The organism is Streptomyces sp. NBC_00154 (assembly GCF_026342835.1).
In the GTDB taxonomy this organism is placed as follows: domain Bacteria; phylum Actinomycetota; class Actinomycetes; order Streptomycetales; family Streptomycetaceae; genus Streptomyces.
In genome coordinates this window covers 57,672-156,470 of record NZ_JAPEMI010000004.1, presented here as the reverse complement: position 1 = coordinate 156,470, position 98,799 = coordinate 57,672, and the positions used below count along the sequence as shown (strand labels likewise).

Here is a 98,799-nt window from a genome sequence, read left to right as displayed (position 1 = left end):
ACATCGCTGCGCGATGTGCAAGCGAACCACCGTGCTTCGCACGGTGGTTGCGCACCCCTGCTTCGCAGGGGTGTGGACTCTGGTGCTTCGCACCAGAGTTGACTCCGTTTCACGGAGTCTGGGGTTCGCTTCGCTCACCCCTGCCCGGCTTTGCCGGGCGTGCCCTTCCGCTGCGCTCCAGGGGGTAGGGGCCGGCCCGTTGCGGGCGGGCGGACGGGTTGCCGGTTAGGCGAGGTGTGAGATCTCACCTGAGGGTGTGTCCGCTGCGCTCCTCCACCCTGAGTCCTTCCGGCTTCGCCTTCAGGACCTGGACCCGCTGCGCGGGCCTGGCTGGCTAGGGGGCCCGGTGGCTTCTGCGGTGGATACGCCAGAACAGCACAGCGCCCGCTGTGCTGAGCAGGATTACGAAGCTGGTCACCACAACCTTGAAGCTGTGGTCGTCCTGTACTGCCCACACGAGTTTCACCAGACTGGCAAGTGTCAGAACGGTCAGGTAGACCGCCACCCGGAACGGGGTGCCAAAGAGCGTGCGCTCTATCCAAGGACGCCGTTGTTCTGTCTGCCTACTCATGCATGCCCCTGTGATGAACCGCCAGGCGTCATGATGAAGCCCTGGTCTGGCAGCACCCTAAGGGGTGACCCACACCAACGGGACCGAGGCCCTCCGCTTCGCCCCAGACCCCCGTGCCCTTTCCGGCCCCCGTCTGCCGGGAAGGGGGCCGGGTGTGCGACTGGCTACGAGGGGTCGCTCGTTCGTGTCCTGGTTTCGGTGCCACGCATCATTGATTTGATGCAGCATGTAGAGTTGGTAGAAACAAGGGATACCCTCTGGGCGCGGACGGGGCTCATGTCATTCTACGAATATCTTCCGGAAGAAATTGCGCGGCTCGGTGTGACGAGAAAGGCCACCGGGCTCGCCCTCGGCCAGGTGCGGACGCATGTGCGGCTCTCCCGGGAACGCGAGGAACGCGCACGCGAAGGACTGGCAGAGCTCCTCAGCCTGAGTGAGCTGGCGATCGCCGTGTGGGAGCACCTTGAATGGAAGCGTGTAGCCCACGTGATGACGGAGCGGCAGATGCCTGTCTATGTACCGGGGCAGGATCCGCGTGTAGGCCGCCGTGAGGAGCAGCGGATGCAGCGTGTGGCCGCTGACATAGCCGCGGCGGAGCAACATGGCGGGGCACCGGCCGAGATGCTGCGCCATCGGGTCTACCGGCTCGTTGCCCAGCGGGCCGGCTGCTTGGGCGAACCGTGCCTCACCGTGCATCTGATGGCCTCCTCCCTCAGCGAAGCCGCCCACCGGCCCTGGACCGTCTACGGACGCCCAGACGGCCCTTACCGGCAGGGCGGATACCGGATCACCTCGGTCGAGCAGGTCCTTCCCGAACCCGGAGAATTGTTTTGATCCAGCTTCGAGAACACCAGGTAGAAGCGAATTCAGGCATCCGTAAATGGGTGGGATTCCCTGCAAGATCATCTGTGCCCGCTGAGGGGCTCCGTGGCACGGTCGTCTCCGCGACCGGCTCCGGGAAGACGATCACGGCCGCCTCGGCCGCGCTGGACAACTTCCCCGGCGGCCGGATCCTCGTCACGGTCCCCACGTTGGACCTCCTCGTGCAGACCGCGCAGGCGTGGCGCCGGGTCGGCCACCGCTCCCCGATGGTTGCCGTGTGCTCGCTGGAGAAGGACGACGTCCTGGAGCAGCTCGGCGTGCGGACGACCACCAACCCGATCCAGCTCGCGCTGTGGGCGGGTTCCGGGCCGGTGATCGTGTTCGCCACCTACGCCTCCCTCGTCGACCGCGAGGACATCGACGCCCCGTTGGGGCAGCGGAAGGTGCGCGGGCCGTTGGAAGCCGCTCTCGCGGGCGGCCAGCGGCTGTACGGGCAGACCATGGAGCCGTTCGACCTCGCGGTCGTGGACGAAGCACACGGAACCGCCGGAGACCTCGGCCGGCCCTGGGCCGCGATCCACGACAACCAGCGAATCCCCGCGGACTTCCGGCTCTACCTGACCGCGACTCCGCGCATCCTCGCCGCACCCCGGCCGCAGAGAGGCCAGGACGGGCAGGAGCTGGACATCGCCTCCATGACGTCCGACCCGGCCGGAACGTACGGCGAATGGATCTACGAACTCGGACTGTCGGAGGCCATCGAGCGGGGGATTTTGGCGGGCTTCGAGATCGATGTGATCGAAATCCGCGACCCCGAGCCGGTGCTGGGGCTGTCGGAAGAAGCGCTGCGGGGCCGGCGCCTCGCGCTGCTGCAGACCGCGTTGCTGGAGCACGCCGCCGCACGCAACCTGCATACGGTCATGACGTTCCACCAGCGAGTGGAAGAGGCAGCCGCCTTCGCAGAGAAGCTCCCCGAAACCGCGGCCGAGCTCTACGCCACCGAAGCATCCGACACATTCCTCGAAGACGCCACAGCACTACCGCCATCCTCAATCCACGCAAAGCTCTACAACCTGGAGCCCTACCGCCACGTCCCCCCAGACCGCGTCTGGGCAAACTGGCTCTGCGGCGACCACCTCGTCAGCGAACGCCGCGAAGTCCTACGACAGTTCGCAGGCGGCATCAACGCCAACAACCGCCGGGTCCACCGGGCATTCCTCGCGTCCGTCCGCGTGCTCGGTGAAGGCGTCGACATCGTCGGCACACGCGGAGTCGAAGCGATCTGCTTCGCCGACACCCGCGGCTCCCAAGTGGAGATCGTCCAGAACATCGGCCGGGCACTGCGGCCCAACCCGGACGGGACCACGAAGGTCGCCCGGATCATCGTGCCGGTGTTCCTGGAACCCGGCGAGGACCCCGACGACATGATCGCCTCCGCCAGCTACCGCCCCCTCGTAACCGTCCTAAACGGACTCCGCTCACACTCGGAACACCTCGTCGAACAACTCGCCTCGCAAGCACTCTCGCGGCAGCCACGGGCCAAACCCCACCACCTCGTACGCGACGCCGACGGGCGCATCATCGGAACCGAGGGCGAAGGCGAGGGTGAGGTCGTCGACCAGGAGAACGGGACGCGGGCCGTGCTCGAGTCCGCGCTGCTCCACTTCTCCACTCCACGAGACCCGGCCACCATCGCCGCGTTCCTGCGTACGCGGGTGTACCGACCCGAAACCCTCGTCTGGCTCGAGGGCTACCAAGCCCTCCGACACTGGCGCACCGAAAACCACATCACCGGGCTCCACGCGGTCCCCTACGACACAGAGACCGAGGTCGGCGTCACGAAAGCGTTCCCGCTCGGCAGGTGGGTCCACCAACAACGCCGCGCATACCGCGCCGGCGAACTCGACGACCACCGCAAAACCCTCCTCGACGCACCGGAGGCCGGGATGGTCTGGGAACCCGGAGACGAAGCATGGGAAACCAAACTCGCGGCGTTGCGCAGTTTTCACCGGGCCCACGGACACCTCGCACCCCGCCAAGACACCCTATGGGGCGAAGGAGGCACCGACAGCCTGATCCCGATCGGACAGTTGATCGCCAACCTCCGCCGCAAGGGCGGCATCGGCAAGGATCCGGAGCGGGCCGAGCACCGCGCGGCGCAACTCGCCGCCATCGATGAAGACTGGAACTGCCCCTGGCCACTCAACTGGCAACGCCACTACCGGGTACTCGCCGACCTCGCCAATACCGAACCCGGCGGCAACCTCCCCGACATCCAACCCGGCGTCACCTACGAAGGCGACGACCTCGGGCGGTGGCTCCAGCGACAGGCCAACTCCTGGGCACAGCTGACCACCGAGCAGCAGGAACGGCTCACCGGGCTGGGCATTCAGCCAGCCCAGCGCCCCGCCCCGACCCCGGCAGCCAAGGGCGGCGGGAAGATGTCCGGGAAGGCGTCAGCAGCCTTCCAGAGGGGCGTACAGGCCCTCGCCCAGTACATCGCCCGCGAACGACACCACCGGGTTCCGCGCGGGCACGCAGAAGAGATCGTCGTGGAAAGCGAGACCGCCCCCGTCATGGTGAAGCTGGGCGTGTGGATCACGAACACCAAGACCCGCCGCGACAAACTCACCGTGGAGCAGCGCGCCACCCTGGCCGAACTAGGCATCGAATGGGCGCAGTGACCCGATCAACGCCACGTCATTGAACCGCCTGACCGGGAGAGGGCGCATACCCCGGGCATCACGCCCCGGGTCCCGGGCTGCCAGCGTGCCAAGAGCCGTCCTGCCTCGGCACGGGGGCAGGACACAGCGTGCGGATGTGAAGGCGCGGGTCCGCCCAAAGAATCTTCCGAACATCGGTAAGGAGCCGTGGCCGCCGCACATAGACAGGGTGGAGGGGAAGTGGAGACTACGAGCGACGAGCAGCGGTTCACCGAGCTCTACAGGCGGCACTATTCGGCCGTCGATGCGTACGTGCGCCGGCGGATCCACGGCGACCACGTGGCGACGTGGTCGCCGAGGTATTCCTGGTCGCCTGGCGCAGGTTCGGTGAGCTGCCCGAAGGCAAGGCGTTGGCCTGGCTGTACGGGGTGGCGCGCCGGACCCTGGCCAATGCCTATCGGTCGGACAAGCACCGATTGCGTGTGTCCGAGTGGTTGAAGGCCCAGCCGCATGACGAGGGTGGGGACCACACCGAGGATGTGGCGCTGCGCATGGAGATGGCCACTGCGTTCGACGCTCTGAGCGAAGCGGACCAGGAGGTGCTTCGGTTGGCGTTGTGGGACGAGGTGGCTTCCTCGCAAGGAGCAAAGATTCTCGGCTGTGGCGTGGGTGCTTATCAGGTTCGTCTCCATCGTGCACGCAAGCGCCTCAAGAACGGGCTTGCCCTCCGGCTTCTTGATGGAACTGCACCGCAATGGGATGCCTTGGTGCAGTCGGCAACGACGAAGCGGGGTGAAGCGGGTGCGTGAGACGGATCGTGTCTTGCGGTCTTTGGACCCGGCTCGAGAGGCAGCCACGCCAGCTGACGAACAGGTGCTCACATCGATTCTTTCCACGCCGGCCGAGGGCGCGCATGTGAGTGTTCGCCGTTCCCATCGGCGTGGCCGGCGTTGGCTGCTGGTCAGTGGCCTGGCCACGGCTGCTGCGGCCTTCGCCCTGGTGGTCACCAACATGTGGGGGACGGCGCCCCAGCCCGCGTACGCCATCACCCCCAAGCCCCTGGCCTACCAGGCCGGTAACCGTCCGGCCGCCAAAGTCCTGGAGGAGATCGCCCAGCGCATCGAGGGGCTTGCCAACGATGCACCCCACGGTGGCACGCAGCGCTTCGTCCAGGAGAGCTGGTCACTGTCCACCCGGATCGACGGCGCGCAGGTGACCTCGGCGATCATTCCGGAGCGGCGCACGACCTGGAAGAAGCCCGACGGGTCGCAGAAGTGGACCGTCCGTACCGTCAAGCCTCAGTTCCAGAACGACGCGCAGCGCGAGAGGTGGGGAGCAGCCGGGTCAGTGGGCGCCGATCCGCAGGAGCACTCGGATTCATCCGGGCCGGCCGACATGTCCGACCCGAGAAACCACGAAGCCCCCACCGGCCCGAGCGCCATGAAGCGCTGGCTCGCCGAGGGCTACGAAACATCCGGCCCCGGCGAGACGTTCGACTCCGTCGCCGAGCGCCTCCTGGACCGGCACTTCTCGCCCGCCCAGAGGGCAGCCCTCCTGCGGGCCCTCAAGGACACGCAGGGCATCAGGTACCGGGGCAACGTCGAGGATCGCGCGGGCCGGGTCGGTGCCGCCTTCACCGTTGCATCGCGATACGGAGGACTCCCCAAAGAACAGACCCTGCTGTTCGACCCGAAAAACGGGAACCTCCTCGCCTATGAGGAAGAACTCACCCACGACGCAGGAAAGTTGAACGTCAAACCGCCCGCTGTCGTCCTCTACATCACCTACCTGTAACCCTCCGGGGTGGGGCTGCAGGGCCCCAGCCCGACACGACCCACAGACAACGGCTCACACAAGGCTGATCCACCTCATGATGTGAACCGGACAGGATCTCGAAGCAAGCCTCCAGCCCGTCTCTGCGTCGGATTCCGGAACGGTACCCGGACCATCTGTGAGCCGACTGGCTGTACGGAGAGCACGAGGCGGACCACCCCGCGGCCAGCCGGATCCACCGATTCAGACCAAGGGCATCTTGATCGCGAGCCGCTCCACCGGACGTCCAGGAGGTCGAAGACTTTGGGAAAGATAGCGGAGGGACTCGAGCGGCTCGTGCGCACGCGGCCCGTCCCCACCAGTACGGCCGACCGCCTCAAGTTCCTCCTCAAGTCGGAGAAAGGGTCCACGAAGCGGTTGGCTGCTCTGCTTGGGGTTTCTCAGCGCACCGTGCAGCGGTGGGTGACTGCGAAGGCAGGTGTTCAGGGACGTCCCAGCCCTGCGCATGTCCGCGTGATCGAGGATGTGGTCCGCGTCTGGTGGCAGCCGCGGGTACGCGCTCGTATCCAAGCGCAGGCCGAAGCCCGCGGCATCGTCCTGCACGCCAGAGCGCGATTCGGGTTCGCTTCCGCCGCGGGGTCTTCCGACGACCCACGACAGCGGCTGATCACCCAGGAGCTTTCCGGAGCGGTCGCACGGGAGTTGTTCGCGGCCCGGGATGCGGGTGCCGGTGAGCGACAGCAGGTGGTGATCCTTGCCCGGGCTCTGGGGCACGCCTACTTCCGGGACTGGGGTCGTCGTGCTCATGGCCTGCAGATCACCTTCAGCGACATCGAGTTCGCAGACTTCATCACCCGCTGAACCCGAGAGCCGCGCAAGCTGGATCCATGTGGTGTGTTCGAGGAGTGCGGCAGACCGGACGGGCTTCAGCTGCGCGAGCTGACGGATCGGCGGAGGCTGGCCCCCGTCAGCAGGCCACTGTGGCGTTCGGCTTCCTCACGCTCGCGCCAGGTCCATTCGACATGGCCGCGTGGACTGGTGCGCCTGCCGGCGGGAGGCTGCGGTGGGCGCAGTTTCGCTGTCTCGGCGGATCGCAGCAGGAGTGCTCGGTCGTCGAGGCTGGCCAGCAGCCGCTGGTCTTCGGTGGGGGCCAACTGGGCGAAGTAGACGGCGGCGCGCAGGAAGACGCGGGCCCACTCGGGTACGGGGTAGGTCGCGCAGCCGTCGGTGTAGCGGGTGGGGTCGTGCAGCGCGAGGACGGCTGCGCCGTCGGAATCTTCGGTGCGGGCGGTGGCTAGTTGCTGGAAGGAAGCGCCTGTGAAAATCGCGCTTGCCAGGGCTGCAGCCAGACGGGGGTGGGCGGTCGCAGCGTGGATCCGGCGGGCGACTTCGGCTGCGGTCGCCGGGGTGATGAGCTTCGGTGGTGGGCGGTGTCTCCAGTCGATCGGCGGTGGTGTGCACGGGCCGTGGCAGGGGCTGGGGCTGTCGTAGGAGACGAGGCGGTCCAGGGCGGGCAGCGTGATCCAGCGCCCGGGGGCTACGCCGCCGACCGGGGATAGCGGAGGGCACCAGGTGGTGGGTGGGCCGTAGTAATGGCCGCGGGCGGATTCAAATGTGCTGGTGCGGGTGTGGGCGACAGGTAGCAGGGCTTGGTGCAGGGCGACGGGGATGCGCGGTCGGTGGCAGACGAGGGTCAGATGGACGCCGGTGTGATCGCGTAGGCGCAGGAGGCGTTGAAGGCGGCGGTCAGTCAGCCGGTGGGCACGCAGGACAGTGAGCCGGGTGACGGGCAGCGCACGGATCCAGGCGGTGGCGGCCTCCCAGACGGGTTGTCTGCCGGAGCGGAACCGGCCGGTCATCTGGGGCGGCTTGCCCAGGGCGGCGAGGAGGTCGTGGGCGAGGGCGGTGTCGCTGGTGGTACCCGGCCCGGGGTGCAGGGTGACCCGGCCGGCAGGCAGGTCGTGGGCGGCCAGCGCGGCGTGTGTGTGCACCGCATCGTCGTACGGGTCCAGGACGAGCACGACCGGCGGCGGCTCCTTGAAGCTGAGGGTGCTCATGCGAGACGGCTGAAGGCCCAGCGCAGCAGCTCCTCGTCGACCTTCGGGCGCCCGGTGCGGGCCAGAGCGGTGCGGATATGGGCCGTGAGCTGGGCCCAGGCACGGAAGTTGCCGTGGGCGGCGTGCTGGTCGGCGAAGGTGATGTCCTTGGGGGCGGCGTCGGCCCAGACCGGGTGGAACAAGGGGATGACGTCCTGGACCTCTTGCGGGGTGAGGCGGGCGAACTGCTGCCAGATGAAAACACGGGAGGAAAGCATCGGCTCGCGGCGCAGCACGGAGTGGCAGCCGGCGCCGCCGACGAAGACGATCGCGAGCTGGGTGGTGGGTTCGTCCCACAGGTAGCGGAAGTACTCGAAGGCCTCCCCGTTCAGCCACTGTGCTTCGTCGACCAGGAAGGTGCGGGGCCGCTCGGCCAGGGCGGTTTTCAGCAGACGGTCGAACTCGCTCGGGTGGCGGGGCGCCTCGCCGGGCAGGCCGAGAGCGGTGAACAGCTCGTAGCGCACCGCGCGGGCGGTGGGGCGGGCGCGGAAGGTGACGCGGCGGACGTCCTCGTGCGGTTCGAGCTCGCGCAGGCAGGTGTTGACGGCGAGGGTCTTACCGAAGCCGGCGCCGCCGTGGATGCACATCATGGCGCGGGCGGCGACGGTGTCGGTGATGTTCTCCCGGGCGGTGAGCAGGGCGCGGGTGGTGACCACGGACGCATCAGGCAGGTCGACGTACTGGTAGGTGGCCGAGGTCACGAGGCGTCTCCGTCTTCATCGGTCTGTGCGGCCGGGCCGTCGGGGGCAGGTTCGGACGGGACGGGAGCAGGCCGGCCGGGCGTGGTCCAGGGGGCAAGAGAAGGCGGAGTACGCCAGTCGGCCGGGGGCGCGGCGGGCGGGATGAGGTCCGGCAGCGCCAGCTTCGAGGCGTCGGTGTGCTCGACGGCGGCCAGTTCGCGCCCGGCTTGAGCGGAGGTGAGGGCTCCCAGCCGCTGGGCCGGCCCGGCCGTGGTGACCGGGGCGAAGCGCTGTCTGCGCAGCATCTCGGCGGCTTTCACCTCGGCGCGCAGACGTCGGGCACGCTCCGCACGGGCCGTGCGCAGGGCCTGGAGTTGTTCGAGGGTGGCCGCGTCCGCGAGGTGCGCGGGCCCGAGATACCTGCCGCTCGCGTCACAGATGTCGATCTCATGATTGTGGTGCGGCATATAGCGCACTGTGACGGTACGGCCGGCCTGGCCGGTCATCCACGGGGCGATGTAGGTGCGCCCGCGCCACCGCACGCCGTGGCTGGTCAGCCTTCGCGGGCGGCCGTCGTCTTCGAGGGTGAACGTCCACAGGTCGGCGGCGGGGACGTCGGTGACGGGCGTCGGATCGGCCTGCCATGCCTCAAGCGGCGTGCGGCCGGACAGCGCCTGCGGCCGGTGCTCGGTGTTCCACCAGTGCGTCCAGGCAAGCACCTCCGCTGTGAAGTCTTGAAACGACATGGCACCGGACGTCTCCGGCTTGCGGCCCGCGGCTTTGCTTCGCCGGCCAGAGCGGGGCTTGGTGGAGGTGAGGGTGTAGCCGGGCAGGGCCGCGAACAGCATCCGGTCGACGGCCCGGTTGAGGTTTTCCACCGTGCCCTTGAGGTGAGGGCTGTAGGCCGGCAAGTCCTTTACCGTCACGCCCATCGTGCCGAACGCCGTGGTGACGGTCCTCGACAGGAAGTCCTTGCCCCGATCCACTCGCACCTGCTCCGGTGTCCCTCCCGCGGGGCCGTAGGGGTCTTCACGCAGCACAGCAGCGCGCAGCGCGACCAGCACGGAGGCGCGGGAAGGGACACCAGGGGTGACGGCGATGCCGGTGATGACTTTGGTGGCGGTGTCGATGAACCACGTCACCCACGGGCGCACCAGGTCGCCGTCGGCATCAACCAGCAGCGGTGCCTGGACATGATCCGTCTCCCACACGTGATTGCGCCAGGAGGCCGCCCGTTTGCCGAAGACGTCGTGCGCGCGTGCCGCGTCCGGTCCCGCGGCAAGACCGGCCCGCTCCCCCGCGGTGAGATCTCGACGCACCGCGCGCAGGAACGTCGACAGGGAAGGCACCGGATCCAGCAGCGGCACCTGCGACAGGGCTGCCCCGCCCGGAACAGTCACCGGGTCCGGCGGGACGGACTCGGCAGTGCCGGACGCCTGCACGCGTACGCTCCCGCCTTCGGCCGCGGCACGCTCCATGAGCTGGCGGTGGACCGCGGAAGCGTTGCCGTGCCAGTACGCCAGCAGCACTCGGATCTCCCTGGTGATCTCGAACCGGTCACCGCTGCGTTCCCCGGGGCGGATCGCGGCGTCGGGCGAGAGGGAGGCCTCAGCCAGCCACCGCCACACCGTCCGCTCCGACACGCCCAGGCACTCCCCTGCCAGGCGCACATGCTCCCGCGACAGCCGCCGCTCGGCGCGCAGCGCCAGCAGACGGCGCACCGCCGGCGCCCGCAACGCCGTCAAGGACTCCTCCCCCAGAACACCGGCCGGATCCTCCGGCGGCGCCAGCGGTTGTCCGTCCACCCCATGCCCCTTCGTTCTTATCCGCTTCGGTGGAGCCTGTCTTCGTTCACCCCGTCGGAACAGGTGAAGGCCCCATACACAAGCCCTTCGACCAGCCCCGACCGTCACGGATAGGGCCCCAGACGTGCGCAGGCCTGCTCGATCAGCTCCCGGTCCACACACCTTGCGGGGTCGCGCTCGCGGGCCGCGTAGACATGCGACGTGATCTTCGCCCAGGTACGGAAATTGCCGCGTGCCATCTGCTCGTCCACCCGCGCAACGTCGTCCGCATCCGCCTGCGCCCACACCGGATGGAACAGGCTCAGCGTCTGCGGCACCCCAGACGCATCCAGCCGGCCGATCTGATGCCAGGTCAGCACTCGTGAGCGCAGCGCCGAAGCGCGGGCAAGAGCCCGTTCGCTTCCGGCCCCGCACAGCACCAATGCCGCCGCACAGCCCGGCGCGTCCCACAACTGCCGCAGGTAGTCCAGTGGCGGTGTCAGACGCTGGGCGTCATCGAGGAACAGCACACCCGGTACGGCCAGTACCCGCATCAGAGCCTGGCTGACCGGCCCGGCCCGGTGCGGCAGCGCCCCCGACTGCAGCCCGAACGCTTCGCACAGTGAGGCCCGCAGCTGCGGCAGACCGGGCGCCACCCCGGCCACCGCTCGCCACACCGGCACCCGTCCGGGCAGAAGATGCAACGCCTGCTCGACAGCGACCGTCTTCCCCAGGCCCGTGTCCCCGTACACACAGCACATCCCGCGGGCCGCGACCGTATGCCCCACCGCCTCCACCACACCGGCCACCTGCCGGGTCGACACCAGCCGGGCCCCCGGCACGTACAACCGCACACCGCCGCCCCGCACCCCCGCATCCACGACGCCCTCCGGAACCGGCACGTCGGCGGGCGGTCCGTCGACAACAAGCGGACCACCAGCCCCGTCCACAAGCCCCAGATCCGCCAGTGCCCGGTCATACCGGCTCGGCTCCAGCCCGGCCCGGGCCCCTGCCGGACGGGCCACCTCAAGAACCCGGCCCGTCCCCAGATCCCTCTTGATGACGCGGTGCAGGGTCGGCAGCGAGGGCACACACTCCGCACCCCACCCCTCCAACACCCCCTCCTCCTGGGCCCGGAGCATCCTGCGCCGCAACTCCGCGACGTTCCCGCCCGCCTGAGCCAGGACCTCCCACAACGCGTCGCTCAGCGAAAACCCGTCCTGCCGCGGCCGCGCCTCAACATGGCCCCGGCGTCCATCCGCCAGCCACCGCCACACCGTCCGCTCCGACACCCCCGCCAGCTCCGCAGCGATCCGCACATGCAACCGCGACAGCGTCCCCTCGCCATCCACCGCAAGAAGCCGCCGTACCACCACACCCCGCGCCAACGACGCACCCTCAGCCGACACAGCACCAGCCGATCCCGCCCCGGCCCCCGCCGGACCTCCCTGAACCGTCATACGGCCCAGCCCACCCGACCCCGCCAGCCCCTCACATAGGAACAGCGAAAGCCATGACAGCCACCAACCGGCCTGCTAGCCACACCACAACAGCCGCTTAGTCACCCCATGACAGCAACCAAAACCCCGCCCCACACCCACTACCAGGACATCCACACCGCGATCCCGCTGACGCCCACCCACTGCCACCACGCCGCCCAATCACACGTACTACGCACAGGCCGGCACCCTGGCCGCCCCACGGCACGCCACCGCCCTCGACAAACCGGTCGGGCAATGGCTCACCAACCTCCGACGCCCCGGCGGACTCGGCAAAGACCCCGAACGCGCAGCACGGCGCGCCGAGCAGCTCGCCGCGATCGACCCGGACTGGAACCCCGGACAGTTGGGGTGGACCGTCGACTGGCAACGCCACTGGGCCGGACTGACCGCCCTCCTCGCGGCCGGCGGAACACTGGACGAGATCCTGCCCGGCGTCACCCACCACGGCGACGACATCGGGCGCTGGACCGCGCGGCAGGTACGGGACTGGGCGCAACTCAACCCGGAACAGCAACACCGCCTGGGCGAGATGGGCGTGAAACCGGCCGTACGGCCCCGCAAGGAGCCCGCGAAGGCCGGCACGGCGTCCGGGTCGGGCAAGGGCGGTGCGGCCTTCCAGAAGGGCTTGGAGGCCCTGGCGCAGTACGTCGAGAGGGAGAGCGCGATGCCCGGCCGGAGCCACGTCGAGGTCCTGGCCGACGGCACGGAGCACCGCACCGGCATCTGGATCGGCAACCAGAAAAACCGGCGCGACCGCCTCACCGACCAGCAACTCGCCACCCTCGCCGAACTCGGGCTGGAATGGGCTACATAGATTCCTGGGATGGACCATCCCGGGCGTCCTCAGCGTTGGTCAATACGCCAGAATGGAGCCGATCTCGCGGACGGTCTGCGCATCCGGCTGTTGCTGCCGCCGGGCTCCACCTGCAGCAACGCCGAACCAGACGACGAGTCACTCCGGGGCCGAGGGCGCGCGAGGCACTGGAGGATGGAAGCGGTGACTGTGTGAGCCAGGACGAGGGCCCTCAGGATCCGCCGCCTATTGTTGTCGTGCTGCCAGACGGCCAGGAGATACGAGCGCGACTTCACGCCCGTCGGCAAGTGCGGGACGGCTGGCGGTATCACATCGGCGTCATGATGTGGCGGGGCAGCGCGAGCGATGGTGTGGAACCGGTCGAGCACCGGGCCTGGGTAAGTCCCGCGCAGGCACGCCCTGTTCCGGGTGTCTCCTACGAGCAGGTACCCACCCATCGCCGGTCCTCAGCAGCCCTGTCCAGGGGTGTGGAGCCAGCCTGGACGGTTCAGCGCCTGCCACATCGACCTGGCCATCCAGGCGCCACACTCGTGCACGTCATCGGCTGCGCACCCGGCGGACAGAGACTGGACCGGGAACAGGCCCTGGCCGCGCTTGGCCAGCCCCGCACAACAGCGTGCAAAGAATGCGACGCGGCGGGGTCCCTGGCTACTGGGAACGAGCCCCCGTCTCCTTGAGGCGGCACGAGGCCAACCCGCACCATTCCCGCCTATCCTCCCTGTTTGTGGCAACTTCAATTGGCCCCACTCCGGCACTGAAGTTGGCCCCACCGAGGTTGTGACGGCGTCGCCGCTGACCGAGTGGCCTCCCCGCCAAGTCGGCGTAGCCACTGTGTAAAGTCGGGCAGGAGTGCCGCGCGGCGGGCAAAGAGTGCCCGCGCCAGGGCTTCCACGCCCGGCTGCACCCGTGTTCCACGAACTGGTTAACTCCTTGGCTTCCATCCCTGCCCCGGGCAACGGCCGCGTCAGCGCGCTGCCAGTGCTCGTTCATGTCCAGGGTCTGCTGGAGCAGCGTCCGGACGTGTCGGTGGCAGCGGTCGCGCGGTGTGCTGGTGTGGCCGCTTCGACGGTGAAGTCGCTGCTGCATGACGCTGCTCGCGGTGGTGGTGAAGGTCGGGCGGTCTCGCGCGTGCTGGCGGACAGGCTGCTGGCGGTCAAGGTGGCCGATCTGCCGCAGCCCGGATGCGGATACGGCGGCCAGTCCGTCGACGCTGCTCCCGCAATGCGGCACATCCGCCATGTGATGGGGTCCCGCCCTGGCTTGTCGATGTCCGTGCTGGCGCGGGCAGCGGGGATCACACCGAGCACGCTGGCAGCTGCGCTCAAAGACGTAGAGGCCGGACGCCCCCGCCGCATCCAAGCCGCGGCCGCCGAACGGCTCCTCGCCCTCGGCAGCGGCACTCCTCTCCCCGAAAGACAAGCGCGGCGCTGCGACACCGTCGATGCCGCCCCCGTCGCCACCCATGTACACCATCTCCAACTGCGCTACGACGGCGTGGGCCTCGCGCTCATCGCCCGCACCGCAGGCATCAATCCCTCCACCCTTGCCTCCGCCCTCGCCGACCACGCCCAAGACCCCGCGCGCGGCATCAACCGCAACATCGCGGCACGAGTGCTGGCAGTGACCGATCTGCCCGCACCAGCCTTCCCCCGCCACACAGACGTCACCACCACCGGCTTGATACGACGTGTCCAGGCACTGTGCGCTCTCGGCTGGACCCTGGCATCCATCGGCCAGGCCGGCGGCACCACGCCCAGATCCCTGTGCGACCTGCTCCGCACCCAAAGATCCACCTCCACTCAACGAAGCTCGGTCCTGGCAGCCTGGAGCGAACTGTCCCATCGCCCCGGCCCCTCCGCCACAGGACGCAGACGCGCTGCGACCAAAGGCTGGGCACCACCACTGGCCTGGGAAGAACACACCATCGACCACCCCACCGAAACCCCGACCGGCACCCGCACACCCAGACAAACCAAGACATGGACACCCGAACTACTGCATTACGAACTCGAATTCCTCACTCGCCTCGGCCTGGGCCAGGCTCAAGCCCTGCAGCGCCTCAGTCTCAGCTCCAAGCGCGCCCAGACACTTCTAGAACCGCCCGTCCCTGCCCACAACACCACGAGCCAGCCCACCAACCCTGCACAGCAGAAAGACGCCCCGGCCGAGGAGATCACCGCCTGGGAGGAGACCCGCAGTCAGCAGTCCTCCGAACGAATCTGCGTCGAGAACGCAGGCGCAGAGCACATGCAGCGGCGGCCCCGCCAGCGGTCCCTCGCCCGCCGCGAGTACCACGACGAGACCCACCTGGCCATCGCAGCGCTGGTCTCCGACCGCACCGCCGAGCGGTAATCATCCGCCAGACCAACACGGCACAACCCCAGTCGTACGCCGCGCCGCAGGTTGTCTGTCCGGGATCCCCGGTCGCGTGGACTGGCGGTCGGGATGCTGTCGCTTATGGCTGTGCTTCCACCGACGAAGTCGGTGGAAGCAGTGTTCTGTTCGGGTAAGTACAGGTCACGGCGGTGGCGAGCATTGCAACAGGCCCACCGTCGGGCGGCGGCCCAGCGATGCAGCGTGGGGACGAGGTGACGTGCCCGGTCTCACAGCCCGTGTCGCAGGCCCGTCTACCGGGGGCGGCCAAGACGACCGTCCTGTGCTTTCGCCGGAGGCACGGCCAGGATGTTCCGTATCGTCATGATGTCCAGGCCAGTGCGCTCGGCGATGCGACGGACGGGCTCTCCGGCTCGGCGGGCCGCCCAGATCGCCGCTGTCAGATCGCGGCGGGCCGTGTGCAGATCCCGCTGTGCCGCGATGACGGCCGGTGCGGCAGCTTCCAGGCCTGCCGTGCCATCCGGGGAGCTACTGGCGGAAGTGGGCGAGGCCGCCATCAGAACGCAGGCTCCCCGGCCGGGACGTCTGCGCCGTCGGCACGCTCAGAGGGCCGGACGGGACTCGCTGTGGACCACGGGTCGTCCGGCGCGGTCTCACGCGGCGGGACAGGACGGGCAGTACGGGTGATCGTGACCGTCGCGAAGGTCATGGAGGCCCCCACATCGTCGGCATCCAGGACCATCCGTGAGCGTTTCTCTCCTTCCGGGGTCTCCCATCGGTCGGTACGCAGCCGGCCCGCAACCACGACCCGGGATCCCTTCGACAGCGACCCAGCCACGTTCTCCGCCAGCTGCCGCCAGCAACTGCAGTCCAGGAACGTCGATTCCCCGTCCCGCCAGGTGTTCGTATCCCGGTCGAACGTCCGGGGCGTCGACGCCACCGTGAACCGGGCGACCGCCACCCCGGCAGAGGTGAACCGCAACTCCGGGTCATCCACGAGATTCCCGATCACCGTCAAAGGAAGTTCATTACGCATGGCAGGAAGCCTCCCACGCACCACCGACACCCTGAACGGCCCTCTCACCGAAAACGGTGCCAAGGCCGTGCTGCACCGGTCGTCGGAGACTGGTCAGAACGAGCGGCCAGGGAGCGTCGATGTCTGCGATGACGTGAACGGTCCACGGCTGCAGCAGCAGACGCAACAGGCCGCGCGCAGATACACGAACCGGTCAGACACCTACCGGCCCACGGCGCGGGCCGACTTCGTCATCATGGCCTCAGAACAGCGCCAAGCCCTCACCGCTGGTATCCACGATGACCGGCCGGAACCGGGTGGGGAGGCCGTCCAGGCGGTCGGGTCCGGCCTCAGCCGCCACGGCAGGGGCGGTCTCGGCCAGCCAGGTGCCAAACTGCCCGGCGGCTTCGCGGTAGGGGACTCGCGCCAGGACACGGTGCTCGCCGGAAGGGCACAAGTCGACGGCGACAGTGAGCAAGCAGGAACCGGGCGCATTGTGGCTGCCGGTCCAGGACACGCGCAGCGCGCCGCAGGGCTTGCGTGCGCGGGAGCCGCGGGGGTCGCGGTGGGTCGGGCGCAGCGATCGGCACGCTATGTGGGCGGTCCATGCAGCGAGGTGTGGCAACGGGAGGGTGGTGCGGGTGCGGCAGCCGAGGCAGCGGTGCCAGTGGCGGAGCCAGTCGGCCGTGTCGGTGTGGAAGAGACGTGTGTAGTGGTTGGCCACGCGGATGTCGTTGCTGTACAGGTGGTCGGGGCGTTCTTGTGTGTTGCAGGACTGGCAGACCGGGGCGCGGACATAGCCGTGTTCGTGACAGTGGTCGAGCACGGCGGCGGGTGCGGTGCCACAGATGGCGCACATCCACCCAGCCACCTTGCGGGAAATGCCGGGTTTCCTGCTGAGTACCGAGTACAAGTGGCCTTTCAGTTCCTCGTTGTACGGGCGCAGCGGGGCGGTTACGCAGTCGGGACTCGTCGTCTGCCGGCCGTCGGCGGCCCGGGCCTGCCAGTGGTGGGAGGGCGACTCGGTGACGGTTGCGCTTGCCCGGCAGGTCCGCGCGGCTCGCAGCCACCGCATTTCGGTGTGCTCGGCCACATCCAGCAGCCTGACCACAGCGCGCGGCAGCCACCATGTCCGCGCCGTCCGGTCGCGGGTTTCCTCCACGAGTATCCGCCGCCAGTCGATCCCCGCCAGATGGTGCGGCCGGCCGCCTTCAGGTTGCGCTGCCCGCTCGGAGGCGCCCAGCTCATGCAGTTCCCGGGCGATGCGCTGGCGCCATCGCAGCGGCGTTCCCTCGTTGTGCTCCTGCTTCGGCCCGTCACGGAACGGACCGATGCGGACCAGGTCCTGGCGGTCCATCTCAACCGCGTTCAGTTCTGCTGCCGCCCGGCGCACCTCAGACTCCGGAACACTCCACCGGCCGCCGCTTACCTTCACCGTCGCCACCACACGGCTACCGAGCAGGACGTAGCCCGCCTGGGCATTGGCAGGAGAGCAGGTGAACGCCGCAGAAGCCGTCGGCACAGCGCTGCCGGCCGTCAAACCGGCCCACAAAGCGTCCGCAGCGCCCAGAGTGATCAGGCCGCCCGTACGGCCCGGGATGACACGATCTGACATACCCACAGGCTAACGGCCCATCTCCGCAGCGCCGCCCGCATCGCCTCCGCATCTATGGCCTCGACGACCGCGCGCGACCACAGACCCACTCCGGCATCGGCGGCCGGGACCAGGTTCGAGGCCGCCGCCCACCGCCAGGCCGCAACCGGCACCTTCAGCCGCCCCGCTACCTGGTACCCGTCGTACGCCTCACGCATCACGACCGCTGATCATCACCAACCGCATCCGCCGCCGGCACGACAGAAGAACAGCTGACGCGTAACAACCTGCGGGCCACCCCTTCTCGCCCTGCGGCCCACGGCCGCAGGAACAGGGAATGCTGCATCACCTGGTGATGCAGCAACACTAATGCGGCCTCCCGGCCTCGCCCCGCGGTACGGGCAACAGCCGCCGCCGGTGCGCGGGCACGGCCGTCTCCGCCGGGGCCGGCCCGGCCGGACGCGGACCCGGCAGGCGTGGTGGTCGAGCAGGAGCGGGCCGCGCCCGGGCAGACACGACGGACCACTTGCCCGAGACGCTGTTGCCGCTTCCGCGCAGCGATGTCCTTTCCGACGAGGTCGCCGCTGTACCGGGGGCCCAGGCTGCCTGGGCCCCCGGTACAGCGTTAGGCGCTGCCCGTGGCAACGGCCGCGCGGAACTCCTGAGTCATCAATGCCACCGAGCCGCGCTGGACAGGGGCCGGACCCGGCTCGCCCCACACTTTGTGCAGCGCGGCTCGCATCCGGTCGTTCATGGCGTCGTTGAGGACGGCCTGGTGCTCCTCGGGCACCTCGCGCACGTCCTGGACGACGACCATGGTGCCGTGGCGGGTGCCGTTCTCCCGATCGTGGTGACCTTCCAGCCGAGGCGCCGTGCCGCTTTACGCATCGCGGCCCGGATCAGTTCCACCCCACCCAATCCGACGGCCTCCTCGTCATCCAGGTTCACCTGGTACGAGCCGCCGAATCCACCGGCGCCTTCCGGGCAGTTGCGACGCAGCAGGGGCACGAGGGCTTCGGCCATGGCGGTGCAGCGCGGGTCCTTCGCGTACGAGGCCATCGTCAGCTCCTTTCCGGGCCGGTGAGGTGCGGCCACAGCAGCTTGATGTCGTGGGCGACCCGCTCGACCAGGACGTCGGGGTCGTTGGCCGTCCACTGGTGAGCTGTCCCGATGGCGTCGGCGGCCTTCGTCCTGGAGGTGCCCGTGCGGGGGAAAGAGCCGGAAGTGATGCGGGCGGTGAAGGTCGCCGGGGCCGGCGGGCGGGGCAGGAAGAGCAGCGGGTGGTGCGGGGTGAAGTCGAAGTGGCCGAGGCGGGCTGCGGGCGCTTCGTCGAAGAGCTGCGGTTCGGTCCACAGGCCGACGGTGACGACGATCCAGGTGTGCGGGTGGTCCGGGTCGTTGCACAGCCACAGGTCGAACGTGCCGACCAGGAGGTTCTCCTCCCACTTCCAGACCTTCGCCCGCGGACCGAGAGCATCAGCCCCGTCCCGGCGCAGCGGCATCAGAGCGCGCTCGAACGGGGCGATCAGATCGTCGTAGGCGGCCCGCATGGCCACGCTGCCGGCGTGGTCGTACGTCAACTCGCGGTCCGGCGTGATCTCCCACTTCAAACCGTCGGGAAGCTGGGTGGCCAGGTACTGGCGCAGCGGGCCGATGGCCAGCGGCAGGCCGTCCTTGTCGAGTCGGGCATGCTCGGCTGCGGGCAGGCGGACCCACCAGGCGTAGTACGGCGTTTCGTCGTCGTAGGAGTCGTCGTCGACGCAAGAGTCGTACACGCAGCCCAGCGAGGAGGACAGCTCCGTCATCGTCTCCTGGGTGCGCTCGTCCAGGTCGGGATCCTCGCCCGCGAGCTGCGATGGGTCTTGGACCTCGAGGCGCCACACCACCTATTCGAAGTCCTTGAAGTCTCTCACGCGCCCGGTGTGACCCCTGCTGTATCCGGCCACGTCCCACTCCCCTGCCTCGCCCAGCTCCGACAGTCCAGTACACCAAGACCCACCAGGCAGGCGGGAACGTTCGCAGACACCCGGCCCGGACGAGCGACGCACAGGGCCGACGGCTCCAGAGCCTCGAAGAACGTGTCGGGCCTTGGCGATGGACAGCAGCACACAGATACTGAAGGCGGGCATTATGTGGAATCAGAGTTGTCAAGGCCGCGTCGCCTTTGGCCCTGTGTGACGAGCCCTGCTCCCGGCGCCTCAGGCTGATAGGGCTGACCGCTGCCGAGTGGCCAACGCGTCCAGCGGCACCAGCCCTCCGGTCAGCAGAGCAATCCCACCCCAGTAGGCCGCAAGGTTCTCGGCGCTGCTCAGGGTGACAGCGCTCGCTGCAAGGGCGAGTACCTGCACCTGCCAGGTCCAGCCCTCGCCGATCGATGCGTTTCGCGGTGCGCCGGGGGGAGATCCGGGCGGACGGCAGACCGCAGTGAAGGACGAGCCGGACAAGCTGGGCTTCCACGCCGACCGCATCCACCTCACGGGCTCATCCGGGGCGGACACCGACAGGCCAACTCCGCCCTGCACCGGATCGTGATCTGCCGTCAGCGCTGGCAAGCCGCGCACCCATGCCTACATGGCCGCCGTACCGCCGAAGGCATGTCAAAGAAGGAGATCATGCGCTGCCCAAGCGCTACGTGGCCCGTGAGATCTACCGCGTTCTGACCGCCCTCAGCAGACGACCGGCCGTCCCCGAAGACTGCACGGCCGCCTGCTTGACATCCTTAACAGCGTCCCCGGGCTGGAGGACGGCATGTAGCCGCACTCGTAGCCTTCACTGCTGATGGCGATCACCTCGCTGACCGGATCCGCGGCGCGGCTGGAGAGCCGGTCCCTTCGGCATGTGCGAGGGCGGTGTCGAGGAGATCGCGCAGGCGGGCGGGGGTCGAAGCGACGGCCGTGGCAAGGAGGGCGCTGCTGTCGGCCAGCGGGGCCAGTACGGCAGAGCCTGTCGCCGGGTCGTCGCCGAGGTGCACCGGTTCGCGAAGGAGGACTTTCATGTCCGGCCGTACGAAGAGGAGTTGGCCGCAGGCACGGTGATGTCCCAGGACGGCGGGGCCGTCCCAGGCGGGGACGGGGCCGCCGTACGCGGTGTGCTGGTCGAGGAGGAGCCGGCCGGCGCGGCGGACGGTCAGGCGGGTGGTGAGGTGCCCGGGTGGCTCCGCCGTGCGGCCGAGCAGTTGTTCTTCTCGCAGCACCAGTCGGGCGGTGGCTGCGAGTTCGACGGTGTACGTCTGGTGCAGGGTGCTGCCGCGGGTGCTGATCAGCGGCTGGGGCAGCCAGTTCAAGGACGCGTCCTCGCCTGCCGTGAGCCGTACGTCGTAGGTGGCGGGGTCGGTCGTCGAGCCGCGCAGGGCGATGGTGGCGGCGGACGTGGTGACGTCCAGGCGGGCCCGTGTGCCGGCCGTGATGTCGAGTGCGAGGCGGTCCCCACCCAGCGGGGCGCTCATCGCGCCGAGCACCATGACCCGTGCCCGTCCGTAGCGGCACCGCAGTCGTCTCAAGTGAAAGGGGCCGTCGCTGCGGAGCAAGGGAAGTGTGGTCGTGCGGCCGTTGTGCTCTGCGTAGATCTGGGCCGTCGCGTGTACGCCGCTGGTCTGGGGAACGGATTCCTCGCTCGCCCCCGCCCCGGCGGACCGCGGACTGTCGTACCCGGTGTCGTGGTGCTCGGCGCCGGTGGGGCGCACCGTTTCGGGTGCGGCCCTCTGGACGGGACCGGGCGCTTCCCGTGCTGGTCGTGGCAGGGGTGCGGAGCTGGTGGTGCGGGTCATGCGGCTGCTCCGGTCCGCCAGGCTGCCAGGCGCCCGTTGACCCAGTCGGCGACCGGGTGGATCCCGTCGGTCTGAGTGAGGCTGGTGAAGGCGACGGGCAGGTCGCCGCGCTGGCGTCGTGCGTCGGATGCCATGGTGTCCAGGTCGGCGCCGACGTACGGTGCCAGGTCGGTTTTGTTGACGACTAGGAGGTCGGCGGTGGTGATGCCGGGCCCGCCCTTGCGGGGGATGTCGTCACCGCTGGCCACGTCGATCACGAAGACCTGGGCGTCGACGAGGCCACGTGAGAACGTGGCGGTGAGGTTGTCGCCGCCGGACTCGATGAGCACCAGGTCCAGAGCTTGCAGCGTCTCCTCTAGCTGTTCCACGGCTTCAAGGTTGGCGGAGATGTCGTCGCGGATCGCGGTGTGCGGGCAGGCCCCGGTCTCCACGGCGGTGATCCGTTCGGGCGGCAGCACGGCCTCGCGGAGCAGGAACTCGGCGTCTTCACGGGTGTAGATGTCGTTGGTGACCACGGCAATGGACAACTCGTCGCGCAGCGCGCGGCACAGCGCGGCCACGGTGGCGGTCTTGCCGGAGCCGACGGGCCCGCCGAGTCCGATCCGCAGAGCGCGGCGGCTGCCGTCGCCTCGCACGGGCTCGGCGCTGTGGGTGTGGCGCTGGGGCATGATCACAGGGTGGTCGAGGTGCACGTCAACTCCAGGTCGTCGTGAGGTGGTTCAGGACCGGCATGACCGGTTTCAGGAAGCGAAGAGGCGGACCGTCCAGGCGGCGTGCTGTTCGCCGGTGAGGTCGAGTAGCGGCGCTGAGGCGGCAGGGAGGGCATCGACGCCGAGGTCGGTGAGACGGCCCGCGGTGGTGACAGCGGCGTCGGCCACGTCGTCCATTTCGGGGGCCAGTCGCGCCAGCAGCGCGGTCGCGTCGAACGGGTCGAGACTGAGCAGCCGTACCGCGGCGGTTGCCGGGCCGCTGACGCTTTCGTACGCGGCGGCCTGTGCGGCGTCCAGCGGGGTCAGGTCCGCCGCGCGGGCGGCGACTCCGAGGACGACGGGCTGGTGTACGCCCTGCGGCCGGTCGCGGGCGAGCCGGTCCAGGTCGGCCGAGGGCCAGGTGACGCGGGCCGTGCGCAGCATTTGCCGGCCGAGCCGACGTGCGACCTTCCGCAGTGCGGGCATGGGGGTGCGGGCGTCGGCGGCCTCGTCCAGGACGAGGGGGTCGTGGCCGTCGGCCGCGGCGGCGGTGAGTCCGGCGGCGGTGAGTCCGGCTGTATGAAGCCGCCCACGGCAGAACGCCTGCAGGCTCGCGGTGTCGTGCACGGCGCCGGAGGCCACCGCCGCCTCCACGCCGCCGGAATGGGCGTGCCCGCCGGCGGGGAAACGACCGTCGGCCAGGACCAGCAGGGCTGCACGGGGCATGGTGGGAGCGGCCCGCCTTTCAGGGAGCAGAGCGAGGAACGGGTACGGGCGCGCCGGGTGTCCGCGACGGTGTCACTGCCCGGATTGCGGCGGCCTTCCCCGGCCACGTGTCATGGCGCGGCCGGGAAGGTGATCCGCAGGTCGGTCAGAACAGGAAGTACCGCTGGGCCATGGGCAGTTCGGTCGCGTAGGTGCGGCCCACGGCGTGCCCGTCGATCTTCGTTCGCACGTCGGAGGTGACGGCGCCGCCGATGTTGACGTCGAAGGTGTCGGGATCGATTGCGATCTCCGGCAGGCCGCTGTTGAGCTTCATGTCGGCCTTCGTCACCTCCCGGGTGCTGTTGATCTGCGCCAGGGGTTTGACGAGTCCCAGATCGCCCAGCTCGCCGCTCAAGGCCAGCTCCGGCACGAAGTTGAAGGAGTTGGCTTGCGTGGAACGGCCGCAGGAGCCCCACACCGGGCGCGGCAGGAACGGTTGCGGTGTCGGGATCGACGCGTTGGCGTCACCGACCTGCGCGTACGCGATCTGACCACCCTTGATGACCATGTGCGGCTTCACCCCGAAGAACTTGGGCTCCCACAGCACCAGGTCGGCGAGTTTGCCCTGCTCGACGGACCCGACCTTGCCGGCGATGCCGTGCGTGATGGCCGGGTTGATGGTGTACTTCGCGATGTACCGCCGGACACGGAAGTTGTCCGCCTCCTGGGTGTCCTCGTCGAGGTGGCCGTAGCGGGCCTTCATCACGTGCGCGGTCTGCCACGTCCGCATGATCATTTCGCCGATACGGCCCATGGCCTGGGCGTCGGAGGACATCATCGAAATGGCGCCCATGTCGTGCAGGAGGTCCTCGGCAGCCATCGTGGAGGGGCGGATCCGGGAGTCGGCGAACGCCATGTCCGCCTCGATCTCCGGGTTGAGATGGTGGCAGACGATCATCATGTCGACGTGTTCCTTGACGGTGTTGACCGTCAAGGGTCGGGTCGGGTTGGTCGAGGCGGGCAGCACATTCGGCTGGCCGACCAGGCTGATCATGTCGGGTGCGTGGCCGCCACCGGCGCCCTCGACGTGGAAGACATGGAGGCTGCGGTACTTCTTCTCGCGCCGCCGCGCCGACTTCGGGTCCATGGTCGCCGCGAGGGTGTTCTGTACAAAGCCGGCCTCGTTCAGCGAGTCGGCATGCAGGGCGACCTGGACACCAGTGCTGTCGCACACCGCCAGGGCCGCGTCGATCACGGCGGGTGTCGCGCCCCAGTCCTCGTGAATCTTGAAGCCCAGGACGCCAGCCCTGACCTGGTTCATCAGTGCGTCCTTATTGACCGTGCTGCCCTTTCCGAGAAGCCCGATGTTGACCGGGTACTGGTCGAGCGCCTCGAACATCCGGTGGATGTGCCACTTTCCCGGCGTCACCGTGGTGGCCGTACTGCCCTCGGCAGGCCCCGTGCCGCCGCCGATCAGCGTGGTCACGCCGGCTGCCAGCGCCTCGTGGATCTGGCCCGGGCACAGAAAGTGCACGTGTGTGTCGACGCCGCCCGCGGTGAGGATCCGACCGTTGCCGGAAATGACCTCCGTCTCGGGTCCGACGACGAAATTCGACGCACGGCTGTCGTCGAACCTCTGCTTGTCCATGGTCTCGGGGTTGTACGCCTTGCCGATCGCAGCGATCACGCCGTCGCGCAGCCCGACGTCGGCCTTCACGATGCCCCAGTGGTCGACGATGAGCGCGCCGGTGATCACGGTGTCGACCGGCTTGTGCTGGCTGTCGTCGCGTGCGTAGTGCGACTGCCCCATCGACTCGCGGATCACCTTGCCGCCGCCGAAGATCATTTCGTCGCCGCTACGGCCGGGGCCGCCGGCCCAGTCCGCCTCGATCCTGATGACGAGGCCGGTGTCGGCGAGCCGCACCCGGTCGTCCGTCGTCGGACCATACAGGTCGGCGTACTTCTCACGCGTCAGTGCCTCAGCCATCGAGTTCTCCGCTCCCGGCCTTGATCTGCAGCCCCTTCACCTTCCGCTGCCCCTTGATCGGCACGAGTTCCACGCACCGCTCGTCACCGGGCTCGAATCGTTCCGACGTGCCGGAGGGAATGTTCAGCCGCATCCCGCGGGCCTGCTCACGGTCGAAGACCAGCCCCGGCTTGGCCTCGTCACCGGACCCGTGCCCCGCGTTCGCCTCGGCGAAGTGGAAATGAGAGCCGACCTGGATCGGCCGGTCCGACAAATTGCGCACCGACAGCCGAGTGACCCGCTCACCGTCGTTGAAGCTCACCAGGTGCGGCTGCTCGACCACCGGCAGGGCAACCACCGGCGCATCACCGTGCTCCGGGCACTTCTCCTCAGGGTGCGGCTCAGGCTCGGGTACGAACTCGAACTTGCCAGGGTGCACGGCCACTTCCTCGTCCGGCTCGTCGAAGGGATCGTGGATCGTCACCAACTTCGTGCCGTCCGGGAACGTCGCCTCGGCCTGGACATTGTTGATCATCTCAGGTACGCCGTTCATGACCTCGCTGCGCTTGAGGACATGCCGGCCCGATTCCATGACGGAGTCGACCGTGGCTCCGGCTCGAGCCTCCTCGTACACGTGCGCCGTCAACAGCGCCATGGCCTCGGGATAGTTGAGCAACAGCCCTCGATTACGGCGCCGTTGGGCGACGTCTGCCGCCACATGGATCAGCAGCCGTTCCTGCTCGTGCGGAGTCAGATGCATACTGTCCCCTTTCCTGCTCGTCGCATTGACACGGTGCGGCGAGGCTCACGAGAACAGCAGGATGGTGGGCCACAGTCCGCAAGTGATCACCGATCGCAACGAGGAATGGACACGGGAGGAGCGGTCTATACCCACAATGAGGTGATATCGAAGCGCGCCGCGCAGAGATCGAGCGCGGGTCTACGCCCTTGCTGGACGCCCCCTTGCGCCCCGGCGAGAGGGCATCCACTACTGAGGTTTTCAGGGGGAGGTCGGTGGGTTGATAGCCAGGCCCGTGGCGGTGAGGCAGCCGTCGATCAGGTGGGGCCGGATCTGGATTCTGCGTAACTCGCGGCGAAGTGTGCGGTCGAGGTCGTCGGGTGTGTCGAAGGCGGTGTTGGCCGTGGCTCTGCGCACGAGTGACCAGACGGCCTCGACGGGGTTCAGGTCGGGTGCATAGGGCGGGAGGCGGATGGTGGTGAGCCAGTCGTGCTCGGCCTCGTACCGTTTCAGCCCAGCAGCCAGGTGCCGGTATTGCGTCTAGGTCGAGTCCCAGACCGATAGGTCCGGGGCTTGCGGCATGTTGAAGCACGCCTACAGGTCGAACTCGAGGTGCTCGATGTCCGTGAAGTGGACCTCCTCCAGGGAGCCGGCGCGGCGGCCGCCGTCCTGGAAGTAGGTCTCTTTGAGGGCTTCGGCGGCGATCTCCCTGAGGCGGTCGTCGCTGGCGCCCTGTTCCTGGGCTTCGAAGAGGCGGGCGGCGTGGCGTGGCGGCAGGGCGACGGTCAGGTGCCGGATGCGGTCCTCATCCGTCGACCCGATCGGTGCGACGTAGCCGAGCCGGGCCCGGGTGTCGATGACGATGCCGCCGGTGCTCGCCGCCTTCTCCTTGGCCTTCGCCCGGATCTGTGGCTGCCACCGTTTCTTGACCTCGGTCTCCAGGCGTGCGGCGAGGTCGGGGCGGGGCTTTTTGATCTGGTCCTTGACGTACCGCTCGACGGTGCGCTGGGAGATCCGCAGCATCTGGGCGACCGCCTTGGTGCCCTTGTACTGCTTGACCAGGTACCGCATCTGCGCGCCCGCGCTCTTTGGCGTCGGGCGTGTGAACGCCTTCTGCACCGCCTTGTCGAGACCGTCCCCGAACGTGCTCATCGCCTACCTACTCCCCGTTGTCCTGGTCGGTGACGGTGCCGTCCTTGATGTACCGGGCGAGGTTGAGCTCCGGGGCGTTGAACTGCTCCCTGGCGCCCTCGCCCCACAGCACGCTCTGCGTGCCCTCGTGCTTCACCAGGCCCGGGTTGACCCCGAGCTTGAAGCCGCCCGGCAGCGGCTTGCCCTCCCGGTACGGCAGGAAGTCCAGCGGCGATTCGCCGTCGGCCGCGTAGACGACGCAGTCGGAGAGGATCGCGACCGGGTACTGCCCGGTGAATGCCGCGTGCTTGACGATCTTGCGGTGCAGGTTGATCCGGGTGCGGGAGATGACGGCCGCGCGGATGTCCGGCCGCCAGGTCGGGCGGGACAGTGCCCGCCACGGCTCGCCGGGCCGCCAGCCCTCGCCCCGGGGCCGCTCGCGCAGCTTGCCGATGCCGCCCTTCACCGTGGCCTTGACGGCGGTCACCACGATCGTCAGCTCCGGGTCACGGCCCTTGTAGCCGTCCATCGCCGCCAGGAAGTCCTCCGGCGACAGGGCCGCGTCGACGCCGAGGTCGGCCATCGTGGCCAGGTAGGCGTCCCTGAGCCGGTTGTACCAGGCGTCCAGGTAGCGGCCGTTCTCGTCCCGGACGTACGCCTCGGTCGGCGCGACGTCGTAGCCGAGCTCCACCGCGTAGGCGACGGTCGGCGTCGCGTACCAGGCCGGGCCCTCCGGGCGTTCGCCCTTCGGCGTGAACGGGCTGGGCAGCATCGATCCGTCAAGCCCCACCCACTCCTTGCCGACCTTCACGCGGGACAGGTCGACGTGGCTCAGGTCGACCAGCCACGAGCCGGGCAGCTTCGGGTCGAACACCGGGTTCTTGACGTGGGTGGGCGCGCCGAGGCCGACGATCAGACCGTTGGCTCCCGCGCCGAAGGCCATGTTGACGTCGATGCCCACGAGGTTGCGGCGCAGGCATTCGTCGTCGGTGAGCGGCCGCGCCCAGTCGTACGCCTCCTCGAACAGCTTCTCCGCAGGTCCCCGGACGTGGAAGCGCGGCAGATCCTTCAGGAGCGGGTGCCCGTCGGGGGCCTCGCACGGCGCGCAGTCGACCGGGTCCTTCCCCAGCGAGCCGGGGTTGTGCTCGGAGTGCCGCTTGCCGTCGGCGTCCGGCTCGGAGGCCCGGGTCGCCGGGTGCAGCGCCGTCATCAGCTCCAGGCCGGTCACGGCGGTGGAACCGCGGGGCGTCATCACCCGCGACGCGTACGTGCCGAGGAGCCGGGCGAGTTCCGCCGGGGGCAGCTGCCCGGCCTCACCCCAGTGCCGGGTGTCCAGCGCGTTCCAGGACGGGATGCACAGCTGGACACAGGCCCGCTCCGAGCCCTGTGCTGGGCGGTAGATCCGCGCCCACGGCCCGAACCCGCGCTTCGTCAACTGCCACTGGGCGCGGGTCAGCTGCTTGATGACCTTGTGACCCTCAGGAATCCGCCCGGCAAGCCGCTCCTGGTCGCCGAGGGCGACCGGGAGGCCGTAGCGCTCCAGCGCGGTCTCGGTGAGCACGAGCAGCGGGTCAGCCGGCTTGCCCGGCCCGGCCAGCTTCGGCGCCCCGAGCCTCGCCTCCTTGAGGGTCCAGTCCACCAGGGACGGCAGGCTCTTGGCGGGCACGTCCAGGACCAGCCCGCCGGTGCAGTACGCCAGCACCTGCCCGTCCTCGACATCGACGACCGCCAGCGGACCGTTCTCGAACCGCGGGTCAGTGCCGCCCGCCGGGGCCCTGGCCGGGGCCGCCTTCCTCGCGCCCGGACGGTGCGACGTCGACGACGGCCTGGTGCGCGCCGGACGTGACGCGGCCACCGGAGCAGCGGCGACGGGAGCAGGGGCAGGGGCAGGGGCAGGGGTCTGGGTGTTCTCGGTTGCAGTCATGGCCTCGGGGGCCGGGCCTGTGGACTGAGTCTCGGCTTCGGCCGGGGCGGGCGCGCCGGTGAACGTGGCCGGCACCACAGCGGCAGGGGCGGGGTAGAGCTCCGCGAGCTGCGCCAGCAGCCGTGCGTACGCCTCACGCTCGGGGCCCCGGGGCTCGGTCGGCTTCTTGGTCGACTCCCAGCCGGACACCGTGGCCCGGCGCACCTTCAGTGCGGCGGCGATTTCGTCCAGCGTCAGGCCGTGCGCGACCCGCAGCCGCTTGCGTTCCTCCGCCGACGGCAGTGGAGAGCGGGACGCGACCAGCGCGTCGACCGCATCGAACAACTCGGACATGGAACACCTCCCGATCAACACTCTACCCCATTAACCGTACGGATCGCGCGCTTTTACCGTACGGATCGCGTACGAGCGTGTTCGGTGGCGGCAATGTGCACACTTCCGTAATCTGGTGTGCATGACGGAGACGACGTACTCGATCGTGGAAGCCCGCGCCCGGCTGGGCGCCATCGCGCGCGAGGTCAGCGCCACCCGTGAACCGGCCGCCATCACCGACCACGGACAGACCATCGCCATACTGGTCAGCCCCGCCGACGCCCTCGAACTGCAGGAGCTGCGGGCCCTGGCCGCCTACCGCGCACGCCAGGCCCGCGGCGAGAGCGCCGGCGTCCCGCACGACGAGGCGTACCGCCGCGTGTTCGGCGGAGCTGAGGCGTGAGCTACGAGGTCATCTGGGAGCCCGAGGCCCTCGCCCAGGCGGAGCGGCTCGCCAAGGACGACCCCGACGGGGTCCGGCAGGTGTTCACCGCCGTCGACCGCCTCGCCGACAACCCCCGCCCCGACGGCGCGTTCGGCAGCACCGACCTGCTGCGCATCCACATCGGCGCCTACCGCGTGATGTACGAGATCAGCGACCAGCAGATCCGCGTCAGTGTCATCCACCTCGGACGCGTGCGCTGACCAGTCCCGGGACCCCTGGCCTGTCAGTGGCCATATCCGGGTCAGGCAGAGGGGCGCCGCCTGGTGCCGCCGCCGCTTCCGTTCAACGGGATCAACGTTTCCAGATGAGCACCCTTGACCCAGGAGCCCAGCAGGTCGCGGTGCAGGGCCACGATGTCCTGGCGCAGCGCCAGGCCCAGCGCGGCCGTCGTGAACGTACGGCAGGTGGTGACGAACAAGGCGACATCCGCGCCGTGTTCGAGACGGGCGGTGCCGACGAACTTCTGCATGTCCTGCGAGGACACGCTCCGGTGCGGCGCATACTTTTTGCACTGGACGACCAGTTTGCGGCCGTCGGCCAGGTAGCCGACGACGTCCGCGCCCAGGTCGCCGCTCTTGCCGCTGACGACGACCTTCGTGCAGCCGTCCGTCGACACAGCTCGGCGACGTACGTCTCGAACTCCTGCCACGACAACGCGTCGACCTCGGCCATCGACAACTCCCGCGCCCTGGCTTCCTCCTGAGCTCGCCACGCGCGGTCTTGGCCGACCGCGAGACGGTGCGATCGCAGCAGCGCCCATCCGGCCCCGCCCACCACGGCCGCGGCGAGCACGGCCACCAGGACGGGCCACACCACCGACCAGTGCCGGGCCACCCACACCGCGGCGGCCACCGCCGCCACCGCACCCCAGCCCTGCAGTTGCCTGCGCGTCCGCTTCTTCAAGCGTCGGCGCCGTCGACGTGCCGCCATCAGTCCCCCGCTCCACAGACCCTTGATCCGCAGTGGGCGCCGACGGGTGCCGTCCGGCCCTTGCGTGTGCGCGGGCTCATCGGCCGGCCTGGGTGACGCCGCTCGCCAACTGCCCCAGGATGTTCAGGATCCCGTGGCCCGCCGGGGTGGGTGCGAGCAGGACGCCCAGCGCCAGGACGATGACGACAGTCAGCTTCTCGTCGAAACGGCTACGGGCCTCCGTACGCCGCCGCAGCCGCCAGACGACGAAGACTGCGAGCAGCACCGTCACGTTGATGGTCAGCAACCCTCCCGACCTCCCCCATCGACAGGCCATCACCCCACGCAGACGGCAGGACACCGCCCCAGCCTTCTTATGTAGCGGCGCCTTAACGATGTTGGAGGCGGCTTGCCGGTGAATGGCACAAAGCCATCTGGGCCTGGCCGAATACCGCAGCGGCTGCGGCTACACCTCGATCCGCACGACGACGAAGAGGTCCCCCGCCTCCCCACCGTTCCTGCCGGGCCAGCCCAGACCTCTCAGGCGCAGTCGCTGCCCGGCTCGAACTCCTGGGGGAAACCGAATCCGGTGGGTTGTCTCTTCGAAGACCTCGCCGGTTCCCTGGCAGTCGCAGCCCTCCGCGCCGTGCGTACCAAGCCTGGAGGTGCAGGCCGGGCAGGGCTTCCGGTCGATGAGACGAAGCCCTTTGACCGCGCCGTGGGCTGCGATCCAGGGGCTCACGGCGGCTCTGACGTATCTGTCCAGCCCGCGGCTGGGCGAGTCCTCGTCGAAGTACCGCCGGTCGATTTCTCGGAGGGCGAGCATGACCTCGAAGGCGTCGGCCGGGCGGTCGCCGGGGTTCTTGGCCAGGAGCCGCGTGACGAGCTTCTCCAGTTCCGGCGGGATGGCAGACCGCAGTTGGAGCAGGGGAGGCCGGCTGTTCGTTGAAGTGCTGGTTGATCAGGTGCCAGGCAGTCCCGGTGAAGGGCGGTTGCCCGGTGATCATCTCGTAGAGCATGCATCCGAGCGAATACAGATCGGAGCGGTGGTCGTAGGTGCCGCTGAAGCACTCGGGTGCCATGTAGGCCGGGGTGCCGATCAGGACGCCGGTGGTGGTGATGTCGTGCCGTTCATCGCTGCTTTTGCTGATGCCGAAATCGACGACCGGCGCTCTGCCGCCGGAACGGACGATGATGTTGGACGGCTTGATGTCCCGGTGGGTCAGGCCCGCCTCGTGTGCGGTGCCCAGGGCGTCGGCGATACAGCCTGCCGTGCGCACGACCTCGGGCAGGGGCAGCCGCCCGCCTTCCAGCACCACGCTGAGAGGCTCTCCGCGGAGTAGCTCCATCACCAGGTAGGCATACAGTCATCCGTCGTGCCTCGCGGAGCCGAAGTCGTGCACGGTGACGATGTGCGGGTGGGACAGGCCGCCGGCGACCGCGGCCTCGCGGGCGAACCGGGCTACCTGCCGGTCATTGTCCGCGCTGCCGTCCTCGCTGGGGACCTTGACCGCCACCAACCGGTCGACCTTGGGATCGTGCGCGACCCAGACCTGCCCGAACCCGCCCGCGCCGATGGGCTCGATCAGCCGGTAGCGGCCGTCCAACACGGCTCCTGCCTGCACAACTCCCCCTTCGGCGCTCACTGTGACGCACGGTGTACCAGGCGTGTACCCGTCACGCTACGCCGGAGGAACCTGCCACAACAGGAGAACGAGGCGGGGGGCCAGCGTATCCGCGGCGCCCCGGACATGCGCCAAACCCGGCTCCCAGTAGTACCCCGGGCCACCCGGCCTCGCGTCTTCCGGCAGCCCACGGGTACGGCGCCCTTCCCGAATCCCGTCGCCGGGCTGGCTGATCATCCCGCTGACACGGCCTCAGCCCTCGTGGCAGGGTGCGGTGATCGGATCGGCAGACGGCAGGGGGCTCCCGTGGAAGCGCGGATGTGGAACGGACTGGTCGGCGTCGCGAAGGAGACGTACACCGCCTCGCTGGGCGAGGGGGTCGTGCCGCGCCCGCTGATGATGCCGCTGGTGCGCGGCGAGCTGGTCGGGCTGATCTGGGTCCGCCCGCTCAAGGTCGGCCAGGACGCGCTCGCCGGGATCGCCGAACTCGCGAACATCGCCGCGGCGGCCGGCGCGGACGAGGTCGTCCTCGCCTGGGAGACCCACGACGTCGCCACCGCCTGCGAACTGCCCATCGTCGGCCCGGCCCCGTGCCTCAACATGGTGCTCGCCACCCGCGACGGGCACGTCCTGCACCAGTTCCCCTACAGCGAGCAGCTCCTGTCCCGCAGCTCCGAGGGCTGGGCATCGGTCGCCCCGGACTGGAGGCCGGCCCCCGCGCCGCAGCCCGGCGGCGAGCTGGTGCCGCCGATCCAGGCCGCGGTGAACTTCTCCTTCACCCCGATCGAGCTGGACCACCCCGACCCGTTCGGCGTCACCGTCGTGCTGATGGAAGAGGACGGCTACCGCATCAGCCTGACCGAAGCGTTCGCCCGCTGAGCCCGTGGCACGCGACTTCGACGACGACGCGCCCCGCCGGATCGGGGACGCGAACGAACTGGTCCTCGCCCGCCAGCGAGACGCCGACGAACGGATCTACGTGGTGACCACCAACCTCGTCATCGACGCCCAGGAGAAACTCGCCCGGCGCCGGCGGCTGGACCGCATCTGGCGCGCCGGAGCGGCCGTCAGCTGGCTGTCCTTACTCACCGCCGTCATCGGCACGGGCACCGCCTGGCTCACCACGGGCGACCCGGCGCGGTTCGTCCTGGGCGACCTGATCTGCGGAAGCCTGCTCCTGATGTCCCTGCTGGCGCTGGTCGGCGTCCACTTCGCCGGGCGGAACCTGCCCACCCTCCAGCGCCTCGAGGCGCAGCTCGCCGCCGCGCAGGAGTCGCTGTGGCAGCAGAAGGTCGACCGACGCCCGGACCTGCACGACCAGCGCAGCCTCTACCGCGAGGAAGTCGCCACTGCGATCGAGAAGTACCAGAACGACAGCCGCAAGTACCGGCGGATCCACAACAGCCTGCAGACCCTCATCATGATCGGCTCAGCGTCCACGACGACGATCGCGGCCCTGGACACCGGCAAGGAGCTGACCTGGCAGAGCGTCACCCTGACCGGGATCAGCTTCGCCATCACGGTGGCCGCGATGTTCACCGGCTACTACAAGTTCCGCGAGCGCAGCTACTTCCTCCATCAGACCGCCGACGCCATCGAGCAGGAAGCCAACGCCGTCACCCTCGGCATCGGCCCCTACAGCGAGTTCGGCGAGGCCAGGGAGGCCGAGGCGCTGAAGCTGTTCACCCATCGCGTCGAAGAGCACCGCAACGAGCAGCGCCGCCGCCAGCAACAGCTGGACCAGCCCGCCGACCAGGCCACGCCCTCCAGCCAGCCGCCCGCCGCCTGAACGCGGGCGACTACCGGCGTCGGCGGACGGCGAGTCAGCCAGCGTTCGAGGACAGGTGCTGGCCGTCGAAGTACATGGCGTTGCTGTTGGCGCCGTCCAGGCTGCCCTTGGTATCGGACACCCCGGCATGGACTTCGCCGGTTGTCGGCCGGGACGTGTAGACCGAGCACTCCTGCACCACGTTGGGCACCAGGTGCAGGGTGCATTCCTGTACGGAACTGAGGGTGATGTCATCTCGGCTCCCGTCCTCCGGGTTCCGGCCGAGCCAGTAGTAGAAGGTTAGGGTCTGCGCGGTGGGGGACTTCGCCTTGATCTTGTAGGCGATGCTGTTGCCGGTGTCGTCGGCGATGCAGGGGAGCACCAGGTAGCCGTCGACGTTGTCGGCGGCATATGTGTCGCGACACCACCAGTCCAGGCCGAGGACGGGCTCGGACGGGGGCTTGGTCGTCGCCGACGACTTCGGGGGCGGGGTCGGCGTCGTGGAGGAACCGTGGGTGCCCGATGCTTCGGCGGTTGCCGTGGTCGAGGGCGAACTGGATGGCCGGCCAGACATGGAGGAGGGAGTCGGTGTTTTGGCCGCGATGGAGGCCTTGGAGGCGTCAACCGGAGGGGTTCCTGTCGCCTCGTCGAAGTGCTGAGACCACAACCAGCCTGCGGTGACCACGAGGATGAGGGCGGTGGCCGCGGCGGTGACCAGCGGGGCCACGCGACGGCCGCGGCGCTGAGCCGTGCGGTCCGCGATTCGGCGTGCGGCGCGGGAGCCGGGCTGGGTCGGGGCGTATGCGACGGCGGAATCGGAGGGGGAGGCGACTGCGGGGTCAGCGATCGGCCGGGCGGGGCTGTCGGGCTCCGTGGGGTGCGCGGTTGCTGCGTCCCCGGCCGCCGTGTCCTGGCCCGCGGCAGCCTGGCGCAGGCCGACCGTGTCCTCGGCCTCGCGCAGGGCGGTCATCGCGGCGACAGCAGGCGGCAGCCACGCCGACGTACCCAGCACGGTGACCAGGTCGTCGACCGGCTCGATCAGCTGGTGCAGTAGTTCACCCAGACCGGGCCTGAGGGCCGGATCCTTGGCGAGACACGGCTCGACGACGGCGCGTAGTTCGCGCGGCAGACCGTCCATCTCGGGCGGTTCGTGCAGCACGCGGTAGTGGAGGACGGAGGCGGAGGCAGCCTCGCCGAACGGGTACCGGCCAGTGGCGGTCCTGGCAAGGAGGACGCCCAGAGAGAAAACGTCCGAGGCCGAACCGACTGCCTGGCCCTTGACCTGCTCGGGCGAACTGAACCCGGGGGTACCCAGGTAGTTTCCGTGCTCTGTCAGGCGTGTGGCGTCCACGACGGCGGATATTCCAAAGTCGATGACGCGGGGGCCGTTCGACGTCAGGATGACGTTCGACGGCTTGAGGTCGCGGTGGACGACCCCCGCCTCGTGGATCGCGCTCAGGGCCTCCACCAGACCCGCGCCCAGGGCTCGTACCGAGTCGGTGGGCCAGGGGCCGTGACGGAGGGCCTTGTCCAGGGGGACGCCTTGGACATGGGCAGTGGCCAGCCACGGCGGGTCGGTCTCGGCGTCGGCGCCGACCACGGCGGCGGTGTAGGCGCTGTTCACCTGGCGGGCGGCCTGGGCCTCACGGGCGAAGCGGCGTCGAAACTCGTCGTCCTCCGCGATTTCCGGCCGAACCACCTTCACGGCGACCTTCATGCCTCCAGGGCTTCGGCCCAGGAAGACCTGGCCCATACCGCCCTGGCCGAGCCTGGCGACGATCCGGTACGGGCCTATCCGCTGCGGCAGCGGCGCGTTATGCCAGTCCATGGGTGAGTGATCCCCCGTCAATCTCCATGCGGTGCACGCGGGTTATGGGCGTGCCGGGGACGGGAGTCTGCCCAACTGGGGGTCCGGGTGTCCAATTCCGGATGTGAAACCGATGTGTCCGGCGTGGTCGGCGCCTTGGCGCAGGATCTGTTCGACGACGATGCTCGTGGGGGACTCATGGGATGTCGCACACAACAGCGGACGGTGCCCGGTGGGCCCGGCAGCACGGATGGACGGAATCGCCCCGTCCGCGTGCCGGGCACCCGACGGCTACTTCAGCCGGACGTTCACCCCGAAGCCGTACTTCGGGAGCGTCTTGTCGTAGTACGTGCGCGGGAGCTTGTTGGTCCCCGCTGTCGGAGTGGGCAGGCTCCGGAGCTCCCGGCTGTAGCTGCGGAAGACGGCGAGACTGACGGTCAGACAGTTGTTCGTCCACAGCCGGTACTCCGTACCGCGCAGCTTCTTCCACGTTGTGGTGGCGGTCGACGAGAGCCGCTGGTGGGTCTTCTTGCAGCGGTAGCCGTCGTACCCCTGCTTCTTGAAGTTGTTCACCATGTCCCTCCCGGTCCAGCTCGACTTCGACCACGGCTTCGTGGAGTACGAGCCGAAGATCCACCGGTCCGGGGCGGTCTGGAACGCCCAGGCGACATGTCCAGCCAAGGCCTTGTCGTCGATGCTGTAGGGGAACTTGAACATGCACACGGAGCCGGTTGGAGCGGCCTCGGCGGCCGGCGCCGAGGCGAGCCCGCCAGCAAGGACGGCGCCGAGCGCCAGGCCGACGGCAGTGCGGCGGCCGTAGGCAGGGCCCCGGCGAGTGCCTGGATCGTCCGGTTTGATCATGTGATGCGGTAGAGGGCGAGGACGCGGGGGCGTTCGGTGTGAGCTCGTCGTCCGGCGGCGGTGTTGACGTAGCCGGCGAGCTTGAGCGCGCTGCGGATCAGGTCGCGGAGGGCAGCGAGTACGGCGGGCGCGTAGTGGGTCCTGACTTGGGACTTGTCCTCGTTGAAGGTGACATCTCGACACCAGTGGACGGTGTTTTCCACGGTCCAGTGCCCGCGAGCCCAGGACGCGATCTCGGCTGCGTTCGCTTCCTCGGCGGGCAGGTCGGTGATGGCGTAGACGGTCTCGCTGGACCATTTCTTCGCCCCGTAGAGACGGCGACGGCGCTGGATGCGCAGGACCTGGGCCGCGTGCGGGAAGAGCAGGCCCTCGACGGTGACGACCTGCACGAGCCGCTGCTCGTGACGGCCGTGGCCCCGGGCGTCGTCGCGGTGGATCACGGGGATCTCCTTCCAGGGCAGGGCGTGGAGTTGACGGGCCTGGCCGCGCTGGTTGTTCTTGATGGTCAGCAGGTAGTGAGCGCCGCGTTCGCGCAGGTAGGTGGCGTGGTCGCGTTGGGCGTGGAGGGCATCGGCGGGAACGACCACCCCCGCGAGATCCGTGTCGTCGATCTGGTCGAGGAGTGGTGCGAACTCGGGGATTTCGTTGGTCTTCGCGCCGATCTCGCGGGAGGCGAGAGTGACACCGTCGCCGTGACGGACGGCGGACAGGACGAAGACCCGGCTGCCGTCCGGGCGTCTCGCGCCACGCAGGCACTTGCCGTCCACCGCGATCGCCCGCCGCCTCAGCCGTACCGGCTCGGCACGGGCGGCCGCCCGGTGGGCCCGGCGCTGTTCGCGCTCGGTGCCGCCGTCGGGCATCACCGGCTTAGGCCGGTGGGGCTGTGCGGACAGCAGGGGCCGAAGGTATTCGTAACCGGCCGCGCCGATCTCACCGGGATCGAGCCTCCCCAGGACGCTGCGCAGGGTCTTCTCACTCGGCACCCGGTAGCGGCCAAGGAGTGGGTGGTAGGGCAGGCCGAAGGCGGCCAGTTCCTCCGGCGTCGCACGCCGGCACCACTCCGCCGCCGCGGTGATCGAGTCGTGGCCGGCGGGTGTCATCGCGCAGACCACCAGGGCCAGCAGCGAGGAGAGCCGGTACCGCACTCCGCAAGCCCCTCTCGGATCGGTGACCGACTCGAACTCAGCGACCAGGCTGCGGACTTGGTCCTTGGCGACACCCTCGCCGAGGGCTTCCAGGCAGGGCGTATGAGGCACGGGGGCAGCGACAGGGGATGATGGAGGAACGAACACGGCACCTTCGTGGATCTTGCAGCGTAGAGAACTACATGATCCACAGGTGCCGTGTTCACCTGCTTCCGGGGCCCACCGCCGAGATCAATCACCCCAGGCCGAGACGATCCGGGCAAACGCCGGGGCCCTGCGGTCCGACCCGACTCGTCGATCGAGAGGACTACCGCGCCGCCCGGCGGGGCCAGATACAGGCCGATCACGCCAGCCACCTTCTCCGCGAACGCGGGATCTTTGGAAATCTTGAAGGTGCCGGACCGGTGCGGCTTCAGGCTTTCCTCGCGCCAGACGCGCGCGATGTAGTGCCAGGACACGGTGATGTTCTCGGTTCGCTCCAGGTACTTCGCCAACTCCCGTGTGGACCAGTGCGAAAGCCCCGTGCCGTCCGGCGGCGTCATGCGCGTCAGCGCGATCACCCGGGACCGCACCCGCGCCGGTACCTGTTCCCGTGCGCCACCGGGACGCTCCCCTTCCAGCCCGGCCAGTCCGTGCTCGGCATAGCGGGTCTTCCAGCGGTCCACGGTCGGCAGTGACACCCCGAGCAGCTCGGCAATGTCCTTGCGCCGGCGCCCCTCGCTCGACCACAGCACGATCCGGCCCCGCGTAGCGATGTCCGCAGGAACGTCCCGGCTGTTCAACAACTCCCGCAACTCGGCGGCCTGTTCCAGGGAGATCTCCACACCAAGAGACCCTGCCACACAAGATCAAGTAACGCTGACGGAATCACGAAACACTAGGCATAGACATCATTCCGGACTGGGCATCTGTTCCCGGAGGCGTCGCCACGACGCTCTTCCGAACGGTGCCGTCAGCAACCCCGGCAAGCGTCACCGCTCTGAAGTGCGTAAAGGATGTGAAAAAGCTGCCGGGCCGCGGGCGGGGAGCCGCCTGCGGCCCGGCAGTTGGTACGAGAGGTTGCGGAGGATCAGAAGGCGCCGGTGCCGTTCGGGGTGCCGAGGCCGGTGGGGCCGTCCCAGCCGACGCGGGCGTTGCACCACTGGGTGGTCGGGCAGCTGCCGTTGCTGCCGGAGGTCACGTCGTAGAGCGACGTCGCGTGTGTGTAGGGGTAGTTGTTGTCGATCGAGCCGGTGTTGCCGGCCAGCCCATAGACCGAGGCGATGATCGGGGACGACACGCTCGTGCCGCCGAAGACCAGCCAGCCGGACAGGCCCTGATACGCGGTGCTGTCGTAGACGGCCACGCCGGTGGCGGGGTCGGCGACCGCGGAGACGTCCGCCTCGGCGCGGTTGGCGCAGCCGGTGCCGAAGGAGGCGGCGCCGCTGAGCGCGGCGTTGTACGCGGAGCAGCCACTGCCGGCGCCGCTCCATGCGGTCTCGGCCCAGCCGCGGCTGCTGGTCGAGGTGGTGAGGTGGGTGCCGCCGACGGCGGTGACGTAGTGCGAGGAGGCCGGGTAGCTCGCGCCGTAACCGCTGTCACCGGAGCTGGCGGTCACCGCGATGCCCGGGTGGTTGTAGTACGAGCCGTAGGTGGCATCGGAGGCGTCGGAGCCGCCGTAGCTGTTGCTGATCGCCACCACGCCGGAGGTGGCCGCCGCACGGTTCACCGCGGCGCCCAGATCGGCGAAGGACGAGGAGCTGGCCTCCACCAGGAGGATGTGACAGTTGGGGCAGATCGCGGAGACCATGTCGAGGTCGAGCGAGATCTCCTGGGCCCAGCCGCCGTTGCTGCGGGGGTATTTGGTGCCGCCGCTCTGGTCGATCTTCTTGAAGCAGCCGTTGGCCGTGGTGCAGGCCGGCAGCCCGAACTGGCTGCGGTACACGCCCAGGTCGGCTTCGGCGGTAGGGTCGTCGTACGCGTCGACGATCGCGACCGTCCGGCCCGAACCGGCCGTGCTGGACGGCAGGTTGTACGCGGACTGCAGACTGGATGGTCCGTAGCCGGAGGGCGTGGCGTTCGGGGCGACCGACTTCAGGGTGGTGAGGTCGGTGCGGACGATGGCCTTGCACGCCGCGAACCCGGCCTTGGCGGTGGCGCAGGAGTGGGCCGGCGCCTTGACGCTCGGCGTGGCCGCGGCGTGGGAGGCCACGGCGGGGCCGAGGACCGTGAGCGGGATGGCCGCCAGGGCCGCGGTCACGATGGTCAACAGCCTTGCGCGCAGCTGCATATGGGTCTCCTTGGGTTGTGGAGATCAACGACGGCGCAAGCGTGCTGGAACAGCAGCCGAACGGATAGCCATGGAATGTTAAAGGGAGGATTCGTTTATGATTCCTGCCTGCGTGAATGGTGATTCGGAGTGCGAAACTCTGACATGCCCATGGGGGGTTTGGCTAGCCGGATCCCAGGGTAACTGCCCGCTGCCCTGCTGGTGACGCGGGGTCAGTTCTGCCGCAGTGCCGGCATCGGGACCGGGATGCTGTACGCGGTCGCGCCCGCTCCGACGCCTGTCATCCAGGCCGGCCCCGAACACACGAGCATGCCCAGCATCAACGGGCGCCGGGGCCTTCCCCGTGATCGTGGACACCGGTTGTCATGCGGCGGTGGCCAGCGTAGTTGATCGCTGTTCGTAGGTGATCGGGCTGATCTGGCCGAGGCGGGAGTGCCGTCGGCGGGTGTTGTAGCGGGTCGCCCAGCGGAAGACGGCGAGGCGGGCCTCACGGGCTCCGTTCCACCGCTTGCGGCCCTGGAGCGTCTCGCGTTTCATGGTCGCGTTCAGACTCTCCGCGGCGGCGTTGTCCGCGCTTGTGCCGACCGCGCCGCGCGATCTGGTTACGCCCAGCTGCGAGCAGACCTGGGCGAACTCCTTCGACACATATTGGGCGAGTTCAACCGGTCGTTGCAACACCGGGCTGTTGTAGTGAGCGTAGTTGCTCCTCGAAGACCTCGGCTGGTGTCCGCCAACCGAGGGTCTTGCGGGGCCGGTTGTTGATCGCCAGGGCGACGGCTTCGAGGTCTGCGGACGACCACCGGGACAGATCGGTGCCCTTCGGGAAGTACTGACGCAGCAGCCCGTTCGTGTTCTCGTTCGTCGGTCGTTGCCAGGGCGAGTGCGGATCGGCGAAGAACACCTTCGTCCCGGTTTCGACGGCGAACTGGGCGTGGCCAGAGAGTTCCTTTCCGCGGTCCCAGGTGAGGGTTTTGCGCAGCTGCTCGGGCAACTGCGCCATCGATGCCGTAAGCGCCGTGTTCATCGCGATGGCGCCATAGCCCCCGAGCGAGGGACCGTTCTTCACGGGCGGATTCTCGCCCCAGCCCTCGAGCCGAGGCAGGTGCACGAGGAGCGTGGAGCGGCTGCTGCGCTCGACAAGCGTGCCGATCGCGGATCGTCCCGTCCCGATGATCAAATCTCCTTCCCAGTGTCCGGGGACCGCACGGTCCGCAGCCTCGGCGGGGCGTTCACTGAGGACGACCTCCGCGGTGACATGCCCCTGCGGCTTGTTCTGCGACCGGGAACGGGGAGTCCGCAGCGCCCGGCCAGTGCGCAGACATGCGACCAGTTCCCGCTTGAGCGCGCCACGGCCCTCAATGAACAGCGACTGATAGATCGCTTCGTGGCTGATGCGCATGGACTCATCATCGGGGAAGTCGGCACCAAGTCGGTGCGAGATCTGTTCCGGGCTCCACGCCATCGCCCATCGCCTGTCCTGCCGATGCGGCTTGTTCAAGCCCTTCCAGGCGCGGGTCTCAGGCCCGGTGACGATCGTGCCGTCGGGTCGACGGACACTGCCGGCGAGCCGATCCTGCACGTACTCACGCAACCTGTCGTTGCCTACGAGTTTCGCGGTCTTCGGACGCTTCGCGGCCTGCTGCGCCTTCCACTGCGCCACCAGAGCCCGGTAAACCGACTTGCCACTCCGGGTCGCCGCGTTGCGGCGCAGCTCGCGTGAGATCGTGCCCGGGTCGCGTCCGATCCTGCGGGCGATCTCGCGCACGCCGATCTCCTGGGCGCGCAGCAGCGCGATCTCCTCACGCTCGGCGAACGACAGGTAGCGGCCCGTGGGCTCATCCAGGCTGATCGGCGGCATGCCGCCAGCGTGACGGAACCACCGGGATCCGACCGGCCATGAAACGCCAACAGCCACCGCGGCCTCTGCCGTCGTCACTCCCGACGCGATCCGCCGCCAGAAGTCCCGCTGCACCGCACGAGACGGCTCCGGTCGGCCTGGCGAACGCATCGACGGTCGCAACGCCCGATCCGCCGCCCACTGCCGTCGCGCACCCGCAGGCAACTTCGGCACCTTCTTCTCGTCTCGCCCCATCGCGCACCTCCGTGATCAAGGTGTTGCGACGACCAGTTGAATCCGCCTTGCGCCCCGTTGTCGCTGTGAAATATCGCCCCGCGCAGGCCGTCGGCGCCGCGGGCTCTCGCTGCGGCCCTGAGCGCGTCGGTGACCAGCGAGGTCCGCATGTGGTCGGCGATCGACCAGCCCGTCAGGCGTTTCGAGCACAGGTCCAACACCGTTGCCAGATAAAGAAATTGGCCGTTGCCGACGGGGAGATAGGTGATGTCGCCCACGTACTTGGTGTTCGGCACCTGGGCGGTGAAGTCCCGCTGGAGCAGGTCCGGAACCGGCGTCGCCGACGGCTCGGGAATGGTCGTGCGGACCTTCTTGCGCAGGTGCAGCCCGACGATGTGGAATTTGCGCATGACGCGCTCGACCCGCTTGTGGTTGACCCGCACCCCCAGGGCCCCGGCGTTTGCCCGGATCGTCTCGGCCTGGGGTGATTGATCTCGGCGGTGGGCCCCGGAAGCAGGTGAACACGGCACCTGTGGATCATGTAGTTCTCTACGCTGCAAGATCCACGAAGGTGCCGTGTTCGTTCCTCCATCATCCCCTGTCGCTGCCCCCGTGCCTCATACGCCCTGCCTGGAAGCCCTCGGCGAGGGTGTCGCCAAGGACCAAGTCCGCAGCCTGGTCGCTGAGTTCGAGTCGGTCACCGATCCGAGAGGGGCTTGCGGAGTGCGGTACCGGCTCTCCTCGCTGCTGGCCCTGGTGGTCTGCGCGATGACACCCGCCGGCCACGACTCGATCACCGCGGCGGCGGAGTGGTGCCGGCGTGCGACGCCGGAGGAACTGGCCGCCTTCGGCCTGCCCTACCACCCACTCCTTGGCCGCTACCGGGTGCCGAGTGAGAAGACCCTGCGCAGCGTCCTGGGGAGGCTCGATCCCGGTGAGATCGGCGCGGCCGGTTACGAATACCTTCGGCCCCTGCTGTCCGCACAGCCCCACCGGCCTAAGCCGGTGATGCCCGACGGCGGCACCGAGCGCGAACAGCGCCGGGCCCACCGGGCGGCCGCCCGTGCCGAGCCGGTACGGCTGAGGCGGCGGGCGATCGCGGTGGACGGCAAGTGCCTGCGTGGCGCGAGACGCCCGGACGGCAGCCGGGTCTTCGTCCTGTCCGCCGTCCGTCACGGCGACGGTGTCACTCTCGCCTCCCGCGAGATCGGCGCGAAGACCAACGAAATCCCCGAGTTCGCACCACTCCTCGACCAGATCGACGACACGGATCTCGCGGGGGTGGTCGTTCCCGCCGATGCCCTCCACGCCCAACGCGACCACGCCACCTACCTGCGCGAACGCGGCGCTCACTACCTGCTGACCATCAAGAACAACCAGCGCGGCCAGGCCCGTCAACTCCACGCCCTGCCCTGGAAGGAGATCCCCGTGATCCACCGCGACGACGCCCGGGGCCACGGCCGTCACGAGCAGCGGCTCGTGCAGGTCGTCACCGTCGAGGGCCTGCTCTTCCCGCACGCGGCCCAGGTCCTGCGCATCCAGCGCCGTCGCCGTCTCTACGGGGCGAAGAAATGGTCCAGCGAGACCGTCTACGCCATCACCGACCTGCCCGCCGAGGAAGCGAACGCAGCCGAGATCGCGTCCTGGGCTCGCGGGCACTGGACCGTGGAAAACACCGTCCACTGGTGTCGAGATGTCACCTTCAACGAGGACAAGTCCCAAGTCAGGACCCACTACGCGCCCGCCGTACTCGCTGCCCTCCGCGACCTGATCCGCAGCGCGCTCAAGCTCGCCGGCTACGTCAACACCGCCGCCGGACGACGAGCTCACACCGAACGCCCCCGCGTCCTCGCCCTCTACCGCATCACATGATCAAACCGGACGATCCAGGCACTCGCCGGGGCCCTGGGACCCCGATACCCGCGCAACACGTTCCCGCAGCTCAACACACCCGCAAGGGCTCCCAGTGATCCACGCCACACCCTTCCCGAACCGCTGGCGCCTGCTCCCGCGCAACGGGCATCATCACAGCAGGTCAGGAGCCCTGAATTTAGGGAAGGGTTCCGCCGAAAAGCCCGATACAAGGGCATAGAAACTGTTGAGCATCCCGACCTGTTCGGCCGAGAAGTCCAACGTTCCGCCGAAAAGCCCGATACAAGGGCATAGAAACGTTGAGAGTGGCGTGCATGCCGAAGTCCGGACTCTGGGTGTTCCGCCGAAAAGCCCGATACAAGGGCATAGAAACCCCCATTCGACAATCCGGTACATTCTCTGAAATACGTTCCGCCGGAAAGCCCGATACAAGGGCATGGGAACTAAAGCAGAAGACTGAGCATGGTCTTGGTGCAATCCGGCACCGCAGGAAAATCCCGATGCGAGGGCATGGGAACGTCCACCGAAGACACGCTGCATGGCTTCCGGGGCGATGGTGTTCCAGAAAGGGGACTGCCCAGTTGGAGCAGTTCCCTCGGTGTTCCCCAGTTGGGGCAGCCCCCTCGGTGTTCGGGGTGCGTCGCGGCGTCAGCCGTCGGCAAGGCGGTTAGCCTCGATCTTTTGACGGGCCGCCGGATTCTCCGGCGGCCCGTTTCGGCTCTTCGAGCTTGTGATGGCAGGCCGACAACCCGGCTGCTGCGTCGGGTGGGCGCCAGTTTCCACTGGTCCGGTCTCTGGTGTTTTGCTCGTCAGGGCGGATAGTTGTTGGTCAGCCGGGGTTAGGGAGAGCGCCGAGGCGCTGGATTGCCGCTGTGATCACGTCGGTCCATGGCCAGTTCCGGGCGGATCTGAGGTGTCGTCGGCGGGCCGCGGTGACGAGCTACGGGCAACGGTCCGGTGCTCGCGGGCTGTTCGGGGTGCGGCCTCTACAGGTCGAACTCCAGGTGCTCGATGTCCGTGAAGTGGACCTCCTCCAGGGAGCCGGCGCGGCGGCCGCCGTCTTGGAAGTAGGTTTCCTTGAGGGCTTCGGCGGCGATCTCCCTGAGGCGGTCGTCGCTGGCGCCCTGTTCCTGGGCTTCGAAGAGGCGGGCGGCGTGATGCGGCGGCAGGGCGACGGTCAGGTGCCGGATGCGGTCCTCATCCGTCGACCCGATCGGTGCGACGTAGCCGAGCCGGGCCCGGGTGTCGATGACGATGCCGCCGGTGCTCGCCGCCTTCTCCTTGGCCTTCGCCCGGATCTGTGGCTGCCACCGTTTCTTGACCTCGGTCTCCAGGCGTGCGGCGAGGTCGGGGCGGGGCTTTTTGATCTGGTCCTTGACGTACCGCTCGACGGTGCGCTGGGAGATCCGCAGCATCTGGGCGACCGCCTTGGTGCCCTTGTACTGCTTGACGAGGTACCGCATCTGCGCGCCCGCGCTCTTTGGCGTCGGGCGTGTGAACGCCTTCTGTACCGCCTTGTCGAGGCCGTCCCCGAACGTGCTCATCGCCTACCTACTCCCCGTTGTCCTGGTCGGTGACGGTGCCGTCCTTGATGTACCGGGCGAGGTTGAGCTCCGGGGCGTTGAACTGCTCCCTGGCGCCCTCGCCCCACAGCACGCTCTGCGTGCCCTCGTGCTTCACCAGGCCCGGGTTGACCCCGAGCTTGAAGCCGCCCGGCAGCGGCTTGCCCTCCCGGTACGGCAGGAAGTCCAGCGGCGATTCGCCGTCGGCCGCGTAGACGACGCAGTCGGAGAGGATCGCGACCGGGTACTGCCCGGTGAATGCCGCGTGCTTGACGATCTTGCGGTGCAGGTTGATCCGGGTGCGGGAGATGACGGCCGCGCGGATGTCCGGCCGCCAGGTCGGGCGGGACAGTGCCCGCCACGGCTCGCCGGGCCGCCAGCCCTCGCCCCGGGGCCGCTCGCGCAGCTTGCCGATGCCGCCCTTCACCGTGGCCTTGACGGCGGTCACCACGATCGTCAGCTCCGGGTCACGGCCCTTGTAGCCGTCCATCGCCGCCAGGAAGTCCTCCGGCGACAGGGCCGCGTCGACGCCGAGGTCGGCCATCGTGGCCAGGTAGGCGTCCCTGAGCCGGTTGTACCAGGCGTCCAGGTAGCGGCCGTTCTCGTCCCGGACGTACGCCTCGGTCGGCGCGACGTCGTAGCCGAGCTCCACCGCGTAGGCGACGGTCGGCGTCGCGTACCAGGCCGGGCCCTCCGGGCGTTCGCCCTTCGGCGTGAACGGGCTGGGCAGCATCGATCCGTCAAGCTCCACCCACTCCTTGCCGACCTTCACGCGGGACAGGTCGACGTGGCTCAGGTCGACCAGCCACGAGCCGGGCAGCTTCGGGTCGAACACCGGGTTCTTGACGTGGGTGGGCGCGCCGAGGCCGACGATCAGACCGTTGGCTCCCGCGCCGAAGGCCATGTTGACGTCGATGCCCACGAGGTTGCGGCGCAGGCATTCGTCGTCGGTGAGCGGCCGCGCCCAGTCGTACGCCTCCTCGAACAGCTTCTCCGCAGGTCCCCGGACGTGGAAGCGCGGCAGATCCTTCAGGAGCGGGTGCCCGTCGGGGGCCTCGCACGGCGCGCAGTCGACCGGGTCCTTCCCCAGCGAGCCGGGGTTGTGCTCGGAGTGCCGCTTGCCGTCGGCGTCCGGCTCGGAGGCCCGGGTCGCCGGGTGCAGCGCCGTCATCAGCTCCAGGCCGGTCACGGCGGTGGAACCGCGGGGCGTCATCACCCGCGACGCGTACGTGCCGAGGAGCCGGGCGAGTTCCGCCGGGGGCAGCTGCCCGGCCTCACCCCAGTGCCGGGTGTCCAGCGCGTTCCAGGACGGGATGCACAGCTGCACGCAGGCCCGCTCCGAGCCCTGTGCTGGGCGGTAGATCCGCGCCCACGGCCCGAATCCGCGCTTCGTCAGCTGCCACTGGGCGCGGGTCAGCTGCTTGATGACCTTGTGGCCCTCCGGAATCCGCCCAGCGAGCCGCTCCTGGTCGCTGAGGGCGACCGGGAGGCCGTAGCGCTCCAGCGCGGCCTCGGTGAGCACGAGCAGCGGGTCAGCCGGCTTACCCGGACCGGACAGCTTCGGCGCCCCGAGCCTCGCCTCCTTGAGCGTCCAGTCCACCAAGGCCGGCAGGCTCTTGGCAGGCACGTCCAGGACCAGACCACCGGTGCAGTACGCCAGCACCTTCCCGTCCTCGACATCCACGACCGCCAACGGACCGTTCTCGAACCGCGGGTCGATGCCGCCCACCGGGGTTGCGACCGGGGCCGCCTTCCTCGCACCCGGACGGCGCGACGTCGACGACGGCCTGGTGGTGCGCGCCGGACGCGGCGCTGCCACCGGAGCGGCGGTGGCAGGGCTGGTCTGGGTGTTCTCGGATGCAGTCGTGGCCGCACCCTCCGGGGCCGGGCCTGTGGACAAGGTCCGCGCCTCCGCCGGGGCGGGCGCGGCAGTGGACGTAACCGGCACTGTCGGCACCGCAGCGTCATGGACGCGCACGGTCACGTCGGCCGGGGCGGGGTAGAGCTCCGCGAGCTTGTCCAGCAGCCTGGCGTACGCGTCCCGCTCCGGCGGGCGGGGCTCGGTCTTGCCGGACTCCCAGCCGGACACCGTGGCCCGGCGCACCTTCAGTGCGGTGGCCACCTCATCGATCGTCAGGCCGTGCGCGGCACGCAGCCGTTTGCGCTCCGCCGGAGGCGGCAGCGTGGCGCGGGACGCGAGCAGTGCGTCGACCGCGTCGAACAACTCGGACATGGAGCACCTCCTGATCGACACTCTACCAATGAACCGTACGATACGCGTACGTCTGCCGTACGAATAGCATACGAAGTGCAATCATGGGGATAGTGGCATGTCATGCGAATGCCTTGAGTGGTATCCGTCGCACTGATGGCTGAGGAGTCTCAGCAAAGGCTGATGACCAGTCAGTTCGCTTCGTCGAAGATGACGTGCACAGGTCAGAGATTTGCGTCGCGGATTCCGGGACCGAGTGGCCTTCACGTCTACCGCCGCGTGGCTGCGTCAGCGCCGCCCGACTTCCAGCGCTGCGGGGCGGAGATGCGGGTCTCAGCCGAGCCGCCATCGGCCTCGCGGGGGTCCCTCGTTTGGTACGGCCGGGAACGCGCCACGCGAGGTGTGACTTTGAGCCGCAGGTGGCGAGCCGTGCGAGCAGTGCCGCTGGTCAGAAGAGTGGTTGATTATAGGTGGCGGACCCGTTGCTCAATAGTTGGCGAGTTTTGGGCCGGACCGGTTCGAGTCACAGCTAAAGGCGTGCGCGTCGTCCCGCGCTGCGAACGCGCTAGGAGCTGCGGCGCCCGTCTCCCATGGTTACGTGTGGGGCTTGCCCATCGGTGCGGGTGGCGTGCGGCGGCGGTTGGCCACGAGGGTCATCGGGCCGGCTGCCAGGAGGAGGGCGAGTGCGGCGTAGCCGTAGGTGAGGGTGGCCAGGGTGGCGATTGAGGCGGCTAGCAGGGGGCCGCCGGCGTCGCCGAGTTCGCGTCCGAGTTCGGCGCTTCCCATGGTCTGGCCGAGGCGTTCGGGGGGTGTGGAGGTGGCCAGGGTGGCGAAGCCGAGTGGGGTGATCAGGCCGGTGCCGGTGCCGATGAGTGCCGCGGCGAGCAGTACCCCGGTCAGTCCCGGCAGCATGGCGCAGGCCAGGCCGGCTGCCGTGGTCAGCAGGCCGATTCCGATACCGGTGCGTGCGGTGAAGCGGCCGGTGTCCAGGGCTTGTCCGGCCTTGGGTTGGACGATTGCGGCGCACGCGGCGAGGACCGAGACGGCCGCGCCGGTGGCCACGGTGCCCAGTCCTGCTGCCGCGCCGGAGACGGGCAGGAAGCCGACGCCGAGGGAGAGCGCGGCGGTGGCGCCCGCGAGGGCAGCGGTCGGCCGCAGGAAGACGGGGTCTGCTAGGCGCCTGGCCAGGTCCGCGACCGTTTGCCTCGTCCGCGGCAGTGGCGGTACGCGCGGGACGAGGAGGAGGGCCCACGCCGCCACGGCTGCGGCGAGCAGGGCGAGGACGGTGAACAGCAGGCGCAGACCGCCGGCCCAGACCAGTACGCCGCCGAGGAGCGGGCCCAGGGTGTAGCCGATGGACTTGTAGAAGCCGTAACTGCCGAACGCGCGGCCGTGCTTGGCGGCCGGATTGAGCCGGGCGACCAGCGCGGAGGCCGCTGGGGAGAAGGCGGAGGCTGCGGCTCCCTGGCCCAGTCGGGCCGCCCACAACCAGCCGGGGCTGTCCGCCACCGCATACACAGCGGAGGCCGCAGCAAAGGCGATCAGCCCGCCGAGGAGGACGGGGCGGGCTCCGATGCGGTCGGCGAGGGTCCCGAAGAGGGGTTTGAGGAGTACCTCTGCCCCGTCATACAGGGCGAGCAGCCCGCCGAGCACCAGGAGGGAGGTCACCGCGTCGTCGGAGAGGGCGCCGAGGTTGGCTGCGATGCTGTGTGCGCCCTCGAGATAGATTTCCCGCGTCGTGAGCTCGGACTGATGGCCCAGCAGATCTTTCACCATTGTCCACACGCTGCCGTACGCGTCCTCGTAGACCTTGCGCTGCGCAGCTGTCAGCCCAAGTCGCCGGTCCAGTGCGTGATGCAGGTGGACGAGTACGCGCGGTGCCATGGAGTGGCGCAGCATCTTCGGCGTGGCGTAGACCTTCAGTCCCAGGGTCTTGCACCGGAGGCTGGCCCGCTTGAAGACCTTCGTCCAGCTCTTGTGCTGCATCGGCATGCCGGTCTCCGTCAGCCACAGCATCGCGGGCTCCAGACCGTCGGTGGCTTCCACGAACATCCGCATGCGCTGCCCGACGGTTACCTCGTCCACGTGCGCCTCGACCGTACGACCCGACTCATCGCTCCACCGAAGAACCCGGCGGTCCTCTGAGATCTCCCGCAACAGCAGCCGACCCTCCATCTGGTCATAGAAGCCGCGGTGCTGTGCCCGGCGGACCACCGCGTCGCGGGTACCCATCCGATACAGGTCGGTCTGGCGCAGGCCTGCTTCGCTGACGTAGTAGAAGCGCCCGGCCCGCTTGGCCACCGCCTTGCCCACCCACCCGGAGTGGTAGCGCCGGGCGACGAGATCGCCCAGGGGCGGCAGCTCCCAGGTCAGGAGCGTGCCAACCTCTCGTCTGCGAAGGCCACTTGAGTAGGTGTAGTCGGCGAATGCCACGTCGCGGCCGTCATTGCGCCCCGGCCAGCTCGGGTTCTCCAGTCCGCTCGGGAGCATCCCACCCAGGCCCACGTCCCGCCACAGCCGGTATCCGCGCGGAGAGAGCCACTTCACGTTCGAGCTGCGCAGGTCCGTGGGCGCCAGGTCCGCCACCTCGACCGTGCCGCCACCGGGCGTGTGCATCGTATGCGTCAGCACCGGCGAGGAATCCACGAACCCCAACTGCCCGGCGATCTTGTAGAGCAGGCTGAGAGCAGCCAGTTCCCGTGCCCACTTCGCCCCGCCGATTCGCCTGGGGTTCTCCTCTGCACGTCGGCGCCAGTCTTCCCAGTCGTCGAGATCGTCGCCCGTGGCCTGGTCCCAACCCACCCCGCGTTGCCACAAGAAGGTGAAGAACAGCCGGTAGTCGGGCGCGTACGTCTCCTTGGTCCCGTCCGCCTTCCGCGCGAACTCGCGGTGCCGAAAGATCTCACTCAACCGCGGGTCGCAACGCCCCGTTGGGTCAATCAGAATCGGCTGGCCGGTCCGGATCTTCAGGGCTCGCTCACGATCCGCGAGGTCCCGCCAGTCATCCAAAACGACCACTCCGGCCCCATCTGGAACGCCGCCACCACCCACCCAAAACAGCCGCCACTCACCCACAACTCGGTTCCTCCCGTGCGCAACACGACCTGCTGCAACACGGGGACCGTACACAGAAGCTCGAGTCACCCGGTCAGCAGGACCTGGTCGGCCGGCTCCAGCCCCGCGACCCGCAGGACGTCATCGCCGACATCTCCCTGTTCCGGCCGGGCCCGGTGCAGGGTGGGATGCCCGCGCTTTACATCGCCGCCCGGCACGGCGCCGCCCCCGTCTACCCGCACCCCGATCTCGAACCCGTACTGCGCGATACGTACGGGGTGACGATCTGGCACGAGCAGATCATCGACATCCTGGCCGTGATGACCGGCTGCGACCGCGCCCTGGCCGAGGTCGCTCGACGCGCCCTCGCCGACGAGCAGCGCCTCCCCAATCTCGAAGCATGGTTCCGGGAGAAGGCCGGCGCCCGCGGCTACAGCACGAAGGTCCTGGACGAGGTCTGGGAGATCGTCGCCTCGTTCGGCGCGTACGGGTTCTGCCGCGCCCACGCCGTCGCCTTTGCCGTCCCCGCCCTCCAATCGGCCTGGCTCAAGGCCCATCACCCTGCCGCCCTCTACGCCGGCCTACTGGAGCACGACCCGGGCATGTGGCCCAGCTTGTTTCCGCACTCGCTGTGTCCCGCGCTGGTCGTGTCTCATTTTGACGAGCCCATGCCGCAAGCTGTGTCCCAGCGAAGCAGTGGCCCGTGTCGCTCTGGGGCAGTAGGAACTCGCGCAGGTTCCGAAAGACGTGTCCCTTTGCAGCCCTCGGCCTGTCAGCTAGGGGCGCCGATGAGCTATCGGAACTGCTCTGTGTCTCAGCGTCGCGAGCATCTTGTTAGGGCCTAGACGAGTTGATCCGAAGCGGTCAGCGAAGAGCGTCGGTGACGAATCGTGCCCGCTTCGCGACGGATGCGAGGGGAAGGTGTACCAGCTCGTAGCCGTAGGCGGTGTACGTCATGACCATTGACTCGTAGGTGCGCTCGGCCTCCTTGTAGGACTGCTTGCGCTCGCTGTCCTGTTCGTAGATCTCGGGCCAGGGGGGTGCGATGAACACGCGGCGGTGGTACCGAAACCTCTGCGCGGCAGTGTGAACGTGCTCCGGTACGGGCAGCCCTTCCAGCTTCAGGTAGCCCACGATGTCAGGGACTCCTCGGTCGAAAAGGACTGGCGCCGTCTGTGCTGCGGCGATGCGGTAAGAACGCAGTTCCCAGCAGAGCATCAGTTCGGCGAACAAAGCTGGGTCTGCCCAGGGCAGCGCCCGTCCGGCGACTGCGACCTGGTCCTGGATGATGCCGCGCCCTGCCTCGTGGGACCGCGCGTAGCCCATCCCCTCCAGGTGGTCGATCAAGGTGCTCTTCCCGGACCCGGGACCCCCGGTTAGGACGATGAACCGCTCCGACTCCGACGTCATACCGTGAACCTTCTCGTTCTCGCAAAACCGATCACCCCAACACAGAAGGTGCCCAAGGTCATTGTGTGACGAACGACCTGGACACCCTTCTCACCGGACTTTACGTGAAGATCGACGACGAGATCAGGGGAACTCATGGATGGGCCGGCCACCTCTGCTCAGCGACTCCGAACTTCCCGGCCGGTCCGGCGGATAGTCTCCACCAGCAGCACCCCACCGGCTTGCGAGACAGCACCACTACCATCGCCCCGGATACGGACGCGCGGATCCACCCCACTACGCTGCTTCACCTGGAAAGCGCCTCTTTCCCTGGACAACTCGACCCTAGACAAGCGCTATCGCCCCAGGTCAAACGCACTCTCCTGTCAAGAAATGCTCAGTGTTATGGGGCAGGGCCGGACGTTCAGAACCATTGTGTCCGAGTTGCCGTTGCGCCCGACCCGGGTGAAGCCGAGGGCAGTGTAGAGATGCATAGCGGGATTGCCGTCCTCGACGCTGAGGCTGAGCCGAGCGACCGGGGCCAGTCCCCCTGCGGCGGCCTGGATTAGCGCCTCCATCAGGGCCCGACCGTGCCCGCGGCCGCGGTGTTCGGGCAACAGGCCGAGGGTCAGCTCAGGGACGTCCGGCGCAACGAAGCCGTATCCGGGCTCACTCTCGGGGAGGCGCCGCGCCCAGACCGCGCCCATCGGTTCGCCACCGTCGGTCTCTGCGATGACCCCGAAGTCGTCCCTGCGGGGCCAACCGACGAGGTAGCGCGCGGCGTGCGGCTCAGCGGCGAGCTGCTCGGCAGTGAACCGCTGCTCGCCGCTCCAGTTGTATGCCTCGAGCAGGATGCGCCAGAGGAAGTCGGCGTCGCGGGCGATGGCAGGGCGGACAGACATCAACGGCCTTCGGGTCGGGAGCGGTGCGGGCCGACGATAGGTCGCCATCTACAGATCGGCAAGGAGATTCGTCGCGGGACGCCTGCCCCACCGGGCGGCCCCCCGGAGGGTTACCGGGAATCTCCGGGCTGACGTCCAGCCGACGATCACCCGCTACTTGTCTTCACCTCAGGAGTGAAGTCCTCTTACTGACCATCAGAACCCCGGAATGCCCTATCGCCCCAGGTCGAAAGCGCTCCTGGACATGTTGGTCACGCTCAGGTGCTCTGGCTCATGGAAGGGCCGTCAGCTGCAGGTGCCGATGGCGGTGGTCCTGGTGCGGGGGACGGTGGCCAGTTTGGCGGGCGGTAGCGGCTCGGGGGACGGCTGCGGGCTGCGTAGGTGCGTGATCTCGTCGTGCTGGGCGGCGAGCCGGGACAGTGCGAGTTTCTTGAACTCGGTCAGCTCCTCGATGGTCGCGTCCCGCTCGGTGACGCGGTCCTTCAGTTCGGCGTTCTGGGCCTTCAGGCGCTCGATCTGGGCGTCTCTGGGGTCTGGCGCCTCCCCGGCTTCCCGATGGGCCGCCAGACGGCGTACGAACTCGTCACCAAGGTGCTGGTAAGGCCCTTCCCGGACGCTGCCGTCCCGGTCCCTCTTCGGGTAGAAACCGGTGCGGGTCACTCCCGCATCGGCCGCGAGGGTCTTGAGGTCGCATCGGCCGCCGGGCGGGAGTTCGCCGCGAAGGAGCCGGTCCATGGCGGCGCGGATCGCTTCCTCGTTCCGGCTCCGGTCGGTGTCACTGATCCTGCCCATGCACTCCTCCGGTAGCTGTGGCCAGGGCCGCGTCGATGGCGGCGACGACGTGGTCAGCCCGCTCGGCCTCGGCGGTGAGTCGCGCCTTCTCGCCCTTCTGGGACCGGCCGATCTTGCCGATGAAGACCCTGCTGCTGGCGGCGGCCGACGCCCAACTGGACCAGGCCGAGACTCGTGCTCAAGACGCCCGCGTCCACGCCGCCGGCGCCGACCCGGACGGCGAAGAACTCCCCGCCAAAGAGCTGGCCCCAGCCCTCAGCGAAGACCTGCTGCGCGCCTGCCTTCCGGCACTGTGCCTTCCCGAGCTGGCCGAACTGCCCAACCCGCAGGTGACGGCCCGCAGGACCCTGCACCACATCGCCCACCGCGTCCACAACAACCCGCGCCTGGCCGACCTCGCCGCCGACCGGCTGCACGCGGCCGCCGACGCTCTCGTGCCGAGCACGCTGAAGCCGACTGACGGGAGTCCTCTGCTGGTCCGCTGCCCCAAGGGGCAGCGGACCAGCCAAGCCTCATGACCTGCTTCATTCTCCGAGTGCGAACGACGCCCGTTCTTGCCACTTCGTGCCGTCGTGCACGATGAGTTCAACCGACGAGACGCGAGACGTGAACGGGAGCCTGCTGGCGAGGTCAGCCTCGATCTCCTCCAGGACGGCGTCTTCCTGACCTTGAGCGATGGTCAGGTGCGGCACGATCTCGGCGAACCGGCCGCCATACGGCGGAGCCTCAGGCCAACGATCAGCGATCGCCTCCGTGAGCTGCCGCAACTGCGTGTCAGGCTCAGGGACGAGATACAGCACTCCCGGGAGTCGTCCACATCTCTCGAACCGCAGGTCAAAAGTCTGGTGGCTTCCCAGCACGCCCGCGAGAGCGGAGTAGACGAGCGCATCTATTCGGCTCTCGTCGAGGAACGGGAAAAGCACGGTGACATGGGCTGGAACCCCGGCCTGGGCTGAGGGGTCGAGCCGTTCACGCCACCCGCGGACGGCCGGCTCCGCCTCCGGGATCCGGACGATGAGCCCCGTCTGGCCCGCCTGAAACGCACTGGTGCTGTCATCTGCCATGACACCGCATGGTGTCACCTCTGCCGCAGACAGCACGGCTCCTTTTCCGCGGAACGATCACGACGATCTGCGAAGCAGGTCTACGAGCGGGACGCCCACGACGCTGCCGCTGCTGCTATTTCTCGTGAACATCCAGAGTGCCGATCATCACTGAACGCCGCCGGAACCCACGAACAAACGCTGTCGGTTGAAGTGAACGAAGCCACTCCCCAAAATCTGTGCGAACCGAGAAATCGACACCACTGCTGTGGGCCAACCGAAGGAGCGTTGACAGAACGACCAGCGCCACTGGCGGAACTTTGCGCCGCAAGGCGCCTCGTATGCTTCGTCCCGAAGCGCGCCGCCGCTCGGGCGGCGCAAGGGGAGGGAGGCCGGTCGGTGACGACCCGCATCGCTGTATTCGGGGCCGGGTCCTGGGGGACCGTGTTCGCCATGATCCTGGCTGACGCGGGGTGCGAGGTCTCCCTATGGGCGCGACGCCCGGAGCTGGTTGACACCATCAACACCACCGGCCGGAACCCCGAGTACTTTCCCGACCTCGACCTGCCCCCTGGGATCACGGCCACGACCGACCCGGCGAAGGCCGCATCCGACGCCGAGTTCGCACTACTCGCCGTGCCCTCGCAGACGCTGCGCGCCAACCTTGCTGCCTGGGCATCAGTGATCGACGTGGATACGGTACTGGTCAGCCTGATGAAAGGCGTTGAACTCGGCACGGCCAAGCTGATGAGTGAGGTCATCGCAGAAGTCACGGGCGCGGGCCCGGAGCGGATAGCTGTCGTGTCCGGCCCCAACTTGGCTGGCGAGATCGTCCACCGCCAGCCAGCCGCAGGCGTCGTGGCCTGCAAGAGCAAGGACGTTGCGCAGCGGCTCCAGGCGGTCTGCCACACCGGCTACTACCGTCCCTATACGAATGCGGACGTGGTGGGCTGCGAGATCGGTGGCGCGGCGAAGAACGTCATCGGCCTGGCCGTCGGCATCGCGGGCGGTATGGGCATGGGAGACAACACGAAGGCATCGCTGATCACCCGCGGCCTGGCCGAGACCACGCGCCTCGGCCAGGCGATGGGCGCCGACCCGCACACTTTCGCGGGTATGGCCGGCATGGGCGACCTGGTTGCCACGTGTGCCTCGCCACTGTCCCGCAACAACACCTTCGGCACCCATCTGGGGCGCGGGATGACGCTGCAAGAGACCGTCGCTGCCACAAGGCAGACGGCAGAGGGCGTCACGTCCTGCAAGTCGGTGCTGGATCTCGGCCGACGTCACGGCGTCGATATGCCGATCACCGAGACAGTGGTCGACATCGTTCACGGCGGAAAGTCTCCACAGGTGGCCGTGGAGGAGCTGATGTCGCGGTCGTCGAAGCCCGAACGCCACTGAACCCCCTGAAAGTCGTTCATTGCTGTCAGGCCACCCAGGGTTGTGGTGTGGTTCGGTCAGCCCGCGGCGGCGGTCTGTTCGGCGCGGGACCAGCCAGCTGCCCGGCCTCACCGGCTTCGCCCTCCACCTGCTCCACGATCTCAACGCCGTGACCGCCGGACTCACACTGGACTGGAGTCCCGGCGGCACCGAAGGCGCCGTGAACCGCATCAAGAAGATCAAGAGGCAGCTCTACGACCGAGCCGGATTCGAACTACTCCGCAAGATGATCCTGCTTCAGTAACACTCCGCGATCGCTCCCCAAGATCTGTGCCAGAACCGTTGAGGGCTCTGGCACACATTCCGTGAAAGATCATGCTCGCTCTCGCCAGCAGAAGGCGCGCGTCACGTGAGCTGCGCGAACCACGCGTCGCCGGGCTCCGATGAAGCCGGGCTCAAGATCGCACACGGAATGTGTGCCAGAACCCCGTTGAGCCCTACACAGCCACCCTCACCAAGCTGCTTGAGTACCTGTTCCATATCCCGGTTTCCGAAGTGTCCGGAGCCCTAGTGCTGCACCGCGGAAGTTCGTGGAGGGGTGCTGATCAGGTGGTCTTGAGCGGGGCACCGTCGTAGGTCCACTTGTATGGCTTCGCGGTCTTGTTGCGGTTGATCACGTAGCTCTCCAGCTTGTCGATGAGGTCGTCGCGGCTGGAGAAGTCGCCGTGCCGAAGGACGCGGCGGGTCAGGACGGAAAAGAACAGCTCCACCTGATTGAGCCAGGAGGCGTGAGGCGGGGTCCAGTGGACGTGCCAGCGCGGATGGTCGGCCAGCCACTTCTTGGTGCGCTTGGCGGTATGCGAGGAGCCGTTGTCCAGCACCACGTGGATGTCCTGGCCAGGGGCGATGACCGCATCGAGCTGGTCGAGGAAGCCGGTGAAGGTCACCGCGTCGTTGCGGGCGATGATCTCGGTGAGGACCTCGCCGGTGCGTACGTCCAGGGCCGCGACCAGCGAGGCGGTGCCGTGGCGGCGGTACTCGAACTCCTGACGGGCCGGCTCGCCCGGCGCCGCGGGACGGCCGGGATGACGCCGGGAGCGGGCGGCGATCGCGGTCTTCTCATCGATGGACAGCACCACCGCACCCTTGGGCGGATCACGGTAAAGGTCGCACACATCCCGGACCCGGTCCCAGAAGTCGGGAGTGTCACGGCGGGTGAGCCAGCCACGCACCCGGTGCGGCTTGAGGTCCAAATCGGCCAGGATCCTGCCGACTTGGGAAGCGGAGATCGAAGCGAACACAGTACTGGCGACCTGGGCGGCGATCGTGCGGTGCGACCAGGTCGCCTCCGGACGCGGAGGTGCACTGGTCGCGGCGGCCACGATCGCGACCGTCACCCGGGGCCCGTACGTCTTGGGACGGCCCGAGCGGGCGGCATCCTTCAGCCCTGCCGGCCCCCGGTCCGCGAACCGGCCGCGCCACTTGCGGACCGTGTTCACGCTGATCACCAGCTCCCGCGCGATCGCCCCGTTACTCAGCCCCTCCGCGGCCGCGAGGACGATCCGCGCCCGCAGCACCGCCCGCACCTGCGCCTTCAAAGAGGCCGTGGTCTGGATCAGACGCTCACGCACCGGCTCCTCCAGCTCCACCGCGACTGCCCCGCCCATCCCCGCCATGCTTTCCCCGCCCGCGCCTGCCCGAAGAGGTGATCATGGCGCACTCGGACGGTGACCCGGCAGGATGGGGGCGTGCCGAAGAACCCGCCCGAATCCATGCAGCACCACCTGCACCACCGCCTGCATGCCCGCGCCAAGGAACGCTGGCCCCAACTCACCGGAGTCCAGGTGCGCTTCCGCGCGGGATTCGCCTACGTGACAGGAGAGTTGGCAGACGAGCAGGAGCCGCTGCCGCTATGCCGCCTGCGCTTCACCGGCGTCCTGCACACCTGGGGCTTCGCCCTCTACCTCGCCAGCCGAGGCAAGTACGAGGACAACTTCCTGCCCACCGGACTGCCCTTCGGCTCACCCGAGGAGGCCCTGGACTGCGCGTGCGGCTTCTACCTCGGCGACCCGACGCCCTGATCAACACCCCTCCACGAACTTCCGCGGAGCAGCACTAGTGTCCCGAGTCTTAGGAAAGCTTTAGAAGTATGCTTGGCTCATGGCGCGCATGGGTCGGCCGACGGTCGAAGTGGTCCTGACGGATGACGAGCGGGAGACGTTGCTGCGCTGGTCACGGCGGGCGACGTCGGCGCAGGCTCTGGCCTTGCGCTGCCGGATCGTCCTCGCGTGCGCTGACGGGTTGTCGAACACTGCGGTGGGCGCGGACCTCGGGATCCACCCGACCACGGTGGCCACATGGCGGAAGCGGTTCGCGGCCAACCGGCTGGAGGGCCTGGCCGACGAGAAGCGGCCGGGCCCGGCGCGCACGGTGACCGACGAGCAGGTCGAGGACGTGATCGTGCGGACCCTGGAGGCGACGCCGAAGGGCGCCACGCACTGGTCCACGCGCGAGATGGCGAAGCAGAGCGGGCTGAGCCAGTCGACGGTCTCACGGATCTGGCGCACCTTCGGCCTCAAGCCGCACCAGGTCGACACCTTCAAGCTGAGCAAGGACCCACAGTTCGTCGAGAAGGTCCGCGACGTTGTGGGCCTGTACCTCGATCCGCCCGAGCGCGCCATCGTGCTCTGCGTCGACGAGAAATCGCAAATCCAGGCGTTGGACCGCTCGGCCCCGGTGCTGCCGATGATGCCCGGCATGCCCGAACGCCGCACCCACGACTACCTGCGCGGAGGCGTCACCACCTTGTTCGCGGCGCTCAACACCGCCACCGGCGAGGTCATCGGCTCCCTGCACCGCCGCCACCGCGCCGCCGAGTTCAAGAAGTTCCTTGCCAAGCTCGACAAGGTGGTCCCCGCCGAGCTCGACGTCCACCTGATCTGTGACAACTGTGAGGATCACGGTGTGCCGCAGGGGGCCGGAGCCTGACCCGTGCGACAACTGGCCACAGCTGCCTTGGAGTAGAACTGTCGGCTCCGGCCCCCTGCGGTGCGTACTGCCGCCGGCCCGGTGAACGTGTCCCGATAGGGGCTTTGCCACACAAAGCACCGTCACAGTTCTGACCGCCCACCGGACCGGCGTCAGCCACCAGACCCAGTCCAAGGAGCCTCGTGACCGTCACCAGCATGCCCCAGCCGACGCTGCCCGCGCAGCGAGTCCCGGGCCCGGCCGAGGAGGTGATCCTCGGGGTGGACACCCACAAGGACATCCACGTTGCCGCTGTCATCACCACCCTGGGCACCTCGCTCGCCCACCAGGAGTTCCCGGCCACCGCCGTCGGCTATCGCCAACTGTTGGCCTGGGGGCGGTCGTTCGGCGTCCTGTACCGGGCGGGTGTCGAGTGCACGGGATCCTTCGGGACCGCGCTGACCCGGGTCCTGCGCCGGGAGCACATCGACGTCGTGGAGATCAACCAGCCCGACCGTGCCACCCGGCGCAAACGCGGTAAGACAGACGCCATCGACGCGGACGCGGCTGCCCGCGCGGTGCTGTCCGGACGGGCCACCACCGTGCCGAAGAGCGCGGATGGGCCCGTGGAGGACATGCGGGTCCTGCGGCTTGCCAAGGAATCGGCCGTCAAGGCCCGCACCCAGGCACTGAACCAGCTCAAGGCCGTCCTCATGTCCATCGACCCGGATCTGCGCGAACTACTCACGGGCCTGAGCAATCCCGCGCTGGTCGCCACCTGCGCGGCCCTCGACGTCGATGACCGGGGCGAGGCCGTTTTCACGATGCGCCTGCTCGCCCGCAGAGTCCAGCACCTGTCCGACGAGGTCAAAGAGCTCACCCGGCGCACCACCCGGGCCGTCCGTGCCTGCCGGCCTCAGATGCTGGACCTGGTCGGTGTCGGGCCCGACAGTGCCGCCGTCCTCCTCATCGCCGCAGGTGACAACCCTGACCGGATCACTGACGAGGCATCGTTCGCCGCCCTGTGCGGCGTCAGCCCGGTTGAGCAGTCCTCCGGCAAAACGCAACGCCGACGCCTGAACCGTGGCGGCAACCGCCAAGCCAACGCCGCCCTCTACCGCGTCGTGATGACCCGCATACGCTGGGACGAACGCACCCAGAAGTATCTGGAGCGACGCACCGCCGAGGGCATGTCCAAGCGCGAGATCATCCGGTGTCTGAAGCGGTACGTCGCCCGCGAGCTCTACCGGCACATCCAACCCCTGGCCGCGAGTCAACTCCCTTCTGTGGCTTGACGAAACATAGGGGCTTCTACGCCACCCACAAGACCCCAGCCATCCAGAAATGGCTGCTCGCGCACCCGCGCTTCCACATGCACTTCACGCCCACCAGTTCGTCCTGGCTCAACCAAGTCGAGCGCTGGTTCGGACTGCTGACGGACAAACAGATACGCCGCGGCGTCCACAAGAACGTACAAGCGCTGGAGAAGGACATCCGCGAGTGGATCGCCCACTGGAACGAAGACCCCAAGCCGTTCACCTGGACCAAATCCGCCGACGAGATCTTCGAACGCCTCGCCGGCTACCTGAACCGCCTGCCGAACCCCAAAGCCTAGATATGTGGCGCTCCTAAGACTCGGGACACTAGAAGGTCTTCCTGGAGCCCAAGGGCAAGGTAAGAGGCTCGACAGAGGTCGCCGAGGTGGGCTCCCACCTGCGAAGAAGACGGTTCGTCAGCCAGCAGGGGCGCGAACTGATGGGCGCAGAAGAAAAGTTCACTCCGCAAGGCCGACGCAGACAAGACCTACTTCGTGTGGTGACTGTGGTGACTTCCGTCACGCCCCGGATGGTGCGATGCCGCCCCAGATGTCGTCTCGACGTCCGACCGGCACAGCTCTGAGCTGCACGAATGCCGATCAGTGGTACTCGGGACGGAGCACGACAACCACGTTACACATACGCCGGGAAAACGATGCCCCTGCTCGATCCCTGACGGGCGTTATGACGCCCGACCGTACTCACGAGGGCCCGCCGGTTGTCAGCGTGCTGAGTAGGGTTTTGCTCTGACCAACAGCACGGTGAAGCAAGGACATCCGGGCCGAGATCGACACCGGTCCCGGTTGCCTGAGTCTCACCACCCGCACCAACGGGACGTTGTGGGTCACCACGTAGTCCGCTGCCCGCCCTCGACACCTGGAGGCAAAAAAACGGCCCCCCGCACCAACGGGGGGCCGCTCACGTAGTCCGACAGTCCGCAACCCGACTCGTGCTCCTGCCAGAAGCCGACATCAAGATTGGATCGAAGCCATCAGCGCTGGAACCGAGACTAAGGGGCTGTGCGCCCTGAAGTCACACAGGGGGACCCCATTTCGTCCTCTCCCCTGCACGATGCCCCCTGCCAAGCCGCCCTTCGGCGGTGCCCGATGATGCTGATGCTCATCGTCGGCCTCGCGCTCGGCGGAGCCGCGGTCTACGCGGCCTACCGAGACCAGAAGCTGGGGGTGGCCATCGTGGTCGGCCTCACCGTGGTGACCGTCTTCTTCCTTCTCATGGACAGGGACCCGTCCGCCGCAATGCCGCAGACAGTGGCCCCGTCGGCACCCACGTCGACCATCATGCCGACGCCGGCGCCGCCCTCTCAGTCGGGACCGCCCACCTCGTAGGAGATCCCTCGCACCGGGCAGGGCGTGATCAACGGCCATGTTGGTCACGCCCTTGCTGCCGACGACAAACGTCGACCCGCCGCCGACCATCACGGTGGGCCCGGACACTTAGTGGTCGGCTTCGGAAATCCTTCGGGGGTTGACTTCAGAGTCGGGGCCATGGGTCGGTTTCGAGGTCGACGTTTGTGTCGGATTCTCGCCAGAAGATGGGCAGTAGTCGATGTTTGACTGCGTCCATGACCATCACGCAGCCGGACAATGCCCGCCTCTTCCGCTCCCTGCACACCCCAGCTGCGCCTCTCGCGCTCGCCAACGCCTGGGATGTTGCGAGCGCCCGCGTCATTGAGGCCGCGGGCGCCCCCGCGATCGCGACCACCAGTGCCGGTGTCGCCTGGTCGCTGGGGTCTCCAGACGGCGACATCCTTACCCGCGACCAGGCGCTGAAGCTGATCGCCCGGATCGTCGCTGCCGTCGCGGTGCCGGTCACCGCTGACATCGAGGGCGGGTACGGGAAGGACGCCGCCGACGTCGCCGAGACCGTTGCCCGAGTGCTCGCGGCGGGCGCCGTCGGCGTCAACATCGAGGACGGCACCCGACCCCCGGCAGAGCTGGCGTCGCGGCTGGCCGCGGCCCGGCAGAGTGCCGACCGGGCAGGCGCGGATCTGTTCCTCAACGCCCGTATCGACACCTTCCTGTTCGGGCTCGGCGACCCGGACACCCGGCTGAAGGAAACCCTGGACCGGGCGCATTTGTACGTCGATGCGGGCGCGGACGGCATCTTCGTCCCCGGCGTCACCCACACCGCCACCATCGCGGCGCTGGCCAGGGACATCTCCGTACCGCTGAACGTCATGGCCGGCCCCGGTGCCCCGAGGGTTGCCGAGCTCGGTGCCCTCGGCGTGGCTCGCGTCAGTCTCGGCTCGGGCGTGGCGCAGGCTGCCTACACTGCCGCGCGCCGCGCCGCACAGGACCTCTTCGGCACCGGCGGATACGACTCTCTCGCCGAAGGCATCGCCTTCCCGGAACTCAACGCGCTGCTCTCCGGGCCCCACTGACTGGCCCACCAAGCTGCCCGCCAGCGGGCCTCGCACACCAGGAGTTGGCCCGTCTGTCGTGCCTGTTGCCGCCGCCTGTCCGATATTTCTCACCGTCACCGACCGCAAGCGGTTGAAGAGGATGGCCTGGGGCCACAAGAGTGAGTACCGGCAGCGGGTGCGGGCGCAGATCGTGCTGCACGCCGCGCGCGGCCGCTCCAACGCCCGCATCGCACGGGAGACGAGCCTGCACCTGGACACAGTGCGCCGCTGGCGGCACCGCTTCGCCGAACAGGGACTTGCCGGGCTCCAGGACCGTCAACGACCCGGCCGCCCGTCGTCGTTCACGCCCTTGCAGGCCGCCGAAGTGAAGGCGCTGGCCTGCCGGCTGCCTGCCGAGAGCGGAGTGCCGCTGTCGCGCTGGTCGGGCCCGGAGCTGGCCCGCGAGGCCACCGAGCGGGGCATCGTCAACTCACTGTCGGCCTCCACCGTGCGGCGCTGGCTCAAGACCGACGCGCTCAAGCCGTGGCAGCACCACTCCTGGATCTTCATCACCGACCCGGACTTCCGATCCAGGGCCCAGCCTGTCCTTGACCTGTATGCCCGCACTTTTGAGGGCACCGCGCTGGGCGGTGACGAGTACGTCATCAGCGCGGACGAGAAGACGTCCGTCCAGGCCCGTTGCCGCTGCCATCCCACCCTCGCCCCCGGCCAGGCCAGAGCGATGCGGGTCAACCACACCTACCAGCGCGGCGGAGCCCTGGCTTACCTCGCTGCCTACGACGTCCACCAGGCGAAGGTGTTCGGCCGCTGCGAGAAAACCACGGGCATCGTGCCGTTCATGGCTCTGGTCGCCCAGGTCATGAGCCAGGAGCCCTACGCCAGCGCGAAACGCGTCTTCTGGATCGTGGACAACGGTTCCTCCCACCGCGGGAAGAAGGCCGCCGACCGGCTGACCACGGCATTCCCGAACGCGGTCATGGTCCACACCCCCATCCGTGCCTCCTGGCTGAACCAAGTGGAGATCTACTTCTCCGTTGTCCAGCGCAAAGTCGTCCAACCCAACGACTTCACCGACCTGACCCAAGTCAGGGACCGGCTCCGGGACTTCCAGAACCGCTACAACGCCACGGCGCAGCCGTTCCCGTGGAAGTTCAGCACCTCCGACCTGGACGATCTGCTGGCCAGGCTCGACCGGCACACCACCGATCACCCAGAACAATTCTCCGTCGCACTGACAGCATGATCAACCCCCGAAGGATTTCCGGGGCCGACCACTTAGCTCCCTCCTCCTGAAGGATGTCGCGCCGCGTGGGCCGGCCCGTCCACCCCGGCCTTCATCGGCATCGACCCGCCGGATCTGTGCTGAGCGCCGGGGCACCGCCTTGCCCGAAGTCACGGTTCTTCCCAGGGGTACCTTCGGTGTGCCCCGCCCGGCCAGGACGCGTCTGACCAGCAAGGCTCTGACCAATCCGTGGGGTAGCAAACGGGTACAACCACGCAACCATGTACAGGAAAAGCCCCACGCACGAGCCGCACAGCATCACGCATGACAGCCTTGCATTCCCGGAAGAGGAGCAACAGACCAACCAGGACATCCCTGCTGCCAGGCAACACCCATCCGGGCAGTACACCCGAGGCCTAGACGATCCCGGCAACGTCGGCCCGTATGGGCGTCCCAGCCTCGGCCCTGCTGTGGATCCTGCGGTCACACGGAGCCTTCGGGCTGAGGCGGAAGCAGATCTCATAGCGGCGGCGGAGCGACTCGCGCGTATCTCCATGACAGAGGCTCTCGCTGTTCATGATGATTCCCACCGTGTGTGCAGCAGTCCCGGGACCGAGTTCCTCCCTACCCGTAGCGCTGTGTCGGCGGCGGCTGAATCCTGACCCAGTTTGGGCGGTCGAATCGTGACCCACCGGGTCTGGTTTCTGGTGTTCAGTCAGTGTCGTGTGTGGCGGTGGGGACGCGTCCGAGCTGGCGGCCGCGCATGCGATAGGAATCGCCTTTGAGGGAGTGGACCTCGGCGTGGTGGACGAGGCGGTCGATCATGGCTGCGGCCACGGTTTCGTCACCGAAGACCTCTCCCCAGCGTCCGAAGGGTTTGTTGCTCGTGACGATCACGCTCGCTCGCTCGTATCTGTTCGATATCAACTGGAAGAACAGGTTCGCAGCCTCGGCTTCGAAGGGGATGTAGCCGACCTCGTCGATCACGATCAGCGGATAGCGGCTGAGCTTGGTGAGCTCGGCCTGGAGGTGTCCGGCGTGATGGGCGGCGGCCAGGCGGTCGACCCATTCGGCGGCGGTGGCGAACGCGACGCGGTGGCCGGCCTGGCAGGCACGGACCGCCAGCCCAATCGCCACGTGTGTCTTCCCGGTTCCCGGCGGTCCGAGGAAAACGGTGTTCTCCTTCGCGGCGATGAAGTCCAACGTGCCCAGATGCGCGAGCTGTTGGCGAGTTATGCCGCGCAGATGGGTGACGTCGAGTTCCTCGATCGTTTTCATCGCGGGAAAGCGGGCGGCCCGGATGCGGGCCTCGCCGCCGTGGGACTCGCGTGCGGAAACCTCTCGCTGAAGGCAGGCGACCAGAAACTCGGTATGCGTCCAGGTCTCCTTCAAGGCGCGCTCGGCCAGTCGCTCGGCGGCGTCCAGTAGCGCCGGGGCCTTCATCGCCCGGGTCAGGAAGGACAGGTCGGCGGCGGTCTGACGGCCGGTTTGGGGTTTGCCGGGGCTGGCCTTGGTGGTGGTGGGTGACATCAGGAGACCTCCGGCTCGTCGTGTCCGCCGCCGCCCTCGATGAGAGTGAACATGCGGTCATAGGAGTCGAGTTGACGTTGTTCGACCTCGACGAGGTCAGCGGCGGTGGCGGCGCCTGTCTGTCGGGCGGCCAGGGCTCGGGAGGCTTGGTGATGGCGGTAGTCGCCGCGCAGGAGGGCCGCAGCGCGGGCATGGACGGGGTCGGTGATCGTCTGCTGTTTGGCCCAGCAGCGCGGGTGGCGGGCGACTTCCGCTCCGCCGGGGGTGAGGGTGACGATGACCTCGTCGGTGTCCGTGCAGACCTGGACTTTCTTACCGATGGCCAGGGGGTGCACGGAGTAGTCGCAGGTGTCGACGCGGATGTAGTGGTCGCGGCTGATGCGGGTGGCGAAGCGCCACCAGCGAGGCGGATCGACGGGCGGCAGGGCGAGCATCTGGGCCCGGTCGGCCTCCCACCGGTCGATCGGGCGGGCGCCCAGGGTGCGGTGCTGACGCCGGTTGGCGATGTTCAGCCAGGCGGTCAGCTGGGTGTTGAAGTCGTCCGGTCCGGTGAAGGTCCGGCCGGGCAGGAATGACGTTTCCAGGTAGCCGTTGGCCCTCTCCACCAGCCCTTTCGCCTCTGGATCACGAGGCCGGCAGAGATAGATTCTGGTGGCGATCAGGCCCGCGAACGCGGCGAAGTCGGTGGTCACCTTGCCGCGGCCGATGCCGGCCTCGTTGTCCCAGACCAGCATCCGTGGGACCGCGTTCCAGCAGGTCAGCAGTTTCCAGTGTCCGTCGATCAGGTCGCCGGTGGTTCGGGTGGGCAGCATCCGTGCTGCAATGATCCGCGAGTAGCCCGAGACCATCACGAGGACCGGCGGGCGTCCGCTCTGCCCATAGCCCAGCGGGATGTCGACCGGCGGGAACCACAGATCACACTGGGCCAGCTCGCCGGGCTGATACGTCGTGCGGGAGACCGGATCGACGGGCAGATAGGCCGGACGCAACTCGCGGACCCGATCCTTGAGAACCGTCATGCCCTTCTCCCAGCCGATCCGCTCGGCGATCACGGTCGTGGGCATGGTCGGAGTCTGCTTCAGCAATTCCCGGATCTGCGGCTCGACCGCGTCGACCGCTGAGCCCCTGACCGGCCGCGAGTACACCGGCGGCCGGTCGGTGGCCAGCGCCCGCTTCACAGTGTTCTTCGAGATACCCAGATGCCGGGCGATCGCCCTGATCGGCATCTGCTCGGCCCGGTGCAGCCTGCGGATCTCTGCCCAGTCCTCCACGGAAATCACCCTCTTCTCCTGACCTTCGATCAAGATCAGGTTGGTCGGAAGACCACGAGATGGGTCAGTTTTGATCCGCCGTCAGAGGGTCACGATTCACCCGTCGCCGACACGCTGTCGAGATGAGAACCCAAGACCTGATCACGCAAGCGGAAACGGAGTTCTTCATAGCTCAGCCTGGCATGCCAGAACCCGGCGCCCTCGGGATCGCAGTGGACTCGCTGTGCACCATGAAAGCCGCTGCACGAGGCGCGGTGGTGCGAGGGCTCTACAACCCGGTTGCTCTCGATTGCGCACCGCAGCAGGACCAGGCGGTCGGCCTCATCGCGGATGGAGCGGAGGTCCGCGTCACCGGCTCGCGTTTCCCTCAGATGACTCTCATCGACGGAACTCACCTGCTCATCGACAACTACGTCCCTGAGGGCACCGAGTCGAACGGCGGTTGGCACATCACAGAGCGCTGTGCGGTCATGTGGGCGCGAGAGGTCTACCTGATGCTCTGGAACGCAGCGACCCGCTGGCAAGGCCTGAGACCAACGAATGAGCAGATGGTGACTACCGAGCGGCAACGACGAATACTTCGTGAACTCGAGGCAGGCAGCCCACAGCACGAGATCAGTGCCCGCACGGGGATGAAGCAGCGAACCATAGAAAGGGAACTGCTGTCCCTGCGGGAACGCCTCGGAGGATGGACCATCTACCAAGTCATGTCCTGGTGGGGGAGCTCCGTTGAACGGGGCCCGCTTTAGTACCCCAGCGGTGTTATTGCTGATGGTCAGGGTCGGTGTTCCGTCGGGTGTTCGCCCTGTCCGGCGTTGGACAGGGCGTGCTGCCCGGTGTGGTGCATGAGGTGAGCGGGCTCAGCGGCGGCGGAGGAGGATCCTGCAGACGGCTAGGGCACCGATGATCACGAGGCAGACAGTTGCGATTGCCATCACGGCCATAGCGGTGGGCATCGTTCCGAACATGGTCTTCTCCTAATTGTGGTGGCCTTGGGCGCAGCTGATGCCGCGTGGGCCGTATTGGATATGTGCATGTCAGTGGGGTTGATCGGCGAGGTAAGGCCGGGTCTGCGGAGTTGGTGCACCTGCTTCGGCCTCTGCGCGGCACGTCTTACCGGGGCGTGAGCTTGGGGCCTCGGTAGGCCGGCTCCGCGCTCGCCTTGGTGCCGCTACGGCAGCGCGTCGCTGTGGTAGCCGAGCAAATCTCCCGGTTGGCAGTCGAGAACCTCGCACAGGCGGGTGAGCGTGGTGAAGCGAATCGACTTGGCGCGGCCGTTTTTGAGGATGGACAGGTTGACGTGGTGGACCCCGACGCGGCCCGCCCCGGGCCCGCCATGCCGTGGCGGGCCCGGGGTGGGGATGTTGCGGGGCTATACCAGGGAGCCGCCGCGGAAGCCGGTCTCGTCGGCCCACATGTGTTCGACGGCGCTCCAGGTGGGGTGGTAGCCCTGGATGTACAGCGTGCCGGTCCAGGTGGTCTGGGCGTGGGCGTTACCTGCCGCGGAGATCCACTTGGAGACGGTGCCATGCCCGAAGCTGGGGTGCCGGTAAGAATGCTGTCACCAGCCGCAAACGGCGATGATCAGTCCTCGGACCTGGTGGGTTGGGCCAGTTCCGGCGTACTCGTCGCCTCAGCGAGTGCGAGGCGACCGCCCTTCAGCTCGGGCACGTAGTTGTAGATCGTGTTCCTGGAGACTCCGAGGAGCTTCGCGATCGAGGTGACGCTGTTCTCCGGACGGGCGAGCAGGTCGCGGGCGTGACGTACCTGCTCCTCCGTCATCGCCGGCGGGCGGCCGAGCCGGGCGCCGCGGGCGCGAGCGGCGTCCAGGCCCTCGTTGGTGCCCTGCACGATGAGTTCGCGGATGAACTCCGCCAGCGCCGCGAACACGTGGAAGACCAGGCGCCCGCCAGGCGTGGTCGTGTCGAGCGCCTCGTGCAGAGAGGTGAAGCCGACACCACGCTTGCGCAGGCCGGACACGATCGCGATGAGGTCCTGGATGGAACGGCCAAGTCGGTCCAGCGATGGGACGACGAGGGTGTCGCCCTCGCGCAGGTAGTCGAGGGCCTTCCACAGTTCCTCGCGTTCGGCGTTCTTGCCGGACTTCTGGTCGGAGAAGATCCGGATGCAGCCCGCTGTGTTGAGTGCGTGGATCTGTCGGTCGAGCAACTGCCCCTTGGTGGACACGCGTGCGTATCCCACGAGGCTGCCGGTCCGTACGGCCGGAACGGGTGCGAGGAGATCGGCGGTGTCGTCGTCCTGAGGTGGTTGCACCCGCCAGATCGTACAGAAAACGGTGCTCCTCAAATTCTTGAGCACATCGACTTTCTGACACCGTTTTATGGGCATGATCCGGCGCCGATCCGGCTGAGCCCCCGCCGCTTATTGATCTTGCTCATCAATCGGTCGATAGATGAGCGTCACGCGAGCGAGTCGTGATATCGCGAGCACGCGCGGCGTCTTGGCGGCCACGCCCGCGTGTACTTGTGCGATCTACGGGCTGTGGCCGCGGCGCTACTGACCAGCATCTGGTTGATGAGGCTCGGAGCCGACGATGCTCGGAGAGGACGACACGGTGTGTGGGCGAGGCGTCGCAGTCGGGGTTGGGGGTGTGGGCCTGCTGCGGTGAATCCAGAGGAGGGCTCCTGCCAGCAGGGCGGCGCCTCCCAGTAGCCAGGGCAGCGGGCCCGGGGGAAGGATACCGACGATCAACCCGGTGGCAGCGAACGCCAGTTGCATTGCGAGGGACTGGACGGACAGCGCGGTGGCGCGGCCCGAAGCGGAGACACGGCGGTGCAGAAGGTCGTTCTCACTGGGCCCCGCGGCGCCGAACCCGAGGTAGACCAGGCCGTAGCCGGTGGCCGCTAGGGCCATCGGGAATGTCCCCGTGGATGCTGCGGTGGCACCGAGCAGAAGCAGGCCACTCGTGCTGATGCCGAGGCTCACCATGACCGCACGCTCGCCGCTACCCGCGAGTCGTGCGGTGAGCGGTGCGAGGTGGCTGCCAACAGCAGAGCAGGTGAAGCCGGCGCAGGCGACAACGGCGAAGAGCACGGCGCCAGACTCCGATGTGCCCGTAAGTGCCGCGGCACGGCCCGGTGTGAGCAGCTCGATCGCGGCCAAGGCGCTGCCGGCGGCACCTGCGCTGAGGAGCACTCGACGGACCAGGGCGTCGTGTCCTCCTAGCCGCAGTCCGCCCGCGACGGTGGCGGGGACGCCTCGAAGCACATGACGAAAGGTGGTCCTCGCCCGCGGCGGCTCGCGCAGAGCGGTTAGGACGTACAGCACGAAGGCGATTTCAATCCCCGCGCCCATCAGTACCGGGACGGAGAGGGGGAGTACCAGCCCGGAGGTAGCTTCGCTCAGTCGGGCGCCGACGTCTGGACGGAGTCCGAGCAACCAGGGAAGGGCACCGCCGAGCAGGGTGCCTATGGCGAGCGCAGCGTCTGTCGCGGAGCCGCCACGGGCCAGCCCGGTGCGCAGTTCGGCGCTGGGGCCGGAGTGCGCCTGGACGGTGTCGACGTACCAGGCTTCTGCAGGTCCACTGGACAGAGCCCGGCCCGCACCCATCAGAGTCATACCGAGGGTGAGCACCCAAGCCGTGGTGCCCAGAGCTTGGAGGGTTAAGGCGGTCAGGTTGAGCAGGCCGGCGGCGGCCAGGACAGCGCGGCGGCTGAGAACGTCGGATAGCCCTCCGGTGGGCAGTTCCAGCGCGGCGGCGGTGAGGGAGTGCGCGGCGAAGAAGCTGGCGATAGCCGCTATGGTCATGCCGCGCTCGGTGAAGAGCAGGATGAGGGGAGCGATTGTCAGGCCCGCCGGTAGCCAGAAGAGAACGCAGACCGTGACGTAACGGCGGCGTGCGGTGCGTGGGTCTAATGACCTGGTCATTGCGCGTTCTCGGTCCCTGTCCCGAGGGAGCGCCCTGCCAGGGGCAGCCCTGCGGTGAGGAACACGATCTGCGCGGCTCGCGGATCCCTCGCATCGCGCGTGGTCAGTTCCTCCAGCTTCCGATCGAGCACCTCCCAGAGTTCGGTCAGCGACTCCGGGGTCAGGCGGGGCAACCGATCGCTGATCCTGGATGGCTCCACCCACTCCTGGCCCAATCGCCCCATGGCCACGTCCTCCTCGTGTCGAACGAGAGACGCCTCCACATGTTCGATCTGGAGCCTGCGCAACAAGCTGACGAAGCCGCGGCTGTTCTCCGAGGCTTCCATGGCCTTGTTGTTCCAGGAGGTCATGGCGTGCACCGCCTGCCAGCGGCGCTCTCGCCCATCACGGTGCTCGGCCTCGGCGACGAACGCATATTTCGCCAGAACCCGCAGGTGATAGCTGGTGGAAGCTGACGACTCCCCTGTTCTGGCTGCGAGTTCGCTTGCGGTAGCTGGGCCGTCCTGCCGCAGCATCCCTAGCATCCGGATGCGCAGAGGGTGCGTGAGGGCCTTCAGGGCTGCTGTGTCCTGCTCGGGATCGAGTACGCGTTTCTGCTCTTCGCTGACCATGACGGGAGGTTAGAGCCCTCAGAGAATTTACAAAAGTATTTTTGCAGATTTTCTTTTGGAAGTTGGCTGGCAGACCCTGTCACCAGTACCGCGCGGATGATGGGGCTGGACAGGCTCACGCGTCCGTACGTTCCTCAGTCGGCTCCTCATCGCCTGCCGCACGGGGACCCGGCACGGTCACCGCAGCGAGGTTCAGGCGAGCGTCCATGTCGAGGTTCACCTCGCCGTACGGGCGTACGTGAGACCAGAACAGAGGGGTCAGACCGCGTCGGTCGGCGGGGATGAGCATGTCGACCCACTCCGGTTCGCCGAGGACGTCCTGGAGCATCAGGGTGTTCACGTATTCTCTGAACTTCGTTTCCGGAGCCGCGCCTGTGTCAGCGGCCCCGGCTATCGTCCGTGACGTGACCTCAACTGATCGTTTGCTCGGCCTGATTCAGGACACCCCCGGCATCGCTGACCTGCTGCGTTCGTCCTTCGAGTTCGACATCACGCGGAAAGAGCCTGGCGAAGCGGTCCTGCTTGCCTCGGGTGTGTCGTTGGAGGGCATTGCTGGGGACTGGTCCGGTGGGACCTTCTTCCTGTGTCGAGACGACGGCGGTCGTCGACCGGTGGTGTTCGCGAGCTCCGAGGGACAGGCTGGTCTGATCGCCGATGACCTGACGGCCGCGCTGGAGATCATCATCGGAGTGGCGTGGCGGGACTGCCTGACGTTCTCTGGTGGTGGCAGCGTGCAGGCGATGCAGGCATCAGCTGCGCACCGCGAGAATGCTCTGGCGAACGTTGGGCCCGAGATTGCCGAGCACCGTGCCCGTGTGGCCGCAGCTTTGTCGTTGTGCCTCGCGCCAGTGACTGAGCTCGTCGCCCGGTTGCAGGAAGCGGTGTCCAGGACTGAGCCGAACTATGTGGTGGTTACCGAGTCGGGTGATGCATACGAGTCGCTGTTCGGCACGTTCCTCGCGCCCCGCGGTGGGGGCTGGCTCTAAATGAGAACGCGGTTGACTGCGTCAGCCATTGTCAACCAAGCATCCTCGATGAGGTCATGAGGGGTCCTTGGTAGCGGTGACGGTCCGGCCGGCGATGTCGCGGAATGTGGGTATGCCGAGGGCGACGGCGGTGGTTCGGTGGCCCCGACCATCGAGTTGGGCGAGTTTCTGCTCAGCTCCGGCCAGGCTGATCTTGAGTCCTTCGACTTCGCCGAGCCAGCCCTCTCGTTCGGCCTCGGTGATGCGGTCGAGCAGGTTGTCGCGGGTCTCCACGATGCGGTGGCGCTGGTCTGGATCCGGGCGAAGGAGGCTGCATCTGAGGCAGCTGTGCTCGTGGACGCAGCTGGTCCCGTAGGCGCGTCCGCAGTCGCCCAGGGCGACCTTGCGGTGTTCGAAGTGGCCAAGGAACTCATCCCATTCCTCATTGGTAGGGGTTCGGTATTCCTCGCCGGGGCGGGTCATGCGACGGCGGGCGATGAACGCGCGGTGGCCGTTGATGACCTCCTCGGGATAGACCGCTAATGGTGGAGTCGGGTATTGGAACTGTCTGAATACCCCGGTCCGGGGCCCGTGTGCCGCCCCGGACCCCGGTGAGCCGCCTTGCGTGGAGGCGCCAGGAATCGGTCATACCTGTTCGAAGTGGAACGCCTTGATGAAGCAGTCGCGGGGCTGGGCGACGGCGAAGAGGATGCACTCCACGAGTGACTGCGCGGTGAGGGCGTCCTTGGCCTCGCGCGGTGTGGTCTCCCATTCCTCGGAGAGCGGGTCAGGGTTGGCGAAGTCGGGCGGGTAGAGGGAGATCACGCGGACTCCCTGGGGCCGCAGGCGCTTGGAGAGGATCTCGGCGAACCCTGTTTGGGCGCTCTTGGCCGCGTAGAAGGCGTCGTGCGCGTCCGAGCGGTGATGCCCGGCCGTTCCGCAAGCGGAGACCATGGTCACGACGTCCGGCTTATCCGAGTTGAGCAGGAGAGGGAGGAAGTTCTTCACGGTTAGGACGGTGCCGGTGGCGCCGGATGCGATGGTGTCGACGATGTCGGCGTCGGAGGCGGATTGGAGGTCTGGGCCTTCGAGGTAGCGGGAGCCGTTGTTGATCAGCACGTCGATGCGGTCGGTGTGCCGGGCGACGTCGGCAGCGAAGTCTCGGATCGAGGCGGGGTCCGTCAAGTTGCAGGAGAAGGCGTGGACTTGCTGCTGTCCTCGGTCGCGAATCTCGTCGCGGACACGCTCAGCGGCGGCGAGGTTCCGGGCGGAGAGGAAGACCTCGGCGCCGAGGTCTGCGAGACGGATGGCCAGGGTGCGGCCGAAATCACGGCCGGCGGCCGTGATGACCACGCGGTGGTCGTCGAATCTCATGTTCTCGCTCCTGCTTCGTGGATCGGATGTTGGGGTGAAGTGCGGCGGCTGACATCGGCGGCGTAGGCGGCCCAGTCGCCAGCGGATGCCTTCTGCCACTGGACGGCGACTTGGATGTGGATGCCGAGCATCCGGGCGAGGATGGCGGCGGGCAGTTCGGCGGCGAGGGTGAACAGGGCTGTGGAGCGGTCCTGTTGGGGCCGGATGCCGATCTTGTGCAGCCGCAGACCGACCTGACTGTCGCTGAGCGGACGCCCTGGTTGTCCTCCGGGGAAGAGCCAGGGAACGTCGTCCGGAGTGCCGATCTTGGCCTTGCCGCGTCGGGTCGCGATGAGTTCGCGGACCAGGGCGCCAAGCGGCATCGGAAGGATGACGGGCGAGGTTCCGAAGGTGATCGCGACGGTCTCGCCGGTGATGTCGACGTCCTCGACGGTGAGTTGGCTGATGGTCGAAATCTTCTGCGCGTAGAGGACCAGCAGCAGTCCAGCGACTCGGTCCGCGGTGGGTAGCGTGTCGTCGTTGAGGAGGCGGCGTGCGTCGGTCCAGCGTTTCTCGCTGTCGATGGTGCCCTGCGGGCCGGTCCAGCGGACGGCGCCGCAGGTGAGGCCGTGGGCATGGCGATGCTGTACGGACCAGCGGACGAAGTGGCCGGTCTCGTCCCGGTAGCGGAAGTCGGGATCGGTCATCCAGCGTTCCAGGGCGGCTTGCGTGCAGACACCCAGGGTGAGACCTTCGCCGGCGAGCCAGGCGAGGAAGTTGTCGGCCGCGGTGACGTGGCAGCGCACGTTCATGTCCTGCAGCTGGGTGGTGTGCTGTTCGCCGACTCGGCGGCGGAGCCGGCGCAGGTGGTGCCAGACTGCGTAACCGTGCAGGATCCGGCGTTCGGCGAGGTCCGTGCGAGCCTGGACGGTTGTGGTGATCCATTTCTCCAGAGCGACGAGCCGTTCGTCGCGCGGCGGCAGGGAACCCGTGGCGACGAGGACGCTGCGAAGGTGAGCCAGCACCTTGCCCGGCGGGAGCTCGTCGAGGACGTCGTGGGTGACGGGACGCTCGTCGCGGCCTATGCGTTCCAGCAGGTCCCGGGCCTTTGCTCGGGAGATCCAGGCCAGAGCGACATCCGGGCGCTCGGCGCCCGTCAATGCCGCGTGGAAGCCCGCGAGTCCGGGCGCGACGGCCCCGGTGCCTTTACCGAGGAGGTCGCGGATCTTCTGGTCCAGGACGCATCGCTGGCAGGGTCGAGGGCTGAGCTGCCAGGTGGTCACGCAGGCGGGGCAGCGTCCCCAGAAGCCGGGGTCGGGGTTGGTGCACTTCGCGCACAACGGTTCCTCCCAGGTGCCGCCGCGGGCCTGGGCGACGGTGCTGCAGCCGCTGCAGGTCGCCCATCGCTGCTGGCAGCGTTCGCACCAGGGCTGCCCGGTGGCCCGGGAGAGCTCGCAAGGGGCGGTGTGGCCGCAGTGGCCGCACTTTCTGGTCTCCTTCGGCCTGCAGTTGTTGCAGCGGACGCCGTCGGTGAGCCGGACAGCGACTGGCTGACGGCGCCCGCAGCCAACGCAGACTTCCAGGTTGACCGGATCGCGGATCAGGCAATTGGGACACAGTGGCTGGCCAGCGGCATCGCGGGTGGCGGGTTCACGGACGGCGCCGCAGCGTGCGCAGGGGACGGCCGCGTGCTTGGCGAAGCAGGCCCGGCAGATCCGCTGGCCCCCCAGGAGCTTCGACAGCGCCTTCACTCCGTGGCAACGCGGGCAGGCCGGCTTGACGATGGTGGCGGCACCGGCGGCGACGAGTTCGCCGATGAACCGCAGCATGGCCGGAGTGGGGGCCTCGTGCCCGGCGCTGGTCAGCAGCTCGGGGCGTTCGATCACGGCCCAGGCCAGCCGACGCTGTCCGGCGGGCCGTTTCGTGGCCCGCTCAAGAGCGGTCCGGACGGCGCCGGGGCCGAGCGCAGGGTCGAGTCCGGTGATGAGCTGGGTGAGTTCCTTGACCGGATCGCCCTCGGCGTCGGGGCACTTGGCGCATCGAGGCTGGCCGTGGCGGTCGCGGCTGACGACTCTCCGCTGTTGGTGGCAGCCCGCGCAGACGGCGAGTGTGTCGAAGCAGGGCGAGCATCCCCATCGGCCTCCCGAGCGGCTGCCGACGTAGGGGCGCGGGCGTCCGCACTCTCCGCAGTGGGGCAGGGCGGTGTCCTGGGCGCCCGCTTCGTGCAGGGCCATCAGCAGCTTGGCGACGCGGAACGGAGCGGGTGGCTTGCCGGTCCGCAGCAGCGATGGGTTGTCATGGAGGGCCTGGGCGAGGTTGCGGCGGCCGGCTCGTGTGCGTACCAGCGTGCAGACGATGCCGCGGATGCGGTCGGAATCCAGGTGCTCCTCGACGTTACTGACCAGATGCACGATAAAACCGACCGGATCGGCGAGAACTTCCGCGGCGAACGTCGGCGCGGTCACCGCTCAACTCCGGTGATCCGGGCTCGCCGTGGCCGCAGTTCGCCGACACCTTCAGAAGTGGTGGTCCCACCAGCGGCGGCCTTCTTCGGCTTCTTCGCTGCCCCGGCCGTGGCGATCGGCTCGATGAGGTCGTCCATCGTGCAGTCCAGGATGTCCAGAAGGGCCATGAGGATCTTCAGGCTGAGTCGCTCCGGTCGCTCGACGACGAGCCGGTAGACCTGGCTCGACGACAGCGTGACGCCGCGTTCCTTCAGTGGCGCAAGGAGGTCGGTGGTGGAGAACATCCCGCGGTCCGCCATCACCTTGCGCAGGTGCCAGTGGTAGTCGAGCTTGGCGGCCATCATCGGGTCCTTCCTCGTCAGACGCCGGCGAACGCCGGGGCCAGGGCCTTGCTCAGGGCAGTGTTCATGAAGTCGTCGCTGACGTGGGTGTAGATGGCGGTGGAGCTGTCACAGTCGTGGCCGACTTGCTGCTGGATAAAACGACGGTCGATCCCGTCCTCGGTCAGATGCGTGACGTAAGAATGTCTGATCGAGTGCGGAACTAGGTCTTTTGGAAGTTTTAGGGCATCTCGGTATGCCTCGAACCGGTCGTTGATGGAGCCGGGCTGGAGGCGTCCGCCGCGTTCGGTGATCCAGAGGGCCGGATGGTCAGGAAATCCGAAGCGAGGCCGTACGTTCTCGACGTAGTCGGTGACCGCCTCGACGGCCCAGTCCATCACCGACAGCACGTTCCTGCGTCGTGGCGGCTGGCCCTTCTTCGCCTTGCCGTAGCGGACGTTGAGTGTGCCGTACCGGCCGAACTGCGGAGCCTTCGGATTGCGCCCGAAGTCGACGACATCCAGCTTGGACGTCTCGGTCCGGCGAAGCCCCCACCCGTAGACGACCTTGAAGAGGGTGGCGTCGCGGTAGGCGGCGAGGGCGCCCTTGCGCTTGGACTTCACGGCGCGTGCGACCTGATCGTCGGCGTAGTCGAGGAACCGCTGCAGTTCTTCGCGGGTGAACGGCCTCGCTTCCGGATCCCCCTCGTAATCCTGCAGGTGAGGAAGAGTGTTCCACTCATGGGCGACCGCCACCGGGTGGGTGCCGAAGGCTTCCTCGCAGGCAGTTCCCCACCCGTAGCGGGCGTCGATGAGGAACTCGGTGAACAGTCGGACGTCGCCCTGGTAGCTGCGGATCGTCGACGGCGCCAGATGCTTCTCGCCCGCCAGAGAGGCCGACCACTCGTCCATGTGGGCCGGCGACCACTGCCACGGGTACTCGTTCGCGAACTCAAGGAACCGGCGGACCAGCCGTTCTCGCGGGTCGATCGTCTCGTCCTTCAGCCCTCGCGACTTCTGCTGAGCCCTCCAGCCCCGCAGCATCGCGTCGAACATCGCGTCCTCCGGACGCAGTTGGACCACCCCGGACACGAGCTCCATGTGAGCCGCCCCGGCCAAGGCCACCTTCTGCCGATGCACCACTCCAGGCCATCCCTTCTGGAGGGCAGATCATGCATCAGACGGGATCATCTTGGCAACATGCCTGTTCAGGAGGCCAGTTGGTAGTACCGTTGGAGTCCATCAAGCCGTCGCCCTGAACTCGCGACCTGCGACTTCTCGCCCATCTGATGCAATTCCCGAGGGTCGTGGTAGCCCATGGTGGTGTTGATGTTGCCGTGGCCAGCGATGGCCTGGGCGATATGAGGTGGCAGGCCGGATCGGATGGCGTCGGTGATGAACAGGCGGCGGAAGTCGTGCGGGGTGAAGTCCAGGGGGTGGCCGGTTGAGTCGGTGAGGCCGATGAATGCGAGGACCTCGACCAGCGCCTTGCGAATGAGCTCGCCGCTCAGGCGGGAGTTCTCACCGCCGCGGTCGTACTGGAACAGCAGAGGTGCCGGCGGGTTCCAGATGCGTTCTTCGTAGTCGTAGGCAGCCAGGAGAGGGATGGCGCCGGTTCGAGGGTCGCGGACGCGGCGGATGATCGTGGCCAGGACATCTGCCAGTTCGGGGCTGACGAGAAGGACGCGTTCCTGGTCCGTCTTGGACGGAGCGATCTGCAGCAGGGGGACAAGTTCGCCGGTGGTGGGCAGCCGATACTGGATCATGGCGTGGTGGCTGATCTCCAGCATCTCCTCGATGCGGGCGCCCGTATGGCGGAGGAACTCCACCGCCGCCCAGGCCCAGAATGCTCGGTGCTCGGCCAGGTCGAAGTAGAGAAGGACCCCGTCCTCACCGCGCGCGGCGGCGCCGGCCGCGTTCATGGTGCGGACGAACACCGCGTCATGAACGATGAAGGTGCCACCCGGCGGCACGGCGAGGAGAGCCTCCAGGCGGGCCAGGCGGTAGCGGTGGTGGTCGGCTGCGGCTTTGGCGAACGACTCCAGGGCCGGGAGCCGTTCTCGGGTCCGCTGATCCATGCGGGCTTTGACCCGCTTGACGCGCTTGCGGTCCGTGGTCTCGGCTTCCTTGATCGGGCACGGCGCCGCCCACAGCCCCCATCGGGCCGGCTCTTCCACCGCCCAGCGTGCAATGTCCAGGTAGAAGGCGCGCACGGCGATGAGCAGCAGGGCCCGGTCGGCGCGCTCGACGACCGTCTCCTCGACGGTGCCGTCCGGGCGTCTGCACCGCTGGACGCGGGTGCGAAAGCGCTCCTTCCAGGCGGTGGCGACCCCGGGCGCCAGGTCGAGGGAGTTGATGCCGGGGTGGTGGCGCTCCAGGTCCGACCAGAAGTTGCGGGTCAGGTTGCGGGCGAGGTTGTCCAGCGTGCTGTAGTCCAGACGGGGCCGGCGTTCCTCCAGGTAGTCGATCAGCAGCTCGCGGATCGGCTCGCAGGCCACGCCGTGGCGGTCGACGAGCTGCTCGCAGCTGAGCTGGCCGGTGACCCGGTGCAGAAATCGAAGCGTCACCGGAGCGTCGGACGGCAAGTTCCCCAGCTCCCGCAGCCACGAGTAGAAGAGCGTGCCACTGCCTCGGTCGAGGCCGGCCTTCCGCAACTCCGCCGCGTACTCGAAGGCATCTCCGGGAGTGATGTCCGCGAGACCTCCGCCCTTGGCGATCATGATCCGGGTCAGGGCCAGGCGGGCCCGGCCGCCTCCCACGGACGCCCAGCGCTTCGGATCGACGATCTCCTCAAGGCGTGAGAGACCCTCAGGATCACGTGTCCGTTCGACGAGCAGGCGCAGATGCACGGTGCGGTATCCGAACTGCCACGTCAGCGGCAGACGGAGCACATCGGCGCCGGCCAGCATCAGCAGCCCCGACTGGGCGCTGCTCCACCGCACGTCCGCCACGGTACTGATCCAGGTATGCCCCTCCTCAGCCCAACGCTCAGGGCCGACGGCCGCCGGGGACGCCTCCCATCTCTCCTGCCAGCTCTCACCGGGAAAGCCCGACAACCAGGTCAGAACCGCACGTGCCCCGCTCTTGCGCTGCCACCGGGTGTGCGCCTTCTCCGCCCGGAACGGCGGGCGATCCAGGACGGCGAGTACCTCCTCGATGGGCAAGCACGTCGTTGCCCAACGTGTCCCGGCGGATCGAGCCGGGAACTGGGCCTGGGCTTTTCGCATCACGCCGCCCGCGGCCTGCGGAGCGCGCGGCTGATCAGCCGGCCGGACGCGCGCGGCACCGGTCATATCGTGGACGCGGGCCTTCACCCGGCGACTCCGAACAGGTCGTTGAGCGAATCGGCCCGGTACCCGGCCGCCGGCGCTGCAGGGGCCTGGGCCAGCAGGGCCTGGCGCTCGTGGTGGGCACGGACCGCTTCAACGATCTCGTCCCGGCCGGCCGGGAGGTAGATCTGAGTGGTGCTCAGGTGTGCGTGGCCCAGGACCCACTGCAGGTCGGTCAAGGCCAGGCCAGGATCACGAGCCATCCGATAGGCGGCCGTGTGCCGCAGGTCGTGCAGCGTCCAGTTCGCCCCGAGCAACTCATTGGCCCGGTTCAGCATCGCCCGGGCCGCGTGGTACGTCAGCGGCCGAAATGGCCGCCGCAGTGTCCACCACAACGCCTCGTGCCCGCCCCGGGGTACCCCCGCCCGCCACGCCTCGTCCTGATAAAGGAGCAGCCACACGAACGCGTCCGGCGACGAGGGCAGTTGCTGGAACGCCGCGGTTCCTTTGCGGATTACCCCGAGCAGCTGCTCGCCGGGCAGCGGGTCGCGCTGCCGACTGGTCAGCAACTCGCTTGCCCTTGCCCCGTTCGAGACCCAGAAGGCCAGCAGAGCCCGGTCCCGGTTATGGCGTAGCGCGGCGAACAGTTCGTTGAAGTTGCTGTCGGGAATCCGCCGCGGCAGGCGGTGGGGGACCGACGGCCGGTAGCGGCCTCCGGCCGACTGCCGGGCCGACCGGCCAGCTGCCGCCGGCAGCCGCCGGCGCTCCCGTGCTGCGGGGAACGGGTTGATGATCGGGCCGGTGCCCTCTTCCAGGTGGAAGGCGTAGAACGACCGCAGCACGGTCTCACAATGCGCCCGTGTCGACATCGAGTACAACCGCCCAGGGCCGGCCCGTCCGGTCACCGCGTTCGGCACGCCCGCCGCTCCCCGAGTCGTCGGCGTGGGCGTCATCTCACCTGAAGCCCGGTGGCGCCAGTGGACCCGGGCGGGTTTCGGCGCGATCTGCATCCACCGAGCGAAGTCCCTCGCGTCCAGCCGCGTCGCCCGGTTCCAATCCACCCCCCACCCCGCCAGGAACCTCCACCACCGCAGCAGGTCCATCCCATACGAACGGATCGTCGTCCTCGGACGCGCGCACGCCTGGAGCTCCGCGAAGAACGCCGTCACCGGGGTGACGACTGCCCCCTCCGAGTCCAGCAGCATGTAAGGCCGCGCCGGGTCAGTCGTCTCCACCAGCGCACCGGTTTGCGGAGGAATGAAGCCCACCAGATCTCGGGCAGAATCGCCTGTCTCAAGCATGGCCGGGAAGCTAGCAGATACCGCCCCTGACCTGCGAATATTCGCCTCTAAGTTCAGTCAACGGCACCATCCCCTGCAAGGTGGTCGGTGCCACCGAGGATCACTCGATCCGCTTCCACCAGGTCCACCTGGAAGACATGGGCAGAGTCCGCACCCGGAAGGTCTGCGAGATCGACGACGAGGTCGTACAGCAGGAGGACATCGGCAAGGGCTACGAGCTCACCAAGGACGAGACCGTCCCGATCACGGACGCAGAGCTCGACCAGATGCCCCTGCCCACCGCCAAGGCCATCGAGATCGTGGCGTTCGTGGACGCCGACACGATCGACCCGGTGCGAATCGGTGACAGCTACTACCTGGCGATCGACGGGCAGGTGGCCGCGAAGCCGTACACCCTGCTCCGCAAAGCGCTGGAGCGCTCCGACAAAGTCGCCATCGCGAAGTTCGCATGGCACAACCGCGAACGGCTCGGCCTGCTGCGCGTCCGCGACAACGCCATCGTGCTCCACGCGATGCGATGGCCAGACGAGATCCGCGACCCGGCAGAGCTGGCCCCGAAGAAAACCGAGCTGGACGAGGACGAGATCGAGCAAGCCGTGCAGCTCGCCGACAGCATGACCATCGACGACATCTCCGGCTTCCGCGACGCGTACCGAGACGCCCTGGAAGAGCTCATCGAGGCAAAGACCGAAGGCAAGGAACCAGCCCAGCCGACCGAGGGCAAAGCGCAGCAGCCCAGCCAGGTCGTCGACCTGATGGCAGCCCTGAGCGCCTCCGTACAGAGGGCAAAGGAGTCCCGCGGCGAGACGGACGACCACGCCACCGTCCACGAGATGAAGCCGCGCAAGAAGACGGCCGCGAAGAAGACGACGAAAAAGAAGGCACCCGCCAAGAAGGCCGCGGCGAAGAAGACCGATTCGAAGAAGGCGGCTGGTCGGAAGCCCCGGACCGCCTGACTACCCGAGCGCCCCCAGCGCGGTGTCCGGCCGGCAGTGAATGCAGGCCCGGATCCCGTCGGCGAGGGCGGCGAGTGCCTGCTCCCGGCTGACTGCTCGGCGCCGCTTCCCGGCCGCGTAGCACCCGCCGACGTGGACTTCGATGGGTGGGGAGCCGACGCCGATGCCGAGCTCAATGACCCAGTCCGGTGTGGGCGGCCGCGCGCGCACGCCCTGCTGCCGCTCTCTCTCCCGCTGTTCAGCCGCCGCAATGGCCTCGTCGAGGCGTGTGAGCCACATGGCATGCCAGGTCCGCAGGGTGCGGAGGCGAGGCAAGTCAGACGGCAGAATATCGGACACATGTTCGAGTCTACGTGGGTACGCACCATCGGGGCATCGCCGTGCCAGCATGGGGCGCGCCGCACGGGAGCCGACGAGAGGAGCCGCATGAACGACGCTGACCTGCTGCGTGTCCTCGGCGTGGACCCGTCGGAGCTGGCCCCCGCCCCACCGTGGATGCCGCGCCAGCTCGCAAGCGTCAACCGGCTCGACGGCAGCCTTCCGTGTGTGCGCTGTGGCGAGCCCGCGAGAGCGACCGGAGTCGTGGACGCGCCCGGGCACGGCCGGCGGTGGCTGGACCGATGCATGCCCTGCCTTCTCGCCACCACCCCACGCGGTGGCCCTCCTGGGCCACTGGAGGACACGCTGGCCGTGCTGCGGCAGGCGGCCCAGCAGGCGGGCGTCGACCTCACCATCGTGACCGACGAGCCGTAGCCTGCTGGCGACCGCCTTCACCTGACCCTCAGCAGAAGACGGGCAGCTGAGTCCGGGCTGCGGACACTCAGGAGTTCCGGTTCTGGGTGCGGACGATGGCTGCGGCAATCGCCGCGACTCCGCCGCCGAGCATGCCTGCCGCAGGGACCGCCGCACCGTGATCGACGAAGTACTTGGCGACCCAGAAGTAGCCGACCACAGCGCCGCTACCGACGAGTGCACCGCTCGCTCGCAGCACCAGATTGGCCAAGTCCATCCGTCGCTGGTGAACCTGGTTGAGGCTCTGCTGCTCGAAATCCTGCTCGACCATCCGCAGGATGCGCTCGCCGGCACCGGGGACCGCACGGTCCCAGCGCTCTACCTGCTCGCCGGCAAGCAGCTCCTGATAGGGGCGATTCGGCTGTGTGGACTCCTGAAGGCCGGTGAGCGCCTCGGCAGTGGCGCCACCAGGCTCCTCAGACGGCGTCACGGCTGTCACCGCTCGCCCCTCTCGACATCGTTGTATGGGTCCTCAGCTGCGGGTTCATGCAGCTTCGGTGGCCTGCCGAGCTGACCGCACACCCGGTCCAGCGATTCCTCGACGTTTCGCAGCGCCCGCTCCCGAGAAGGCGGCACGCCGCCACGGCCGAGTGGCGCCAGGCGGTCGGGCCCTATGAAGGCGATCGGGAAGAGCCACACATCGAGCAACCCGCTCACGAATGCTCCGGTGCGAGAACCTGCCGCGCCCCTGCCAGGTCGTGACCGTGGCGCGGCAGGGTTTGGCTCTCTTCGCATGTCGTTCCGACGTGCAGTTCGCAGCGCAGCGGCCCCGAGCAGTGCCCACAAGGCGAAGAAGCTTCCCATCGACCACCAGCCGCGGGCTGTTGGTAGCGCACCCATCAGGAAGACTAGAGCGATCGTGAGTAGGGCGCCGATTACGACGCCGACGCCTCTGCGCACCCATGAGGGACGGCGGTGGGCCTCTATCGAGGCTTCGAGGAACTCCAGCGCGTGTGAGCTGAGTTGATTGCGCAGGACAGGGACCCAGGCCATGGCCTCGGCGATGCGGTTTCCTCGGTAGAGCCAGTCAGGGTCGCGATCGTGGCCTTCCCAAGCGGCCGTCGTATCCTCGATCTCCTGACGGTTGTCGAGCAACTGCCGAAGACGTGGCCAGCCTGACAGCAGCCCAATGTTCGCGATCTCGACCAGCTCGCCCTCCTGGGTGAGGACGCGGCCGCGGAGAAGCATGTCCATGGCGACGCCGGCATCAGGGGAGTCCTCGCGGTACAGCGCAGCCCGGGCGACCCGCTGCCGGATGGGCTGATTGTGATTGCCAAGCCTGATCAACTGGAGGAAGACGCCCATGGCCGCCTGCCGCTCGTCGGTGCTCAACTGCTGGTAGATCCGCTCGGCGAAGGTCGCCCCAATACCTGCGATCCCGCCTGCCTCCAGGTACGCCGATATCGTCAGCCTCGTGTCACGCCTGCTTTGCCACAGATTCCACAGCGCGGGTTGCAGCAGGGACAGCCGCTCGAGTGGAGAAACTTCTGCAAGGTCATGCAACAGCAGGTCAACCAGACCGGGTTCTAGGGTCAGGCCCGCAATCTCGGCCGGACGCTGGATCGCCGAACGGAGTCCTCCATTCGACAGCGACCCGAGAAATATCGCATCGCGCAATGCAGTCAATAGCTGCGGGACCTCAAACCAGCGTTCAGCGCAGACGGCCGACAGCTCGAAGACGACAAGTGCAACCGGTGATTCCCCGTTCCGACCTGGCCCGGCCAGGACCGAGAGGGTGTCGAGGAAGGCGCGTTGTTGCTCCTCGTCCGGAACCAGGTAGAAGAGCTCTTCGAGTCGATCGACCACGATGATCAGGCGCGGATCAGCCCCTCCGGCCAGAGCACAGACCGCGTCGCGCACCAGCGCCGCTCCCACGTGCGGGTCCGGGGTAAGCGCACCGACCAGCGAGGCGGCCGGAATACCGGTCAGTTCGGCCAAGCCGTCAACCAGTGCCACCATCGGGTGAGCGGTAGGGGAGAACAACAGGCTCGGCCACGCGCGCGAGCCGGGAAGGGCTCCGGCTGCAAGCGCCGGCAGCAGCCCGGCCCTCAACAACGAAGACTTCCCTGAACCGGGCGGGCCGACCACCGCCGCTGGGCCCCCGGTATGCATACGCGTTTCCAAGCGGCGAACCAGGGACGCAGTCTCGCCCTCGCGACCGAAGAACCACGCTGCATCCCGCTGGTTGAACGACACTGGGCCGGGATACGGGCAGACCTCCCTCCGCACGGTGTCATCGCGTACATCGGACGATCTGTAGACGACATTCATGCTCGAGGCGCCCGAAACGACGCGGGGCCGTGGTTCTCCCGGCCCCGTGCTGGGCGTGCGCTGCGAGGTAGCGCCAAACGGCGGCTCAGTCTCGGGCTGCCCCACCCGTTCTCCCTCCGGCCAGGGTCTCACGGTAGTGCACGCTCGCCAGGGCTCGCCTGCGAAGCACTGCGTGGACCCCCGGCACCGTCAACTAGTACGTCCTACGAGGCGGCGTCCTGACGCATCTCGCGCCATGCCTCCCGCCCATACGTCTCGATCTCTGACCCTTCAGAACCGCCCTCATAGAACCAGCCGTCCGCGATGAACTGACGGACCAGCTCACGGAACAGCTCGCCCCCGCGCCCCAGCTTCACGTGCAGAATCACGTTCGCGGACGGTTCGTTGTAGCTCTGCCAGTAGTCGGGCACCTGCCCGTCTCGAACCGGCACCGGGAAGTAGGGCAAGCAGTACGTCGCCTCCCGCGACGGCCTCGCCGGCGTCGAATGGTCGATCAACTCCTCGGCCGACCTGCAGCTCTGGGAGCTCGGCCGCAGCGCCGCCTGACCCCGACATCTGTCCCGGCACCCCGTCCCGGCCGCACGGGGCAGGAATTCACCCAGCAGAGAGCAGGGGTCCCGGACGGCCGCCCGTCCTGGACCCCTGCTGCTGTGTCTTGGAGCAGGGCTGTCCACACCCAGACGGGGTGCCCCAGAGCTTTGAGGCCGAGATGTTCAGGGGACGTTGACTTTCGGGCGGTCTCGGGAGATCACGCCGCACTGAGATCGGTGAGGTTGGGCACCGCTGTGGTGGCGCCGTTGCGGGACGCTTGCAGCGCGGCGTGTGCGGTGAGGACTGCGTGTAGGCCGTCGTGGAGGGTTGCGGTGTGGTGGCCGTGGCCGAGGACCAGGTCGCGGAAGGCCTCGTGTTCCGCGACAAGGGGTTCCCGTTTGGGGATCGCGTATCGGGTGACGTCGCCCTCGGTGACGCCGCGGAATGCGGCGAGCGCCTCCCGCTGGGTGGTGCGCGTGGAGCCGTTTGCCCAGTACGAGAGGTCAGCGGTGAGTGTGTCAGCAACAAGGATGCCGTGATCGCCGGTGACGGTGGTGGTCCGTTCCTTGAGCGGGGAAAGCCAGCTGACCTGGTGATGCGTGATGGTTCCGTCGGCCAGCTGGCCGACGGCTGCAAGAAGGTCCTCGTGGGAGCGGCCGCTGCGGTGGGCGGTTCGGGCGGTGATTGAAGTGAAGCGGGTACCGGTGATCCACGCGGTCAGGTCGAGGTCGTGGGTGGCGAGGTCGTGGATGACTCCGACGTCGGTGATCCGTGCGGGGTAGGGGCCGGTGCGCCGGGTGGCGACCGAGAACACGTCCCCGAGCTGTCCGCCTTCCAGTCGCTGGCGCAGGGCGATCAGTGCGGGGTTGAAGCGTTCGATATATCCCACGGCAGCCGGTACTCCAGCGGTGTGGAAGGCCTCCGCGAGCCGTCTGGCTGAGGCGGGGTCACCCGCCAGCGGTTTCTCGATGAGGGTCGGGATGCCGGCTGCTGCGAGTGCGGTGCCCACCGGTTCGTGCAGCAGTGTGGGGCAGGCCAGAACCGCGTAGTCCAGGCCCAGCTGCAGCAGCGCATCCAAGTCCGCCACCACGGGTACACCGCCGGCGGCGCGGTAGCGGTCGCCGTCCGGATCGAGGGCACCGACCAGTTGGGCACCGTCCAGGGTTCGAAGGACCCTGGCGTGGTGGCGGCCCATCTGCCCCAGTCCGATCAGGCCGACCCGTAGCGCGGTGGTGCTCATGCGACACACTCCCTGGCGCGGGCGAGTGTCGTCACAGCTCGGGCGATGTCTTCGATCTGGGCTGGGGTCAGCCCGGGGTGGACCGGCAGGGACAGCACCTGGGCGGCGGCGGCGTCGGTGTGCGGAAGGTCGGTCGCGGTCGCGTAGGCGGGTGAGCGGTGGAGCGGGACTGGGTAGTGGACGCCGGTGCCGATCCCTGCCTGTTGCAGGTTGTGGGCGAAGGTGTCGCGGTCACCGAGGGTCGTGCTGATGCGGACGGTGTACTGGTGCCAGACGTGGCCGGCTCCTGCGGCAGTGATGGGCAGAGATAATTCCGGCAGGTTGGCGAGGCGTTCGCTGAGGTCGGTGGCGTTGGCGCGGCGGCGCGCGTTAAGGGCGGGGAGTCTGCGGAGCTGGCTGCGTGCGATGGCTGCGCTGACGTCGCTCATCCGCCCATTAGTGCCCACGATCTCGTGGTGGTAGCGCTCTTCCATGCCCTGGTTGCGCAGCAGTCGCAGCGTGCGGGCCAGGGCCGGGTCGGCGGTGGTGATCAGGCCGCCTTCGATGGCCTGCAGGTTCTTGGTCGGGTAGAAGCTGAAGCAACCCGCGGTGCCGAGGGTGCCTACGGGGCGGCCGTTAAGGGTCGCCCCGTGGGCCTGGGCGGCGTCCTCCACCAGGGCGAGTTGGTGTTGCTGGGCGAGTGCGGTGAGGTCGCCCATAGCCGCGGGATGTCCGAAGAGGTGGACGGGAATCACCGCGGCGGTGCGTGGGGTGATCGCGGCGCGTACGGCGTCGGGGTCGAGACAGAACGTGTCCGGGGTGATGTCCGCGAAGACGACAGCGGCGCCGGTGAGCCGGACAGCGCCGGCCGTGCCGGCGAAGGTAAAGGACGGGACGATCACCTCGTCGCCGAGACCAATGCCCAGCGCGAGAAGGGTCAGCCACAGGGCGGAAGTGCCGGAGTTGACCGCGACGCAGTGGTTGCCGTCGACCAGGTGCGCGAACTCGTCCTCGAAGGCCGCGACCTCGGGGCCCTGGACGAGATGGCCGGACCTGAGGACGCGGACAGCGGCTGCGATGTCGGTCTCATCCAGGCGCGGTGCGGCAACGGGAATCATCGTGAGTTCCTTCCGGTCAGCGCCTGTATGCCGACCGGAAGGGTGGCGGGGCGTCAGTTCTGTTGGCGGGTGGGGTCGAAGCCGTACTGCAGGTAGACGGTGGTGTCCTGGGTCAGGGCGCGGGAGCAGGCATGAAGGCGGCGGGCCATGTGCGGAGCGAGCAGGGTGTCCCACTGATCGGGGGTGGCCAGCTGCCATGCGGCGAGTTCTTCGCGGTCGAGGTGGATCTGTGTCTGGGCTTCGGCCTCGGTGATCAGGCCGCCGTCGAAGAGGTAGTTGACCAGCGGTGGGCGGCCGTCGGCCTGTTCCGGGACCCAGTCGACGGCCAGCAGCCGGCCCGGTGTGAGATCGATGCCGAGCTCTTCCTTGACCTCGCGCTGGACTGCTTGCAGCGGGTCCTCTCCCGTGTCCAGTCCGCCGCCTGGGATCTCCCAGGTGTCGGTGCGGTAGGACGGCTGGACCAGAAGAATGCGGCCCGCTGCGTCGTGGATGATTGCCCCGGCACCGGCGATGTGCTTGGGCAGGGACGCGTAGTACTCGGCGGGAGGAAGGTGGCTCATGGAGCGGGACGCTAATCTCAGCGCCCACGGGTTCCCGGTAGCACCCTCGGCTTGGCACAGAACAGTGACAAACCGGTGTGATTCTCACTCCAGCGGCAAAGGGTCGTGCTCGGTCAGTTCATCGCCGTCGCGCCGGTAGACGCGCTGGCAACTGGTGCAGTGAAGCCCCTTTTCCAGGGCCTGTCCGCACCGGCATACCCATCCCACCTGGCGGGCGGGGTTGCCGATGACCAGGCCGTGGGCGGGCACGTCGCGCAGTACGACGGCGCCGAGCGCGACCAGGGCGTGGGCGCCGATGGTGACTCCAGGGGCGACGACGGCTCCCGCCCCGATCGTTGCCCCGGTTCGGATGGTGACGGGATGCCGGGTCCAGTCGTCCGGGCCCTTGCGTCGGCCGTCGGGGGTAGTGGCCCGCGGGGCCGGGTCCTCCAGGAGGAGAACACCGGGGCAGATCATCGCCTCGTCATTCACGGCCGCGCCGAACACACTGGCGTTGTTGCCGATCTTCACGCGGTCGCCGATCCTGCTGCCGGCACCGACGAAGCAGCCCTTTCCCAGAGTGCTGTCGGCGCCGACAACGGCACCTGCGGCGATCTGAGCCTGGTGCCACAGCCGGGTCCCCTCTCCGGCCACCGCGCCCTCGTCGAGCCAGCCGGAGTCCTGAGAGGGCAGGTGAGAGGAGTGTTGCCGGCCCACAGATGTTTTGCCTTCGGTGCCGTCGGACAGACGCCGGGTCAGGTCGGCGGGAGTAGTGGCGTCGGAGAGCACCCAGTCGGAGACTGCGAGCCCGGTGGCTTGTTCGACGGCGACCGCCAAGGACAGTCGGTCCAGCGAGTCCATACCCAGGTCACTGAAAGCGGTGTCGGGTCGCGGATCGCTGTGCTCGGGACGGACCTGACGGACGGCGCCCAGGACCTTCGCCAGCAGCTCGTTGCTAGGAATGGCGGTCATCGGACGGCCTCCAGGCGGCGGGCGAGCACGAACAGCGCGGGTACGGCCTCGATGACCGGCGCTCGCTGCCACAGTCGCCGCACGGCCGTCCCCGCCTTCGAGCCCTCTTCCAGCAGGGCACGCAAGGCCAGGTCGGCGAATGCGGCGAACTCGGCCTGCTGCGCGGGCGAAAGGTGAGACGACCTCGCAGGAGTACTTGGTCTTCACGTTCAAGGGCACCAGTACGGCCTTGGACAGTGAGCGCGCTGCGGCCCTGGCCGAGCCGGTGCGCCGTATCGCGCAAGCACGCCGCGAGGCGCCTGGGGTCGACTACCACCGTCTGTCGGCCGACGAGCACCGGTGGATCTTCGACGAGCTGATCGCGCCGTCGTATCTGAGCAGCATCGCCCCGCGACAGGCCCCCCAAGCGGTGTACGTACTGGGGCAGCCAGGGGCAGGCAAGACGGCGATCGCCCGTTTGGTGAAGCGCGCGATGCGGCCGGGGGCGACGCATTTGGTGGGCGACGACTTCAAGGCGTCGCATCCGGACTACTCGAAGCTGCTGACGGAGAATCCCCGGGGCGCGGGCGCGGCAATCCGTGCCGACTACCGCGCCTGGATGACCGAGGCCGAGGCGTACGTGAGGTCCCGGCGCGGTGACGTGCTGATCGAAGCCGCCCCGGGCAGCACGGAGGCGTTCCTGCACAGTGCTCTGCCGTTCCACCAGGCCGCATACCCGCTCGACCTGGTGATCGTGGCCGTCCGGGAGGCCGACAGCCGCCTTGCGACGGCGCTGCGGTACGCCCGCGCCCTGCAGGCCGGTCTCCCGGCGCGGTTCACCTCTGGCGTCGGGCACGACGTATGTTTCCGGGCCGTCGCCGACATCGTGGAGATGGCTCAGTCGCATCCGGGTGTCGCTGCCGTGACGGTGGTCCGGCGTGATGGCCAGGCCCTGCTGCGCCACGAGGGATCCAGTGGTCGCGGGCGGCAGGCGGCGTGGGCACTGGCGGCGGAGCGGCTCCGTCCGTACACGGAGCACGAGGCCGCACGGTTCTTCGCGCTTCACCGCGCGCTGTGCAGGGCGTTGCCGCAGCACCGCACGGAGCTGGATGAGATCGCCGCACTGGCCCGCCCGCTGATGCCCGCCGGGATGCAGGCAGCCCGCATCGGCCGCCCGCACCCGTCGTCCTGGCCGCTGCCTCTCCCCCGTGCCTGTGGTTACGAGCTGGTCAGGTCCTTGAGCTGGGCGGCATAGAGGGCTGCGATGCGTGCCACCTCTTCAGGCCCGGCCGTCTCCAGACTTCCCTGATCCAAGAGCGCGGCCTGCCGTGCGGCCTTCAGCTCCTCCATGCGGGCATCGTCGGGTACCGGGGCCCTGTGTTCCTCGGCGATCTGGGCGTTGTACCAGTTCACCACTGCCCGTACGGCGTCCAGTGCCAGCTGGTCTTCCCCGCCGTCCAGGTGGGAGTAGTCGGGGGGTCCTGCGTGAGGGTCGGACACGGCGTTAGCCACCTCTATTGTTGATCTTGAATGGAAATGGCCATTGTCCTCCCGGCTCGTTGCGGCAAGCCAGGCCACCTCACCGCGACACGGCGCGCTCGAGGGGCCGGCACCTGTGGGCACTGCCCCATTCTGGGGATGCTTGCCCAAGAGGCCCCAGGCGGACATAGGTTGGGGCAAGGTGATCATCATTCGGGGGTTGACGTGGCAGGTCGGGATCTGCGGGCGCTGTTCAGCACGAACGACCGGAGCCTGGCCACCGAGGAGGCGTTCACGAACCGGCAGGCGCAGTGGGAGCTGATCGCTGCCGCGCTTACCGAGCACCTGCGGCACACCGCCGACCCGGCCTTCGACGTCGAGGACCTCGAAGCACCACGGGACAACGTGATGGTCTTCCACGGAGTTGGCGGCATCGGCAAGACCACGCTGTCCCGCAAACTTGAGGCCGCGCTCGGCAGTGTGGAACGCCGGCCCGCCCAGTGGGGCGCACCGACCTGGGCCGGCGAGCGGATCCTCCCCGTACGGATCGACCTCGCCCGCTCGGCCGGCACCGACTTCGAACACGTCATGCTCACCATCCGGCTCGCACTCGCCGAACTCGGCCGTCCGCTGCCCGCCTTCGACCTCGCGCTGCGCCGCTACTGGGATCACCAGCACCCAGGCGAGCCCCTGGAGGAGTACCTGCGCCGTGGCGGCCTCGCCTCCCGGTTCGGCAAGGCACTACCGCAGCAGATGCAGTCCGCGCTCGGCGACATCGCCCAGGCCCTGCTTCTGCCAGGCACCGTCGGATCCGTCGTCGGCGAAGTGACCGGCTCCCTGGTGCGGGCCCTGCGCGAGCACCGGCAGTCCGTTCGGGCTCTCGCCGGGTGCACGCGCCTGGCCGACCTCCTGCAGGCCGAGCCCGATGTGGATGCCCTGTCGTACTACCCGCACCTGCTGGCCTGGGAGCTCGCCAAACTCCCGGCCGACAAGCGCATCGTGCCGGTGATCCTGCTGGACACCTTCGAGGACACCGGCGATCGCACCCACCGCGACCTGGAGCGCCTCCTGCAGCGCGTGGTGTGGCTCATGCCGAACGCGTTCTTCCTCGTCACCGGACGCAGCAGGCTGCAGTGGGCCGACGAAGGCCTGCAGGGACAGCTCGACTGGACGGGGCCTTCGGCGTGGCCCGGCCTGGCCGCCCACGACATCCCCGTGCCCCGCCACGCGGCCGGTGTGGGGCACGGGCGGCAGATCCTGATCGGCGACTTCAGCCCCGAGGACTGCAAGGACTACCTCGCCCGCCGCCTCACCCACGACGGCCGGCCCCTCATCAGCGAATCCCTGCGCACCGTAATCGCCGACCGCTCCCACGGCCTGCCCCTCTACCTCGACCTGGCGGTGATGCGTTTCCTGGAGATTCGCCGCACCGGGCGCACCCCGCAGCCGGCCGACTTCGACATCAACTTCCCAGCCCTGATCGCCCGCACACTGTCCGATCTCACCCCCGACGAGCGGCACGTCCTGCGCTCCGTCGCGCTCCTCGACTCTTTCGACCTGCCCCTGGCCACCCGGGCCGCGGGCATGACCCACGAGGCACCGGCCCTGCGCCTGGTGGAGCGTCCCTTTGTCCGCGAGAACCCGATCGGCATGTGGCCCTTCCATCTCCATGCCCTGATTCGCTCCACCATCCGCACCGCTGATGACCAGACCGACGACCGCTGGTCACCCCATGACTGGCAGCAGGCTGCCGAGCGTGCATTCGCGGGAGTGGGCGAGCAGTGGGCCACCAGTACGGCGCCGGGCCGGATGCTGCTGGTCGGATGCCTGCGCCAGGGACTGGCCGTCGCACGCGACTTCCGTCTCGAACTCGGCTGGCTCGCGGAGGCAACCTGGCAATACGTCAGCGACTCTGTATGGGAGCCTCTCGCACCGCCCGCGTCGCAGGACCCAACTGACACGCTGGAGCTGGAAACTCCAGCCGACGCTCTGATGGAGACCCTCAGCGCCCTCGCCCGCCGGCAGCACGAGCATCGTGAGCGCACCGTCACCCGGCTCACCACTGTCATCAACACCAGGCTGCTCCCCCCGACCTGCACGACATGGTCGTCTACTACCGCGCCAAGGCCGACCGCGATCTCGGGCGCAGCAGCGAATCGCGCCGTGGGATGCAGCACGTTGCCGATGGGGGTGGTCGCCTCGCGCCCGGCGCGCGACGCGGCCTGGCACACCTCGCCCGTCTTGCCGGAGACTTCTCCACCGCCCTCGAAACTGCCCGCACGCTCGGCTGGGCTGGCCGCCACCACCGCGTCCTGGGCGATGTGTGGTGGACCCAGGCCGAGATGGCGAGGGCAGCCACCGCGCACGCAGCCGCACGGGACGAGGCTGAGCAGCACGGCGTCGCCGGCGAACGGGCCATCGCCCAGGCCCAGCGCGCTCTCATCCTCGCCTTCACCGATCCCGACCAGGCCGACGACGAACTCACACTCGCCCAGCAGTTCCTCACCGGAGTCGATCTGCGCGCCACCACTCTCACCACCCAGATCGCCGCCCTCGTCCGCGACGCCGGAACCGCAGGCGACATCGAAGACCGCGCACACCTGCTGCGCACCGACATCAGCGGCGCCGGCGTGGTCGCTGCCCAGACCACCCTCGAGCTGGGCCTCTGCTTCCACTACGCCGTGCTCGACGCGCAGGACAAGGTGGCCGGTTCAATCTCCCGGCTACGCGCCCTGACTCAGGGCGGCGATTACGCCTACTACGTAGACATCGCCCACTTCATGGCCGACCTCCCGCTGCCCGCTGAGGCCCACTCGCAGGCACGATGGCTCGACGGGGAACCGCAGACCCGTGCGCGGTGGCGCGCCTTGGTCACCACACGGCGCGAGTACCTGCGGGCAACACGCTGAGAGGGTCTCAGGCTGGCCCTGCGTGGCTGTCAGATCGCGCGCAATACCGCGACGACCTTGCCGAGGATCGCCGCGTCGTCTCCGGGGATCGGCTGATTCTCTGGGGGTTCCCTGGCCGTGGCGTGACGTCGTAGATGGTCCCCTCGTTGAGGGTGCTGCGACGGTTCTCGGGGGGTGTGGCTCTGTGGCTGGTCGTGCAGATCGAGTCATGGAGTAGGGGTAGAAGTGCGTGCATTCCCTGTGGTGCTCCCATCGGGCACCCGGTACTGGACTGTGGTGAACAACGACCTGGGCGTCGTCGAGGAGGTGGATCGCTTCCTGCAGGAGCTGCGCCTGGCGCGCGGTCGAGCGGAGACGACGACGAAGGCGTACGCGGAGGGCATCTGTCTGTTTCTGCTCTGGTGCCTGCTCACCCGGCGCGACTGGCGGACTGCGGCCCGGGACATGGGGCTGTTCATGATCTGGCTGAAGTGGACGCCAGGCAGGAGCGGTTCGCGTCAGGTCGTGGTGCCGGGACCGGGATCCAAGCCGGTACGGGGCGAGATCCGGATCAATAAGGTGCTGACCGCGGTGCGGATGTTCCTTCTGCACGCGGTGGCGAACAAGGCAGCCCCGACCTGGGTATTGGAACAGCTCTACGAGATCGGCGACGACCTGGACCTGCCGGAGGTAGCGCGAGCGGAGAGCGGGGGGATGCGCTATCGGATGCGGGCGAGGCACAGGGTCCAGGAACCGGAGACGAACATCGACCGGGCCAGCGACGAGGAAGTCGTGGCGATGTTCCTGGCCTGTCGCTCGGCCCGCGATCGGCTGACGCTGCTGCTCCTTACCCGTGTCGGTTTGCGGCCGGGGCAGGTCGCTGGCCTGCACCGCAGCGATCCTCACTTGATGATGGACTCCCGGGCCCTGGGGTGCTCGGTCGAGGGCGCCCACGTGCACGTCACGCGACGGCAGAACGAGAACGGCGCCTGGTCGAAGTCCAAGAAGTCGTGGGCCATGCCGGTGGACCACCTCGTGGTGATGGCCGTCGACCAGTACGCCGTGGAACGACACGAAGTGCTGGGCTCGGGCGGCAGCGACTTCTTGCTCGTCAACCTCTTTCGCCCGCCCTACGGGGCCCCGATCACCACGGACGCGATCGGTGAGCTCTGCGGGTCCCTGTCCCGGCGAGCGGGTCTGGGCCGGGTGGTCACTCCGCGCATGGGCCGGCATGCGATGGCCAGCAACGTGGCCGATGCCGGGGGCAGCCTGGACGAGGTTCAGGCCCTCCTGGGCCAGAAGAACCCGGAGTCGGCCCGCCCCTACCTGCACCCCAAGCCGTCGAGGCTCCGGGACGCGGTCGAGCGGGTTCCCTCTCCTCGGGAGTTTCTGGAGGGGGGCCGGTGACCACAGCCACGACCGCGCTGCCGGTGCAGGCCGTGAGGCCCGAAGCTGCTCTGATGGGGGCGGTGACGGAGGAGTTTCTCCAGCTCATCGGTTGGGATCCTGCCGTGCGGATCGTCACCTTCCCGCGCTCCCATCCGCTCCTCGGCTCCCGGATCTGCCCAGTCAAGGGCTGCGAGAAGATGGCCTACACCTCTCGCGAGCGGACCCTATGCCGGGGCTGCGAGACCAAGATGAAGGAGTCTGGGCAGTCGCTCGATGAGTTCGTGGCCACGGCCAAGCACAACTGGCGGTCGACCGGGACCAGCCCCTGCCAGGTGCCTGGATGCGCCCGGCCCCGCAGGACGATTCGCCAGGCTCTATGCGATGCGCATTGCTACCAGCAGCAGAAGATCCACCGCGTGACGATTGAGGAGTTCCTCCTGCGGCCTGACCTGCAGCCGTTCGAGAGCCTTGGGCCCTGCGCAGTCGCCGCCTGCTACCGGGACCGCGGCAACGGCGACTACTGCCCGCCGCACCGACAGGCACGTAACCTCTTGCGCCGCACCGGCTGGCTGGAGGGCGAGGAACTCTGGCGTCGGACCGCGCCGGCGGTGGTCGAGCACGGCGTCGTCAGCCTGCGCGGCCTGCCCGACTTGGTGGTCGCGGAAGTTCTCTTCTGCCTGCAGGACCGCAACGCCAAGGGTGTCAAGCAGAGAGATCAGGACCTTCGTCCGTTCGTCGATGCCGTCCGCGCTCAGCAGCTCTCCTCGATCAGGGACTTCGATCTGGGCGCGATGAAGGATCGCGCCAAGCGGTTGGCGGTCGGATTCCTCAAGCACCTCGCCCGCTTCGGCCTGTCGCCGGAGACCGAACGGCACAAGGACACCTGGGACGGCGCCGCCTTCGGGCTGGGCAAGGGCTTCCTTCACTTTGAGAACATCTCTCAACGGTGGCTGCGAAAGGCAACCCAGCAGTGGGCGATCGACGATCTTCCCCGTCGGCGAGGGAAGAACCCCCTTCCGCCCGTTCAGCGTCAGATCAACTCGATCGCGATGCTCTCGAAGAGTCTGCGGTTGAACCGCGACGACGAGGGGAGCGATCCGCGCATCCTGAGGAGGGACGACATCGTCCTGTTCCTCAACCGTCTCCTCTTCCTCCAGCTCCAAGGGGAGATCTCGGCCCTGCACCGGTACTGGGACGCGCGCGACATCCGGCGCTTGCTCGCGCGCATGAGGACTCTGGGGTTGACCCAGCCCGGACAGCCCCTGCACGGCCTCCCGGACAACTTCGCCCTCCGGGAAGAGGACGTGCCCGAGTACGACGAGGACGACGACGCCGGCCGCGACCTCCCGGTCGAGGTGATGCGCCAGCTCTGCCAGCACCTGGACAGTCTCGACCCCGACGGCCACCAGCTCAGCCGGACGGCGACCGAACTCCTCATCGACACCGGCCGCCGCCCCGACGAAATCTGTTCCCTGCCCTTGGACTGCCTGGGGCGGGACGGGGATGGCAAGCCCGAGCTGATCTATGACAACCACAAATCGCTGCGAAAGGCGCGTCGCCTCCCGATCGCCGAAGCAACCGCCGCCTTGATCATCGCCCAGCAGGAACGGACTCGCGCGCGGTTCCCCAACACACCGCGCAAGGAGCTCGTCCTTCTGCCTTCGCCGGTGGCCAACCCTAACGGCACCAAGGCCATCAACAGCGATTCGGTCGGCGATGTCCACCGGGCATGGGTCTCCTCCCTGCCGGAAATCTTGGTCCCCGTTGTCGTGGATGAGGACGGCAAGCGGGTCAAGAAGATGCTGCCCTTCGACAAATCGAAGATCTACCTCTACGCCTACCGGCACACCTATGCCCAGCGTCACGCGGACACGAACGTGGCACCCGATGTGCTCAGAGTCTTGATGGACCATCGCCGGCTCGACACGACTCAGCGGTACTACCGGGTCAGTGACAAGCGTCGCCGCGAGGCTGTCAACCGGGTCACCGCCATGCAGTTCGACCGGAAGGGCAACCGGATCTGGCGCCAGGTCGAGACCCTACTGGAGTCCGAACACGCCCGCCGGGGCGTTGGCGAAGTCCAGGTCCCCTACGGGATCTGCACCGAACCCACCAACGTCTCAGCCGGCGGCGACGACTGCCCCGTCCGGTTCCGCTGCGTCGGCTGCGAACACTTCCGCACCGACGTGTCCTACCTCCCGGACCTGGAGGCATACCTCGCAGATCTCCTCCGCGGCCGGGAACGACTGGCGGCCTTCGCCGCGGACTCTTGGGCAAAGACCGAGGCGATGCCGTCCGACGAGGAGATCACTCGAGTCCGCCGCCTGGTCAAACGCGTCAGGGAACAACTCGAAGACCGCACCGAGGAAGACAGAATGCAGATCCAGGAGGCCGTCACCGTGGTCCGTCGCAGCCGGCGAGTCGTCTCACTCGGCATGCCTCGAGTGCGCCCCGAACTGCCCGACTACCGTGGGGGAAGGTCCGCCGAATGACGTCCATGATCGAAGGGAAGAAGGCCGACTCAGCCCGGCGCCGTGAACGGGTCCTCAAGGCCCTCGATGCGGCCATGAAGAATGGGGGCGACATCACGGTCTCCGGGCTTGCCAGAGCCGCCCGTGTCGACCGGACCTTCCTCTATCGCCACCGCGACCTGCTCGAACACATCCACATCGCCACCAGCACCCCAGTCGAGGAAGGCCGAGTGGCAGCGGTCAGCAGGGTCTCGCTCCAGACCGACCTCGCTAACGCGCTGGAGCGCAACAAGCGCCTTGCCGCACGCGTCCGGCAGCTGGAGAAGCGGCTGTCGAGCGAGCTCGGTGAGCGCGTCTGGGCCGCATCCGGACTCGGGGCGCCCACCGACATCGACGATCTCCAGCGGCGCATCACCGTGCTGGAACAAAAACTTGCAGACACACGCGGCGAGTTGGAGGAGCGAATGGAGGAACTGGCTGCCGCGCGGGCCGCGAACCGCGAGCTCACCCGAGCCCTGAACCAGCCCCATCCAGCCTGACCAAGTACGAGCCAGATTCCGACTCGGTGCCCGCCTTCGGTGGGGCCACTGCCGCGTTCAGCCGCCGCCTCCGGATCACCCGAACCGGGCTGGCAGCAGGCCGCTGGGCGAAATCGCGATCGGCGTTGGTCGGGTGGCCCGAAGGTGAGATTCCCTCGGGCCACCCGACCAACCACGAACTGATCCGGGCATGATGGCGCTTCCTGATCTCGGTTCTGTCCGCACTTCCGTGAACGAGGTTCGAGCGGCTTGAATGACGGATCGTTCCTCCAGGGCAGCTCCGGGTGGTGGGGGTCACTGCACGATCGATCGAAGAGCTGCTGTTCCCAGGTGTGGGCGGTGTAGTGGTGGAGGACTTCACCGCGGACGACCGCTTGGTCGTAGTGCGAGCTTTCAGTCGAACACTTCAGCGCTCATGCTTCGCCTGCGGGGTCCGGGCGAGCCGTGTGCATAGCCGTTACGAACGGAGGATTTCCGATCGGCCTGTTGCTGGCCGGTCGACGGTCATTCTGCTGACGGTTCGCCGGTTCTTCTGTGACAACGCCGAGTGCGAGCGCCGGACGTTCGTTGAGCAGATCGCTGGTATCAGTGAGCGTTACCGCCAGGCCAGCACGGGACTGCGTGAGTTGTTGCATGCCATCGCGTTGGCCCGCTCGTCAGACAAGACAGTGACCGAGGTCGCCCGCGACCTCGGGGTCAGTCCCGAAGGCCTGCGAGGTTGGGTGAAGCAGGACGCCATCGACCGAGGTCAGGGCAGTTCCGGGGCGCTGACCAGCGCCGAGCGGGAAGAACTGGGTCGGCTCCGTC

90 protein-coding genes, 9 pseudogenes and 1 CRISPR repeat array (1 of these 100 cut by a window edge) are annotated in these 98,799 nt (G+C 68.3%); of the genes and pseudogenes, 37 read left to right on the top strand and 62 right to left on the bottom strand.

Translation table 11 applies throughout. The features are described 5' to 3' along the window. The first annotated feature begins 790 nt into the window (after nucleotides 1-790). The 6 genes and pseudogenes from OHA03_RS47080 (at nucleotide 791) to OHA03_RS47055 (ending at nucleotide 6,690) form a co-directional block, all read left to right on the top strand. Entirely contained in the window at nucleotides 791-1,405 is a 615-nt protein-coding gene (locus OHA03_RS47080) for a hypothetical protein (protein ID WP_267007868.1), read from the top strand. After that, nucleotides 1,402-4,077, top strand: coding sequence for a DEAD/DEAH box helicase (locus OHA03_RS47075; protein WP_267007867.1), 2,676 nt, complete (start codon nucleotides 1,402-1,404; stop codon nucleotides 4,075-4,077). Before OHA03_RS47080 ends, OHA03_RS47075 begins: the two co-directional genes overlap by 4 nt. 326 nt (nucleotides 4,078-4,403) lie before the next feature. Beyond that, on the top strand, nucleotides 4,404-4,865 hold the full coding sequence (locus tag OHA03_RS47070; protein ID WP_267007866.1) for an RNA polymerase sigma factor: 462 nt from the start codon (nucleotides 4,404-4,406) through the stop codon (nucleotides 4,863-4,865). Further along, nucleotides 4,795-5,850 carry a CU044_5270 family protein gene (locus OHA03_RS47065; RefSeq protein ID WP_323181345.1) on the top strand — a complete coding sequence of 352 codons (1,056 nt, stop codon included), beginning with the start codon at nucleotides 4,795-4,797 and terminating at the stop codon, nucleotides 5,848-5,850. The genes OHA03_RS47070 and OHA03_RS47065 overlap by 71 nt, the downstream gene beginning before the upstream one ends. Nucleotides 5,851-5,859: 9 nt before the next feature. Then, nucleotides 5,860-6,306, top strand: a pseudogene (locus tag OHA03_RS47970) (helix-turn-helix domain-containing protein); the annotation flags it as partial. A gap of 36 nt (nucleotides 6,307-6,342) precedes the next feature. Further along, on the top strand, nucleotides 6,343-6,690 hold the full coding sequence (locus tag OHA03_RS47055; protein ID WP_267008296.1) for a hypothetical protein: 348 nt from the start codon (nucleotides 6,343-6,345) through the stop codon (nucleotides 6,688-6,690). Nucleotides 6,691-6,755: 65 nt separating this feature from the next. Here the strand turns inward: OHA03_RS47055 and OHA03_RS47050 are convergent, their stop codons facing one another. The 4 genes from OHA03_RS47050 to OHA03_RS47035 form a co-directional block, all read right to left on the bottom strand. Beyond that, entirely contained in the window at nucleotides 6,756-7,886 is a 1,131-nt protein-coding gene (locus tag OHA03_RS47050) for a hypothetical protein (protein WP_267007864.1), read from the bottom strand. Continuing rightward, nucleotides 7,883-8,626 carry an ATP-binding protein gene (locus tag OHA03_RS47045; RefSeq protein WP_267010075.1) on the bottom strand — a complete coding sequence of 248 codons (744 nt, stop codon included), beginning with the start codon at nucleotides 8,624-8,626 and terminating at the stop codon, nucleotides 7,883-7,885. The genes OHA03_RS47050 and OHA03_RS47045 overlap by 4 nt, the downstream gene beginning before the upstream one ends. After that, complete coding sequence (locus OHA03_RS47040; protein ID WP_267010074.1) at nucleotides 8,623-10,410, bottom strand: Mu transposase C-terminal domain-containing protein; 1,788 nt, start codon at nucleotides 10,408-10,410, stop codon at nucleotides 8,623-8,625. The genes OHA03_RS47045 and OHA03_RS47040 overlap by 4 nt, the downstream gene beginning before the upstream one ends. Nucleotides 10,411-10,514: 104 nt before the next feature. Further along, on the bottom strand, nucleotides 10,515-11,708 hold the full coding sequence (locus OHA03_RS47035; RefSeq protein ID WP_267010087.1) for an ATP-binding protein: 1,194 nt from the start codon (nucleotides 11,706-11,708) through the stop codon (nucleotides 10,515-10,517). 526 nt (nucleotides 11,709-12,234) lie between these two features. Between OHA03_RS47035 and OHA03_RS47030 the strand changes: the two genes are divergently transcribed. The 3 genes from OHA03_RS47030 (at nucleotide 12,235) to OHA03_RS47025 (ending at nucleotide 15,057) form a co-directional block, all read left to right on the top strand. Then, complete coding sequence (locus tag OHA03_RS47030) at nucleotides 12,235-12,705, top strand: helicase associated domain-containing protein (protein ID WP_267010073.1); 471 nt, start codon at nucleotides 12,235-12,237, stop codon at nucleotides 12,703-12,705. After that, entirely contained in the window at nucleotides 12,693-13,382 is a 690-nt protein-coding gene (locus OHA03_RS48220) for a DUF6233 domain-containing protein (protein WP_354006179.1), read from the top strand. The genes OHA03_RS47030 and OHA03_RS48220 overlap by 13 nt, the downstream gene beginning before the upstream one ends. 253 nt (nucleotides 13,383-13,635) lie before the next feature. Further along, nucleotides 13,636-15,057 (top strand): hypothetical protein, encoded by a 1,422-nt coding sequence (locus OHA03_RS47025; protein ID WP_267010072.1) that lies wholly within the window; start codon nucleotides 13,636-13,638, stop codon nucleotides 15,055-15,057. Between the two features lie 275 nt (nucleotides 15,058-15,332). Here the strand turns inward: OHA03_RS47025 and OHA03_RS47020 are convergent, their stop codons facing one another. The 15 genes and pseudogenes from OHA03_RS47020 to OHA03_RS46950 all read right to left on the bottom strand — a co-directional run bounded on the left by OHA03_RS47020 (nucleotide 15,333) and on the right by OHA03_RS46950 (nucleotide 28,901). After that, complete coding sequence (locus OHA03_RS47020) at nucleotides 15,333-15,596, bottom strand: hypothetical protein (protein WP_267010071.1); 264 nt, start codon at nucleotides 15,594-15,596, stop codon at nucleotides 15,333-15,335. After that, complete coding sequence (gene ssb, locus OHA03_RS47015; RefSeq protein WP_267010070.1) at nucleotides 15,596-16,075, bottom strand: single-stranded DNA-binding protein; 480 nt, start codon at nucleotides 16,073-16,075, stop codon at nucleotides 15,596-15,598. The genes OHA03_RS47020 and ssb overlap by 1 nt, the downstream gene beginning before the upstream one ends. 241 nt (nucleotides 16,076-16,316) lie before the next feature. Beyond that, nucleotides 16,317-17,669, bottom strand: a complete 1,353-nt coding sequence (locus tag OHA03_RS47010; RefSeq protein WP_267010069.1) for an endonuclease domain-containing protein — start codon at nucleotides 17,667-17,669, stop codon at nucleotides 16,317-16,319. Beyond that, on the bottom strand, nucleotides 17,630-17,869 hold the full coding sequence (locus tag OHA03_RS47005) for a hypothetical protein (RefSeq protein ID WP_267010068.1): 240 nt from the start codon (nucleotides 17,867-17,869) through the stop codon (nucleotides 17,630-17,632). Before OHA03_RS47005 ends, OHA03_RS47010 begins: the two co-directional genes overlap by 40 nt. 404 nt (nucleotides 17,870-18,273) lie before the next feature. Then, on the bottom strand, nucleotides 18,274-18,465 hold the full coding sequence (locus OHA03_RS47000) for a hypothetical protein (RefSeq protein ID WP_267010067.1): 192 nt from the start codon (nucleotides 18,463-18,465) through the stop codon (nucleotides 18,274-18,276). Between the two features lie 244 nt (nucleotides 18,466-18,709). Then, a complete protein-coding gene (locus OHA03_RS46995; RefSeq protein WP_267010066.1) occupies nucleotides 18,710-19,534 on the bottom strand; it encodes a hypothetical protein in 825 nt (274 codons plus the stop codon). An 899-nt stretch (nucleotides 19,535-20,433) separates the two neighbouring features. Next, a complete protein-coding gene (locus tag OHA03_RS46990) occupies nucleotides 20,434-21,414 on the bottom strand; it encodes an urease accessory protein UreD (RefSeq protein ID WP_267010065.1) in 981 nt (326 codons plus the stop codon). Beyond that, nucleotides 21,411-22,106 (bottom strand): urease accessory protein UreG, encoded by a 696-nt coding sequence (gene ureG / locus OHA03_RS46985; RefSeq protein WP_267010064.1) that lies wholly within the window; start codon nucleotides 22,104-22,106, stop codon nucleotides 21,411-21,413. Before ureG ends, OHA03_RS46990 begins: the two co-directional genes overlap by 4 nt. A 48-nt stretch (nucleotides 22,107-22,154) precedes the next feature. Beyond that, nucleotides 22,155-22,829, bottom strand: coding sequence for an urease accessory protein UreF (locus OHA03_RS46980; RefSeq protein WP_267010063.1), 675 nt, complete (start codon nucleotides 22,827-22,829; stop codon nucleotides 22,155-22,157). A gap of 145 nt (nucleotides 22,830-22,974) precedes the next feature. Next, nucleotides 22,975-24,795: an urease subunit alpha gene (locus OHA03_RS46975; protein ID WP_267010062.1), complete on the bottom strand. Its 1,821-nt coding sequence runs from the start codon at nucleotides 24,793-24,795 to the stop codon at nucleotides 22,975-22,977. Next, on the bottom strand, nucleotides 24,788-25,096 hold the full coding sequence (gene ureB / locus OHA03_RS46970) for an urease subunit beta (RefSeq protein WP_267010086.1): 309 nt from the start codon (nucleotides 25,094-25,096) through the stop codon (nucleotides 24,788-24,790). Before ureB ends, OHA03_RS46975 begins: the two co-directional genes overlap by 8 nt. Nucleotides 25,097-25,240: 144 nt before the next feature. Further along, nucleotides 25,241-25,534: pseudogene (locus OHA03_RS46965) on the bottom strand (urease subunit gamma); the annotation flags it as partial. A gap of 240 nt (nucleotides 25,535-25,774) precedes the next feature. After that, the gene (locus tag OHA03_RS46960; RefSeq protein WP_267010085.1) at nucleotides 25,775-26,038 is read right to left on the bottom strand and encodes a transposase; all 264 of its coding nucleotides are present in this window, start codon (nucleotides 26,036-26,038) and stop codon (nucleotides 25,775-25,777) included. A gap of 69 nt (nucleotides 26,039-26,107) precedes the next feature. Continuing rightward, a complete protein-coding gene (locus OHA03_RS46955; RefSeq protein WP_267010061.1) occupies nucleotides 26,108-26,665 on the bottom strand; it encodes an XRE family transcriptional regulator in 558 nt (185 codons plus the stop codon). A 7-nt stretch (nucleotides 26,666-26,672) separates the two neighbouring features. Then, complete coding sequence (locus OHA03_RS46950) at nucleotides 26,673-28,901, bottom strand: DNA-binding transcriptional regulator (protein WP_267010060.1); 2,229 nt, start codon at nucleotides 28,899-28,901, stop codon at nucleotides 26,673-26,675. 121 nt (nucleotides 28,902-29,022) lie between these two features. Here OHA03_RS46950 and OHA03_RS46945 point away from each other — a divergent pair, with 121 nt between their 5' ends. Then, nucleotides 29,023-29,283 carry a type II toxin-antitoxin system Phd/YefM family antitoxin gene (locus tag OHA03_RS46945; RefSeq protein WP_267010059.1) on the top strand — a complete coding sequence of 87 codons (261 nt, stop codon included), beginning with the start codon at nucleotides 29,023-29,025 and terminating at the stop codon, nucleotides 29,281-29,283. Next, nucleotides 29,280-29,525 (top strand): type II toxin-antitoxin system RelE/ParE family toxin, encoded by a 246-nt coding sequence (locus tag OHA03_RS46940; protein WP_267010058.1) that lies wholly within the window; start codon nucleotides 29,280-29,282, stop codon nucleotides 29,523-29,525. Before OHA03_RS46945 ends, OHA03_RS46940 begins: the two co-directional genes overlap by 4 nt. A gap of 41 nt (nucleotides 29,526-29,566) precedes the next feature. Here OHA03_RS46940 and OHA03_RS46935 read toward each other — a convergent pair. The 4 genes and pseudogenes from OHA03_RS46935 to OHA03_RS46920 form a co-directional block, all read right to left on the bottom strand. Further along, a pseudogene (locus OHA03_RS46935) lies at nucleotides 29,567-30,255 on the bottom strand (restriction endonuclease). Nucleotides 30,256-30,331: 76 nt separating this feature from the next. Next, a complete protein-coding gene (locus OHA03_RS46930; protein WP_267010057.1) occupies nucleotides 30,332-30,541 on the bottom strand; it encodes a hypothetical protein in 210 nt (69 codons plus the stop codon). Nucleotides 30,542-30,700: 159 nt separating this feature from the next. Further along, on the bottom strand, nucleotides 30,701-31,060 hold the full coding sequence (locus OHA03_RS46925) for a DnaJ C-terminal domain-containing protein (protein WP_267010056.1): 360 nt from the start codon (nucleotides 31,058-31,060) through the stop codon (nucleotides 30,701-30,703). 148 nt (nucleotides 31,061-31,208) lie between these two features. Continuing rightward, nucleotides 31,209-31,844: pseudogene (locus tag OHA03_RS46920) on the bottom strand (serine/threonine-protein kinase); the annotation flags it as partial. 333 nt (nucleotides 31,845-32,177) lie between these two features. On the opposite strand from OHA03_RS46920, the gene OHA03_RS46915 reads away from it, so the two are divergent. Together OHA03_RS46915 and OHA03_RS46910 are read left to right on the top strand one after the other, a co-directional pair. Beyond that, nucleotides 32,178-32,738: a hypothetical protein gene (locus OHA03_RS46915; protein ID WP_267010084.1), complete on the top strand. Its 561-nt coding sequence runs from the start codon at nucleotides 32,178-32,180 to the stop codon at nucleotides 32,736-32,738. 4 nt (nucleotides 32,739-32,742) lie between these two features. After that, on the top strand, nucleotides 32,743-33,648 hold the full coding sequence (locus tag OHA03_RS46910) for a DUF4231 domain-containing protein (RefSeq protein ID WP_267010055.1): 906 nt from the start codon (nucleotides 32,743-32,745) through the stop codon (nucleotides 33,646-33,648). 34 nt (nucleotides 33,649-33,682) lie between these two features. Here OHA03_RS46910 and OHA03_RS46905 read toward each other — a convergent pair whose 3' ends face one another. The 8 genes and pseudogenes from OHA03_RS46905 to OHA03_RS47965 form a co-directional block, all read right to left on the bottom strand. Continuing rightward, entirely contained in the window at nucleotides 33,683-35,455 is a 1,773-nt protein-coding gene (locus tag OHA03_RS46905; protein ID WP_267010054.1) for a serine/threonine protein kinase, read from the bottom strand. Between the two features lie 270 nt (nucleotides 35,456-35,725). Then, the gene (locus OHA03_RS46900; protein ID WP_267010053.1) at nucleotides 35,726-36,295 is read right to left on the bottom strand and encodes a hypothetical protein; all 570 of its coding nucleotides are present in this window, start codon (nucleotides 36,293-36,295) and stop codon (nucleotides 35,726-35,728) included. Next, nucleotides 36,292-37,488, bottom strand: coding sequence for an ISAs1 family transposase (locus OHA03_RS46895; RefSeq protein WP_267010083.1), 1,197 nt, complete (start codon nucleotides 37,486-37,488; stop codon nucleotides 36,292-36,294). The genes OHA03_RS46900 and OHA03_RS46895 overlap by 4 nt, the downstream gene beginning before the upstream one ends. Further along, entirely contained in the window at nucleotides 37,392-38,264 is an 873-nt protein-coding gene (locus OHA03_RS46890; protein WP_267010082.1) for an IS630 family transposase, read from the bottom strand. The genes OHA03_RS46895 and OHA03_RS46890 overlap by 97 nt, the downstream gene beginning before the upstream one ends. 245 nt (nucleotides 38,265-38,509) lie before the next feature. Then, nucleotides 38,510-39,709 (bottom strand): S53 family peptidase, encoded by a 1,200-nt coding sequence (locus OHA03_RS46885; protein WP_267010052.1) that lies wholly within the window; start codon nucleotides 39,707-39,709, stop codon nucleotides 38,510-38,512. A 363-nt stretch (nucleotides 39,710-40,072) separates the two neighbouring features. Further along, nucleotides 40,073-40,363 (bottom strand): annotated as a pseudogene (locus tag OHA03_RS46880) (integrase core domain-containing protein); the annotation flags it as partial. A gap of 4 nt (nucleotides 40,364-40,367) precedes the next feature. Further along, nucleotides 40,368-41,567 (bottom strand): IS30 family transposase, encoded by a 1,200-nt coding sequence (locus OHA03_RS46875; RefSeq protein WP_107055490.1) that lies wholly within the window; start codon nucleotides 41,565-41,567, stop codon nucleotides 40,368-40,370. 74 nt (nucleotides 41,568-41,641) lie between these two features. After that, nucleotides 41,642-42,226: pseudogene (locus OHA03_RS47965) on the bottom strand (DDE-type integrase/transposase/recombinase); the annotation flags it as partial. Nucleotides 42,227-42,356: 130 nt separating this feature from the next. On the opposite strand from OHA03_RS47965, the gene OHA03_RS46865 reads away from it, so the two are divergent. Next, on the top strand, nucleotides 42,357-43,652 hold the full coding sequence (locus OHA03_RS46865; protein WP_267010051.1) for an ISAs1 family transposase: 1,296 nt from the start codon (nucleotides 42,357-42,359) through the stop codon (nucleotides 43,650-43,652). Nucleotides 43,653-43,840: 188 nt separating this feature from the next. Further along, nucleotides 43,841-44,170: a CRISPR direct-repeat array (repeat unit 36 nt; unit sequence GTTCCGCCGAAAAGCCCGATACAAGGGCATAGAAAC). 468 nt (nucleotides 44,171-44,638) lie between these two features. On the opposite strand, the gene OHA03_RS46860 is transcribed toward OHA03_RS46865, so the two are convergent. From OHA03_RS46860 to OHA03_RS47960, 3 genes are all read right to left on the bottom strand, one after another. Then, on the bottom strand, nucleotides 44,639-45,196 hold the full coding sequence (locus OHA03_RS46860) for an XRE family transcriptional regulator (RefSeq protein ID WP_267010050.1): 558 nt from the start codon (nucleotides 45,194-45,196) through the stop codon (nucleotides 44,639-44,641). 7 nt (nucleotides 45,197-45,203) lie between these two features. After that, on the bottom strand, nucleotides 45,204-47,447 hold the full coding sequence (locus OHA03_RS46855; RefSeq protein WP_267010049.1) for a helix-turn-helix transcriptional regulator: 2,244 nt from the start codon (nucleotides 47,445-47,447) through the stop codon (nucleotides 45,204-45,206). 573 nt (nucleotides 47,448-48,020) lie between these two features. Further along, nucleotides 48,021-49,202: an MFS transporter gene (locus tag OHA03_RS47960; protein ID WP_323181432.1), complete on the bottom strand. Its 1,182-nt coding sequence runs from the start codon at nucleotides 49,200-49,202 to the stop codon at nucleotides 48,021-48,023. Between the two features lie 1,355 nt (nucleotides 49,203-50,557). On the opposite strand from OHA03_RS47960, the pseudogene OHA03_RS46845 reads away from it, so the two are divergent. After that, nucleotides 50,558-51,091: pseudogene (locus tag OHA03_RS46845) on the top strand (DNA polymerase III subunit alpha); the annotation flags it as partial. A 253-nt stretch (nucleotides 51,092-51,344) separates the two neighbouring features. On the opposite strand, the gene OHA03_RS46840 reads toward OHA03_RS46845, so the two are convergent. The 3 genes from OHA03_RS46840 to OHA03_RS46830 form a co-directional block, all read right to left on the bottom strand. Further along, complete coding sequence (locus OHA03_RS46840; RefSeq protein ID WP_267010047.1) at nucleotides 51,345-51,890, bottom strand: AAA family ATPase; 546 nt, start codon at nucleotides 51,888-51,890, stop codon at nucleotides 51,345-51,347. A gap of 365 nt (nucleotides 51,891-52,255) precedes the next feature. Further along, nucleotides 52,256-52,771, bottom strand: coding sequence for a GNAT family N-acetyltransferase (locus OHA03_RS46835; protein WP_267010046.1), 516 nt, complete (start codon nucleotides 52,769-52,771; stop codon nucleotides 52,256-52,258). 285 nt (nucleotides 52,772-53,056) lie between these two features. Then, nucleotides 53,057-53,563 carry a hypothetical protein gene (locus OHA03_RS46830; protein ID WP_267010045.1) on the bottom strand — a complete coding sequence of 169 codons (507 nt, stop codon included), beginning with the start codon at nucleotides 53,561-53,563 and terminating at the stop codon, nucleotides 53,057-53,059. A gap of 119 nt (nucleotides 53,564-53,682) precedes the next feature. On the opposite strand from OHA03_RS46830, the gene OHA03_RS46825 reads away from it, so the two are divergent. Next, nucleotides 53,683-54,081 carry a hypothetical protein gene (locus OHA03_RS46825; protein WP_267010044.1) on the top strand — a complete coding sequence of 133 codons (399 nt, stop codon included), beginning with the start codon at nucleotides 53,683-53,685 and terminating at the stop codon, nucleotides 54,079-54,081. 6 nt (nucleotides 54,082-54,087) lie between these two features. Here OHA03_RS46825 and OHA03_RS46820 read toward each other — a convergent pair whose 3' ends face one another. Next, nucleotides 54,088-54,627 (bottom strand): 2'-5' RNA ligase family protein, encoded by a 540-nt coding sequence (locus OHA03_RS46820; protein ID WP_267010043.1) that lies wholly within the window; start codon nucleotides 54,625-54,627, stop codon nucleotides 54,088-54,090. A gap of 378 nt (nucleotides 54,628-55,005) precedes the next feature. Here OHA03_RS46820 and OHA03_RS46815 point away from each other — a divergent pair, with 378 nt between their 5' ends. Further along, a complete protein-coding gene (locus tag OHA03_RS46815) occupies nucleotides 55,006-56,010 on the top strand; it encodes an NAD(P)H-dependent glycerol-3-phosphate dehydrogenase (protein WP_267010042.1) in 1,005 nt (334 codons plus the stop codon). A gap of 148 nt (nucleotides 56,011-56,158) precedes the next feature. Beyond that, nucleotides 56,159-56,293 carry a hypothetical protein gene (locus tag OHA03_RS46810; RefSeq protein ID WP_267010088.1) on the top strand — a complete coding sequence of 45 codons (135 nt, stop codon included), beginning with the start codon at nucleotides 56,159-56,161 and terminating at the stop codon, nucleotides 56,291-56,293. 301 nt (nucleotides 56,294-56,594) lie between these two features. On the opposite strand, the gene OHA03_RS46805 is transcribed toward OHA03_RS46810, so the two are convergent. Further along, nucleotides 56,595-57,656, bottom strand: coding sequence for an IS630 family transposase (locus tag OHA03_RS46805; RefSeq protein ID WP_267010041.1), 1,062 nt, complete (start codon nucleotides 57,654-57,656; stop codon nucleotides 56,595-56,597). 81 nt (nucleotides 57,657-57,737) lie between these two features. Between OHA03_RS46805 and OHA03_RS46800 the strand changes: the two genes are divergently transcribed. From OHA03_RS46800 to OHA03_RS46770, 7 genes and pseudogenes are all read left to right on the top strand, one after another. Further along, on the top strand, nucleotides 57,738-58,070 hold the full coding sequence (locus OHA03_RS46800; protein WP_267010040.1) for a hypothetical protein: 333 nt from the start codon (nucleotides 57,738-57,740) through the stop codon (nucleotides 58,068-58,070). A 79-nt stretch (nucleotides 58,071-58,149) separates the two neighbouring features. Further along, nucleotides 58,150-58,938, top strand: a pseudogene (locus OHA03_RS46795) (IS630 family transposase); the annotation flags it as partial. A 221-nt stretch (nucleotides 58,939-59,159) separates the two neighbouring features. Beyond that, nucleotides 59,160-60,251 carry an IS110 family transposase gene (locus tag OHA03_RS46790; protein ID WP_267007672.1) on the top strand — a complete coding sequence of 364 codons (1,092 nt, stop codon included), beginning with the start codon at nucleotides 59,160-59,162 and terminating at the stop codon, nucleotides 60,249-60,251. A 23-nt stretch (nucleotides 60,252-60,274) separates the two neighbouring features. Further along, nucleotides 60,275-60,571, top strand: a pseudogene (locus tag OHA03_RS46785) (transposase); the annotation flags it as partial. A gap of 807 nt (nucleotides 60,572-61,378) precedes the next feature. Next, complete coding sequence (locus OHA03_RS46780) at nucleotides 61,379-61,618, top strand: hypothetical protein (RefSeq protein WP_267010039.1); 240 nt, start codon at nucleotides 61,379-61,381, stop codon at nucleotides 61,616-61,618. Nucleotides 61,619-61,854: 236 nt separating this feature from the next. After that, complete coding sequence (locus OHA03_RS46775; protein ID WP_267010038.1) at nucleotides 61,855-62,673, top strand: isocitrate lyase/phosphoenolpyruvate mutase family protein; 819 nt, start codon at nucleotides 61,855-61,857, stop codon at nucleotides 62,671-62,673. Between the two features lie 58 nt (nucleotides 62,674-62,731). Continuing rightward, nucleotides 62,732-63,898 (top strand): IS630 family transposase, encoded by a 1,167-nt coding sequence (locus OHA03_RS46770; protein WP_267010037.1) that lies wholly within the window; start codon nucleotides 62,732-62,734, stop codon nucleotides 63,896-63,898. Between the two features lie 690 nt (nucleotides 63,899-64,588). Here OHA03_RS46770 and istB read toward each other — a convergent pair. Both istB and istA read right to left on the bottom strand, forming a co-directional pair. Then, on the bottom strand, nucleotides 64,589-65,407 hold the full coding sequence (gene istB / locus OHA03_RS46765; RefSeq protein ID WP_267009200.1) for an IS21-like element helper ATPase IstB: 819 nt from the start codon (nucleotides 65,405-65,407) through the stop codon (nucleotides 64,589-64,591). Beyond that, a complete protein-coding gene (gene istA / locus OHA03_RS46760) occupies nucleotides 65,407-66,687 on the bottom strand; it encodes an IS21 family transposase (protein WP_267009199.1) in 1,281 nt (426 codons plus the stop codon). The genes istB and istA overlap by 1 nt, the downstream gene beginning before the upstream one ends. A gap of 113 nt (nucleotides 66,688-66,800) precedes the next feature. On the opposite strand from istA, the gene OHA03_RS46755 reads away from it, so the two are divergent. Beyond that, nucleotides 66,801-67,427: a hypothetical protein gene (locus tag OHA03_RS46755; protein ID WP_267010036.1), complete on the top strand. Its 627-nt coding sequence runs from the start codon at nucleotides 66,801-66,803 to the stop codon at nucleotides 67,425-67,427. A 422-nt stretch (nucleotides 67,428-67,849) separates the two neighbouring features. Here the strand turns inward: OHA03_RS46755 and OHA03_RS46750 are convergent, their stop codons facing one another. From OHA03_RS46750 to OHA03_RS46730, 5 genes are all read right to left on the bottom strand, one after another. After that, a complete protein-coding gene (locus OHA03_RS46750; RefSeq protein ID WP_267010081.1) occupies nucleotides 67,850-68,041 on the bottom strand; it encodes a helix-turn-helix transcriptional regulator in 192 nt (63 codons plus the stop codon). A gap of 221 nt (nucleotides 68,042-68,262) precedes the next feature. Next, nucleotides 68,263-68,952, bottom strand: coding sequence for a recombinase family protein (locus OHA03_RS46745; RefSeq protein ID WP_323181430.1), 690 nt, complete (start codon nucleotides 68,950-68,952; stop codon nucleotides 68,263-68,265). A 240-nt stretch (nucleotides 68,953-69,192) separates the two neighbouring features. Then, nucleotides 69,193-70,566 carry an MFS transporter gene (locus tag OHA03_RS46740; RefSeq protein WP_267010035.1) on the bottom strand — a complete coding sequence of 458 codons (1,374 nt, stop codon included), beginning with the start codon at nucleotides 70,564-70,566 and terminating at the stop codon, nucleotides 69,193-69,195. Continuing rightward, the gene (locus tag OHA03_RS46735; RefSeq protein WP_267010034.1) at nucleotides 70,563-71,177 is read right to left on the bottom strand and encodes a helix-turn-helix transcriptional regulator; all 615 of its coding nucleotides are present in this window, start codon (nucleotides 71,175-71,177) and stop codon (nucleotides 70,563-70,565) included. Before OHA03_RS46735 ends, OHA03_RS46740 begins: the two co-directional genes overlap by 4 nt. Nucleotides 71,178-71,292: 115 nt before the next feature. Then, nucleotides 71,293-71,517 carry a transposase gene (locus OHA03_RS46730; protein ID WP_267010033.1) on the bottom strand — a complete coding sequence of 75 codons (225 nt, stop codon included), beginning with the start codon at nucleotides 71,515-71,517 and terminating at the stop codon, nucleotides 71,293-71,295. A gap of 64 nt (nucleotides 71,518-71,581) precedes the next feature. Here OHA03_RS46730 and OHA03_RS46725 point away from each other — a divergent pair, with 64 nt between their 5' ends. After that, nucleotides 71,582-72,163 (top strand): hypothetical protein, encoded by a 582-nt coding sequence (locus tag OHA03_RS46725; RefSeq protein WP_267010032.1) that lies wholly within the window; start codon nucleotides 71,582-71,584, stop codon nucleotides 72,161-72,163. Between the two features lie 138 nt (nucleotides 72,164-72,301). After that, entirely contained in the window at nucleotides 72,302-72,685 is a 384-nt protein-coding gene (locus tag OHA03_RS46720; protein ID WP_267010031.1) for a hypothetical protein, read from the top strand. 102 nt (nucleotides 72,686-72,787) lie between these two features. Here the strand turns inward: OHA03_RS46720 and OHA03_RS46715 are convergent, their stop codons facing one another. The 6 genes from OHA03_RS46715 to OHA03_RS46690 all read right to left on the bottom strand — a co-directional run bounded on the left by OHA03_RS46715 (nucleotide 72,788) and on the right by OHA03_RS46690 (nucleotide 80,783). Then, a complete protein-coding gene (locus tag OHA03_RS46715) occupies nucleotides 72,788-73,516 on the bottom strand; it encodes an SDR family oxidoreductase (protein WP_267010030.1) in 729 nt (242 codons plus the stop codon). Beyond that, nucleotides 73,513-75,960, bottom strand: a complete 2,448-nt coding sequence (locus OHA03_RS46710) for a site-specific integrase (RefSeq protein ID WP_267010029.1) — start codon at nucleotides 75,958-75,960, stop codon at nucleotides 73,513-73,515. Before OHA03_RS46710 ends, OHA03_RS46715 begins: the two co-directional genes overlap by 4 nt. Beyond that, nucleotides 75,957-76,301, bottom strand: coding sequence for a helix-turn-helix transcriptional regulator (locus OHA03_RS46705; protein WP_267010079.1), 345 nt, complete (start codon nucleotides 76,299-76,301; stop codon nucleotides 75,957-75,959). The genes OHA03_RS46710 and OHA03_RS46705 overlap by 4 nt, the downstream gene beginning before the upstream one ends. 17 nt (nucleotides 76,302-76,318) lie before the next feature. Further along, the gene (locus OHA03_RS46700) at nucleotides 76,319-77,380 is read right to left on the bottom strand and encodes a tyrosine-type recombinase/integrase (protein ID WP_267010028.1); all 1,062 of its coding nucleotides are present in this window, start codon (nucleotides 77,378-77,380) and stop codon (nucleotides 76,319-76,321) included. A 107-nt stretch (nucleotides 77,381-77,487) separates the two neighbouring features. Then, entirely contained in the window at nucleotides 77,488-79,443 is a 1,956-nt protein-coding gene (locus OHA03_RS46695) for a site-specific integrase (RefSeq protein WP_267010027.1), read from the bottom strand. A gap of 146 nt (nucleotides 79,444-79,589) precedes the next feature. After that, a complete protein-coding gene (locus OHA03_RS46690) occupies nucleotides 79,590-80,783 on the bottom strand; it encodes a site-specific integrase (protein ID WP_267010026.1) in 1,194 nt (397 codons plus the stop codon). Between the two features lie 92 nt (nucleotides 80,784-80,875). Here OHA03_RS46690 and OHA03_RS46685 point away from each other — a divergent pair, with 92 nt between their 5' ends. Beyond that, entirely contained in the window at nucleotides 80,876-81,805 is a 930-nt protein-coding gene (locus OHA03_RS46685; RefSeq protein ID WP_267010078.1) for a Ku protein, read from the top strand. Here OHA03_RS46685 and OHA03_RS46680 read toward each other — a convergent pair whose 3' ends face one another. Then, the gene (locus OHA03_RS46680) at nucleotides 81,806-82,084 is read right to left on the bottom strand and encodes a DUF6233 domain-containing protein (protein WP_267010025.1); all 279 of its coding nucleotides are present in this window, start codon (nucleotides 82,082-82,084) and stop codon (nucleotides 81,806-81,808) included. It abuts the gene before it with no gap. Nucleotides 82,085-82,231: 147 nt separating this feature from the next. On the opposite strand from OHA03_RS46680, the gene OHA03_RS46675 reads away from it, so the two are divergent. Next, complete coding sequence (locus tag OHA03_RS46675; RefSeq protein ID WP_267010024.1) at nucleotides 82,232-82,558, top strand: hypothetical protein; 327 nt, start codon at nucleotides 82,232-82,234, stop codon at nucleotides 82,556-82,558. A 67-nt stretch (nucleotides 82,559-82,625) separates the two neighbouring features. Here the strand turns inward: OHA03_RS46675 and OHA03_RS46670 are convergent, their stop codons facing one another. The 8 genes from OHA03_RS46670 to OHA03_RS46635 form a co-directional block, all read right to left on the bottom strand. Then, on the bottom strand, nucleotides 82,626-83,027 hold the full coding sequence (locus tag OHA03_RS46670; RefSeq protein ID WP_267010023.1) for a hypothetical protein: 402 nt from the start codon (nucleotides 83,025-83,027) through the stop codon (nucleotides 82,626-82,628). Nucleotides 83,028-83,032: 5 nt separating this feature from the next. After that, a complete protein-coding gene (locus OHA03_RS46665) occupies nucleotides 83,033-84,868 on the bottom strand; it encodes an AAA family ATPase (RefSeq protein WP_323181429.1) in 1,836 nt (611 codons plus the stop codon). A 203-nt stretch (nucleotides 84,869-85,071) separates the two neighbouring features. Further along, complete coding sequence (locus tag OHA03_RS46660) at nucleotides 85,072-85,299, bottom strand: hypothetical protein (RefSeq protein WP_267010021.1); 228 nt, start codon at nucleotides 85,297-85,299, stop codon at nucleotides 85,072-85,074. A gap of 317 nt (nucleotides 85,300-85,616) precedes the next feature. Then, entirely contained in the window at nucleotides 85,617-86,639 is a 1,023-nt protein-coding gene (locus tag OHA03_RS46655) for a Gfo/Idh/MocA family protein (RefSeq protein WP_267010020.1), read from the bottom strand. Then, nucleotides 86,636-87,736 (bottom strand): DegT/DnrJ/EryC1/StrS aminotransferase family protein, encoded by a 1,101-nt coding sequence (locus OHA03_RS46650; protein WP_267010019.1) that lies wholly within the window; start codon nucleotides 87,734-87,736, stop codon nucleotides 86,636-86,638. Before OHA03_RS46650 ends, OHA03_RS46655 begins: the two co-directional genes overlap by 4 nt. 53 nt (nucleotides 87,737-87,789) lie before the next feature. Beyond that, on the bottom strand, nucleotides 87,790-88,296 hold the full coding sequence (locus OHA03_RS46645) for an NUDIX hydrolase (protein ID WP_267010018.1): 507 nt from the start codon (nucleotides 88,294-88,296) through the stop codon (nucleotides 87,790-87,792). A gap of 84 nt (nucleotides 88,297-88,380) precedes the next feature. Beyond that, complete coding sequence (locus tag OHA03_RS46640) at nucleotides 88,381-89,247, bottom strand: phosphopantetheine-binding protein (RefSeq protein WP_267010017.1); 867 nt, start codon at nucleotides 89,245-89,247, stop codon at nucleotides 88,381-88,383. Then, nucleotides 89,244-89,372: a hypothetical protein gene (locus OHA03_RS46635; RefSeq protein WP_267010016.1), complete on the bottom strand. Its 129-nt coding sequence runs from the start codon at nucleotides 89,370-89,372 to the stop codon at nucleotides 89,244-89,246. Before OHA03_RS46635 ends, OHA03_RS46640 begins: the two co-directional genes overlap by 4 nt. 71 nt (nucleotides 89,373-89,443) lie before the next feature. Here OHA03_RS46635 and OHA03_RS46630 point away from each other — a divergent pair, with 71 nt between their 5' ends. Next, the gene (locus OHA03_RS46630; protein ID WP_267010015.1) at nucleotides 89,444-90,481 is read left to right on the top strand and encodes a zeta toxin family protein; all 1,038 of its coding nucleotides are present in this window, start codon (nucleotides 89,444-89,446) and stop codon (nucleotides 90,479-90,481) included. Here the strand turns inward: OHA03_RS46630 and OHA03_RS46625 are convergent. Next, the gene (locus OHA03_RS46625; RefSeq protein ID WP_267010014.1) at nucleotides 90,445-90,726 is read right to left on the bottom strand and encodes a hypothetical protein; all 282 of its coding nucleotides are present in this window, start codon (nucleotides 90,724-90,726) and stop codon (nucleotides 90,445-90,447) included. The genes OHA03_RS46630 and OHA03_RS46625 overlap by 37 nt on opposite strands. Nucleotides 90,727-90,930: 204 nt before the next feature. Here OHA03_RS46625 and OHA03_RS46620 point away from each other — a divergent pair, with 204 nt between their 5' ends. The 6 genes from OHA03_RS46620 to OHA03_RS48215 all read left to right on the top strand — a co-directional run. Further along, on the top strand, nucleotides 90,931-93,441 hold the full coding sequence (locus OHA03_RS46620; protein WP_323181428.1) for a hypothetical protein: 2,511 nt from the start codon (nucleotides 90,931-90,933) through the stop codon (nucleotides 93,439-93,441). Continuing rightward, the gene (locus OHA03_RS47955) at nucleotides 93,408-93,614 is read left to right on the top strand and encodes a hypothetical protein (protein ID WP_323181427.1); all 207 of its coding nucleotides are present in this window, start codon (nucleotides 93,408-93,410) and stop codon (nucleotides 93,612-93,614) included. Before OHA03_RS46620 ends, OHA03_RS47955 begins: the two co-directional genes overlap by 34 nt. A gap of 225 nt (nucleotides 93,615-93,839) precedes the next feature. After that, nucleotides 93,840-95,000 (top strand): tyrosine-type recombinase/integrase, encoded by a 1,161-nt coding sequence (locus OHA03_RS46615; protein ID WP_267010013.1) that lies wholly within the window; start codon nucleotides 93,840-93,842, stop codon nucleotides 94,998-95,000. After that, a complete protein-coding gene (locus tag OHA03_RS46610; RefSeq protein ID WP_267010012.1) occupies nucleotides 94,997-97,474 on the top strand; it encodes a site-specific integrase in 2,478 nt (825 codons plus the stop codon). Before OHA03_RS46615 ends, OHA03_RS46610 begins: the two co-directional genes overlap by 4 nt. Then, nucleotides 97,471-97,992 carry a DUF6262 family protein gene (locus OHA03_RS46605; RefSeq protein ID WP_267010011.1) on the top strand — a complete coding sequence of 174 codons (522 nt, stop codon included), beginning with the start codon at nucleotides 97,471-97,473 and terminating at the stop codon, nucleotides 97,990-97,992. Before OHA03_RS46610 ends, OHA03_RS46605 begins: the two co-directional genes overlap by 4 nt. A 284-nt stretch (nucleotides 97,993-98,276) precedes the next feature. Beyond that, nucleotides 98,277-98,799: the 5' portion of a transposase family protein gene (locus OHA03_RS48215; RefSeq protein WP_354006178.1), read on the top strand. Its footprint extends 347 nt past the window's final position; only the first 523 of its 870 coding nucleotides appear in the window; the start codon lies at nucleotides 98,277-98,279; the stop codon falls past the right edge of the window.

Excerpts from the sequence above, each read along its gene's own strand:
- OHA03_RS47080 (WP_267007868.1), top strand. The coding sequence starts at position 791 with ATGCAGCATGTAGAGTTGGTAGAAACAAGGGATACCCTCTGGGCGCGG.
- OHA03_RS47065 (WP_323181345.1), top strand. The coding sequence starts at position 4,795 with ATGGAACTGCACCGCAATGGGATGCCTTGGTGCAGTCGGCAACGACGA.
- OHA03_RS47050 (WP_267007864.1), bottom strand. The coding sequence starts at position 7,886 with ATGAGCACCCTCAGCTTCAAGGAGCCGCCGCCGGTCGTGCTCGTCCTG.
- OHA03_RS48220 (WP_354006179.1), top strand. The coding sequence starts at position 12,693 with ATGGGCTACATAGATTCCTGGGATGGACCATCCCGGGCGTCCTCAGCG.
- OHA03_RS47020 (WP_267010071.1), bottom strand. The coding sequence starts at position 15,596 with ATGGCGGCCTCGCCCACTTCCGCCAGTAGCTCCCCGGATGGCACGGCA.
- ssb (WP_267010070.1), bottom strand. The coding sequence starts at position 16,075 with ATGCGTAATGAACTTCCTTTGACGGTGATCGGGAATCTCGTGGATGAC.
- OHA03_RS47010 (WP_267010069.1), bottom strand. The coding sequence starts at position 17,669 with ATGTCAGATCGTGTCATCCCGGGCCGTACGGGCGGCCTGATCACTCTG.
- OHA03_RS47000 (WP_267010067.1), bottom strand. The coding sequence starts at position 18,465 with ATGGTCGTCGTCCAGGACGTGCGCGAGGTGCCCGAGGAGCACCAGGCC.
- OHA03_RS46990 (WP_267010065.1), bottom strand. The coding sequence starts at position 21,414 with ATGACCCGCACCACCAGCTCCGCACCCCTGCCACGACCAGCACGGGAA.
- OHA03_RS46980 (WP_267010063.1), bottom strand. The coding sequence starts at position 22,829 with ATGCCCCGTGCAGCCCTGCTGGTCCTGGCCGACGGTCGTTTCCCCGCC.
- OHA03_RS46975 (WP_267010062.1), bottom strand. The coding sequence starts at position 24,795 with ATGGCTGAGGCACTGACGCGTGAGAAGTACGCCGACCTGTATGGTCCG.
- OHA03_RS46955 (WP_267010061.1), bottom strand. The coding sequence starts at position 26,665 with ATGAGCACGTTCGGGGACGGTCTCGACAAGGCGGTGCAGAAGGCGTTC.
- OHA03_RS46950 (WP_267010060.1), bottom strand. The coding sequence starts at position 28,901 with ATGTCCGAGTTGTTCGATGCGGTCGACGCGCTGGTCGCGTCCCGCTCT.
- OHA03_RS46945 (WP_267010059.1), top strand. The coding sequence starts at position 29,023 with ATGACGGAGACGACGTACTCGATCGTGGAAGCCCGCGCCCGGCTGGGC.
- OHA03_RS46925 (WP_267010056.1), bottom strand. The coding sequence starts at position 31,060 with ATGCTCGCCCTCCGAGAAATCGACCGGCGGTACTTCGACGAGGACTCG.
- OHA03_RS46915 (WP_267010084.1), top strand. The coding sequence starts at position 32,178 with ATGTGGAACGGACTGGTCGGCGTCGCGAAGGAGACGTACACCGCCTCG.
- OHA03_RS46905 (WP_267010054.1), bottom strand. The coding sequence starts at position 35,455 with ATGGACTGGCATAACGCGCCGCTGCCGCAGCGGATAGGCCCGTACCGG.
- OHA03_RS46900 (WP_267010053.1), bottom strand. The coding sequence starts at position 36,295 with ATGATCAAACCGGACGATCCAGGCACTCGCCGGGGCCCTGCCTACGGC.
- OHA03_RS46885 (WP_267010052.1), bottom strand. The coding sequence starts at position 39,709 with ATGCAGCTGCGCGCAAGGCTGTTGACCATCGTGACCGCGGCCCTGGCG.
- OHA03_RS46875 (WP_107055490.1), bottom strand. The coding sequence starts at position 41,567 with ATGCCGCCGATCAGCCTGGATGAGCCCACGGGCCGCTACCTGTCGTTC.
- OHA03_RS46860 (WP_267010050.1), bottom strand. The coding sequence starts at position 45,196 with ATGAGCACGTTCGGGGACGGCCTCGACAAGGCGGTACAGAAGGCGTTC.
- OHA03_RS46855 (WP_267010049.1), bottom strand. The coding sequence starts at position 47,447 with ATGTCCGAGTTGTTCGACGCGGTCGACGCACTGCTCGCGTCCCGCGCC.
- OHA03_RS47960 (WP_323181432.1), bottom strand. The coding sequence starts at position 49,202 with ATGGTGAAAGATCTGCTGGGCCATCAGTCCGAGCTCACGACGCGGGAA.
- OHA03_RS46840 (WP_267010047.1), bottom strand. The coding sequence starts at position 51,890 with ATGACGTCGGAGTCGGAGCGGTTCATCGTCCTAACCGGGGGTCCCGGG.
- OHA03_RS46835 (WP_267010046.1), bottom strand. The coding sequence starts at position 52,771 with ATGTCTGTCCGCCCTGCCATCGCCCGCGACGCCGACTTCCTCTGGCGC.
- OHA03_RS46830 (WP_267010045.1), bottom strand. The coding sequence starts at position 53,563 with ATGGGCAGGATCAGTGACACCGACCGGAGCCGGAACGAGGAAGCGATC.
- OHA03_RS46825 (WP_267010044.1), top strand. The coding sequence starts at position 53,683 with ATGAAGACCCTGCTGCTGGCGGCGGCCGACGCCCAACTGGACCAGGCC.
- OHA03_RS46820 (WP_267010043.1), bottom strand. The coding sequence starts at position 54,627 with ATGGCAGATGACAGCACCAGTGCGTTTCAGGCGGGCCAGACGGGGCTC.
- OHA03_RS46805 (WP_267010041.1), bottom strand. The coding sequence starts at position 57,656 with ATGGGCGGGGCAGTCGCGGTGGAGCTGGAGGAGCCGGTGCGTGAGCGT.
- OHA03_RS46780 (WP_267010039.1), top strand. The coding sequence starts at position 61,379 with ATGATGCTGATGCTCATCGTCGGCCTCGCGCTCGGCGGAGCCGCGGTC.
- OHA03_RS46775 (WP_267010038.1), top strand. The coding sequence starts at position 61,855 with ATGACCATCACGCAGCCGGACAATGCCCGCCTCTTCCGCTCCCTGCAC.
- istB (WP_267009200.1), bottom strand. The coding sequence starts at position 65,407 with ATGTCACCCACCACCACCAAGGCCAGCCCCGGCAAACCCCAAACCGGC.
- OHA03_RS46755 (WP_267010036.1), top strand. The coding sequence starts at position 66,801 with ATGAGAACCCAAGACCTGATCACGCAAGCGGAAACGGAGTTCTTCATA.
- OHA03_RS46740 (WP_267010035.1), bottom strand. The coding sequence starts at position 70,566 with ATGACCAGGTCATTAGACCCACGCACCGCACGCCGCCGTTACGTCACG.
- OHA03_RS46735 (WP_267010034.1), bottom strand. The coding sequence starts at position 71,177 with ATGGTCAGCGAAGAGCAGAAACGCGTACTCGATCCCGAGCAGGACACA.
- OHA03_RS46715 (WP_267010030.1), bottom strand. The coding sequence starts at position 73,516 with ATGAGATTCGACGACCACCGCGTGGTCATCACGGCCGCCGGCCGTGAT.
- OHA03_RS46705 (WP_267010079.1), bottom strand. The coding sequence starts at position 76,301 with ATGGCCGCCAAGCTCGACTACCACTGGCACCTGCGCAAGGTGATGGCG.
- OHA03_RS46700 (WP_267010028.1), bottom strand. The coding sequence starts at position 77,380 with ATGGAGCTCGTGTCCGGGGTGGTCCAACTGCGTCCGGAGGACGCGATG.
- OHA03_RS46680 (WP_267010025.1), bottom strand. The coding sequence starts at position 82,084 with ATGTGGCTCACACGCCTCGACGAGGCCATTGCGGCGGCTGAACAGCGG.
- OHA03_RS46675 (WP_267010024.1), top strand. The coding sequence starts at position 82,232 with ATGAACGACGCTGACCTGCTGCGTGTCCTCGGCGTGGACCCGTCGGAG.
- OHA03_RS46665 (WP_323181429.1), bottom strand. The coding sequence starts at position 84,868 with ATGAATGTCGTCTACAGATCGTCCGATGTACGCGATGACACCGTGCGG.
- OHA03_RS46655 (WP_267010020.1), bottom strand. The coding sequence starts at position 86,639 with ATGAGCACCACCGCGCTACGGGTCGGCCTGATCGGACTGGGGCAGATG.
- OHA03_RS46650 (WP_267010019.1), bottom strand. The coding sequence starts at position 87,736 with ATGATTCCCGTTGCCGCACCGCGCCTGGATGAGACCGACATCGCAGCC.
- OHA03_RS46645 (WP_267010018.1), bottom strand. The coding sequence starts at position 88,296 with ATGAGCCACCTTCCTCCCGCCGAGTACTACGCGTCCCTGCCCAAGCAC.
- OHA03_RS46640 (WP_267010017.1), bottom strand. The coding sequence starts at position 89,247 with ATGACCGCCATTCCTAGCAACGAGCTGCTGGCGAAGGTCCTGGGCGCC.
- OHA03_RS46605 (WP_267010011.1), top strand. The coding sequence starts at position 97,471 with ATGACGTCCATGATCGAAGGGAAGAAGGCCGACTCAGCCCGGCGCCGT.